This window comes from Saccharothrix sp. AJ9571 (genome assembly GCF_021725495.1).
Classification (GTDB): Bacteria; Actinomycetota; Actinomycetes; order Mycobacteriales; family Pseudonocardiaceae; genus Amycolatopsis; species Amycolatopsis magusensis.
The window spans coordinates 3,913,781-4,024,251 of record NZ_CP091382.1; the positions used below are offsets into that span (position 1 = coordinate 3,913,781).

Annotated in this window: 116 protein-coding genes, 2 tRNA genes and 1 pseudogene (2 of these 119 running past the window's edge); 64 read left to right on the forward strand and 55 right to left on the reverse strand. The window is 70.8% G+C overall.

The genetic code is table 11. The features are described 5' to 3' along the window. The 3 genes in view from L3Q67_RS17780 to hutI are tightly spaced (each overlapping or abutting the next) and all read left to right on the forward strand, a layout consistent with a single transcriptional unit that may run on beyond the window. Positions 1–485, forward strand: partial view of a Zn-dependent hydrolase gene (locus tag L3Q67_RS17780; RefSeq protein WP_499190544.1) — the final stretch only. Its footprint begins 715 nt before the window's first position; only the last 485 of its 1,200 coding nucleotides appear in the window; its start codon lies off the left edge, out of view; the stop codon is at positions 483–485. Continuing rightward, positions 482–1,789 carry a formimidoylglutamate deiminase gene (locus tag L3Q67_RS17785; protein ID WP_499190545.1) on the forward strand — a complete coding sequence of 436 codons (1,308 nt, stop codon included), beginning with the start codon at positions 482–484 and terminating at the stop codon, positions 1,787–1,789. The genes L3Q67_RS17780 and L3Q67_RS17785 overlap by 4 nt, the downstream gene beginning before the upstream one ends. After that, complete coding sequence (hutI, locus tag L3Q67_RS17790) at positions 1,774–2,913, forward strand: amidohydrolase family protein (protein ID WP_499190546.1); 1,140 nt, start codon at positions 1,774–1,776, stop codon at positions 2,911–2,913. The genes L3Q67_RS17785 and hutI overlap by 16 nt, the downstream gene beginning before the upstream one ends. Here hutI and L3Q67_RS17795 read toward each other — a convergent pair. Beyond that, positions 2,898–3,668 carry a hypothetical protein gene (locus L3Q67_RS17795; protein WP_499190547.1) on the reverse strand — a complete coding sequence of 257 codons (771 nt, stop codon included), beginning with the start codon at positions 3,666–3,668 and terminating at the stop codon, positions 2,898–2,900. The two genes, hutI and L3Q67_RS17795, sit on opposite strands and share 16 nt — an antisense overlap. Then, positions 3,665–3,877 (reverse strand): hypothetical protein, encoded by a 213-nt coding sequence (locus L3Q67_RS17800; RefSeq protein ID WP_499190548.1) that lies wholly within the window; start codon positions 3,875–3,877, stop codon positions 3,665–3,667. The genes L3Q67_RS17795 and L3Q67_RS17800 overlap by 4 nt, the downstream gene beginning before the upstream one ends. Before the next feature lie 42 nt (positions 3,878–3,919). Here L3Q67_RS17800 and L3Q67_RS17805 point away from each other — a divergent pair, with 42 nt between their 5' ends. From L3Q67_RS17805 to L3Q67_RS17820, 4 genes are read left to right on the forward strand one after another with little or no spacing between them, the layout of a single operon-like run. After that, positions 3,920–4,633: a dienelactone hydrolase family protein gene (locus L3Q67_RS17805; RefSeq protein ID WP_499190549.1), complete on the forward strand. Its 714-nt coding sequence runs from the start codon at positions 3,920–3,922 to the stop codon at positions 4,631–4,633. Further along, the gene (locus tag L3Q67_RS17810) at positions 4,633–5,877 is read left to right on the forward strand and encodes a glycosyltransferase (protein ID WP_499190550.1); all 1,245 of its coding nucleotides are present in this window, start codon (positions 4,633–4,635) and stop codon (positions 5,875–5,877) included. The genes L3Q67_RS17805 and L3Q67_RS17810 overlap by 1 nt, the downstream gene beginning before the upstream one ends. Before the next feature lie 47 nt (positions 5,878–5,924). After that, positions 5,925–7,493, forward strand: a complete 1,569-nt coding sequence (locus L3Q67_RS17815) for a sensor histidine kinase (RefSeq protein ID WP_499190551.1) — start codon at positions 5,925–5,927, stop codon at positions 7,491–7,493. After that, positions 7,490–8,143: a transcriptional regulator gene (locus tag L3Q67_RS17820; protein ID WP_499190552.1), complete on the forward strand. Its 654-nt coding sequence runs from the start codon at positions 7,490–7,492 to the stop codon at positions 8,141–8,143. Before L3Q67_RS17815 ends, L3Q67_RS17820 begins: the two co-directional genes overlap by 4 nt. Here the strand turns inward: L3Q67_RS17820 and L3Q67_RS17825 are convergent. Beyond that, complete coding sequence (locus L3Q67_RS17825; protein ID WP_499190553.1) at positions 8,116–9,240, reverse strand: flavin-dependent monooxygenase; 1,125 nt, start codon at positions 9,238–9,240, stop codon at positions 8,116–8,118. The two genes, L3Q67_RS17820 and L3Q67_RS17825, sit on opposite strands and share 28 nt — an antisense overlap. Before the next feature lie 57 nt (positions 9,241–9,297). Between L3Q67_RS17825 and L3Q67_RS17830 the strand changes: the two genes are divergently transcribed. Then, positions 9,298–9,849 (forward strand): TetR/AcrR family transcriptional regulator, encoded by a 552-nt coding sequence (locus L3Q67_RS17830; RefSeq protein WP_499190554.1) that lies wholly within the window; start codon positions 9,298–9,300, stop codon positions 9,847–9,849. Positions 9,850–9,916: 67 nt separating this feature from the next. Here the strand turns inward: L3Q67_RS17830 and L3Q67_RS17835 are convergent, their stop codons facing one another. The 3 genes from L3Q67_RS17835 to L3Q67_RS17845 are packed head-to-tail and all read right to left on the reverse strand — an operon-like array spanning position 9,917 to position 12,143. Beyond that, positions 9,917–10,663 (reverse strand): ABC transporter permease, encoded by a 747-nt coding sequence (locus L3Q67_RS17835; RefSeq protein WP_499190555.1) that lies wholly within the window; start codon positions 10,661–10,663, stop codon positions 9,917–9,919. Continuing rightward, positions 10,660–11,235 carry a phosphatase PAP2 family protein gene (locus L3Q67_RS17840; protein WP_499190556.1) on the reverse strand — a complete coding sequence of 192 codons (576 nt, stop codon included), beginning with the start codon at positions 11,233–11,235 and terminating at the stop codon, positions 10,660–10,662. Before L3Q67_RS17840 ends, L3Q67_RS17835 begins: the two co-directional genes overlap by 4 nt. Continuing rightward, positions 11,232–12,143 carry a P-loop NTPase family protein gene (locus L3Q67_RS17845; protein ID WP_499190557.1) on the reverse strand — a complete coding sequence of 304 codons (912 nt, stop codon included), beginning with the start codon at positions 12,141–12,143 and terminating at the stop codon, positions 11,232–11,234. The genes L3Q67_RS17840 and L3Q67_RS17845 overlap by 4 nt, the downstream gene beginning before the upstream one ends. Before the next feature lie 139 nt (positions 12,144–12,282). On the opposite strand from L3Q67_RS17845, the gene L3Q67_RS17850 reads away from it, so the two are divergent. Next, positions 12,283–13,086, forward strand: a complete 804-nt coding sequence (locus L3Q67_RS17850) for an ion transporter (protein ID WP_499190558.1) — start codon at positions 12,283–12,285, stop codon at positions 13,084–13,086. On the opposite strand, the gene hrpB is transcribed toward L3Q67_RS17850, so the two are convergent. Together hrpB and L3Q67_RS17860 are read right to left on the reverse strand one after the other, a co-directional pair. Beyond that, positions 13,083–15,446 carry an ATP-dependent RNA helicase gene (hrpB, locus tag L3Q67_RS17855; RefSeq protein WP_499190559.1) on the reverse strand — a complete coding sequence of 788 codons (2,364 nt, stop codon included), beginning with the start codon at positions 15,444–15,446 and terminating at the stop codon, positions 13,083–13,085. The genes L3Q67_RS17850 and hrpB overlap by 4 nt on opposite strands. Then, the gene (locus L3Q67_RS17860) at positions 15,443–16,282 is read right to left on the reverse strand and encodes a glutamate ABC transporter substrate-binding protein (protein WP_499190560.1); all 840 of its coding nucleotides are present in this window, start codon (positions 16,280–16,282) and stop codon (positions 15,443–15,445) included. The genes hrpB and L3Q67_RS17860 overlap by 4 nt, the downstream gene beginning before the upstream one ends. 85 nt (positions 16,283–16,367) lie before the next feature. Between L3Q67_RS17860 and L3Q67_RS17865 the strand changes: the two genes are divergently transcribed. The 6 genes from L3Q67_RS17865 to L3Q67_RS17890 all read left to right on the forward strand — a co-directional run bounded on the left by L3Q67_RS17865 (position 16,368) and on the right by L3Q67_RS17890 (position 19,817). Further along, complete coding sequence (locus tag L3Q67_RS17865) at positions 16,368–17,183, forward strand: DsbA family protein (protein WP_499190561.1); 816 nt, start codon at positions 16,368–16,370, stop codon at positions 17,181–17,183. Positions 17,184–17,294: 111 nt separating this feature from the next. Further along, positions 17,295–17,636, forward strand: a complete 342-nt coding sequence (locus tag L3Q67_RS17870; protein WP_209670485.1) for a hypothetical protein — start codon at positions 17,295–17,297, stop codon at positions 17,634–17,636. Continuing rightward, positions 17,633–18,742 (forward strand): NlpC/P60 family protein, encoded by a 1,110-nt coding sequence (locus L3Q67_RS17875; RefSeq protein WP_499190562.1) that lies wholly within the window; start codon positions 17,633–17,635, stop codon positions 18,740–18,742. The genes L3Q67_RS17870 and L3Q67_RS17875 overlap by 4 nt, the downstream gene beginning before the upstream one ends. Before the next feature lie 34 nt (positions 18,743–18,776). Next, the gene (locus L3Q67_RS17880; protein ID WP_282771360.1) at positions 18,777–19,142 is read left to right on the forward strand and encodes a YbaB/EbfC family nucleoid-associated protein; all 366 of its coding nucleotides are present in this window, start codon (positions 18,777–18,779) and stop codon (positions 19,140–19,142) included. An 8-nt stretch (positions 19,143–19,150) separates the two neighbouring features. Then, positions 19,151–19,669, forward strand: a complete 519-nt coding sequence (locus L3Q67_RS17885; RefSeq protein WP_499190563.1) for a YbaB/EbfC family nucleoid-associated protein — start codon at positions 19,151–19,153, stop codon at positions 19,667–19,669. Positions 19,670–19,744: 75 nt separating this feature from the next. After that, a tRNA-Ala gene (locus L3Q67_RS17890) sits at positions 19,745–19,817 on the forward strand. 159 nt (positions 19,818–19,976) lie between these two features. On the opposite strand, the gene L3Q67_RS17895 is transcribed toward L3Q67_RS17890, so the two are convergent. Next, on the reverse strand, positions 19,977–20,228 hold the full coding sequence (locus tag L3Q67_RS17895; protein WP_499190564.1) for a hypothetical protein: 252 nt from the start codon (positions 20,226–20,228) through the stop codon (positions 19,977–19,979). Positions 20,229–20,561: 333 nt separating this feature from the next. Continuing rightward, positions 20,562–22,265, reverse strand: a complete 1,704-nt coding sequence (locus L3Q67_RS17900; RefSeq protein ID WP_499190565.1) for a right-handed parallel beta-helix repeat-containing protein — start codon at positions 22,263–22,265, stop codon at positions 20,562–20,564. Between the two features lie 34 nt (positions 22,266–22,299). Between L3Q67_RS17900 and L3Q67_RS17905 the strand changes: the two genes are divergently transcribed. The 4 genes from L3Q67_RS17905 to L3Q67_RS17920 all read left to right on the forward strand — a co-directional run bounded on the left by L3Q67_RS17905 (position 22,300) and on the right by L3Q67_RS17920 (position 26,326). Continuing rightward, positions 22,300–23,115, forward strand: coding sequence for a TetR/AcrR family transcriptional regulator (locus tag L3Q67_RS17905; protein ID WP_499190566.1), 816 nt, complete (start codon positions 22,300–22,302; stop codon positions 23,113–23,115). Between the two features lie 189 nt (positions 23,116–23,304). Further along, positions 23,305–23,748 carry a hypothetical protein gene (locus tag L3Q67_RS17910; protein ID WP_499190567.1) on the forward strand — a complete coding sequence of 148 codons (444 nt, stop codon included), beginning with the start codon at positions 23,305–23,307 and terminating at the stop codon, positions 23,746–23,748. After that, a complete protein-coding gene (locus tag L3Q67_RS17915) occupies positions 23,745–24,950 on the forward strand; it encodes an ATP-binding protein (RefSeq protein WP_499190568.1) in 1,206 nt (401 codons plus the stop codon). The genes L3Q67_RS17910 and L3Q67_RS17915 overlap by 4 nt, the downstream gene beginning before the upstream one ends. Further along, the gene (locus L3Q67_RS17920; RefSeq protein ID WP_499190569.1) at positions 24,947–26,326 is read left to right on the forward strand and encodes a tetratricopeptide repeat protein; all 1,380 of its coding nucleotides are present in this window, start codon (positions 24,947–24,949) and stop codon (positions 26,324–26,326) included. The genes L3Q67_RS17915 and L3Q67_RS17920 overlap by 4 nt, the downstream gene beginning before the upstream one ends. 17 nt (positions 26,327–26,343) lie before the next feature. On the opposite strand, the gene L3Q67_RS17925 is transcribed toward L3Q67_RS17920, so the two are convergent. Further along, positions 26,344–27,492 (reverse strand): sensor histidine kinase, encoded by a 1,149-nt coding sequence (locus L3Q67_RS17925; RefSeq protein ID WP_499190570.1) that lies wholly within the window; start codon positions 27,490–27,492, stop codon positions 26,344–26,346. An 86-nt stretch (positions 27,493–27,578) separates the two neighbouring features. Here L3Q67_RS17925 and L3Q67_RS17930 point away from each other — a divergent pair, with 86 nt between their 5' ends. Further along, complete coding sequence (locus L3Q67_RS17930; protein WP_499190571.1) at positions 27,579–29,066, forward strand: DUF1349 domain-containing protein; 1,488 nt, start codon at positions 27,579–27,581, stop codon at positions 29,064–29,066. Positions 29,067–29,075: 9 nt separating this feature from the next. Here the strand turns inward: L3Q67_RS17930 and L3Q67_RS17935 are convergent, their stop codons facing one another. Both L3Q67_RS17935 and L3Q67_RS17940 read right to left on the reverse strand, forming a co-directional pair. After that, positions 29,076–29,552, reverse strand: coding sequence for a DUF488 domain-containing protein (locus L3Q67_RS17935; protein ID WP_499190572.1), 477 nt, complete (start codon positions 29,550–29,552; stop codon positions 29,076–29,078). Between the two features lie 44 nt (positions 29,553–29,596). Next, entirely contained in the window at positions 29,597–29,935 is a 339-nt protein-coding gene (locus L3Q67_RS17940; protein WP_499191564.1) for a YybH family protein, read from the reverse strand. Positions 29,936–30,012: 77 nt separating this feature from the next. Here L3Q67_RS17940 and L3Q67_RS17945 point away from each other — a divergent pair, with 77 nt between their 5' ends. From L3Q67_RS17945 to L3Q67_RS17985, 9 genes are all read left to right on the forward strand, one after another. After that, the gene (locus L3Q67_RS17945; protein ID WP_499190573.1) at positions 30,013–31,005 is read left to right on the forward strand and encodes a helix-turn-helix transcriptional regulator; all 993 of its coding nucleotides are present in this window, start codon (positions 30,013–30,015) and stop codon (positions 31,003–31,005) included. Positions 31,006–31,122: 117 nt separating this feature from the next. Beyond that, positions 31,123–31,782, forward strand: coding sequence for a lytic polysaccharide monooxygenase auxiliary activity family 9 protein (locus L3Q67_RS17950; RefSeq protein ID WP_499190574.1), 660 nt, complete (start codon positions 31,123–31,125; stop codon positions 31,780–31,782). Between the two features lie 299 nt (positions 31,783–32,081). Then, entirely contained in the window at positions 32,082–33,308 is a 1,227-nt protein-coding gene (locus L3Q67_RS17955; protein ID WP_499190575.1) for a cytochrome P450, read from the forward strand. A gap of 443 nt (positions 33,309–33,751) precedes the next feature. Beyond that, the gene (locus tag L3Q67_RS17960; RefSeq protein ID WP_499190576.1) at positions 33,752–34,084 is read left to right on the forward strand and encodes a hypothetical protein; all 333 of its coding nucleotides are present in this window, start codon (positions 33,752–33,754) and stop codon (positions 34,082–34,084) included. Between the two features lie 121 nt (positions 34,085–34,205). Continuing rightward, on the forward strand, positions 34,206–34,535 hold the full coding sequence (locus L3Q67_RS17965) for a hypothetical protein (RefSeq protein ID WP_499190577.1): 330 nt from the start codon (positions 34,206–34,208) through the stop codon (positions 34,533–34,535). 318 nt (positions 34,536–34,853) lie between these two features. Beyond that, positions 34,854–35,399 carry a hypothetical protein gene (locus L3Q67_RS17970; RefSeq protein WP_499190578.1) on the forward strand — a complete coding sequence of 182 codons (546 nt, stop codon included), beginning with the start codon at positions 34,854–34,856 and terminating at the stop codon, positions 35,397–35,399. A 49-nt stretch (positions 35,400–35,448) separates the two neighbouring features. Beyond that, positions 35,449–36,024 (forward strand): hypothetical protein, encoded by a 576-nt coding sequence (locus tag L3Q67_RS17975; RefSeq protein ID WP_499190579.1) that lies wholly within the window; start codon positions 35,449–35,451, stop codon positions 36,022–36,024. 59 nt (positions 36,025–36,083) lie between these two features. Next, positions 36,084–36,524: an SRPBCC family protein gene (locus L3Q67_RS17980; protein ID WP_499190580.1), complete on the forward strand. Its 441-nt coding sequence runs from the start codon at positions 36,084–36,086 to the stop codon at positions 36,522–36,524. A gap of 95 nt (positions 36,525–36,619) precedes the next feature. Further along, entirely contained in the window at positions 36,620–37,177 is a 558-nt protein-coding gene (locus L3Q67_RS17985; RefSeq protein ID WP_499190581.1) for a zinc metalloprotease, read from the forward strand. A 71-nt stretch (positions 37,178–37,248) separates the two neighbouring features. Here the strand turns inward: L3Q67_RS17985 and L3Q67_RS17990 are convergent, their stop codons facing one another. Both L3Q67_RS17990 and L3Q67_RS17995 read right to left on the reverse strand, forming a co-directional pair. Then, positions 37,249–37,710 carry a VOC family protein gene (locus tag L3Q67_RS17990; RefSeq protein WP_499190582.1) on the reverse strand — a complete coding sequence of 154 codons (462 nt, stop codon included), beginning with the start codon at positions 37,708–37,710 and terminating at the stop codon, positions 37,249–37,251. Beyond that, positions 37,707–38,282, reverse strand: a complete 576-nt coding sequence (locus L3Q67_RS17995) for a DinB family protein (protein ID WP_499190583.1) — start codon at positions 38,280–38,282, stop codon at positions 37,707–37,709. Before L3Q67_RS17995 ends, L3Q67_RS17990 begins: the two co-directional genes overlap by 4 nt. 14 nt (positions 38,283–38,296) lie before the next feature. On the opposite strand from L3Q67_RS17995, the gene L3Q67_RS18000 reads away from it, so the two are divergent. After that, the gene (locus L3Q67_RS18000) at positions 38,297–39,334 is read left to right on the forward strand and encodes a helix-turn-helix transcriptional regulator (RefSeq protein ID WP_499190584.1); all 1,038 of its coding nucleotides are present in this window, start codon (positions 38,297–38,299) and stop codon (positions 39,332–39,334) included. Here the strand turns inward: L3Q67_RS18000 and L3Q67_RS18005 are convergent. The 3 genes from L3Q67_RS18005 to L3Q67_RS18015 form a co-directional block, all read right to left on the reverse strand. Beyond that, entirely contained in the window at positions 39,320–40,489 is a 1,170-nt protein-coding gene (locus L3Q67_RS18005) for an NAD(P)/FAD-dependent oxidoreductase (RefSeq protein ID WP_499190585.1), read from the reverse strand. The genes L3Q67_RS18000 and L3Q67_RS18005 overlap by 15 nt on opposite strands. Positions 40,490–40,711: 222 nt before the next feature. Next, a complete protein-coding gene (locus L3Q67_RS18010; protein WP_499190586.1) occupies positions 40,712–41,314 on the reverse strand; it encodes a response regulator transcription factor in 603 nt (200 codons plus the stop codon). Continuing rightward, entirely contained in the window at positions 41,311–42,378 is a 1,068-nt protein-coding gene (locus L3Q67_RS18015; RefSeq protein WP_499191565.1) for a sensor histidine kinase, read from the reverse strand. Before L3Q67_RS18015 ends, L3Q67_RS18010 begins: the two co-directional genes overlap by 4 nt. 213 nt (positions 42,379–42,591) lie before the next feature. Here L3Q67_RS18015 and L3Q67_RS18020 point away from each other — a divergent pair, with 213 nt between their 5' ends. The 6 genes from L3Q67_RS18020 (at position 42,592) to L3Q67_RS18045 (ending at position 47,439) form a co-directional block, all read left to right on the forward strand. Further along, positions 42,592–43,473 (forward strand): ABC transporter ATP-binding protein, encoded by an 882-nt coding sequence (locus L3Q67_RS18020; RefSeq protein WP_499190587.1) that lies wholly within the window; start codon positions 42,592–42,594, stop codon positions 43,471–43,473. A 28-nt stretch (positions 43,474–43,501) separates the two neighbouring features. Beyond that, positions 43,502–44,221 carry an ABC transporter permease gene (locus L3Q67_RS18025; RefSeq protein WP_499190588.1) on the forward strand — a complete coding sequence of 240 codons (720 nt, stop codon included), beginning with the start codon at positions 43,502–43,504 and terminating at the stop codon, positions 44,219–44,221. A gap of 26 nt (positions 44,222–44,247) precedes the next feature. Continuing rightward, on the forward strand, positions 44,248–45,717 hold the full coding sequence (locus tag L3Q67_RS18030) for an alpha/beta hydrolase (protein WP_499190589.1): 1,470 nt from the start codon (positions 44,248–44,250) through the stop codon (positions 45,715–45,717). A 166-nt stretch (positions 45,718–45,883) separates the two neighbouring features. After that, a complete protein-coding gene (locus L3Q67_RS18035) occupies positions 45,884–46,060 on the forward strand; it encodes a hypothetical protein (RefSeq protein WP_499190590.1) in 177 nt (58 codons plus the stop codon). A 77-nt stretch (positions 46,061–46,137) separates the two neighbouring features. Continuing rightward, positions 46,138–46,668, forward strand: a complete 531-nt coding sequence (locus tag L3Q67_RS18040) for a DinB family protein (RefSeq protein WP_499191566.1) — start codon at positions 46,138–46,140, stop codon at positions 46,666–46,668. Positions 46,669–46,761: 93 nt separating this feature from the next. Then, the gene (locus L3Q67_RS18045; protein WP_499190591.1) at positions 46,762–47,439 is read left to right on the forward strand and encodes an esterase/lipase family protein; all 678 of its coding nucleotides are present in this window, start codon (positions 46,762–46,764) and stop codon (positions 47,437–47,439) included. On the opposite strand, the gene L3Q67_RS18050 is transcribed toward L3Q67_RS18045, so the two are convergent. From L3Q67_RS18050 to L3Q67_RS18065, 4 genes are all read right to left on the reverse strand, one after another. Then, positions 47,436–49,250 (reverse strand): CheR family methyltransferase, encoded by a 1,815-nt coding sequence (locus L3Q67_RS18050; protein WP_499191567.1) that lies wholly within the window; start codon positions 49,248–49,250, stop codon positions 47,436–47,438. The two genes, L3Q67_RS18045 and L3Q67_RS18050, sit on opposite strands and share 4 nt — an antisense overlap. Positions 49,251–49,302: 52 nt before the next feature. Continuing rightward, positions 49,303–50,028: an ATP-binding protein gene (locus L3Q67_RS18055; RefSeq protein WP_499190592.1), complete on the reverse strand. Its 726-nt coding sequence runs from the start codon at positions 50,026–50,028 to the stop codon at positions 49,303–49,305. Positions 50,029–50,051: 23 nt separating this feature from the next. Next, complete coding sequence (locus L3Q67_RS18060) at positions 50,052–51,056, reverse strand: chemotaxis protein CheB (protein ID WP_499190593.1); 1,005 nt, start codon at positions 51,054–51,056, stop codon at positions 50,052–50,054. A gap of 165 nt (positions 51,057–51,221) precedes the next feature. Further along, complete coding sequence (locus L3Q67_RS18065; RefSeq protein ID WP_499190594.1) at positions 51,222–51,995, reverse strand: NBR1-Ig-like domain-containing protein; 774 nt, start codon at positions 51,993–51,995, stop codon at positions 51,222–51,224. 245 nt (positions 51,996–52,240) lie between these two features. Between L3Q67_RS18065 and L3Q67_RS18070 the strand changes: the two genes are divergently transcribed. After that, positions 52,241–53,062 (forward strand): peptidoglycan-binding domain-containing protein, encoded by an 822-nt coding sequence (locus L3Q67_RS18070; RefSeq protein ID WP_499190595.1) that lies wholly within the window; start codon positions 52,241–52,243, stop codon positions 53,060–53,062. Between the two features lie 53 nt (positions 53,063–53,115). Here L3Q67_RS18070 and L3Q67_RS18075 read toward each other — a convergent pair whose 3' ends face one another. Next, positions 53,116–54,030 (reverse strand): helix-turn-helix domain-containing protein, encoded by a 915-nt coding sequence (locus L3Q67_RS18075; RefSeq protein WP_499190596.1) that lies wholly within the window; start codon positions 54,028–54,030, stop codon positions 53,116–53,118. 71 nt (positions 54,031–54,101) lie between these two features. On the opposite strand from L3Q67_RS18075, the gene L3Q67_RS18080 reads away from it, so the two are divergent. Then, complete coding sequence (locus L3Q67_RS18080; RefSeq protein ID WP_499190597.1) at positions 54,102–55,097, forward strand: saccharopine dehydrogenase family protein; 996 nt, start codon at positions 54,102–54,104, stop codon at positions 55,095–55,097. On the opposite strand, the gene L3Q67_RS18085 is transcribed toward L3Q67_RS18080, so the two are convergent. The 7 genes from L3Q67_RS18085 to L3Q67_RS18115 form a co-directional block, all read right to left on the reverse strand. Continuing rightward, positions 55,094–55,597, reverse strand: a complete 504-nt coding sequence (locus tag L3Q67_RS18085; RefSeq protein ID WP_499190598.1) for an SRPBCC family protein — start codon at positions 55,595–55,597, stop codon at positions 55,094–55,096. The genes L3Q67_RS18080 and L3Q67_RS18085 overlap by 4 nt on opposite strands. 76 nt (positions 55,598–55,673) lie before the next feature. Beyond that, a complete protein-coding gene (locus L3Q67_RS18090) occupies positions 55,674–56,033 on the reverse strand; it encodes a hypothetical protein (RefSeq protein ID WP_499190599.1) in 360 nt (119 codons plus the stop codon). 242 nt (positions 56,034–56,275) lie between these two features. Continuing rightward, positions 56,276–57,655 (reverse strand): sensor histidine kinase, encoded by a 1,380-nt coding sequence (locus tag L3Q67_RS18095; RefSeq protein ID WP_499190600.1) that lies wholly within the window; start codon positions 57,653–57,655, stop codon positions 56,276–56,278. Continuing rightward, a complete protein-coding gene (locus L3Q67_RS18100; RefSeq protein ID WP_499190601.1) occupies positions 57,652–58,338 on the reverse strand; it encodes a response regulator transcription factor in 687 nt (228 codons plus the stop codon). The genes L3Q67_RS18095 and L3Q67_RS18100 overlap by 4 nt, the downstream gene beginning before the upstream one ends. Continuing rightward, positions 58,335–59,231 (reverse strand): hypothetical protein, encoded by an 897-nt coding sequence (locus L3Q67_RS18105; RefSeq protein WP_499190602.1) that lies wholly within the window; start codon positions 59,229–59,231, stop codon positions 58,335–58,337. Before L3Q67_RS18105 ends, L3Q67_RS18100 begins: the two co-directional genes overlap by 4 nt. Further along, a complete protein-coding gene (locus tag L3Q67_RS18110; protein ID WP_499190603.1) occupies positions 59,228–59,980 on the reverse strand; it encodes an ABC-2 transporter permease in 753 nt (250 codons plus the stop codon). The genes L3Q67_RS18105 and L3Q67_RS18110 overlap by 4 nt, the downstream gene beginning before the upstream one ends. Continuing rightward, on the reverse strand, positions 59,977–60,888 hold the full coding sequence (locus tag L3Q67_RS18115) for an ABC transporter ATP-binding protein (protein WP_499190604.1): 912 nt from the start codon (positions 60,886–60,888) through the stop codon (positions 59,977–59,979). The genes L3Q67_RS18110 and L3Q67_RS18115 overlap by 4 nt, the downstream gene beginning before the upstream one ends. A gap of 440 nt (positions 60,889–61,328) precedes the next feature. Here L3Q67_RS18115 and L3Q67_RS18120 point away from each other — a divergent pair, with 440 nt between their 5' ends. Beyond that, a complete protein-coding gene (locus tag L3Q67_RS18120; protein WP_499190605.1) occupies positions 61,329–62,435 on the forward strand; it encodes an SMI1/KNR4 family protein in 1,107 nt (368 codons plus the stop codon). Here L3Q67_RS18120 and L3Q67_RS18125 read toward each other — a convergent pair. Continuing rightward, on the reverse strand, positions 62,425–63,072 hold the full coding sequence (locus L3Q67_RS18125) for an aspartate--tRNA ligase (protein ID WP_499190606.1): 648 nt from the start codon (positions 63,070–63,072) through the stop codon (positions 62,425–62,427). The genes L3Q67_RS18120 and L3Q67_RS18125 overlap by 11 nt on opposite strands. 216 nt (positions 63,073–63,288) lie before the next feature. On the opposite strand from L3Q67_RS18125, the gene L3Q67_RS18130 reads away from it, so the two are divergent. From L3Q67_RS18130 to L3Q67_RS18145, 4 genes are all read left to right on the forward strand, one after another. Next, positions 63,289–63,699 (forward strand): VOC family protein, encoded by a 411-nt coding sequence (locus L3Q67_RS18130; protein WP_499190607.1) that lies wholly within the window; start codon positions 63,289–63,291, stop codon positions 63,697–63,699. A gap of 122 nt (positions 63,700–63,821) precedes the next feature. Beyond that, a complete protein-coding gene (locus tag L3Q67_RS18135; RefSeq protein WP_499190608.1) occupies positions 63,822–64,241 on the forward strand; it encodes a helix-turn-helix transcriptional regulator in 420 nt (139 codons plus the stop codon). Between the two features lie 7 nt (positions 64,242–64,248). Next, positions 64,249–64,638 (forward strand): MerR family transcriptional regulator, encoded by a 390-nt coding sequence (locus tag L3Q67_RS18140; protein ID WP_499190609.1) that lies wholly within the window; start codon positions 64,249–64,251, stop codon positions 64,636–64,638. Positions 64,639–64,686: 48 nt separating this feature from the next. Next, positions 64,687–65,460 carry a nuclear transport factor 2 family protein gene (locus L3Q67_RS18145; protein WP_499190610.1) on the forward strand — a complete coding sequence of 258 codons (774 nt, stop codon included), beginning with the start codon at positions 64,687–64,689 and terminating at the stop codon, positions 65,458–65,460. Between the two features lie 7 nt (positions 65,461–65,467). Here the strand turns inward: L3Q67_RS18145 and L3Q67_RS18150 are convergent. Continuing rightward, a tRNA-Leu gene (locus tag L3Q67_RS18150) sits at positions 65,468–65,541 on the reverse strand. A gap of 108 nt (positions 65,542–65,649) precedes the next feature. On the opposite strand from L3Q67_RS18150, the gene L3Q67_RS18155 reads away from it, so the two are divergent. After that, positions 65,650–65,871, forward strand: coding sequence for a DUF3618 domain-containing protein (locus tag L3Q67_RS18155; RefSeq protein WP_499190611.1), 222 nt, complete (start codon positions 65,650–65,652; stop codon positions 65,869–65,871). Position 65,872: 1 nt separating this feature from the next. Here L3Q67_RS18155 and L3Q67_RS18160 read toward each other — a convergent pair whose 3' ends face one another. Both L3Q67_RS18160 and L3Q67_RS18165 read right to left on the reverse strand, forming a co-directional pair. Beyond that, positions 65,873–66,286, reverse strand: a complete 414-nt coding sequence (locus L3Q67_RS18160; RefSeq protein WP_499190612.1) for a hypothetical protein — start codon at positions 66,284–66,286, stop codon at positions 65,873–65,875. Positions 66,287–66,436: 150 nt separating this feature from the next. Beyond that, positions 66,437–67,048 (reverse strand): TetR/AcrR family transcriptional regulator, encoded by a 612-nt coding sequence (locus L3Q67_RS18165; RefSeq protein ID WP_499190613.1) that lies wholly within the window; start codon positions 67,046–67,048, stop codon positions 66,437–66,439. An 89-nt stretch (positions 67,049–67,137) separates the two neighbouring features. Between L3Q67_RS18165 and L3Q67_RS18170 the strand changes: the two genes are divergently transcribed. Next, a complete protein-coding gene (locus L3Q67_RS18170; RefSeq protein ID WP_499190614.1) occupies positions 67,138–68,613 on the forward strand; it encodes a flavin-containing monooxygenase in 1,476 nt (491 codons plus the stop codon). A 214-nt stretch (positions 68,614–68,827) separates the two neighbouring features. On the opposite strand, the gene L3Q67_RS18175 is transcribed toward L3Q67_RS18170, so the two are convergent. The 3 genes from L3Q67_RS18175 to L3Q67_RS18185 form a co-directional block, all read right to left on the reverse strand. Next, positions 68,828–69,301: a helix-turn-helix domain-containing protein gene (locus L3Q67_RS18175; protein ID WP_499190615.1), complete on the reverse strand. Its 474-nt coding sequence runs from the start codon at positions 69,299–69,301 to the stop codon at positions 68,828–68,830. Positions 69,302–69,491: 190 nt separating this feature from the next. Further along, the gene (locus L3Q67_RS18180; RefSeq protein ID WP_499190616.1) at positions 69,492–71,192 is read right to left on the reverse strand and encodes an LCP family protein; all 1,701 of its coding nucleotides are present in this window, start codon (positions 71,190–71,192) and stop codon (positions 69,492–69,494) included. A 117-nt stretch (positions 71,193–71,309) separates the two neighbouring features. After that, positions 71,310–73,490 (reverse strand): phospholipase A2, encoded by a 2,181-nt coding sequence (locus L3Q67_RS18185; RefSeq protein ID WP_499190617.1) that lies wholly within the window; start codon positions 73,488–73,490, stop codon positions 71,310–71,312. Between the two features lie 274 nt (positions 73,491–73,764). Between L3Q67_RS18185 and L3Q67_RS18190 the strand changes: the two genes are divergently transcribed. Beyond that, complete coding sequence (locus L3Q67_RS18190; RefSeq protein ID WP_499190618.1) at positions 73,765–74,472, forward strand: helix-turn-helix transcriptional regulator; 708 nt, start codon at positions 73,765–73,767, stop codon at positions 74,470–74,472. A gap of 109 nt (positions 74,473–74,581) precedes the next feature. Continuing rightward, a complete protein-coding gene (locus L3Q67_RS18195; protein WP_499190619.1) occupies positions 74,582–76,648 on the forward strand; it encodes a BTAD domain-containing putative transcriptional regulator in 2,067 nt (688 codons plus the stop codon). Positions 76,649–76,773: 125 nt separating this feature from the next. On the opposite strand, the gene L3Q67_RS18200 is transcribed toward L3Q67_RS18195, so the two are convergent. Continuing rightward, a complete protein-coding gene (locus L3Q67_RS18200) occupies positions 76,774–78,213 on the reverse strand; it encodes a GGDEF domain-containing protein (RefSeq protein WP_499190620.1) in 1,440 nt (479 codons plus the stop codon). Positions 78,214–78,724: 511 nt separating this feature from the next. Continuing rightward, complete coding sequence (locus L3Q67_RS18205; RefSeq protein WP_499191568.1) at positions 78,725–79,909, reverse strand: MFS transporter; 1,185 nt, start codon at positions 79,907–79,909, stop codon at positions 78,725–78,727. A 436-nt stretch (positions 79,910–80,345) separates the two neighbouring features. Between L3Q67_RS18205 and L3Q67_RS18210 the strand changes: the two genes are divergently transcribed. Then, complete coding sequence (locus L3Q67_RS18210) at positions 80,346–81,242, forward strand: SDR family NAD(P)-dependent oxidoreductase (protein ID WP_499190621.1); 897 nt, start codon at positions 80,346–80,348, stop codon at positions 81,240–81,242. 37 nt (positions 81,243–81,279) lie between these two features. Here the strand turns inward: L3Q67_RS18210 and L3Q67_RS18215 are convergent, their stop codons facing one another. From L3Q67_RS18215 to L3Q67_RS18230, 4 genes and pseudogenes are all read right to left on the reverse strand, one after another. After that, the gene (locus L3Q67_RS18215) at positions 81,280–83,124 is read right to left on the reverse strand and encodes an AMP-dependent synthetase/ligase (protein WP_499190622.1); all 1,845 of its coding nucleotides are present in this window, start codon (positions 83,122–83,124) and stop codon (positions 81,280–81,282) included. Between the two features lie 164 nt (positions 83,125–83,288). Beyond that, on the reverse strand, positions 83,289–84,476 hold the full coding sequence (locus tag L3Q67_RS18220; RefSeq protein ID WP_499190623.1) for a TetR/AcrR family transcriptional regulator: 1,188 nt from the start codon (positions 84,474–84,476) through the stop codon (positions 83,289–83,291). A gap of 31 nt (positions 84,477–84,507) precedes the next feature. Further along, on the reverse strand, positions 84,508–86,334 hold the full coding sequence (locus L3Q67_RS18225) for an AMP-binding protein (RefSeq protein WP_499190624.1): 1,827 nt from the start codon (positions 86,332–86,334) through the stop codon (positions 84,508–84,510). 272 nt (positions 86,335–86,606) lie between these two features. Further along, positions 86,607–86,771: pseudogene (locus L3Q67_RS18230) on the reverse strand (alkanesulfonate monooxygenase); the annotation flags it as partial. 926 nt (positions 86,772–87,697) lie between these two features. Between L3Q67_RS18230 and L3Q67_RS18235 the strand changes: the two are divergent. The 7 genes from L3Q67_RS18235 to L3Q67_RS18265 all read left to right on the forward strand — a co-directional run bounded on the left by L3Q67_RS18235 (position 87,698) and on the right by L3Q67_RS18265 (position 93,434). Further along, on the forward strand, positions 87,698–90,205 hold the full coding sequence (locus L3Q67_RS18235; protein WP_499190625.1) for a sensor histidine kinase: 2,508 nt from the start codon (positions 87,698–87,700) through the stop codon (positions 90,203–90,205). Next, positions 90,205–90,621 (forward strand): roadblock/LC7 domain-containing protein, encoded by a 417-nt coding sequence (locus L3Q67_RS18240; RefSeq protein ID WP_153029807.1) that lies wholly within the window; start codon positions 90,205–90,207, stop codon positions 90,619–90,621. Before L3Q67_RS18235 ends, L3Q67_RS18240 begins: the two co-directional genes overlap by 1 nt. Beyond that, on the forward strand, positions 90,618–90,980 hold the full coding sequence (locus tag L3Q67_RS18245; RefSeq protein WP_209670352.1) for a DUF742 domain-containing protein: 363 nt from the start codon (positions 90,618–90,620) through the stop codon (positions 90,978–90,980). The genes L3Q67_RS18240 and L3Q67_RS18245 overlap by 4 nt, the downstream gene beginning before the upstream one ends. Continuing rightward, entirely contained in the window at positions 90,961–91,566 is a 606-nt protein-coding gene (locus L3Q67_RS18250; RefSeq protein WP_499190626.1) for a GTP-binding protein, read from the forward strand. Before L3Q67_RS18245 ends, L3Q67_RS18250 begins: the two co-directional genes overlap by 20 nt. Before the next feature lie 108 nt (positions 91,567–91,674). Next, positions 91,675–92,166: an RNA polymerase sigma factor gene (locus tag L3Q67_RS18255; protein WP_499190627.1), complete on the forward strand. Its 492-nt coding sequence runs from the start codon at positions 91,675–91,677 to the stop codon at positions 92,164–92,166. A 10-nt stretch (positions 92,167–92,176) separates the two neighbouring features. Continuing rightward, positions 92,177–92,740: a methylated-DNA--[protein]-cysteine S-methyltransferase gene (locus L3Q67_RS18260; RefSeq protein WP_499191569.1), complete on the forward strand. Its 564-nt coding sequence runs from the start codon at positions 92,177–92,179 to the stop codon at positions 92,738–92,740. An 82-nt stretch (positions 92,741–92,822) separates the two neighbouring features. After that, positions 92,823–93,434 carry a superoxide dismutase family protein gene (locus tag L3Q67_RS18265; RefSeq protein WP_499190628.1) on the forward strand — a complete coding sequence of 204 codons (612 nt, stop codon included), beginning with the start codon at positions 92,823–92,825 and terminating at the stop codon, positions 93,432–93,434. Positions 93,435–93,508: 74 nt separating this feature from the next. Here the strand turns inward: L3Q67_RS18265 and L3Q67_RS18270 are convergent, their stop codons facing one another. Then, complete coding sequence (locus L3Q67_RS18270) at positions 93,509–94,066, reverse strand: hypothetical protein (protein ID WP_499190629.1); 558 nt, start codon at positions 94,064–94,066, stop codon at positions 93,509–93,511. A 474-nt stretch (positions 94,067–94,540) separates the two neighbouring features. Here L3Q67_RS18270 and L3Q67_RS18275 point away from each other — a divergent pair, with 474 nt between their 5' ends. From L3Q67_RS18275 to L3Q67_RS18295, 5 genes are all read left to right on the forward strand, one after another. Then, positions 94,541–95,830, forward strand: coding sequence for a sensor histidine kinase (locus L3Q67_RS18275; protein ID WP_499190630.1), 1,290 nt, complete (start codon positions 94,541–94,543; stop codon positions 95,828–95,830). Beyond that, a complete protein-coding gene (locus tag L3Q67_RS18280; RefSeq protein WP_206800631.1) occupies positions 95,827–96,270 on the forward strand; it encodes a roadblock/LC7 domain-containing protein in 444 nt (147 codons plus the stop codon). Before L3Q67_RS18275 ends, L3Q67_RS18280 begins: the two co-directional genes overlap by 4 nt. Before the next feature lie 62 nt (positions 96,271–96,332). Then, on the forward strand, positions 96,333–96,674 hold the full coding sequence (locus tag L3Q67_RS18285) for a DUF742 domain-containing protein (protein WP_209672268.1): 342 nt from the start codon (positions 96,333–96,335) through the stop codon (positions 96,672–96,674). Positions 96,675–96,705: 31 nt separating this feature from the next. Beyond that, positions 96,706–97,341 (forward strand): GTP-binding protein, encoded by a 636-nt coding sequence (locus L3Q67_RS18290; protein ID WP_423583109.1) that lies wholly within the window; start codon positions 96,706–96,708, stop codon positions 97,339–97,341. A gap of 44 nt (positions 97,342–97,385) precedes the next feature. Beyond that, the gene (locus L3Q67_RS18295; protein ID WP_499190631.1) at positions 97,386–98,615 is read left to right on the forward strand and encodes a styrene monooxygenase/indole monooxygenase family protein; all 1,230 of its coding nucleotides are present in this window, start codon (positions 97,386–97,388) and stop codon (positions 98,613–98,615) included. A 274-nt stretch (positions 98,616–98,889) separates the two neighbouring features. On the opposite strand, the gene L3Q67_RS18300 is transcribed toward L3Q67_RS18295, so the two are convergent. Continuing rightward, the gene (locus tag L3Q67_RS18300; RefSeq protein WP_499190632.1) at positions 98,890–99,270 is read right to left on the reverse strand and encodes a DUF427 domain-containing protein; all 381 of its coding nucleotides are present in this window, start codon (positions 99,268–99,270) and stop codon (positions 98,890–98,892) included. A gap of 22 nt (positions 99,271–99,292) precedes the next feature. Then, a complete protein-coding gene (locus L3Q67_RS18305; RefSeq protein WP_499190633.1) occupies positions 99,293–100,333 on the reverse strand; it encodes a serine hydrolase in 1,041 nt (346 codons plus the stop codon). Between the two features lie 127 nt (positions 100,334–100,460). On the opposite strand from L3Q67_RS18305, the gene L3Q67_RS18310 reads away from it, so the two are divergent. Both L3Q67_RS18310 and L3Q67_RS18315 read left to right on the forward strand, forming a co-directional pair. Beyond that, a complete protein-coding gene (locus L3Q67_RS18310) occupies positions 100,461–100,835 on the forward strand; it encodes a hypothetical protein (protein WP_499190634.1) in 375 nt (124 codons plus the stop codon). A gap of 42 nt (positions 100,836–100,877) precedes the next feature. Further along, positions 100,878–101,978, forward strand: coding sequence for a calcium:cation antiporter (locus L3Q67_RS18315; RefSeq protein ID WP_499190635.1), 1,101 nt, complete (start codon positions 100,878–100,880; stop codon positions 101,976–101,978). Between the two features lie 48 nt (positions 101,979–102,026). Here L3Q67_RS18315 and L3Q67_RS18320 read toward each other — a convergent pair whose 3' ends face one another. The 4 genes from L3Q67_RS18320 to L3Q67_RS18335 form a co-directional block, all read right to left on the reverse strand. Beyond that, on the reverse strand, positions 102,027–102,911 hold the full coding sequence (locus L3Q67_RS18320) for a bile acid:sodium symporter family protein (RefSeq protein ID WP_499190636.1): 885 nt from the start codon (positions 102,909–102,911) through the stop codon (positions 102,027–102,029). Positions 102,912–103,017: 106 nt separating this feature from the next. Then, complete coding sequence (locus L3Q67_RS18325) at positions 103,018–103,233, reverse strand: hypothetical protein (RefSeq protein ID WP_499190637.1); 216 nt, start codon at positions 103,231–103,233, stop codon at positions 103,018–103,020. Between the two features lie 331 nt (positions 103,234–103,564). Next, the gene (locus L3Q67_RS18330; protein ID WP_499190638.1) at positions 103,565–104,215 is read right to left on the reverse strand and encodes a peptidylprolyl isomerase; all 651 of its coding nucleotides are present in this window, start codon (positions 104,213–104,215) and stop codon (positions 103,565–103,567) included. Continuing rightward, a complete protein-coding gene (locus L3Q67_RS18335; protein WP_499190639.1) occupies positions 104,212–104,667 on the reverse strand; it encodes a MarR family winged helix-turn-helix transcriptional regulator in 456 nt (151 codons plus the stop codon). Before L3Q67_RS18335 ends, L3Q67_RS18330 begins: the two co-directional genes overlap by 4 nt. 87 nt (positions 104,668–104,754) lie before the next feature. Between L3Q67_RS18335 and L3Q67_RS18340 the strand changes: the two genes are divergently transcribed. After that, a complete protein-coding gene (locus L3Q67_RS18340; RefSeq protein WP_499190640.1) occupies positions 104,755–105,819 on the forward strand; it encodes an NAD(P)/FAD-dependent oxidoreductase in 1,065 nt (354 codons plus the stop codon). On the opposite strand, the gene L3Q67_RS18345 is transcribed toward L3Q67_RS18340, so the two are convergent. The 5 genes from L3Q67_RS18345 to L3Q67_RS18365 all read right to left on the reverse strand — a co-directional run bounded on the left by L3Q67_RS18345 (position 105,797) and on the right by L3Q67_RS18365 (position 109,181). Next, complete coding sequence (locus L3Q67_RS18345; protein ID WP_499190641.1) at positions 105,797–106,441, reverse strand: hypothetical protein; 645 nt, start codon at positions 106,439–106,441, stop codon at positions 105,797–105,799. The genes L3Q67_RS18340 and L3Q67_RS18345 overlap by 23 nt on opposite strands. After that, a complete protein-coding gene (locus L3Q67_RS18350; protein ID WP_499190642.1) occupies positions 106,438–107,148 on the reverse strand; it encodes an ABC transporter ATP-binding protein in 711 nt (236 codons plus the stop codon). The genes L3Q67_RS18345 and L3Q67_RS18350 overlap by 4 nt, the downstream gene beginning before the upstream one ends. After that, positions 107,145–107,504, reverse strand: coding sequence for a hypothetical protein (locus tag L3Q67_RS18355; protein ID WP_499190643.1), 360 nt, complete (start codon positions 107,502–107,504; stop codon positions 107,145–107,147). Before L3Q67_RS18355 ends, L3Q67_RS18350 begins: the two co-directional genes overlap by 4 nt. Further along, complete coding sequence (locus tag L3Q67_RS18360) at positions 107,501–107,827, reverse strand: PadR family transcriptional regulator (RefSeq protein WP_499190644.1); 327 nt, start codon at positions 107,825–107,827, stop codon at positions 107,501–107,503. The genes L3Q67_RS18355 and L3Q67_RS18360 overlap by 4 nt, the downstream gene beginning before the upstream one ends. Positions 107,828–107,969: 142 nt before the next feature. Then, positions 107,970–109,181, reverse strand: a complete 1,212-nt coding sequence (locus L3Q67_RS18365) for an MFS transporter (RefSeq protein WP_499190645.1) — start codon at positions 109,179–109,181, stop codon at positions 107,970–107,972. Between the two features lie 114 nt (positions 109,182–109,295). Between L3Q67_RS18365 and L3Q67_RS18370 the strand changes: the two genes are divergently transcribed. Continuing rightward, on the forward strand, positions 109,296–110,471 hold the 5' portion of the coding sequence (locus tag L3Q67_RS18370; protein ID WP_499190646.1) for an AfsR/SARP family transcriptional regulator. It continues 795 nt past the right edge of the window; 1,176 of the gene's 1,971 nt are visible here — the first part of the coding sequence; it begins with the start codon at positions 109,296–109,298; its stop codon lies off the right edge, out of view.

Here is a 110,471-nt window from a genome sequence, read left to right on the forward strand (position 1 = left end):
TCACCATCGGCGCGGTCCGCAAGCTCGCGGCGTCGGTGCCGGACGCGCGGGCGACGGTCGGTCGCCTGGTGCCCACGCCCGGCGGCACGAACGTCATCGCGTCCACAGTGGACCTGTGGCTGGACGCGCGGGTGCCGGGCAGCGGGCTGACCGAGGCGCTGGTCGAGGACATCGCGGGCGCCGCGGCGGAAGCCGCCGCCGCGGAGGGCTGCACGGTGCGCGTGACCAAGGAGTCCTATTCGGACACGGTCACCTTCGACAGCGGCCTGCGGGACCGGATGTCCGGGGTGCTCGGCGGCGTGCCGGAGCTGCCGACCGGTGCCGGGCACGACGCGGCGATCCTGGCGCCGCACGTCCCGTCGGGCATGCTCTACGTGCGGAATCCGACCGGGATCAGCCATTCGCCGGAGGAGTTCGCGGAGGCGGCGGACGTCGACACCGGTGCCCACGCGCTCGCCGAGGTGCTGGAGAACCTGGCAAAATGACCACGTTCTGGTGCGAGCGAGCCTGGCTGCCCGACGGGGTCGCCGACGGGGTGCTGCTGGAGGTCTCCGGCGGCAGGATCGACTCGGTCACGCCGGGAGCGCCGAGAACCGGCACGGTGCTCGGCGGGCTGACCGTGCCCGGAATGGCGAACGGTCATTCGCACGCGTTCCACCGGGCGCTGCGCGGGCGCACGCACCACGATCGCGGCACCTTCTGGACCTGGCGTGAGCGGATGTACGCGCTCGCCGGACGACTGGACCCGGACAGCTACTACCGCCTCGCCCGGGGTGTCTACGCGGAAATGGTGCTCGCCGGGTTCACCAGTGTCGGTGAGTTCCACTACCTGCACCACGCGCCCGGCGGACAGCCTTATGACGACCCGAACGAGATGAGCCAGGCGCTCGCCCGTGCCGCCGTGGACGCCGGAATTCGAATGACCCTGCTCGACACTTGTTACCTCGCCGGGGGATTCGGCGTCGAGCTCGGGGAACACCAGCTGCGGTTCAGCGATGGCGATGTCGACGGCTGGGCCGTGCGCGCGGGGGCTTTCCGGTCCGAGAGCGAGCTGGTCCGGGTGGGTGCGGCCGTGCACTCGGTTCGCGCGGTGCCTGCCGCGCAGCTGCCGGTGGTGGCCGAATGGGCGGGGGCGCGGCCGTTGCACGTCCACCTGTCCGAGCAGCGGGCCGAGAACCAGGATTGCCTGGGCTACCACGGGAAAACGCCGACCGCCCTGCTGTCCGACGCCGGGGTGCTGGGGCCGTCGACGGTCGCCGTGCACGCCACCCACCTGACGGACACGGACATCGGGCAGCTCGGCCGCACGCACACGCGCGCGTGCTTCTGCCCGACCACGGAACGGGATCTGGGCGACGGCATCGGCCCGGCACGCGAACTCGCCGACGCCGGCGTGCGGCTGAGCCTCGGCACGGACAGCCACGCCGTGGTCGACGCGTTCGAGGAAACCCGGGCGCTGGAGCTGAACGACCGGCTGCGGGCGGAGGCGCGTGGCCGGTTCACCGTGGAAGAACTGCTGGCCGCGGCCACCGACCACGAGGCGATCGGCTGGGGCGAATGCGGTCGGCTGGCGCCGGGCGCGGCGGCGGACTTCGTCACCGTGGACCTGGGCTCGGTGCGCACCGCGGGCGCCGAGCCGGAGGGCGTGTGGTTCGCGGCTTCGGCGCCGGACATCACCGACGTGGTGGTGGCCGGGCGGTCCGTGGTGCGGGAGCGCACGCACCAGCTGATCGAGCGCCCGCACGCGGAATTGGCCGAGGAGACGGAGAACCTGTGGCGAGCACACTGATCACCGGCATCGCCGAGCTGACCACGAACACCGGCGAGAAGCAGCGCGACGTGTCGGTGGTGATCGAGGACGACCGAATCGCGTGGATCGGCTCGGGCACGCCCGCGGCCGATGAGCGGGTGGACGTCGGCGGCCGGGCGATGCTGCCCGGCTGGGTGGACAGCCACACGCACCTGGTCTTCGCCGGTGACCGGACCAGCGAGTTCGAGGCGCGGATGGCCGGGAAGCCGTACACCGCGGGCGGGATCTCGGTGACGGTCGAAGCGACGCGGGCGGCGTCGGACGAGGCGCTGGCGGCGAACCTGGTCCGGCACGCGGACGAGGCGGCTCGGCAGGGCACGACCTGCCTGGAGACGAAAACGGGCTACGGCCTGAGCGTCGAGGACGAGGAACGCTCGGCGAAGATCGCCGCCGCGGTCGCCGACGAGGTCACCTTCCTCGGCGCGCACCTGGTCCCGCCCGGCGCGGATGCGGAGTCCTATGTGGACCTGGTGTGCGGGCCGATGCTGGACGCGGTCGCGCCCCACGTGCGCTGGGCGGACGTGTTCTGCGAGACCGGTGCCTTCGACGAGGAGCAGACGGGCCGCGTGCTGACCGCGGCCGCGGCCAAGGGGCTCGGCCTGCGGGTGCACGGCAACCAGCTGGGCGAGGGGCCAGGGGTGCGGCTGGCCGTCGAGCACGGCGCGGCGAGCGTGGACCACTGCACCTACCTGTCACCGTCCGATGTGGACGCTCTGGCGGGTTCCGCGACGGTGGCGACCCTGTTGCCCGCCTGCGACCTGTCCACCCGCCAGCCGCTCGCCCCCGCGCGGCGGCTGCTCGACGCCGGGGCGACCATCGCGCTGGCGAGCAACGCCAACCCCGGCAGCTCGTACACCACCTCGATGGCTTTCTGCGTGGCGACGGCGGTGTTGCAGATGGGCCTGTCGATCGACGAAGCCGTCTGGGCCGCGACGGCGGGCGGCGCCCGGGCCCTGCGGCGGGACGATGTCGGGTACGTGCGCGAAGGAGCCCGCGCTGACCTGCACGTCCTGGACGCGCCGTCGGTCACGCACCTCGCCTACCGCCCAGGCGTTCCGCTGACCTGGGCGGTGTGGCGCCGCGGTGTTCAGTGGTCCAAGTAGTGCAGCGCATCCATTTCGGCGGCCTGCGCGCGGGCCTCGGTGACCGACTTCGGGTCCAGGCGGCGCAGGGCACCCACCAGTAGCTCGCGATCGCCGTTGCCGATGTGCGCCAGCAGGTCGAACAACGGCCCCCACAGGCGGTAGCGGGCGGCGGCCGCGGCGAGGCCGTCGAACCGGTTCACCGGCAGCAGCGCGATCAGCTGGCCCACGCGTGCCTTGTCGTCGAGCACGAAGGCGGTGAGCAGCAGGGCGGCGTCGTGCAGCAGCGGCAGCGCGGCTTCGACGGTGGCCTCCGGCAGGTGCCCGGCGAACCGGCCGATGGTGATCCAGTCCTCCCGGCGCACCAGCTCGGCGATCACGTCGAGCACCCGCGCGAGCGGCAGGCCGCCGAGGATCAGGCTGCCCCGGCGTGGATCCATCTCCACCATCACGTCGGCGACGAACCCGGTGTTCAGGCGCCTGGCCACGTCGATCGTCCGCTCGAGGTCCATCACGCCGGCGACCCGCGCGCACAGCAGCGGACCGTAGGCGCGCTCGGCGACCTTCGCCGACACCGCGTTCGGCACCAGCCTGCTCGCCGACGCCAACCGCTGCAGCATCGGCAGATCCGCGTCGAACAGCGCGTCGCTCATGCGGGTGCGCAGCTGCCGCAGCTCGCGCGCGTCGACCTTCTCCAAAAAGGACAAGCGGGTTTCGTCGGCGCCGAGCAACCGGGCCAGTTTCAGCACCTCGGCGTGGCTGTCGAGCGCGGTCACAGGCCGACCGCCCGGCGGACGGCGCCCCGCAGCAGCGCGGGCACGTACTTCAGGCCGTCCTCCACGGCTCTCACCAGTTCCGCCGACTGCTTTTGCCGCGCCTCGCCGAAAACCGCGCCGAGCAGGGCTTTCTCCTCTTCGGACAGGGCGTCGATCCCGGCGGGCAGTGCCCCGCCCAGCTGGCCGGCCAGGCTGTGCTTCGTTGCCATCCCCGCATCATGCCGGAAACGCGCCGGGTTTACCGTCACCCCATGGCACCGGAGATCGAAACTTCGACCATCACCGTCGGCCCGCTGTCCGCCTACCTCGCCCGCCCGGCCGGTGGCAGCCGGCGCGGGATGCTGCTGCTGCCGATGATCACCGGCATCGGGAAGCAGGTCCGGGAGTACGCCCACCAGTTCGCCGAACGCGGGATCACCGCGCTGACCTGGGATCCCTGGCACGGCCCCAGCAGCGACGACACCCCGCCCGACCGGCTCAAGGAGCTGCTGGACCAGCTCGACGACGAGACCTCGCTCGACGAGCAGATCCGCCTGCTCGACCACCTGCTCGGCGAGCTCGGCTGCGCGAAGGCCGGGGTGATCGGCTGGTGCCTCGGCGGCCGGTTCGCGCTGCTCCTCGCCGGTCGGGACCAGCGGCCGGCCAGTGCCATCGCCTACCACCCGACGGTCCCCGGCGAAACCCCGCCGAACCACACCGCGGACGCGATCGAGCACTGCTCGCGGATCACCGCGCCGGTGATGATGCTGTACCCGGGTGCCGATTCGCTCGTCCCGCACGAGCGCTTCGCGCAACTGCAGGCCGTGCTCCAGGCACGCGAGACGGGCGCCAGCATCATCCACGTCTACCCGGGCGCGGAACACGGCTTCAGCAACCGCACCCGGCACGGCAACCCGGTCAACGTCGACGCCTACGCGCTGTCCTGGCCGCAGGTGCTCGACTTCGCCGACGTCACCACCGCCTGATGGACGCGCTGCTGCTGACCTACGGGTCCCAGGGTGACGTGCAGCCGTTCGTGGCGCTGGCCAGGGCACTCCGCGCGGCCGGGCACGGCGTCCGGCTGGCCGGGCCCGCCCGCTCGGCGAACCTGGCCGGAGACCTCGAGTACCGGCCGATCACCGACGCGCTGATCGAAGCGGTCGACACCGACGAGGTCCGCGAGGCCAGGGACAGCGGCCGTGGCGCGGGCGCGGTCGCGCGCTCGCTGGGCGCGGTCAAGGCCGCCGCGCGCGAGGCTTTGGACGACAGTTGGGCGGCAGCGGCGGACGGCGCGGATGTGGTCGTGCACCACCCGATCACCGCCGGGAACCACGTCGCCGAGAAGCTCGGGGTGCCGTCGGTGCTGGTGTCGTTGTTCCCGACCAACGTGCCGACCAGCGAGTTCCCGTGCGCGACCGCGCCGGTGCGCCTGCCCAAGGCGCTCAACCGGCTGACCTACCGTCTCGACGGGCTCGCCGGACTGGCTCTGCGCGGCACGATCGACGACTGGCGCGGCTCGCTCGGCCTGCCGAAGCGCCGAGGTCGCCACGACTTCCTCCACGACCCGGGTGGCGAGCACGTGACCGTGCTGAACGCCTTCAGCAGGCACGTGGTGCCGCCGCCCGCCGACTGGCCCGCTTCGGTGCACACCACCGGCTACTGGTTCCTCCCGGCGGATCCGGCGTGGACCCCGCCCGCCGAGCTGACCGGGTTCCTGGGCGCCGGTGCCCCGCCGGTGTGCGTCACCTTCGGCAGTCTGGTCGGCGCCGACCCGGCGCGGACCGCGCGCACGGTGCTCGCCGCCGTCCGCGCGGCCGGGGTGCGCGCGGTGCTGGTCGCCGGTTGGGGCGGACTCCGGGTCGACCAGGTGCCGGACGAGGTGCTGGTGGTGGACCAGGTGCCCTACGACTGGTTGTTCCCCCGGGTGGCCGCGGTGGTCAGCCACAGCGGCGCGGGCACCAGTTCCGCGGCGGCCGCGGCGGGCCGTCCGCAGGTGGGCATTCCGATGGACGTCGAGCAGCCGATGTGGGCCGCCCGCCTGCACGGCCTCGGGGTCGGCCCGGCGCCGATCCCGTACGGCGAGCTGGGCGAGGACGCGCTCGCGGCGGCGTTGCGTGCGGTGACCACCGAGCCCGCGTACGCCCGGCGGGCGGCTGAACTGGGTGAACTGATCAAGGCCGAGGGCGGCGCGGCCGAGGCGGTCGCGGTGCTCGAACGCCGGATGAGTTGACTTTCGGCAGTGTCGCTGGCCGACCGGCGGCCAGTAGCGTTCGCGGCGTGCACGAGGAGAAACGCGGCAGGTGGGAGCGGCTGCGCGACCTGCTCGTCTGGATTTCGCTGTGTGTGCTGGTGACCTACGAGGGCCGGACCGCGGACATCCCGGTCGAGCTGGTCTGCGGGCTGCTCGCGATCACCGTGGCGATGGCGGCGGTCTGGCGGTTCCCGCTGCTCGCGCTGGCCGTGGCCGGTGCGTCGAGCGTGACCGTGCAGTTCAACTTCGGCGGCCGGGTGCCGTTGTGGCCGATCCTGCTGATGCTGGTGATCGGGTTCTTCGCCGGGCGCCGGGTCACCGAGGTCCGGCCGTCGATGCTGGTCTTCGGCGGCCTCGCGCTGGCCATGCTGCCGGCGTCGGTGCTGATCAGCGACGAGGTGCTGGCCGGATGGGGCGCGACGGTGGCCACCATGGGCTGTGCCGCGGGCTTCACCTGGCAGATGGGCCGGTATTTCCGGCTGCGCGAGGACCTGGTGCGCAACGGCTGGGAGCGGGCCGAGCAACTGGAGACCCAGCAGCGGATCGTCGCCGAAGAAGCCCGGCTGCGCGAGCGCGCGCGGATCGCCGCGGACATGCACGACTCGCTCGGTCACGAGCTGAGCCTGCTCGCGTTGCGGGCCGGTGCCCTGGAAATGGCGCCCGAACTGCCGGAGAAGCGGCGTGCCGAGGTCGGGGAACTGCGTCAGAGCGCGGGGATGGCCACGGAACGGCTGCACGCGATCATCGGCATGCTGCGTGAGGACGCCACCGCGCCGATGGAGCCGGTCGGTGAGGACATCGGGGCTCTGGTGGCGCGGGCCAGGGCGTCCGGGCTGTACATCGACGCCGACCTGGCGGAGGCGCGGGACGTGCCGCCGATGGTCGACCGCGCCGCCTACCGGGTGGTGCAGGAGGCGCTGACCAATGTGGCCAAGCACGCGCCGGGGGCCGCGGCCGAGGTCCGCGTCAGCCACACCGACGGCGAAACCGTGGTGTCCGTGCGCAACGACCCACCACCGGCGGGCCCGTTGCCGGGACGGCCGGGTGGCCGTCGCGGCCTGACCGGCTTGCGGGAGCGGGTGCGGCTGGTCGGCGGCACGCTCGAAGCCGGACCCGGTCCGCGCGGGTTCGAAGTGCGCGCGCGACTGCCGCACGACGCCGCGCCCACGGCGGAGAGCGCGGCGACCGAGGCCGAGCGCTCCGGTGCCGCCCACGCCCTGGATCTGGGGCGCCGCAAGGCGAACCGCACGTTGCTGGTGGGCCTCGGGGTGCCGGTTTCGCTGCTGGCCATGTTCAGCGGGCTGAGCGCGACCTTCTACACCCACGACTGGTTCACCTCGAAGCTCGACGCCACCGCGTTCCTGCGCATGGAACCGGGGCAGGAGCGGGCCGACCTGGCGCCGGTGCTGCCGTCGCGGCAGAAGCAGTACCGCGCGAAGCTGCCGGAGCCGTCGATCCCGGCGGGCGCGGTGTGCGAGTACTACAGCACCGACGAGAACCTGCTGGAGTTCAGCGACCACCTGTACCGGCTGTGTTTCCGCGACGGCAAGCTGGCAGGCAAGGATTTGATCGTGGATGCGGAGGGGCAGAGTTGATCCGGGTACTGGTGGCCGACGACGAACCGATGATCAGGGCCGGGGTGGCCGCGATCCTGGCCTCGGACGAGCGGATCGAGGTGGTGGCCGAAGCGTCCGACGGCCGGGAGGCGGTCGAGCGGGTGCGCGAGGTGCGGCCGGACGTGGCACTGCTGGACATCCGCATGCCGAACCTCGACGGCCTGTCCGCCGCCGAGGAGATCCGCCGGCTCACCCCGGACACCGCGGTGATCATGCTGACCACGTTCTCCGAGGACGAGTACATCGGCCGGGCGCTGGCCGCCGGGGCGGGCGGGTTCCTGCTGAAGTCCGGCGATCCGCGCGAGCTGGTCGCCGGGGTGCGGGCGGTGGCCGACGGCGCCGCGTTCCTGTCGCCGAAGGTGGCCCACCGGGTGATCGCCCAGCTGTCCGGTGAACGCCTCTCGCGCTCGGCCGCCGCGCGCGAGCAGATCGCCACGCTGACCGACCGCGAGCGGGAAGTGCTGGCGCTGGTCGGTTCCGGACTGTCCAATGCGGGCATCGCGAGCCGGCTCTTCGTGGTGGAGGGCACGGTGAAGGCGTACGTGAGCACGATCTTGAGCCGCCTCGGGGCGAAGAACCGGGTGCAGGCGGCGATCGTCGCCTACGAAGCCGGGCTGGTCGGCGACTGAGCCTCGATGCGTGGCGGCGTCCAGTCGGACATCCGGATCGACCCGCGCACGCTCAGCCCGGCCGGGAGCAGCCGGATCAGTGAGTTGCGTGCCTTGACCGCCAGCGGGTTCTCCAGCTGCTGCCCGAGTTTGCCCATCGTCGCGGAGTTGCGGGCGATGCGCTGGCTGCGCGGGCGCCGCTCGCGGTCGTAGTGCGCGAGGACGGATCCCACGTCGTCGTACCGCGCGGCGGCCGCGGCCAGCACCACGGCGTCCTCAATGGACTGACAGCCGCCCTGGCCGAGGAACGGGGGCATCGCGTGGGCGGCGTCGCCGAGCAGCGCCACGTTGCCGCGGACGTACGACGGCAGCGGGGTGGCCAGCCAGTGGATGTCGTGGTGCAGCACGTGCTCGGTGCGGGCCACCAGTTCCGGCACCTTTGACCGCCACCCGTCGAACTTCTCGAGCAGGTACGCCTTCGGATCGTCCACAGTGGTGTGTTCCGGGGCGCTCACCGCGGCGTACCAGTACACGTCCCCGCCGGCGAGCGGGACGACGCCCAGCTCGACACCCGGTCCCATGGTCACGCCGAGCTGGACGTCGTCGGTGCGGGTGGTCACGCCGCGGAAGGCCGTCGTCCCGCTGTAGACCGGGGCGGGATGGCCGGGGTGGACTTCGGCGCGAAGCCTGCTGTTGATGCCGTCCGCGGCCACCACCAGATCCGCGTCCAGCTCGGCGGCCGACTCGACGGTGGTGCCCGGCTCCAGGCAGTCGTCCGGCAACGCGGCGAGCAGCAGGTCGAGCAGGCGGGCGCGGTGGATGCCGACCATCGGGCTGCCGAGGGTGCGCTCGAACACGGCCGCGTCCCAGTGCGTCAGCCAGCGGCCGTGTTCGTCGAGCAGGCCACCCGAGGTCTGCGGAGTCCGTAGCGGCCCGAGTTCGACGCCGAGTTCGGTCAGCGCCCGCAGCGCGTTCGGCCAGAGGCTGATCCCGGCCCCGACCGCGGTGAACTGGGGCGCGCGTTCGAGCACCCGCACCCGCCACCCCGCCTTGCGCAGGCCGATCGCCGCCGCGAGCCCGCCGATCCCACCACCGGCCACCACCGCCGAGCCACGCATGGTCTACTCCTCTACGTCTGTAGTGACATCGACTCTACACCTATAGAGGGAGTGGTGATGGCGGATCGCTTGGCGGTGCTCGGGGACGCGGCGATCGAGGTGCTGGCCGAACACGGCATGCGCGGGCTGACCCACCGCGCGGTGGACACCGCGGCCGCGCTGCCCGCCGGTTCCACCTCGTACTACGCGCGGACCCGCGAAGCGCTGCTGGAACTGGCGCTGACCCGGATGGCCGAACTGGACGAGGGCGAGTTACCGCGGGTCCAGGACACCGCGTCGGTGGCGGAGCTGACCGCGGCCTTCCTGCACGCGTCGATCACCACCGGCCGCACGCGCACGCTCGCGCGGTACGAATTCGCGCTGGAAGCCACGCGGCGGCCGGTGCTGCGGGAGATCTACGACCGGATCGGCGCCACGTACCGGACCCAGCTCAAGGCGAGCATGACGGCCCTCGGCTCGCCGGACCCCGACCGCCACGCGCGCCTGGTGATGGCCTGGTGCGAAGGCGTCATGTTCGACTCGCTCGCCGGCACCGGCGCCGCCACCCCGCCGACCCTCGCCGAACTGAAGCTGTCGACCCACGAAATCCTGCGCCCACTCGTCGGCTGAATGCTATGAGTGGGGCATTACTAGCGTTCATTGCAAGTAATGCCCCACTCATAGCATTGGGACGGGGCTAAGCGTCTCGGTTGCGTAGCAGGGTGTGGCCGAGGTGGAGGGCGGCGGCTGACCAGACCGTGCAGATGAGCAGCCCTGCCCAGGAGGGATAGGGGGCGGGCGTGCCGATGATCGGGCTCGTGCCGCTGGTCATCGCGTTGGTGCCCGCCATGCCGGGGAAGAAGTGCACCACCTCCGGCAGGCCGAGACCGCCGATCAGGATCGGCACCATCAGCAGGAGCAGCGTGACCACTGTGATGGACCCGGCGGTGCTGCGCAGGGCCGTGCCGACGCCCAGGCAGAACAGGCTCAGCAGCGCGAAGTAGCCGCCCGTGGCCAGCGTGGTCTGGAGCGCGCCACCGAACGAGGTCGGCACGCCGGCACCGCTGATCAACGGGATCGCGATCCCCACCCCGATGGCCGCGCACAAGGCCCCCAGCGCGAACGAGACCGGCGCCAGCACGGCTGCCTTGGCCAGCAGCACCCCACCCCGCCGCGGCACCCACTGCAGGGTCGAGCGGATCGCGCCGGTGGCGTACTCGCTGGTGATGACCAGCGTGGCCAGCGTGACCACGGCGAACTGCCCCAGGTAGAAGGTGCCGCCGATGACCGCGTCCTGCGCGGACAACTGCTCCCCGCCGAGGCGGACGGTCAACCCGGCCAGCCCGGCGTACCCGATCATCAACAGCGCGGCGGTGGCCACGCTCCACCAGGTCGAGCGCACCGAGTGGAATTTCGTCCATTCGGCGTGGATGGCGGCGTTCATCGAAGGCTCCTGTTCGACCGGCGGGCGGCGGTGAGGCGCTCGGTGGCGAGCGCGCGGAATGGCACCACGACGGCGAGCGCGACGACCGTGCCCAGCACGATCCCGGCGAGCACGTCGTGCGGGTAGTGGACGCCGACGAAGACCCGGGAGAACCCGGCGAAGGCGCCCAGCAGGAGCGCGAGCGCGGCGGTGGCGGGGTGGCGCCGCCACAACGTCAGCAGGCCGACGGCGATCACGGTGGCGATGACCGTGTGATTGCTGGGGAAGGAGAAGTCACCCACGGGCGGGCAGGTCTCCAGGGAAACCACCGACCCCCGGCACGGCCGGTCCTGGGCGACGAACACCTTCAGCAGTTCGCTGAGCAGGTAGGCGGTCACCGTCGCCACCGCGGTGAGCAACACCGTCACCACCACGTGGGCGTCCGCCCTGGCCCGCCAGAGGAGCAGGGCCGCGAGCCCCAACAACGCGAGAATGGCGCCGTTGGTGCCGAATTCGAACAGCTCCTGGACCAGCCACGGCGTGTCCGCGGCGACGCCGGTGATCAGGTCGTAGAGCGCGTCGCTCCAGCTCATGCGTGCACCCCGAATTCGACCGAACCCGCGGTCAGCTCCATGTAGGCCTGTTCGAGGGAGGCCGTGCGTTCGGCCAGGCCGTGCAGCAGCACCCCGAGTTCGTGCGCCACCTCGCCGATCCGCTGCACCGGGGCGCCGTGCACTACCAGCTCCGCGCCATCGTCCTCAATGGACAATCCATCGGCGCGCAGCCGCCTGGCCAGCAGCTGCCGGTCGGCCTGGCGCGGCACGCGCACCACCACCGCGGTGCGCGAGTTGCCCGCGATGAACTCCGCCACCGGCGCGTTGGCCAGCAGCTTCCCCTTGCCGATCACCACCAGCTCGTGGGCGGTCAGCTGCATTTCGCTCATCAGGTGGCTGGACACGAAGACCGTGCGGCCTTCGTCGGCGAGCGAGCGCATCAGCTGGCGCACCCAGCGCACCCCGTCGGGATCGAGCCCGTTCACCGGCTCGTCGAACATCAGCACGCCGGGATCGCCGAGCAGCGCGCCCGCGATGCCGAGCCGCTGGCCCATGCCGAGCGAGAAGGTGCCCGCGCGCTTGTCCGCCACCTCGTCCAGCCCCACGGTGGCCAGCACTTCGGCCACCCGCCGGTCCGGGATGGCGTTGCTGCGGGCCATCGCCAGCAGGTGCCAGCGTGCCGTCCGGCCTGGGTGCAGCGCCTTGGCGTCGAGCAATGCGCCGACCTCGCGCAGGGGATAGCGCAGTTCGCGGTACGGCTTGCCGTTCACCAGCGCGTGGCCCCCGCTCGGGTGGTCGAGCCCGAGCACCATGCGCATGGTGGTGGATTTCCCGGCGCCGTTCGGGCCGAGGAAGCCGGTCACCCGGCTCGCCGCGACGTCCAGGCTCAGCCCGTCCACAACGGTCTTTTCGCCGTAGCGCTTCGTCAGGCCGCGAAGCGTGATCATGTGCCCTCCAGTTTCCTTGTCCGGCACCGAGCCTGGCCCGGTGACCGGGGCCGGGGCAGTGGGCGCACGGCAGGGATCGACCCCTACTTTCGGCAGGGTTCGTGCGGCGGCGCGGCGGGCGGGCGGGCAGAATGCGGCCATGACAGCGAGCGGCACGACCCGGCGGCGCCGGGTCGCCCCGGTGGACCTGGCCATGCTCGTGCTGGCGATCGTCTCGGTCGGGTTGCTGGTCTACGTGATGTTCTGGCCGCATTCCGCGCGGACCGCGCACACCATCTTCGTCATCGACGCCTGCGTCTGCGGGGTGTTCGCGATCGAGTTCCTCTGGCGCTGGCGCAAGGCGGGCTGGGAACGCTGGTTCCCGCTGCGCAACTGGTACGAGGTGCTGGGCATGATCCCGGTCGCCCACCCGGCCCTGCGCGGGTTCCGGCTGCTGCGGATCATCGTGGTGCTGGTGCGCCTGGCGCGGACCGCCGACCGCGCTTTCGGCGAGAAGTTCACCCAGCGGCTGGTGGAACGGCTGTCCAGGCCGATCGTGCTGGCGATCAAGAAACCGATCACCATCGCCGTGCTGGACGAGGTGGTCAAGGTGCTCGAAACCGGGAACTACCCGCACAACCTGGCCCAGTCGCTCGGGCAGAACCGCGAAATGCTGCGGCAGATCGTCACCGAGAAGATGAAGGCGGACCCGCAGGCCGGGCGCTTCTCGCGGTTGCCGTTCCACGACGAGATCGTGCGCTCGGTGGTGGACACGGTCATGCGGATCACCCTCGAAGTGCTCACCGACCCGCGCATCGACGATTTCTTCGCGCACGTGGTGCGGGAGAACCGGGAGCAGATCCGCAAGGCGGTGCAGATGGGCCTGCACGAAGAAGGTGGCGACGACGAGGAACTCGCGAAGGAACTGCCCGCGCCACCGCACGGGTTGCACGAGCGGCTCTAACGCGGTTTGACCCGCCGGGTGGGTTGCGCGGTCATCGGATCCTCCGGCCACGGGTGCCGCGGATAGCGACCGCGCAGATCGGCACGCACGGCGTGGTAACCGTTGCGCCAGAACGATTCCAGGTCGGCGGTCACCGCGGCGGGACGGCCCGCCGGGGAGAGCAGGTGCAGCACGACCGGCACGCCCGCCAGTTTCGGCGTCTCGCGCCAGCCGAAGGTTTCCTGCAGTTTGACCGCGAGCACCGGTTCGTCGCGGTAGTCGACGCGGATCTTGGAGCCGGACGGCACTTCGAGCCGATCGGGCGCGAGGTCGTCCAGCTTGGCGGCTTCGGGCCACGGCAGCAGCGCGCGCAAGGCCTTTCCGGCGTCGATCTTGGCCAGATCAGCGCGTTTGCGGACTCGCGAAAGGTCCACAGTGGACAGAATTGCCTCGTCGGTGAGGTCGGGCCACGGTTCGCCGATGGCGCGGTGCAGGAAGCCCAGCCGCTGGCGCAACCTGGTGGCGTCCTCGGTCCACTTGAGCAGGCCGAGCCCTTCGCGCCGCAAGCCGTCCCGCACGGCTTCCTCCACCAGTGCCGGATCGGGGTCACGCAGCGGGCGTTCGCTGAGCACGATCGCGCCGAGGCGGCGCACCCGGCGGGCGACCAGATCACCGCCGGACCAGTGCACCTCGTCCGCTTCGGACAACAGGTGCGCACCGGCGGTTTCGGCCAGTTCGGCGTCGGCGCGGGCGGCGAGCCGGATGATCCCGTTCGTGCGCCCGGGATCCCTGGTCGCCTCGCCGATCGCCAGCCACTCGGCGTCGGTGAGCCCGCTGCCGGGGCCGAGTTCGGCCGCCGTGCCACCGGCCATCAGGTAGACCGGCGATCCGCCCGTCCGGCGGCGGGCCAGGCGTTCGGGGTGCGCGAGCGCCACCACCAGCGCGGAATCCGGCTTCTCGGGACCGCCGTCGACCAGCTTCGCGAGCCGTTGCGCCTCGCGGCGCCAGCGCTGGTCACCGGTGTCACGCAGGCGCCGCAGTTCGGCGTCCACGTCGGTCAGCGAGGCGCCGTTGTCCAGCAAGGCGACCACCTCGGCCGCCGAACGCGCCCCGACCCGCCGCGCGCCATCCAGCAGCGCCCTGGCCAGCCGGGGGTGCAGGCCGAGCGCGGCCATCCGGCGCCCGCGTGCGGTGACCTCGCCGCTGTCGTCCGTGGCGCCGAGCGCGCGCAGGACCGCCTGCCCGGCCGCGAGCGCGCCCTCGCCCGGCGGGTCCCACCACGCGAGCCCGCTGCCGTCCGGAGTGGACCAGCAGGCCAGTTCGAGTGCGAGCCGGGCGAGTTCGGCCGTGCGGATCTCGGGCTCGGGGTAGGCGGGCAGCGAGGCCTGCTCGTGCTGGGCCCAGCAGCGGTAGACCCGGCCGGGTGCTTCGCGCCCGGCGCGGCCGGCGCGCTGATCGGCCACCGCGGCGGACACGCGCACGGTCGCCAGACCGGGCAGGCCGCGGCGGTGGTCGACCCGCGGCACCCTGGACAGGCCGGAGTCCACCACGATCCGCACGCCGGGCACGGTCAGGCTCGATTCGGCGACGGCCGTCGCCAGCACCACCCGGCGGTGCTTCCCCGGGCGCAACGCGGCGTCCTGGTGCGCGGCGGAAAGACGCCCGTGCAACGGGAACACGTCGACCCCGGACAGCATGTTCGACACCCGGCCGATCTCGGCGGCGCCCGGCAGGAACGCCAGCACGTCACCCTCCGCTTCGGACAGTGCCTTGCGGATGGTCCGGGCGACGCACGCCTCGATGCGCTCGTTGCGCGCAGGCGGGGCGTAGACGTGCTCGATGGGGAAGGTGCGGGCGTGCGCGGTGAGCACCGGGCCGCCGAGCAGCGCCGCCAGGCGATCGGCGGCGACGGTGGCCGACGTGGCGAGCAGGCGCAGGTCGTCCCGCAGCCCGGCGCGGACGTCCAGGAGCAGCGCGAGCAGCAGGTCGGCGTCGAGGTGGCGTTCGTGGCACTCGTCCAGCAGCACGGTGGACACCCCGGGCAGCTCCGGGTCGTGCTGCAGGCGGCGCACCAGCAAGCCCGACGTGACGACCTCGATCCGGGTGCGCTTCGACACCTTGCGATCCCCGCGCACCGAATACCCGACCGTCTCCCCGACGGGCTCGCCGAGCAGGGACGCCATCCGGGCGGCCGCGGCCCGGGCGGCGAGCCTTCGCGGCTCGGCGACCACGACCCGCCCCTCGGTGCCTTCGGCCAGCGACGGCGGCACCAGCGTGGTCTTGCCCGTGCCGGGCGGCGCGACCAGCACCGCGGCACCGTGCGCGGCCAGCGCCTCGCGGAGGTCACCGAGGATGGCGGCGACCGGGAGTTCCGCGCTCACTGCTCGGTGACCTGGGGTGGCGTGGGCAGGGGATACCCGGACGTGCCGATGGTGGCGTGGAAGGCCCGCGTCCACTCACCGCTGCTGATCATCTTGCGCAGGGCGTCGTTGACCGCCCGCTGCGCCTCGGTGTCGCCCTTGCGCAGGCCGATGCCGTAGTGCTCGGGCGCGAACTGCGTGCCGACCACCCGGAGCAGTTCGGGCTGCTGGGCCGCGTACCCGGCCAGGATCACCCCGTCCGTGGTCACCGCGTCGACCTGACCGGCCAGCAGCGCGCTGACGCACTCCGGGTACCGCGGGTACTCGACCAGCTCGGTCTGCCGCGCGAACCGGTCGCGGACCTGCTCGGCGGAGGTGGTGTTCGTGGTCGAGCAGAGCCGTTTGCCGTTCAGCGACTCCGGCCCGGTGATGTCCGTCGAATGGGTGCGGACCAGCAGGTCCTGCCCGGTTTCGAAGTACGGCCCGGCGAAGGTGACCTGCTGGCGGCGCTTCTCGGTGATCGAATAGGTGGCCACGACCAGGTCGACGGAGTTGGACGCGAGGTCGGCCTCCCTGGACGAGGTCGCCGTCTCGCGCCAGGTGATGTCGCCGGGCGCCACGCCCAGCTCCTTCGCCACGTAGGTGGCCACCTCCACGTCGAACCCGACCAGCCGCCCGTCGAGCGTGCGCTGGGAGATGCCAGGCTGGTCGAAGCGGGTGCCGATGGTCAGGTGGCCGCGGGCGTCGGCGCGCTTGACCAGTGAGTCGGCGTCGGTGGCGGTGGGCGTGCAGGCGACGGTGTTGATCATGGTCAGCCCGAGCGCGGCCAGCGTGGCGAGTACCCGCCTGCCGCGCATCCGCGTCCTCCTGACCTCACGGCTTTCTCAGGTCGTCTGATTAGCCTAAGGCTCGGGGTACGCGGGTCGGAAAGGAACTGAGCAAGTGGGTGGAGCGGAGCGCACCGCGCGCAAGCGGCGGCAGGAGCAGATGCGGCAGCAGTCGGCCAAGCCGGCCGCCAAGCCGGCGGCGCGGGGCGTGGACAAGCGGACCGTCGGCATCATCGTCGCGGTGGTGGTGCTCGCGGCGGCCGTGACCGGCGGCATCGTCTGGTACCAGGCCGACAAGAACAAGACCGAGGGGCAGACGATCGCGGCCGTCGCGCAGGGCGCGCCCGCCTGGCCCGAACAACGCGACGGGCTGGTGGTCGTCTCGGGAAAGCCGGGGGCCCGGGTGACGCTCGACGTCTACGCGGACTTCCTCTGCCCCGCCTGCGGTGAGTTCCACAAGCGGTTCGGCGAGCAGATCGAGGAGCAGGTCGCGGCGGGCACCGTGCTCCTGCGCACGCACATGATCCCAATGCTGAGCGCGCGCAGCGACCCGGAGGGCTACTCGCTCGATTCGGCGAACGCGGGCCTCTGCGCCGCCGACGCCGGCGTGTTCACCCCGTTCCACGACAGCCTGTTCGCCGCGCAGCCCGAGGAGGGCAAGCGCGCCTGGGACAAGGCGCAGCTGACCGCGCTGGGCCGAGGGGTCGGCATCACCGATCCGGCCTTCCCGGCCTGCGTCGAGGGCGGCACCTACAACCAGCAGCTGGACGCCGAGCTGACGCGGGTCACCGAGGACCCCGCGCTGCACCAGGAGTTCCCGGACGGCAACAAGGGCTTCGGCACGCCGACGGTCACCGCGGACGGCAAGCCGGTGAGCACGAGCGACCCGGAATGGCTCACCAAGCTGCTTTCGGGCGCGCCCGCCGCGTGAGGTGATTTCGCCCCAACGAGCAAATCGGGTGGTCTAGGCTGAGCGCGGAGTGCTCGTGGGGAACCGTTCCGTGCTGGGCGGCGTCGCACTCCAGGTACGAGGAGGGCATCCGTGAACGGCACACCACACCAGGGCTTCTACGTCGGCGAAGGCGCCTACGAGGATTACGCCCGCCGGATCGATCCGGCGGGCGAGGACATCCGCGGCGCGGGGGCGAAGCACCTCGACCCGCACGCGGACGTCGACGGCGACGGGTTCTCCGCGCTGGGGCAGGAAACCGGGTTCTCCGGTGCTTACGCGAGCCGGATGCGCGGCGTCCAGGAGCGCGTGGCCCGGCTCGGCGGGCAGTGGCAGCAGATGGGTGACGCGGCACGCCAGACCGCGGTCAACTACCAGGTGGTCGAGGGCGACCAGGGGGACATCATGCGAACGATCGGCAAGGACCTGCCGTGACCTACGAAACCGAGCAGGTGCTGAGAACCGGCCTGGACACCAACGCGCAGTTCGAGCAGAAGATGGTCCGCAACAGCGCGGGCATCAGCGCCGCCCAGGACGGGCAGGTGGCGCTGCGCACTTCGCTGGACGGCGTGCGCGGCAACGTCTCGGCGCAGCGGAACAACCTCGCGGCGAACAGTTCGGGCACGACCACCGACACCGCCACCGAGACCTCGGTGAACCTGGAGAAAGAGGTCGACGACCTGCTCCAGGAGAGCGCCGAGATCGAGAAGGCGGTCGCCGAGGCGGCGGAGATCCTCGACGTCGCCGACATCCAGAACAAGCAGCTGCGCGAAGAGATCATCAAGGTGATCAACGACGCGATGAAGAAGATCGCGATCGAGCGCGCCCGGCCCAACGGCGAGGGCAACGCCGCCGCGGCCGACATCATGAAGAAGATGATCGCCGAGGTCGACCGCCTCAACGGCGAGTCGGCGACGGTGGCGTCCAACGCCGAGGGGCAGCTCACCCAGACCGCGACCAAGCTCGCGCCCGCGCCGGCCCCGTCCTCGTCCGGGGACACCGGCGGCAGCAACGGCGGCACGCAGGTCGGGTCGTCGTTCAACGCCCAGGGCAGCCGCCGCGGCGGCGGTGGCGGGGGAGGCGGTGGCGGCGGCGCGGTCAGCAAGCCGCGCCTGCCGGTGGCGATCCCGCCGCAGCCGGGCACCGGTGTCGCGGTCAACCTGCCCGACGGCAGCACGGTCCAGGCGCCCAACGAGACGGCCGCCAAGGCGGTCCGCGCGGCGCTGTCGAACCTGGGCGTGCCGTACGTGTGGGGCGGCACCTCGCCGGGTGTCGGCCTGGACTGCAGCGGGCTGACCATGACCTCCTACGGCGAGGCCGGGCTGGAGATCCCGCGGATCGCCAAGACGCAGACCGTGGGGGCCGAGGTGCCCTCGATCGACCAGCTGCTGCCGGGCGACCTGGTGGTCTGGAACGGGCACGTGGCGATGGTGATCGGCAACGGGCAGATGATCGAGGCCGGTGACCCGGTGCAGACCGGGCCCATCCGGACGACGAACGCCGGGCAGTCCTTCGTCGGCTTCTACCGGCCGACGGGCTAATCTGCACGTCAGCGAGATTGTGGGGAGGCCGCGAGTGGCGGAGTTCGACATCGGCCGGGAGGCTGACCGGCTGGCGCAGGAAATGGACCGGGCGGGTGAGCGGGCGCGGGCGCAGTTCGAGCGCAGCGGGCCGATCACCGGCCGGGCCCAGACCAGCGACGGCGCGATCGGCGTCGAAGTGCTGCCCGGGGGCAAGCTGAAGAGCGTGAAGCTGACCCCGTACGCGCTGCGCAGCGCGCCCGAGGTGATCGCCAGGCAGATCGTCGAGCTGTCGAACCAGGCCACCCGGCGCGCGGGCGACCGGATGTACCAGACGCTGGCGCCCGCGCTCGGTGACGGCCAGCTGCGGTCGATGGGCTACGAGCCCCTGCCCGACGACGAAGACGGTTACGGAAGGTGAGCGGACCGATGGAGCAGGTGCCCATCACCCAGACCACGCGGCAGCTGATCGAGCAGACCCGGGCCCGTTCCGAGGCGATTTCGCAGGTCGAGAGCATGATGGCCCAGGCGAAGGGCACCGCGCACGACCTGGACAACACCGTCGAGGTGACCGTCGACGCCCATGGGAAGCTGCTGTCCCTGTGGCTCGCCCCGTCCGCGGTGAACTGGGACGCCGACCGGCTCGGCTCGCTGATCGTCGAGGTCGCCGAAGTGGCCCAGCGCGAGGCCGTGCAGGACAGCTACAACAAGGTCGCCCTGCTGCTCGGCGAGGACGTGACCGTGATGATCGAACGGATCTCCGGCCTCCCCGCCCCGGCGCGCGCGGAGAACGACGACAACGGTCTCACCGTCGAAGAATTCCAGCGCCGCCGTGAACAGCGCCTGGCACAGCAGGCCACCAACCAGCCCCCACCGCGCCGCCCCCGCGTCGAAGAGGACGACGACCTGTACTCCTTCGACCCGGCTTCCCTCAGGTCGGACCGATAGGGACCCCCCTTTGAGGCCGCATCCGGTGGTCATGTACCTTATAGACACACGAGATGCGGAGTTCACCTCCGCTCCGGGGCTATGGCGCAGCTGGTAGCGCACCTCACTGGCAGTGAGGGGGTCAGGGGTTCGAGTCCCCTTAGCTCCACCCTGAGAGTCTTACTGAATAAAGGCATGAAGTAGGACCGCGACGCCTGATGGCGAGCATGGCCACCCGTCTTGCGGGTGGCCTTTTTGTTTGGGGGCTCCCGTCGCCACCGTCCTGATCCGGCGCCGGTCGAGAACCCTGCCGCCCGCCCTTGACTGGCTAGCGACGCGAAGCGGTTCGGACAGTGCGGCGACGACGGTGATAAGCGAGGGCCAGGATGATGGTGATCGGCCCCCAGAGAGCGGTCGGAGTGACGCACACCGTCGCCAGCGTCTTCCAGGCTTCGCTGCTGTAGCCGACACCTTCGACCACGCCGGACACGGTGAGTCGACGGTCCCCGCCGAGCGGGATGGAGCTGAACAGCGCGGTGAGGACCAGGCCACCGGCGACGGCGGGGACGACGGCTGCCATCGGCCTGACGGGTTTGCCGCCGACGAACGGGATCCACCGGGGCGCCACCTCATCGCGATCACTTCGGTGAGCACGCTCAGCGTGAGGACGTACGGGATGCTCAGCCAGAGCGGCGGCATCCCGCGGTCGTGGATCTGCCCCATCTCGAAGTGCAGGGCGAAGGGCAGCCGCCACAGGCACAAAGGCAGCAGGAGCCAGGGAAGCGCGTAAGCCAGGCGCATCGCCCAACGGGGAACCGGCCGTTCGGTGTCACTGACGGCCCACGCCCCGCCCGGAGGGCTTCGCCGCTCTCCGGGACCCGCGACCCGTGGAAGGGTCGCGGGCCGGGGGCGGTCAGCGTCGGCGAGGTCCGGCTTGCGCGCGTGCCTCGGCGGCGTCCAGGTCGGCCGCGTCGGTCAGGGTCGCGTTGTCCTCGTAGGTGACCGAATCCGGGACGGCGTCGCTGCCGACCGGGTCGGCGTCCCACACGTTGCCGCGGTAGACCACGTTGTCCAGTGGCGGGTGGACGTACAGCACGGCGGTGTTGTCGGCGCGCCGCACCACGTTGTCCGCCACCGTCACCCACGCCGCGCCGTAGTCGGTGTAGAGGGCGAAGTTGTACGGGGTGCGGGTGTCGGTGACGACGTTGCCGCGCACCACCGCCCCGTCCTCGTGCGATTCGCCCTGCGGCCCGGACACGTAGATGCCGCCGCCGTCGGCCAGCACGCCCATCGTGCCGGTGACGTGGTTGTGCAGGATGCGCGTGCCCTTCGCCGGGCCGCCCACGATGCCGCAGTGCGGGACGTCGTCCACGCGGTTGTGCGCGACCGTGCAGTCCACCGTGGTGAGGAGGGCGATGCCGGGCGAGCCCGAGTGGTCGAGCCCGACGCGGTGGATCTCGTTGTCCTCGACCACCGCCCGGTCGGTGCCGGTCAGGGTGATGGCGCCGGCGGCGAGGGTGTCGAACCCGCACCCGCGCACCACGGTGTCCGCGCCACCGGTGACGCCGAGCGCGGTCGAGCCCAGGCGGGTGAAGCGGCAGCCCTCGAACCGGATGCCGGTGGTGTCGACCAGGGACGCGCACGCCGGGATGGTCTCCGGCTCGCCGGTGACGGTCAGCCAGGACTGGCCCTCCACGACGACCACGGTGTCGATCCGGCCGCCGTCGTGGAAGCCGCTGCCGTGGTAGTGCAGGAAGCCTCGGTCGCCGGTCGGGCGCAGCCAGGTGGTGTCGGCGAAGATCAGGCCGCGGAAGGAGATGCCGCCGGCCCCCGTCGCCACCAGCAGGGTGTCCTGTTCCGCAGCGACAACCCGGGTGGTGGCGGGGTCCTCGCCGGTGCGCGGGAGGTAGTGCAGGACGTGCTCGCCGGGCCGGGAGCGGTCCAGGGCGAACGTGCCCGGTTCGGTGAGGAAGGACGGGTCGTTCTCCACGCGGGTCGGCAGGCCGGGGCCGGAGGAGGTCTGGCCTTCCCAGGAGGAGTTGTAGAGCTGCCGGGCCCAGGAGAAGGCGGGCTGCTTCATGGTGATCGTGCCGTCCGCGACCGACTCGACCGCGAGCCGGGCCTCGGTCCACGGGTAGACGCCCCGGTGGACGAACTCGACGCCCGCTCGCCAGTCGAGGCGAGCATCCGTGACGTAACCAGACTCGTTTTCACTCACTTCGCCCGGGATCCCGTCGATGGCGGCCCGCTCGACGCGCCGACCGTCGACGGTGAGGTGACGGGTGTCGAGCGTGCCGACGTCCACGACCCAGGCGCCGTCACCGCCCACCCGCCAGCCGGTGATCACCCGTCCGCCGCCGATCACCACCTCGTCCTGCGCGGGTGTGCCGAACCCGTTGGCCTGGTAGGTGATCCGGCTGCCTTCCCGCGCGGAGTCCTCCTCGGTGAACTCCCACGGCCCGGGGTAGGTGCCCGCCCGCACGTGGACGACCACGTCGCCCGCCGCCTCCCGGGCCGCCCTCCGCGCCCGGTCGATCGTGGCGAAGGGCCGTTCCGGCGTGCCGGGGGCGTCGTCGTCGCCGTCGAGAGCCAGGTGAACTTCGGTTGTGTATGCCATAAACGTATTTATACTATAAACAAGGAGGTAGTGGGTGACGCAGGACAACGAGCGGGTCGAACTGCTGTGGCGCGACGAGGGCGCGCGGCCGGGGTTGAGCCCGGACCGGGTGGTGGCCGCCGCGGTGGAGGTCGCCGACGCGGAGGGCCTGGCGGGCTTGTCCATGCGCAAGGTCGCCGAGCACCTGGGCTTCACCACGATGTCGCTGTACCGGCACGTGCCCAGCCGGGAGCACCTGGTCGACCTCATGCGCGATGCCGTCCTGGACACGCCCGCGCCCGACGACACCGGCGCAGCGTGGCGCGAGCGCCTGGAGGCGGCCGTCCGGCACGGCTGGGAGCTGCGCAAACGCCACCCGTGGCTGGCCGAGGAGCGCAACACGCGGCCCCTCCCTGGGCCGAACGCGCTGGCGCACTACGAGCACCTGCTGAGCATCCTGGCGAGCACTCCCCTGCCGCCGGCGGAGGTCGTGGCGGTGGCGGGCCTGCTCGGCCGCTTCCTCGACGCCGAGGCACTGGCGCTGGTCGAGGCGGCGCGCGCCGAGCGGGACAGCGGGGTGAGCGACGAGGAGTTCTGGGGCGCGCGCGACGGGCTCTGGTCGCGGATGAGCCGCTACCCGACCCTCACCGCGCTGTGGGAGACGGGCGGTTTCGAGCAGTCGGACCCGTTCGAGTTCGGTCTGGCGCTCCTGCTCGACGGCGTCGAGTTGCGCATCGCGCAGCGTGAGGGAATGCGTGACGAAACCTGCGCGATGTGCGGCAAGCCGATCGAGCAACCCGCTTCGGGCCGTCCCCGCGCCTACTGCTCGCGAAGTTGCCAACAACGCGCCTACCGCAGCCGGAAGCGCTGACCCCACCGGCATCACGCCGGCGCGGTCAGCCTTTCTGTTCCGCGTGTCTTGTGGAGGCGGCGCTGTGGCATTGGCGTGGTGGCTGTGGGGGTCACGGGACGGTGACATGTTCGATCACTTGTTCGTCGTGATCGACGCGGGATGCTTGTCTCTGGGGTGAAACCGGACGCAGAGACGAGAGAGAACCGCATGACCAGAGACAACGACCCCGGGGTGGTCGCCGAGTTGGATCGCCTGGATGAGGCGGTCAAGGCCGCGCCGGCGGGGGACACGGCGGCGCAGATCGCGCTGTGGCGGCAGGTGACCGGGTTGGAGCACTGGTTCTTCATCGCTCGGGGCGCGGCCGACCGGCCCCGGCCCTACGCGGCGGCCTCCGGGCAGGGGCCGATGATCTGCCTCTACAGCAGCGCCGCGCGGGCCAGCGAAGCCGCCCGCGGCCTGGGGCTGGTTGATGCGGAGGGCGGCGCGGCGCGGTTGTTCGGTGTGCCGATGCCGACCGCGATCGACTACGTCGCTTCGTTCGGCGAGGCCGGCGTCGTCGGGGTGGTGCTGGACCACCCGCGGATCGGGCACCACATCCCGCTGGCGAACCTGGGACTGCTCAAGGGCTGGATCGAAGGGGCCGCACGGTGAACGAGGACAGCTTCGTCGAGGTGATCGCGCGCGAGGTGGAGGCCGACCCCAGCAACCTGGCGCTGCGCGAGGACTTCGTCACGCTGCTGCTGGAGCAGGACCCGGACCGCGCCGCCGTAGAGCTGGAGGCGTTCGAGGTCTTCGGCGGTGCTCCGGCGCGGATCCGCATGCTGCGCGCCCGGCTGATGGCGGCGCGGATGCGGGCCTCGAACGTGCCGCCTCCCGCCGAGCCCGCGGCCGGGACGGCACGGCCGAACCCGGTTCCGGCCCCGGCCGACGAGGACCGTCAGGACAACAGCGCCGCTGGTTCAGCGTCGCTGTGGGACGCCGAGCGTCCGGCGGTGACGCTGGCCGACGTCGCGGGTCTCGCCGAGGTCAAGCAGCACCTGGACACCGCGTTCCTCGCGCCGCTGCGCAATCCCGAGCTGGCGGCGGCGTTCGGGCAGAAGCCGGGCGGGTCGCTGCTGATGTACGGCCCACCCGGGTGCGGCAAGACGTTCATCGCCAGGGCGATCGCCGGTGATCTCGGCGCGTCCTTCCTCCACGTGACCCTCGCGGACCTGCTCAGCAAGTGGATCGGGGAGAGCGAGAAGGCGATCCGGAGCGTGTTCCGCCATGCCCGCGCGGCCGCGCCGTGCGTGATCTTCTTCGACGAGTTCGACGCGCTGGGCGGACGGCGCACCTCCGGTGGGGGCGGGTCGCAGTCGATGCGGATGCTCGTCACCCAGCTGCTGGAGGAACTCGACGGCGTGGACAGCGTGAACGACGGGGTCTACTTCCTGGCCGCGACGAACCGGCCGTGGGACATCGACTCCGCGCTGCGCCGGCCGGGCCGGATCGACAAGACGGTGCTGGTGCTGCCACCGGACGCGGTCGCCCGTGCGGCGATCGTGCGGGGCGCGCTGGAGGGCAAACCGGCCGACGACGTCGATGCCGTGGCCGTCTCGACGGCGACCGAGGGGTTCTCCGGTGCCGACCTCAGCCACCTGACGACCACCGTGCTGCAGCAGGCGATGGTCGAGTCGATGAGCCGGGGTGAGCTGGTGCCGGTCACCACCGGCGCGCTGCTGGCCGCGGTCGGCGGCATCACCCCGTCCACGGCGTCCTGGTTCAACCAGGTGGCGCCGGTGCTGGAGTTCGGCGTCGACGACGGCACCTTCGACCAGCTCCGGGCGTACCGGGCGCAGCGAGGAATGCGATGAGCGACTTCGGCCGCACGGCCTTCGACGACAGGGCCGCCGTGGAGCGGAACCTGGACCTGGCCTGGGAGCTTTTCGGCGCGCAGCCGACGCATCCCCAGGTCGCCGAGCTGGCGATGCAGGTGCTCGCGGTCCAGCCGGAGCGAAGCAGCGTGTCGCTGTTGCTCGGCAATCACCGTGAGGTCTGTGGCGACGCCGACGAGGCGCGGCGTCTCTACCTCCGGGTGGCCGGTCGCCGCGACAACCAGTTCATCAACGCGGCTCGCGCCCTGCGGCACCTGGCGTTCGCGGAAAACGACCATGCCGAGGCGCTGCGGTGGGCGCACACCGTGCTGGCCGAGGAACAGGAGGACTGGGACGACTGGATCGAGTTGGGGTCCGCCCAGGCACTCTGCGGGGAGCACGAGGACGGGTGGCGCCAGATCGACGAGGCGGTGGCACTGTGCTCCCGCACGGCGCCGGACGATCTACCCCAGGCGCTCGGGAAACGCGCGGTGTACCTGCTGGGCAGCTTCGCCCCAGCCGACCGGTTCGTCCCCGCGGCCGAGGAGGCCATGCGGGCCGACGCGGCGAACTCGTGGGTCGCCCTGCTGCTCGGCTGGTCCTACCTGGTGCAGTACCGGTTCGACGACGCCGAGCAACTCGGTCTGCGACTGCTGCGCGAGCACCCGACCGAAGAGCAGATGCAGTACCTGGTGACGACGACCCGGACGATCCAACAGGTCGTCGAGAAGGCGCACACCCAGGACTTCGGCTTGGAGGACATCCGCCGCACCGGGGTGATCGAAGTGGCGTGGCGGCAACTCCGAGACCGGCTGCTCGGCATCGACCTGGCTTCCGCGCTGGCGGCGCTGGACGAGGTGCTGCCCGCCGAGCTGCGCGCCACCCTGCGCCCCGCGGCTTCGATCGCCGATGAGCCCGAGGCCGAAAAGGTCGGCTCCATGGCCGCGGAGGAGCTGGTGGCCTGGCACGACGGCCAGCAGCCCGGCTCCGGCGCCGCCTGGGGGCTGGCCGAGCCGTTCCGCCTGCTGTCCGCGGCCGAGATCATCGCCATGAGCGCCGAGATCGAGGCCGACCCGGCCGCGCACCCGGGCTGGCCGGAGGACGAGATCTGGGAACAGGTGATGACCGACGACGCCGGGGCGCACCTGGTCGTCGTCGCGTTCGGGGTGCTGGCCAAGCGCCGGCCGGGACACCCCGACGAGCCCGTCGCCGCGTCGATGGCCGACTGGATCTGGGACCGGGTGGCCGACTTCGGTGGGCAGGACCCGCGACCAGCACCCCGCAAGACCGAGGAGCCCCCGGCCGACCCGCCCACGGTTCCCGGCAACGGCTCGGCTTGCAGTGGGAGAGCGGGAAATTCGCCCGCATCTTCGTGACTCGCCTCTGAGGAGGCTCATGCCGCTTCCGGCTCCTGGGCGGCCGGAAGTGTGCATGACACGCGCAGGCCACCCTCGGGGCGGGCGTGGAGGGTGAGCCCGCCGCCGTGGGCGGTGGCGATGGCGGCCACAATGGACAGACCGAGGCCGGAGGAGCCGGTGCGTTCGCCGCCGAGTCGTTCGAAGGGTCGCGCCAGCCGGTCGACCTCCTGCTGGTCGAACACCCGGCCGCCGGTTTCGACGTTCAGCACGGTTTCCTGTTCGGCCGCGGTTCCGGTGATGTGGATCCACCCGCCGTTTTCGTTGTGCGTCACGGCGTTGTCGACGACGTTGTCCACCAGCCGCGCCAGTAGGGCCGGGCTGCCGTGGGTCACGGTCGCGGGCGGCACGTCCACCGTCACGGTCAGGTCCTTCTCCTGTGCGTCGGCGGATCTTTCGCGCAGTGCGGCGTCGACGAGGTCGCCGAGGTCGACCGGGGCGGCATCGGCCAGCGCGCCGTGCTGACCCCTGGCCAGCACGAGGAACCCGTCGAGCAGGTGATCGACCCGGTCCAGTTCCGTACGCAGGCGGTCCGCGAGCGCGATCGTCGAGGCGGCCGGGTCCGGCTTGGCGACCGCGACGTCCAGTGAAGCCCGCATCGTCGCCAGCGGCGTGCGCAGCTCATGGGAGGCGTTGGCGACGAAGCGGCGCTGCGCGGCGAACGACGCCTCAAGCCGTTCGAGCAGCTCGTCGATGGTGTCCGCGAGGTCCTTCACCTCGTCGGCCGGACCGGTGACGGCGAGCCGCTGATCCAGGCTGTCGGCGGAGATCCGCCGCGTGGCACCGGTGATGAGCCGCAGCGGCCGCAGGACGCGCTTGGCCAGCACCCGGCCGAGCGGCACCGAGGCGACCGCCATCACGAGCAGCGCGATCAGCGAGCCGGCCAGCAGTTGGCGGGCCTGTTGGGCGTGCACCTCGTTCAGCTGGTCCGCCAGCTCCCGGATGTGCTGCTGCGCCGCGGCGAGGCTGCCCTGGACGGGCGGATTCCCGGCCGGGGTGACGCTGTTCATACTGCCGCCGGAGAGCAGGAAGTTCAGCACGAGCAGACCGATACCGGCCAGGAGGAACCCGACGGCGTACAAAATGGTGAACCGTACTCCCACGGTCCCGCTGCGCGGCTTGATCACCCACCCAGCATGCGCTCGCCTGCCTAACAACAGCATGACAACACCGGTTCGGCCGGTGTTACCCGCCGATTCGTACAACCGACGGCATGTCGACCACCGAACTCCTCCGGCGCGAATGGACCGCGTTCCGCCGCCCGGGCCGCCTGGTCGCCCTGGCTTCCGCGGCCCTCGCCGTCATCGCGCTGGGCCTGCTGTACGCCGCCGGCGACCACTCGTCCTGCGACGGGCCCTGCCCGGCCACCCCGGTCGCCGAAGACGGCTTGATCGTCAGTGACCAGTTCTGGTTCCGGCATCGCGAACTGGGCCGCGAAGGCGCCATCACGGTCCGGCTGACCGCGATGACCGGGACGATCACCTATCCGCCGCCGGACCACGACCAGATCGTGCCCGGCCTGGTGCCGTGGGCGAAGGCCGGGATCATCGTCAAAGACGGCACGCGGCAAGGCTCGCGGTACGCGGCGCTCATGATGACCGGCAGCCACGGCGTGCGCTTCCAGCACGATTACGAGCACGACGTCGCCGGAAACGCGGGCGGCGTCACGGAAAGCTCGCCGCGCTGGCTGCGGCTGACCCGCGTGGGCGACACCATCACCGGTTCCGAGTCCGCGGACGGCGAGCAGTGGCACACCGTCGCCACGGCGAAGCTCGACGGGCTGCCGGACACCGTGCGGGTCGGCCTCTTCGCCACCTCACCCGGCGACCTCACCCTCCGCGGCACCGGCCTCGGCGGCGCGATCGAAGAGGTCCGGTTCACCCAAGCCGTGGGCGTCTTCGACCACGTCGCCGTCGAGGGCGGTGCCACCGGTCCCTGGGCCGGCGAACCGGTCGGCGAGATGAACCACACCGACTGGGAAAAGCACCACCACGCCTCGGGAGCCGTGGAGGAAAACGGTGTCGTCACCGTCAGCGGCACCGGAGACATCGGGCCGCTCAACGACGAGGGCCGGCGCAGCCTGGTGAACACCCTGCTCGGCTTGGTGGTCGCGCTGATCATCTTGCTCGTCACCGCGGCCCGCTACGGCGCTCGCACGGCTCGCGAGACCACCGCCCGTCCGGTGATCGGTGCCCGTGCGGCCGTCGTCGGAGCGGCCATCTTCAGCACCGGCCTGGTCACCGTCGGCATCGTCATCCTGGTGGGCACGGCGTTCCTGCGGGCCAAGGGGACCCCGGTGCAGCCGTTGTCGGTGCTGACCGGCGGCCGGGTGATCATCGGTGTCGCGGCGGCGCTCGCGCTCTGCGCCGTCCTCGCCTACGGGCTCGGCGTATGGCTGCGCCGCGGCTGGGCAGCGGTCCTCATCGGACTGTCGCTGGTCGCTTTGCCTTACGCCGTCACGACTTTCCCGCTGCTGCCCGACGCGGTCTCCGACTGGCTGCTGCGGCTCACCCCGGCAGCCGGCTTCGCCGTCCAGCAGACGATGGTGGAGTACCCCCAGGTGACCGCGCACTACGCGCCGTCGGCCGGGTACTTCCCGCTCCCCGGGTGGGCCGGCCTCGCCCTGCTCTGCGCGTACACGGTCCTCGTCGTGTGGCTGGCCATCAGCCGTCAGCCGCCCGCGAACACCGACTGGCGATAGTGGACGGTGTCAGCGGTCTGGGCGGAGGTTCGTGACTGAAAGACCGTGGGTGGCCTGTAGGCGGGCGGCGACCAGGGAGCGGTGACAGGCTTCCGGGTCGCGTTCGACGCAGAGCAGGGCGGTGGGGTGGGCGCTCACGAGCGTGCCGAGGTCGAAGGGGTCGAGGATTTCGCGGGTGTAGCGCTCGGTGTACTCGAGCGCCAGTGCGACGCGGTTGCGTTTGCCCACGCCTTGGCGGTCGTCCTCGCGGTATTGGAGGTGACGCAGTTCGGTGGTCGGGGCCAGCGCTTTCACGTGACGGTAGGCGATGTCCGCTGCGGCGAGGGCGTGTTGGAGTCGTACGGAGTTCGCCCAGGAGTAGTCGGGGCCGCGGACGCCGCGGCGTTGGCGTAGGTCGAGCAGCAGCCTGATGCCTTCGCCGGTGAGTTTCGAAAGGAAGGTCTCGGCGGTGAAGCCGTAGACGCCGATCGTCGCGATGGGGGTCATGGCAGGTCGGTGGGCCCGGCCGGGGCCGAGCCCACCACCCTCCGCTACGGCACGAGGACCGGCTGGTCGACGGCCCACAGCCAAGACCCGTCCGGCTGGCGGCGGGCGACCTCGACGGTGATCTCCCCGGTGGTCAGCGTGGACGCGGTGAGGGCCAGATCGCCGCTCACCAGTGCCGGGTGCTGCCTGCCCGGCATGAGCACCGGCTCGGCCGCGAGGAACTGCTCGTACACCTTGCGGATCTCCGCGTGCCCGGTCGCCAGGTTGCCCGGCGGGAACGCCAGCACGGCGTCCGGTTCGTACAACGCCACCAGTCCGTCGACATCGCCCGCGTTGCCCCGCTCGATGAAGAACCTGCCCAGGTCGTTCGGCTCGGTGGCCACTGTCTTGCTCGTCATGCGGGTCAGCCTCCCAAGCAATACACGACATCCTGTGTCGTGTATTCCGGTAAAGTTTCCGTGTGCGCGCCGACCGGTTGGTATCGCTGGTGCTGCTGCTGCGCCAGCACGGCCGGTTGTCGGCGGCCGCGCTGGCCCGCGAGCTGGAGGTGTCCACGCGCACCGTGCTGAGGGACATCGAGGCGCTGTCCGCGGCGGGCGTCCCGGTCTACGCCGAACGCGGCCGCCACGGTGGTTTCGCACTGCTGCCCGGTTTCCAGACCGAACTCACCGGGCTGAGCCACGACGAAGCACTCGCCCTGCTGGTCGCCGGATCGCGCCGCGGGGCGCAGGCGTTCGGCCTCGGTTCGGCGCTCGCGTCGGCCATGCGCAAGGTGGTGGACGCGCTGCCCGAAAGTTATCGGACCACCGCGGCGGGTGCGGCCCGGCGACTGCTCATCGACCCGGAGACCGACCTCCTCGCCCGCCGGTTGGTCGCTGAGGAAGTGCCCGACACCGTCGTGGCCGAGGTCCGGCGCGCGGTGTTCGCCGGGCACAAGTTGCGCATCCACTACGCGGCCGCGGACCAGACCCCGAAGTGGCGCACAGTGGACCCGATCGGCCTGGTCACCGTGCGCGGCCAGGGCTACCTGCTGGCCAAGAGGTCCGGAGAGGACCGCACCTACCGGCTGTCCCGGATCCTGGCCGCCGAGGCACTCGCCGAACCCGCGCAGCGGCCGGACCGGGTCGACCTGGGCCGGGCCTGGCAGGAACGCAGCACGCGGTTCCGGACCGGCGGGGACCAGGTCGCCGTGCTGTTGCGGGTGCACCCGGCGCGGCGCGCGGAGCTGGTGGGCACCGCGCTGGCCGTCCTCGCCGAAGAAGCCGAAGAAGCCGGCGGCTGGCTGCGGCTGGAGGTGACCTTCCAGGACGCGAGGCACGCCGAATGGGCGTTGTGGCAGCTCGCCTCGAACGCGGAAGCCCTGAGTCCTCAGTGGTTGCGCAACTCTTTGCGCGACCGCGCCGCCGCGTTCGCCGCCCTGTTGGGAAGATCAATTTCCGAGGCGCGGAAATAGGCGCCAATCCTTTCCTGAGGTTCGTTGAACTTTCACCGGGTCCCGTATAGACTGATGCGCCCTGGGAGCGCTCCCAAATGGATCATCACCGCTCATCCGGAGAATGGAGACCCATCCATGCGTATGCGCACAAGTTCCGGGTCCGTTGCCAGACGGCGAGGCATCCTCGCAGTGATCACCGGCATGCTGGCCTGTCTGTTCATCTGGGTCCCGACGGCCTCGGCGCACGGCACCATCGTCGGTCCCGCCACCCGTGCCTACCAGTGCTGGCAGGCCTGGGGCAGTCAGCACACGAATCCGGCCATGCAGCAGCAGGACCCCATGTGCTGGCAGGCTTTCCAGGCCAACGCCGACACCATGTGGAACTGGATGAGCGCGCTGCGGGACGGGCTCGGCGGGAACTACCAGGGCGCGACCCCGGACGGTCAGCTCTGCAGCAACGCCCTCTCGCGCAACGATTCCCTGAACAACCCCGGTGCGTGGAAGACCACCAGCGTCGGCAGCAACTTCACCATGCACCTGTACGACCAGGCCAGCCACGGCGCTGACCACTTCCGGGTCTACGTCAGCAAGCAGGGGTTCAACCCCGCCACCCAGCGACTGGGCTGGGGCAACCTCGACTTCATCACGCAGACCGGGAAGTTCGCTCCGGCCAAGGACATCAAGTTCAACGTCCAGACCAGCGGCTACACGGGACACCACGTCGTGTTCACCATCTGGCAGGCTTCGCACCTGGACCAGGCCTACATGTGGTGCAGTGACGTGAACTTCGGCTAAGTGATCGGCAATGCCGGCCCGGTGCCCGTACTTCGGGCGCCGGGCCGGTTCCGCACGTCCGGAGGTCGTACCCGGACGCGACGAAACTTTCGGCGACCGGTTATGCCTCGGATTCGCTGACGTCCGCACGGAAATAGGGCAGCCATTGCCGGTTCGCCGTGCACGAGAAAGACCGCCGATGCCTTTTCGCGTCAACTGCGGAATTCCGCAGTTGTTGTCGCGCGAGGGCGGCGGGAGGATCGGCGGGTAAACACCTACCGCGGTGGCCGATCATCCACTATGCGAGGAGTTGCCCACCGATGACCGAAACCCAGGCCCTGACCGAGTTCCCCAGGGCCAGATCGGCCGAGCGCCCCTTCGAGCCGCCACCCGAGTTCACCGAAATCCGCGCGGCCGCCCCGGTTCCGCAGCTGACCTGCCCAGCAGGCATCGAGGCGAGGGTGGTCTCCCGCTACGAAGACGTGCGCACGGTGCTGGCCAACCCGGGCGCCAGCTCGCGTGGCGCGCCCTCGATGCACATGATGGAGCACCCCGACCTCGACATGGCGGTCGTGCCCGGCAGCATCCTGCGCATGCAGGGGCCGGAACACCGGCGGCTGCGCCGGTTGCTCGGCCCGGAGTTCATGCCGAAGCGGTCCGAGGCGATGCGCGGCTACGTCCGGAAGGTGGTCGACGAGCACATCGACGCACTGCTGGCCGGGCCGAAACCCGCTGATCTGGTCACGGACTTCGCCTGGCCCATTCCCGCGCTGATCGTCGGCGAGCTGCTGGGGCTGCCCGAGGAGGACCGGACGCTGTTCTACGAGCACACCGGGATCATGATGAGCGCCGCCACCGACCAGCCCACGAAGGACGCGGCCGATGGCCGGATGTGGGAGTACATGGAGACGGTGGTCGCCGCCAAGCAGGCCGACCCCGGGGACGACGTGCTGAGCAGGCTGATCCGGCGCGGCGAGGAAACGGGGCAGCCGCTCACCTTCACCGAGCTGGTGGGGATCGGTACGACGCTGCTCATCGCCGGGCACGACACGACGGCCAACTCCATTTCCATGAGCGCGCTGCTGATGATGGTGCACCGCGACCAGATGGAACCCCTGCGCACCGACCCGAAGCTGGCCGGGCCCGCGGTGGAGGAGATGCTGCGCTACCTGTCGGTCCCGCAGTTCGGCCTGCTGCGCTACGCGACCGAAGACATCCCGCTGGGCGAAAGCACCATCGAGGCGGGGGAGTGGCTGGTCGCCGCGCTGCAGTCGGGGAACCGGGACGAGCGGGAGTTCGACGACCCGGATCGGTTCGACGTGACCAGGAAGCCCCGGCCGCACCTGACCTTCGGCTTCGGTGAGCACCAGTGCCCGGGGCAGCACCTGGCCAGGACGGAACTGCAGGAGGTCTGCCTCCGCCTGCTCGAGCGGATCCCGTCGCTGCGCCTGGCGATCCCGTTCGAAGACCTCGCCTTCAAGGACGAGCACTACGCCTTCGGTGTGCAGTCGCTCCCGGTGACCTGGGACGACGACTCGTCGGCCTGAGCGGTTCGTGTCGCGGAGAAACCCCTTCGGCCCGGTGGCCGGAGGGGTTCCTGCCGTGGGGGCCGGCGGCGGGAATGGAGCGAGTTCACCATTCAGGGGGCCGCTGAAACCTTCCTGATGTCGTATGATAATAGGAGCGGGAATTGCACGGCCCTGCCGCCCGGTGAGGGGCGACAGGGCCACGGTTCTCACATCGAGGCACTCCGCGCTAGCGGAATGCCTCGGCGACTGTACTGCACCGCCTCGCTTCCGGCGCCGGAAATAAACCCCGATCCGGCGCCGCTACCCCAATGGGTGAATGCGATGGCGGTCAACGCGCTGCGCGCGGTCTCTTTGGTGGTAACGGGTTAGCCGTGGGCAATTGTGGTCGGTACGGTGCCAGCACGGAGTTCGGACAAGGCCCCCGTGTACCGATCAACTGCTCAACAATTGAGGAGATCGCTGTGCTGAAGAAACTCGGCCTCGCGTCCCTGGTCGCGGCTGCAGGTATGTTGACGCTGGGTGGTGGTGTCGCTTCGGCGGACGCCCCGGAGCACGACGACCAGGTTGGCCTGGTGAACCTGAACAACATCAACGTCCTGCACAATGTCAACGGTACTGTGGGCTTCTGCGGCAACGATGTCAACGTCCTCGGCGTGCAGGTGCCGATCCATGATGTCCTCAACGGCATCGGTGTTCCCGTGCTTTCCCCCGGCGACAACGAGGCTTCGGGTGATGACCCGTACAACTGCGCGAGCGGTGGCGTCGTCGACGGCGGATCGGTTCAGGACAACTGAACCCCCCCGCTGTGCCCGTTCACCGGAGCGGGCACCGCGGAATCAGTGACCGCTAATCGGGCGGCGGCACACAGGGCGTTTTCGCGCTCGCCGTCGCGTAAATAAATCAAGGAGTCAGTAAATGCTGAAGAAGATCGGCGCCATGGTCGGCGCCACCGCCGCCGGCGTGCTCATGTTCGGTGGCATCGCCTCGGCCGACGCCCCGGAGCACGACGACCAGGCCGGCCTGGCCAACCTGAACAACCTCGACGTGCTGCACAACGTCAATGCCGTCGCCGGTGTGTGCGACAACAACATCAACGTGCTCGGCGTGCAGGTGCCGGTGCACGACGTGGCCAACGGGATCGGCATCCCGATCCTGTCGCCGGGCGCCAACGAGGCCGAGGGCACGGACCCGTACAACTGCGCCAGTGGCGGCGTGGTCGACGGTGGCAGCGTCCAGGACAACTGATGTCCTGATCGCGGCATCCGAGAACGGGCTCCCGGCATCACGCCGGGGGCCCGTTTTCCGTGCGCGCCTAGCGCTCTGGTACTCCAGCTGTAGATAACGATCATGCTCTGTTCGCGGCTTGACGGCTGTAGTGGCTGACCCGGGAACGGGCTTGATGACGCCGCCGCCAGCAGACCCTCGAACGCTTCCTGCCTGCGGGCAGCATCTACGCTGTGACCTGCGGCCACCGCGTGATGGTTCGTCTTCACGCACAGATGATCAACGGTTGCCGAACCTGCCGCTGCCAACAGGGCGGAACGGCTCGGCGAAGGAGACGCAGTGCTGGGATTGCTGGGCTTCTACGACGAACTCGACACCCGCTCCGGCCAGCCGAACGGATCGATCCACGACGCCGTCCGGTCCGTCGGTGAGCAGGACGAGGCGGACCTGGTGGCCTACCTGGACGCCGGCCACGTCCTGATCGACGTCATGGAAGCGGGCCACGACGTCATCACCGGCAGCACCCACCGACACTCTCCGGGATGCTCGTCACTGGTGACCGACGGCACCTGGTTGTGGCGCCAGGACTTCCCGCACTACCTGGAAACCCACCACGTCTCGCTGCCCCAGACGTTCCTCGAACACGTCCGCAGCCTGAACTACCGGATGCCCACCATCGCCGTCGCACAGTTCGCTCCGCACTACGACGAAACCATGCCCCTGGTCGGTTGGGCCTCGGCCACCCCGTGGCGATCGACGGCGACCACGCTCGTACCTGAACCCCGCGCAGTGAGCAAAGCCCAGTTCGACGCGGCGATGCCGGCCCACGACCGGAACCGGCCGCAAGACAGCTGGGGCAAGCGGCGTAAGCCACGGAAGGTGTAGGAACCAGCAGCTCAAGAGCGATCTACAGCTGGGTTACCAGCCTGGGGTGGTGTTCGATTCGCCCGACTTCGATCTGGCGCCCTACGCGCGGGCCAGCATGCCGCCGTCCGCGCGGCGCACCTACTGCAGCTGGGGTGACGCGGGCTGGCGTTCGCTGCTCGTGCAGAGCTTCGACCCCGCGACCGAGGTCGCCGACCTCCCGCTGCCCGGGGTGGCCGATCTGCACCTCGTGCTCTACGTGGCCGGTGACGTGATCATGCGGACGAGCGCGGGCGGGAAGCCGGTTCGCCGCCGCTGGGTTCCCGGCGAACTGGAGCTGATGGTTCCCGGCCGGGCCGTCGTGCGCGACTACCGGACGACGTCGGCGATGCGCATGATCCAGGTCCACATTCCGTCGGCGACCGTCGCCGGGGTCGCGGCCCGGTTGGGCGGTCCACCACCGGATTTCGAAGCGCTGTCGGCGGCGATCGGCGCGGGTGATCCGGTCGTCGAACAGCTCGTCCGCGCCCTGCCCGCGGCCGGTGGCGCGGATGATTTCTACGCGGAATCCGCCAGTCCTGGCGCGCTGTCGGCGGCTTTCCTGAGCCACGTCGGCGTCCGGCCGTCGGTGTACCGCAAGACCTGACCGATTCCCGGCAATCCGGCGCATTCCCCTCGGTCCACGCGACCGTGAGGGTTGCCGGTATGCGGAAATACGACGTGACCGCGATTTCGGCGGCACCACCGGCCGCGGTGTGGCGCCTGCTCGCCGACGCCCGTACCTGGCCTGCCTGGTCGACGGTCGACGAAGTGGTCGCCGACCGTTCCAGCGGGCTCGACCCGGACGGCCGGGACCCCGTCGGCGCGATCCGGGCGTTCCGCACCGGGCGCACGGTGACCGGTGAGCGGCTGACCGGGCTCGTGGAAGAAAAGCAGCTGACCTACGAAGACGCCTTCAACTGGGCCCTCCGCGACTACCGGGCGGTCGTCGACCTGATGCCGACCACCGAGGGGGGCACGTTCATCCACTGGCACGGCACGTACTCCGCCCGCCGCGGCCTGGGCCGGCTGATGCAGGGCGTCCTGCAGCGCACCATGCAGCGGATGGCCGACGGGCTGGCCGCACACGCGGCGAAGTCACCGTGATCAGTTTGTTTTTTACCGACCATCGGCCGTAGTAGGGCACTCGCTCGCGGTGATACTCCTCGGGGGTCAGGTTCTCGACCCCCCAAGGAGAGACCATGCTGATCCGACGTTCAGCCCAGGTTTTCGCTGCCACGCTCGCGTTCTCGGTCCCGCTGTTCGCCACCCCGTCCGCGCTGGCCGAAGACGTCCGCGCGGCCGCGGTCACCATCACCTACGACGACAGCCGGGCGACCGAGTACACCGACGCCATCACCGCCGGTATCGCGGTCTGGAACGACAACCTGGACAACGTTCAGATCGACAAGGTCGAGCCCGGCGGGCAGGCCGACGTCTCGTTCGTCGCCGACCCCGGCTGGCCCCGGGCCGAGCTGGGCCCGGCCATGCCGGGTGACGACCTCACCATCTGGTTCGGCAAGGAAGCCGTGGACGACGGGTACAACCTGACCCGCATCGCCTCCCACGAATTCGGCCACAGCCTCGGCCTGCCCGACGCGAAGCCGGGGCCGTGCTCGAGCCTGATGTCCGGCAGCACCGGCGGGGTGGACTGCGACAACGCCGTCCCCAACGCCGAGGAGATCGCCGCGGTCGAGGAGAACTACGCCGGTGGGTTCGCGCCGCGGGACCGTGACGCGGCTGTCGTGGTGGTCGGCTGAGCTTCCTTCAGCGCGAGAAGCCCCGTTCCCCACGAGGGACGGGGCTTCTTGTCCTCAATGGACGGTGCGTCTCAGTCCAGGCAGAATTCGTTGCCCTCGGGGTCGGCCATCACGATGAAGCCGAGGCTGAGCGGGAGAGCGGGTTCGTGCCGCTCGAGCCGGGTGGCCCCCAGCGCGACGAGCCGCTCGCACTCCGACTCCAGCGCCGCCATCCGCTCGTCGCCCTGCAGGCCCGGCGCCGCGCGGACATCGAGGTGCACGCGGTTCTTGGCGACCTTGTCCTCCGGCACCTGCTGGAAGAACAGCCGCGGGCCGTGGCCGTCGGGGTCTTCGACGGCCGAACTGGTGTTGCGCTGGTCCTCGGGCACGCCCATCTTCTCGAGGAACTCGGCCCAGGCGGCCATCGGGTCGGCGCCTTCGGGCAGTTCGACCCCGGGCGGGGCGGGGTGGACGTAGCCCAGCGCGTCGCGCCAGAAGGTGGACAGCGCGGCGGGGTCGTGGGCGTCGAAGGTGATCTGGACGTGGCGGCTCATCGGACGGTTCCGTTCGTGTGCAGGTGGAGGTCGCGCAGCAGGCAGACCTCGGACAGGTGGTGGATCAGCTCGCGGTGGATGTGCAGCACCAGATCGGCCACGGCCAGCTCGGGATAGGGCTCCCGGTCGCCGACCGGGGTCAGCAGTTCGGCCTCGGTGAGGCCGCGGACCCCGGTCAGCCAGGTGTCCAGCTGGGTTTCGAGCTGGTCGAGCGCGGCGGCTCCGCTGCCGGCGTACTCCCAGGTTTCGTAGGACACCGCCGGTGCTCCGAAGTACGTGGCGTTGCGCGCGGCGAGCACGCCGACGATGACGTGGCCGAGCCGCCAGGCGATCGTGGTGAAGGGCGGCGGATCGGGCTCCGGGAAGGCGTAATCGATGGTGAAGTCCCCGGCCCCCACCTGCACGGGCGCCGTCGAAGTGCCGCGTGGCCGCACGCTCCAGGCGTCCGGCACGGGCGACCAGAAGTACTCGTCGTCGGTGAGGCCGTCGAGGCGGGCGCGGACCTGGCGGTTCCAGTGCCACTCCCACTGCTCGCGCAATCGCTGGTTCAAATCGAAGGGCGGTGCGTTCATGAGCACACCTTGGCATGCCTAGCGGACAGGATCGGTCCGCTATTTCTGGCAGGGTGGGTGACGTGGACGCGGATGAGCGGGGGACCACCGAGCGGGTGCTCACCCTGCTCGGGTTGCTGCAGCAGCGTCAGGTCTGGACCGGGCCCGAACTGGCGGGCCGGCTCGGCGTCACGGCACGCACGGTCCGGCGTGATGTCGAGCGGTTGCGTGCGCTCGGCTACCCGGTGCAAGCCAGCCAAGGGGTCGGTGGGGGTTACCAGCTCGGGCCGGGGCAGGACCTGCCGCCGCTGTTGTTCGACGACGAGGAGGCCATCGCCACCGCGGTGTCCTTGCTGGTCGGCGTGGGTGGCGCGGTCGCAGGCGCCGGGGACGCCGCACTCCGGGCGCTGGCCAAGCTCGACCGGGTACTGCCCGTCCGGCTGCGGCAGGAGGTGCGCGCGCTCTCGGACTCGGTCGACTCCTTCGACGGCGGCCGCGAGCCGGTCGACCCCGGCGTGCTGATGACCTTGGCCAGAGCCTGCCGCGACGAGGTGGAGGCCGGGTTCGGCTACCCGTCCCGCGGCGAGGTGCGGGAGCGGCGGGTCGAGCCCTACCGCCTGGTCGCTTCCGACCGGCGCTGGTACCTGCTCGCCTACGACCTCGATCGCGACGACTGGCGCAACTTCCGCGTCGACCGGATGACGGACGTGCTCGCGCGGACGTGGCGGTTCCGCCCGCGCGAAGCACCCGACGCGGCGACCTTCGTGCAGGAGAACGTCGCGATGCGGGTCTACCGACACCAGGCGCGTTTCCTCGTGCACGCACCCGAAGACACCGTGCGCGCCCAGATCCCGGCGAGCGCGGCCGTCGTGCGAGGACGAGGACCTTCGCGGTGCGAAGTGCTCAGCGGCGCGGGCAGTCTCGACTTCGTGCTCCTGCACATGGTGTTGCTGGGGCACGAGTTCGAGGTGCTGGACCCGCCGGAACTCAAGACGCGCTGCCGGGTACTGGCGGAACGCCTCCAGGCGGCCGGTGCGCCCACCGCACCGGCCGACGGGTCAGGCGGGCTGTGACTCGGTTCGGCCGGGCTGCGGCCGGCGGTGGGAATCCTTGGCGCGGAAGGTGTGCGCGCCCGGCTTGCGGGCTTCGCGGGCCAGTTGCCAGACGATGCCCTTGCAGATGAACTCCTTGATCATCGCGCCGGTGCGGCCGCGCAGGTGGTGCCGTTTGGCGGTGTCGTCCCGCTGGGTGAGCTGGAAGACACCGGCGCGACGGCCCAGGCTGACGCACTGGGCGGCGAAGCCGACGTGGACGGGTCCGGGCTCCTCGCCCGCGATCCGGCTCAGCACGGTTTCGGCGGCTTGCGGGCCCATCTGGACCGCGGCCTGGCAGCTCATCCGGAACGGCCGGTCCGACGGCGCCGCCGCGTCACCGGTGGCGATGATGCGCGGGTCGTCCATGCTGGTCAGCGTCTCGTCGGTGCGCAGGCGGCCGAGGGCGTCGGTGTCCAGGCCGCTGCGGGTGGCCAGGTCCGGCACGCCGAAACCGGCGGTCCAGATGGTCACCTCGCTCGGCAGTTCGCGGCCGTCGCCGAGGTGCACGGCGTCGCGCGTGACCGCGGTGACCGTCGAACCGGGGCCTTCCAGCACGGTGACGCCGAGCTTGCTCAACCGCGCGGCGACCGAGCGGCGGCCCGACGGGTGCAGGGACGGGCCGAGGACGTCACCGCAGAGCAGGGTCACCGCGCGGCCCTGTTCGGCCAGCTCGGCGGCGATTTCGATGCCGGTGAGGCCGCCGCCGACCACCGTCACCGTGGGCGTGCCGCCGAGGGCGTTGCGCAACCGCTTCGCCTCTTCCAGACTGCCGATCGGGTAGGCGAATTCGGCGGCTCCGGGCACCCGCGGGTCGGCGCTGCCGCTGCCCACCGCGTAGATCAGGTAGTCGTACGCGACCGTGCCGCCGGTCTTGAGCGTGACGCCGCGCTCGTTCGCGTCGATCCGCGTCGCCGTGTCGACCACCAGCTCGACGCGGTCGCCCAGCACGTCCCGGTAGTCGACGACCGCGTCGTCGGAGCCGCCCGCCAGCTGGTGCAGGCGGATGCGCTCGACGAAGGTCGGGCGCGGGTTGATCAGGGTCACCGTCACGTCGTCGCGCCGCGTCAGGCGGTTGGCCGCCATGACACCGGCGTACCCGCCGCCGATGACGACCACTGCGGTTTGTCCAGCCATGGTGTCTCCTCCGAAGTTCCGGGTTCGACCACTGGACGCCGTGCGGCCGGAAATTGTGACAACCGCCGATGAATTCCGGTCACCCGCGTGGTCCACCTCACGAACGAACCGGTGGAGACCTACGGCAACGGCGTGCGGCACGTGGTCGTGCTGGACCCGGACGGGAACAGCCTGTCGCTTGCGGGGTAGATCACCGCAGCCCCGACACGATGAGGGCCACACCTACAGCCAGTCGTGTTCCCGGGCGTAGCGGGCGGCGTCGTGGCGGGTGCGAGTCTGGGTCTTCTGCATCGCGTTCGAGAGGTAGTTGCGCACGGTGCCCTCCGCGAGGTGCAGCTGCTTGGCGATGTCGGCCACCGAATACCCGTCGCCGGTCACACGCAGCACGTCGAGTTCGCGTTCGGTCAGCGGGCAGTCGTCGACGACGGCGAGGGCCGAGACGTCCGGGTCGATCCAGCGCTTGCCCTCGTGCAGGGTCCGGATGACCGAGGTGATGTGCGCGGGTTCCGCCGACTTGCTGACGAAACCCTGCACTCCCAGCTTCAGCGCCTTGCGCAGCACGCCGGGCTTGGCGTGGCGCGTCAGCATGAGGATCACCTGGTCCGGTCGGGTGCGGCGGATCTGCGCGACCGCACCGAGTCCGTCCACCCCGGGCATTTCCAGGTCGATGACGAGCACATCGGGCTGGTGCCGCAGGGTCGCTTCCACCGCCGCCTCACCGTCCTCCGCCTCGGCGAGCACGGTGATCTCCCCTTCGAGCGGCAGCAACGCCGCGAGTGCCTTGCGCAGCAGGGCTTCGTCGTCGGCGAGCACCACGGTGGTCATCGGGTCTCCTGCGGTCGAAGGTGCGGGAACGCCGCGGCGGTCAGGAAAGTACCGTCCTTCTGCTCCACGGTCAGCTCCCCGCCGTCACCGGCCACCCGTTCGCGCAGGGTGGAGAGTCCGCTGAGCTCGGGGAGCGGGGCGTCCGGCGCGCCGTCGTTGACGATGGTGATACCGGACTTCGACAGCGTGATCCGCACCTGTTCGGCCTGCGCGTGCCGCAGGATGTTCGTGGTCGTCTCGCGCAGGACCTGGCCGAGCAGCTCGCTCGCTCCGGCGTCGACCTCGGCTTCGCGGTCGACGCGCACGTCGATGCCCGCGGCCTCGAAGAGGTTCTTCGCGTTCTCCAGCTCCGCGGACAGGTTGAGCCGCCGTTGCGCGTAGGCGAGTTCCTTGGTCTGGGCGATGGTGTCGGCGACCAGCGCGTGGATCTCGCGCAGCTCCTCTTCGGCCCGCCCGGCGTCCGTGCGCACCAGCTTCTGGGCCAGCGCGATCTTCAGCTTCACCACGTGCAGCGTGTGGCCCTGGATGTCGTGCAGGTCGCTGGCGAACCGCATGCGCTCCCGGACCACGGCCAGTTCGGCTTCGCGATCCCTGGCTTCTTCCAGATCCTTCACCACGCCGTAGAACCTCTTGTTGGGGAACATGAGTCCAGTCACCACCGCGGTGATCCCGCCGGGCAGGACGACCCAGTTGATCAGCCCTTCGGGGGAGTCCTCGTGCACCAGCAGCAGCCTCGTCGCGCCCACCGCGGCGACGAAGGCGACCAAGCCGACCGCGGCCAGGCCACGGTTGCGGGAAAGCTGGGGAATGATGTGCGGGCCCACCAGGGAAAGGCCGTAGAACGCCGTCCCGGCGCCGGCCACGAGAGCTCCGTAGACCCACACCCCCGCGCCCACGAGCAGACAGGGGATCGCGAGGCGGAAGACGTCGTTCGCCGTCCACCGTTCGAAGGTCAGCAGCGCGGCCACCACACCGAGGGCCAGGACGAAGGCGTCCAACCAGGACCGCGCGTCCATCACCACGATCAGCACCCCGACGGCCACGAGCAGCGGGGAGATCATCATGAGGTTCAGCCGGCGCAGCCGTCGCTGGGTATCCGCGGTGGGTGCCGTCACCGGTCCGCACGCTGTGCTCGGGGATGCATGTCGCCCAGTATTCTTCCGCGCCCGCCGCGGCACCAGTGACGCCGTGTCACATGTTCACCCCAAGGAATGTCAGGGCGAGGACGTGACGTGAGCGCACTGCCCGGATCGTGCGGCGACGGGTGGAATCAGGGCATGTCCACACCAGTCATCGACGTTGACCGCCTCAACCTCAAGTACGGCGATTTCCACGCCGTGAAGGACCTTTCCTTCCAGGTGCGGGCCGGGGAGTTCTACGCGCTGCTCGGCACGAACGGAGCGGGCAAGACCTCGACCCTGGAGACCATCGAAGGCCACCGCACCGCCACCTCGGGCACCGTGCGCGTGTTCGGGCAAAGCCCACGCGACCGCCGCGCGGTGCGGCCGCGGATGGGGATCATGCTGCAGGAGAGCGGTTTCTCGCCGGATCTGACGGTGCTGGAATCGGTGCGGCTGATCGGGAAGCTCGCCCAGCGCGTGGACCGGCCCGAGCGCGTGCTCGACATCGTCGACCTCACCCGCAAGGCGAGCACGAAGGTGTCCCAGCTTTCCGGCGGGGAGAAGCGGCGGCTGGACTTCGCCACCGCCGTCTACGGCGCGCCCGAGCTGATCTTCCTGGACGAGCCGACCACCGGACTGGACATCCAGTCCCGCGACGACCTCTGGACCGCGGTGGACCGGTTGCGTGAGGACGGTTCCACCATCGTGCTCACCACGCACTACCTGGAAGAGGCACAGCAGCACGCCGATCGGATCGGGCTGATGCACCAGGGCACCTTCCACCAGGAGGGCACGGTTTCCGAGCTGACGCGGACCCTGCCGTCCGTGATCAGTTTTTCCCTGCCGACCCCCGCGCCGGCGCTGCCGCTGGCGGCCACCCGCGAGGGTGACGGCAAGTTCGTCATCGAGACCTTCGGCCTGCAGAAGGACCTGTACACCCTGCTCGGCTGGGCCCAGGACCACGCGGTGGAACTACGCGACCTCCAGGCCGGGCCGACGCGGCTCGACGACGTCTTCCGCGCCATCGGCAACGCCTGAAACCCCTACCGGAGGAAGGAATCCCGCCATGCTTTCGATCGCCATGAGCGAGCTGATCCAGATCTTGCGCAACCGGCTGGTGCTGGTGACCAGTTTCATCATGCCCGCCGCGGTCAGCGCGTTCTTCATCTACCAGCACGAACTCTTCGCCTCGGTGGCCAGCCTCGGCTACATCGCGGCGGTGGTGATGTTCACCGTGGGCGCCTTCGGCCTCTACACCACCGCGGTGACCACGCTGGCTTCACGACGGCAGAACCTGTTCCTCAAGCGGCTGCGGTCCACGGCAGCGGGTGACGCGACCATCCTTTCCGGACTGTTGCTGCCGCTGATCGTCATCGCGCTGGTCCAGGTGGCGGTGATCATGACCGTGCTGGCCGTGGTCGCCGGTGCGCCGGACGACATCGTGCTCCTGGTGGCGGCGGTGCTCGCGACGGTGGCGATGATGATCGGGCTCGGCCTGGCCACCGCGGGCCTGACGAACTCGCCCGAACACGCCCAGGTGACCACGCTGCCGGTCAGCCTCGGGGTGATCGCCGTGGCCAGCTGGGTCGGGATCGCGGGCACCGAGGACCTCACCCTGCTCAAGCGGCTGCTCCCCGGCGGCTCGGCGACCGAATTGGCCGTCAACGCCTGGAACGGCGGCGTGGCCGTGACGGATTCGCTGATCCTGCTGGCGCCCACGCTGAGCTGGGTGGTGGTCGCCGTCGCGCTGGCCTCCCGGATGTTCCGCTGGGAACCGCGCCGGTGACGAACACCCAACGAGGAGGAATCGGCATGCGCAAGTTCATCCCGGTCGTTTTCGCCGCCGCGCTGACCCTGACGGCGTCTGCACTCCCCGCGGTGGCCACAGTGGACACAGGGGACACAGGGGACACAGGGGACACAGGGGACACTGTGGACTGGGGCCCGTGCCCCGAAGGCATCACCGGAGCCGGTCTCGAGTGCTCGACGCTCGAAGTGCCACTGGACTACCGCGATCCGGACGGGCAGCAGATCGAGATCGCGATTTCCCGCCTGGCCAGTGCGAACCCGGAGAAGCGCCGCGGCGTGCTGCTGACCAACACCGGCGGGCCGGGCGGGGAGGGCCTGGCCTACCCGGCCGTCCTGCGCGACGCCCTGGAGCTGCCGAAGGAGGTGCTGGACAGCTACGACGTGATCGGCATCGACCCGCGCGGGGTCGCCCACAGCACACCGGTGACCTGCGACCTGAAGCCGGAGCAGTGGTTCACCAACATCCCCTTGCACGCGCGGAACCCGGCTGACGTCACCGCGCAGGCCGAGCAGGCGAAGCTCGTCGCCGAGCAGTGCGGGAAGTCGGCGACGGCTTCGATGCTGCCGCACTTCACCACGGCGAACACCGCGCGCGACCTGGACCGCGTCCGCGAGGCACTGGGTGAGTCCACAGTGTCCTATTTCGGCCGGTCCTACGGCACCTACCTCGGTTCGGTCTACACCACGCTGTTCCCGCACCGCAGTGACCGGTTCCTGCTCGACAGCGCGACCGGCCCCGGCGGCTGGGACGCTTCGTTCAGCCGGAAGTTCGGCGAGGGCTTCGAGGACCGGTTCCCGGACTTCGCGGAGTTCGCCGCCGCGCGGCCCGAGTACGGCCTCGGCGACACACCGGCGAAGGTGACCGCGAAGTACTTCGACCTCGCCGCGCGCCTCGACGCGAAGCCGAGCCCGCAAGGCGTCAACGGCCAGTTGTTCCGCCAGGTCACCTTCGCCAAGTTCTACTTCGACGCGGAATTCCCGTCGCTGGCCGAGGCCTGGCACGCGCTGGACACCGGCAAGCCGGTCCCGCTGCCCACCGGGACCGCGGTGCCATCGGACAACTACCTCGCCAGCCAGCTGCACGTGATCTGCAACGACTCGGACTGGCCGGAGTCGGTCGGGACCTACCAGCGCAACGTCGCCATCGACCGGATCCGGCACCCGATGTTCGGCGCCGCCGCGGCCAACGTCACGCCGTGCGCGTTCTGGCCGTCCGAGCCGGTCGAGCCGCCGGTGAAGATCACCGGCCGCGGCCCGTCCAACGTGCTCATCGTGCACAACCTCCGCGACCCGGCGACCCCGCTGTCCGGGGCGAGGCAGCTGCGGCAGGCCTTCGGCGAGCGCGCCCGGCTGGTCACCGCCGACCAGGGCGGGCACCTGGCCTACCTGTACCTGGACAACCCGTGCGTCCACGACATCTCGACGAAGTTCCTCGTCACCGGAGAACGCCCGAAGATGGGGACGGCATGCTGATCGCCGAAGACCTGCTGCCGGGCCGGGTCGACCGGCCGGTCACCACGGGTCAGCCGGTCGCCTAGGTGCGGATGTCACCAGCCGCAACCTGCTCACGGACCCCCGAACGCGCCTCAGCCTCGGCCCCACGCGCGATGTTGTCATCATCGACGGCACCGCGACCCCGGTGGACATCACCGCGGAAACCGGCGACGCCTTCGCCGCGCGAACCGGTTTCGACCCGCGCGAGATCGAGGAGCCGTACCAGTACTTCCGGATCGAGCCGCGGCGAATCCAGGCGTGGTGCGAGGCGAACGAAGTCCTCGGCCGCACCCTCATGCGGAACGGCCACTGGCTCGGCTGAGTGTCCGGTCCCGGGGAGTGGCTCCGACGTTCCTTGTGTGGCGGTGGGTGCCGTCCGTGAGGAGGAGTGACGTGGGCATGGCAGTGGCTTGTGCGCGGATGGCCGAGCTGATCGGCGGGATCGGGGAAGAGCAGCTCGGGCTGCCGACACCCTGCGACGAATACAGCGTCGCCGATCTGCTGGCGCATATGGATCAGGTGTCGCGCGGGTTCGCGGCGCTGGGGCGGGGTGAGGTGGACCAGAAGGTGACCGACGGCCTTGAGGACGGCTGGCGGGATCGGCTCGAACGGCAGCTCACCGAGCTCGGCGAGGTTTGGGGTGACGCCCGCGCGTGGGAAGGGGTGACCGAGGTGTCCGGGCTGGAGTTGCCCGATCGGACGTGGGGCGGGATCGCGCTGACCGAGGTCGTCGTGCACGGGTGGGATCTGGCACAGGCCACCGGGAAGCCGTTCGAGCCGCCCGCGGAGACCTTGCGCACCTGCTTCGAGCACGTGGCCGAGTTCGTGCCGAAGGCCCCGGTGCCGGAGCTGTGGGGGCCACCGGTCGCGGTGCCCGCCGACGCCGCTCTGCTCGACCGGATCGTCGCGATCACCGGCCGCGTGCCGTGAGGCGGGGTACCGGTGGTTTCGCCGATGCCCCGGTAGCCGCCGCCCTGCCACGATGCGGAGATCCGATTTTTCGCGGGATGGCTGGGAGAAACGATGTCTGCTCGGAAGACAGCGGTGCTGGGCGCGCTCGCGATGGCGGGAACGCTGCTCGGGGCGGTACCGGCCACGGCGGCCGAGCCCGCCGGCCGTGAACCCGTCGTGTTCGTGCACGGTCTCTTCGGCGCGCCGGGCAATTTCGACACCATGTCGCTGCGGTTCCGGCTGAACGGGTACGCCAAGAGCGAGCTGGTCTCCTTCGGCTACGACTCGACCGGCTCGCTCACCACCGCGGCGAGCCAGTTCGCGGCGAAGGTCCAGGAAGTGCGCGCGGCCACGGGAGCGGCGAAGGTCGACGTCGTCACCCACTCACTCGGCGGCCTGCCGTCGCGCTGGTTCGTGAAGGTGCTCGACGGCGCCGCGAGCGTGGACGACTGGATTTCCCTCGGCGGCCCGAACCAGGGCGGGGACCCGGGGACCTGCCCCGCTCCCGGTTCGACGGCCTGCGAGCAGGCGACCAAGGGCTCGGCCTTCATCACCCAGCTCAACAGCGGCGACCCGACGCCCGGATCCGTGTCCTACACGACCTTCTCCTCGCCGTGCGACACCGTGGTCGAGAACGAATGGACCACATTGGACGGTGCGAAGAACGTGGACGTCGGCTGCGTCAGCCACTTCAACCTGGTCTCGGACCGCGACGTGTTCGACGAGGTGCTCGCCGCGACCACCGGCTAGCGCGGCGACTCCTGCTGCTCCATCACGATCAGGGCGCCGTTGCTGACCCCGTTCGTGCCACGCAGCGCACCGCAGAGCACGCGCACCACGATGTTGCGGCCACGCCGGTTGATCGCGGCCAGGTGCAGTTCGGCCTGGTAGTCGGCGTCGGCGAGGGCGTTGCGCACCACCGGGCGGATCTCCGGCAGCGGCAGGCCGCTGTCGAGGTTCAGCAGGTGCTCGCGTTCGGCTTCCTCACGACGCAGGCCCCAGAGTTCTTCGGCGCCACGGTTCCAGGCCTGCACGCGCATTTCGCGGTCGACGACGACCACGCCGTACGGGATCGAGGTGAGGATCGATTCGAGGAACGCGTTCACCTCGTCGAGTTCCCCGCCGCGCTCGCGGAGCACGTCGTTGATGGTCTGCAGCTCGTCGTTGGTGGACTGCAGCTCCTCGTTCATCGTCTCCAGTTCCTCGTTGGTGGACTGGAGTTCCTCGTTCGTGGTCTCCAATTCCTCCACAGTGGACTGGAGTTCCTCGTTGGTCGTCTCGAGTTCTTCGTTGGTGGACTGGAGTTCCTCGTAGGCCGCCTCGAGGCGCCGGTTGGCGTCCTGCAGCTCGATCATCAGCTGCCGCGCGGCGCTGATGTCGTGGAAGACCACCGAGATGCCGATCAGCTTGTTCTCTTCGCTGAGCAGCGGGTTGACGTGGATCTCGTACCAGCACGGCACGCTGCCGCGGTGCCATTCGACGTCCTGGACGCGCAGCGAGCGCTGTTCGAGCTTCGCCTGGTCGATGTGGATGCGCAGGGGCACCGGCCGGTAGGCGATCTCCAGGTCGCGCAGCGGTTTGCCGATGTCGCGCTGGGACAGGCCGAAAGCGGACCGGGCCTGCTGGTTGATCAGCACCGTGGAGTCGTGCTCGTCGAGCACCAGCTGGGCCACCGGGCTGGTACCGAAAGCGAGCTGGCGCAGCTCCTCCAGATGGTCCTGTTCGGTGGATCCGGCGACGGTGTGGCCGCTCGGGGTGAACTGCCCGAGCCGGCCGGTGCTGTTGGCGGCCTTGCTGAAGACCCGCCGTTTGAGGTTCACCGGTTCGAGGATGTGCGAATGGCTGAGCAGCATCTCGGCCTTGCCGAGGAACAGCAGACCGCGGGGGGCCAGCGCGAAGTGGAAGCGCTCGAGCACCCTGGCCTGCGTCTCGGCGTTGAAGTACATCAGCGTGTTGCGGCAGGTGAGCAGGTCGATGCGGGAGATGGGCGCGTCCTGCACCAGGTCGTTGCGCCCGAAGATGATCGAGCGCCGCAGGTCCTTGCGGAACTGGTACCGGGTCTCGGTCTTGTCGAAGAACCTGGCCAAGCGCTCTTCGGGGATGCCGGAGACCTCGGTCGCCGAGTAGGAGGCGTGCCGGGCCTGTGCCAGCGCCTCCTCGTCGACGTCGGTGGCGTAGATCTTGACCCGGCGGCGGAACTCCTCGACGCCCAGCTGGTCGGTCAGCAGCATGGCCAGGCTGTAGGTCTCCTCACCGGAGGCACAGCCGGCGCTCCACACCCGGATGTACTCGTCCGGCCCGCGTTCGGCCAGCATCCCGGGCACCACCTCGTTCTCCAGGTACTCCCACGCGTCGGCGTCGCGGAAGAACCCGGTCACGTTGATCAGGATGGTGTTGAACAGCGAGACGAACTCGTCGGCGTTCACCTGGAGCAGGTCGATGTACTCGTTGTAGTCGCTGACGGAGACCTGCTGCATCCGCCGCTGCACCCGGCGCAGCAGGCTCGAGCGCTTGTAGCCGGTGAAGTCGAACCCCCGCGATTCCTTGAGGTAACCGAGCATCGCCTCGAAGTCACCGCTCGGTTCGACATCTGTTTCATGCACGGCGTGCACGCTACCCGGAGCCACGCGGGACGCTGCGTGCCAGCACGCCCCAGACCACCTTGCCGCCCGCCAGGGTCGGCGTGCAGCCCCACACCGTGGTCAGCTGGGCGACCAGGAGCAGGCCCAGTCCGCCGTAGTACCCCGCCTGCCCCTCCCGGAGCCTCGCCGGCACGGGCGAGTCGTCGGCGACCGCGACGCTGAGCACCTTCGGGCGCAGTTCCAGCCGCAGCACGGCTTCGGACTCGGTGTGCGCCAGCACGTTCTCCACCAGCTCGTTGACCACGCTCCGCGCGTCCGCGACGACCTCGGGAGCGAGGTGCCAGTCCTGGCACACGTCGCGGGTGTAGTTCCGGCTCTGCCGGGCGGTGCCCTCCGCCCGGGACAGTGCGAGCCTCGCCCGCTGTCGTTCCGGCGGCAGTTCGGCACCGCGCAACGCGGCGGCCACTGTCGGGTAGACCGGGACGAACCGGGCGATCGCGCCCTGGGGCAGGGTGGCCGACACCAGCACGAACGGGATGCCCGGCCAGTCCGACACCCGCATCCACACCTGCGCGAAGACGTTCAGCAGGCTGAGGCTGCCGACTGCCGGGACCAGGTCGTCGATCACCGCGACCAGCACGGGCGGCTGCTCCGCGGCGCACTTGAGCAGGGTGTCGCGGACTTCGGGGTAGCTGCGCACGTCGAGTGCGCCGGTGAGCGTCACCACGGTGGCGCCGGATTCCCTTCGGAGTCCCATGTGGACGCTCGACGTCCGTCCGGTCACATCGCCTCCGATTCTCCCGGTTCGGAGGGAGTGAGAGAGGACAGGAACTCGCGCAGCACCCCGGCCGCGGCGGCGGACTCCTCCACCGCCCGCCCGTACCGCCCGAGGAGCATGGAGCGGCCGCGGACTTCGGCGTCCCGTGCCATCCTCTTGGCCAGTCCCACCTTCTCGTCGAGTGAGCGCAGCGCCATCCCGAGCGCGCGCTGGAACTCCTCGCCCTGCGCGGACAGGAGGGCTTCGGCCGACCAGGCGTGGCCGATCCGGCACCGGAAGTTGCCCGCGCCCGGCTCGACCTCGGTGAGCGAGCCCCGGCAGTCCGGGCAGGTGTAGGCGGAGGCTTGGGGTGCCACGCCGGTGGCGCCGTTGCGGGCGATGCGATCTTCCAGGCGCAACGCCGGTGACGGCTCCGGCAGCGCCACGGCGTCCAGTTCTTCCTTGCACAGATCGGCCAGCAGGGCGCCGAGCCGGCTGGCGGGCACCACGTGGCCGACCTCGGCCTGCTGCCGGGCGGCCTCGGGCATGCCGGGGTAGAGCGCGTCTTCGGCCGACTGGGTCACGCCGATCCCTCCCCGTTCGACGATCGCCCGCAACCCCAGCGCGCCGTCGTCGAGCACCCCGGACAGCACGACCCCGATGGTGCGCTGCCCGGCGCTCAGCGCCGCCGACCGGAACAGGGCGTTCACCGCGGGCCGGTGGCCGTTCTCGGTCGGGCCGGTGGACAGCGTCAGTCTGTCCCCGCTGAGCAGCAGGTGCTGGTTCGGGACGGCCACGTAGATGTGACCGGGCTCCACGTCGGCCCCGTCGACGGCGGCCCGCGCGGGCAACGGCCCGGCGCGGTCCAGGATCAGCGGCAGTGCGCTCGTCCCGCCCACGGGCATGTGCATCACCACGAGCACGGCCGCACGCAGGTCTTCGGGCAGCCCCGCGACCATCGTGCGCAGGGCTTCGACGCCACCGGCGGAAGCACCGACGACGATCCGATCCCGGGTGAACCGGGGCACTGGGGGAACCTCCTCCGCGGGAACCACCCGCTTCGGCTACCCCGATACGTTGTTTCTACGCATCCGGCGGACACCGGCGGGTGGCCGTGGCTCCAGTATCCGCCACGAGGCCCACCCGGAGATCGAAGCCGGAGCTTGTCACCCGGATGGGTCACGCTCGCCGGGTCACGGGCGGACGAGCACCGAGAAGAAGATGGGCTGCCGTGAGGGCAGCAGTTCCCGATCGGCCTCGTCGACCATCTTCCAGTAGACGCGGCAGTCGACCGGCGCGGTCGGCGGGGCGCTCACCGTGACGGTGACCTGCACGTGCTGCTGCGGCGCGGTGTCGTTGACCGGGATGCGTTCCGGGGTGCGGCAGTCGTCGGCGTCCACGGGGTCGGTGCGCTTGAGGTACCGGCCGCGCCACTCGACCGTGCCGGTGTTCTGGATCTCCCACACCTTCACGAACTGCGTGCCCGGCTTGACCACGGTGTCGTCGGGGATGGTCACGTCGGCGACGAACCTGCTCGAGTCACCCGGGTAGGGCGGGCCCGCCGGTTCCGCGGTCTCGGCGGGCTGCTCGCGGGGCAGGAACGTGATGACCACGATCGCGATGGCCACGGCCAGCGCCGCGGCGACCGGGACGAGCACGCGCTTCGAACGCCACCACGCGGCGGCGGGCGCCGGCGTGTCTTCGGCGAGCGCGAGCTGGGTGGCCGACCAGCGGCCGTGCCACTCGTCCTCGTCACCGTCGCAAGCGCGCACGAACTCGCGGACGGTCTCCCACGGCTGCAGCCGCCTGCCGGTGACGGTGAGGTGGAGGGTGGCATGGGACACCGCGCCGGACTTCGACGCCATCCGGCGGAACGAGGGCTCCCCGGCCCGCGCTCGCAGCTCCCGCAGCCCGGCCATGAACTCCTCGAGCGCCGGCGCCCGCTCTTCCGCTTCCAGTCTCGGCACGCTCCCCCGCGGTGGCCGTGTCCATCGGACACCGATTCCCGTCACCCTGCGCGACCGCTCGACTATACCGCGAACGGCGGCCCTGATCAGCGCCGATCCCGGTCGTGGCCGGTGTCAGACGCTGTCAACCTGCGGCTTCTTGACGTCAGGCGTTGTGTCACCCCGGTTACGCACGGGCCGCGGACCGGTCAAGGTCGGAGGGGTCCACAGCAGCAGACGCACCAGCAGCGAGAGAAGGAGCAGACATGCGCAAGATGGCGTTCGCCGCGATGTTCACCGCCCTTTCCGGCGCCGCGCTGACCGGCACGATGGCTGCCGGGCAGGCCGCGGCCGCACCTTCGGTGAACATGGAAGCGGTGGTCAAGGCGGCCATGTGGGACCCGTACAAGCCCGACCAGTCGATCACCCCCGGGGCCGGGGACAGCGTCAAGGTGGTCGAACAAGCGCTGGCGGCGAAGAACCTGCTGGACGGCAAGCAGGTCGACGGGCACTTCGGCACCTCGACGGTGACCGCGTACGCGAAGTACCAGAAGTCGCTGGGCCACAGCGGGCTGGCGGCCAGCGGCCTGCCGGGCAAGGGGTCGCTGACCGAACTGGGCAAGGGCCGGTACACGGTGACCGCGGCGATCAGCGTGGGCTCGAAGACCACCATGGACGGGAAGACGGTCAACAAGCGCACCGCCGACATGATCAAGGCCGCGGAGCAGCGGGCCGGGGTCGATTTCACCGTCACGCAGGGCTCGTACAACGCCGGTGGCGTGGGTGCCTCGGGCGGGACGCACGACGGCGGCGGGGCCGTGGACATCTCGGTCAAGAACCTCTCGAACCCGGGCGCCGCGGTGAAGGCGCTGCGTGAGGTCGGGTTCGCCGCCTGGCACCGCACGCCGAGCCAGGGCGACTGGGTGGCGCACATCCACGGCATCGCGATCAGCGACACCGACATGTCGCCGCAGGCCCAGGCGCAGGCCGGTGACTACTTCAAGGGCCTGAACGGGCTGGCGAACCACGCCAAGGACGACGGTCCCCAGGTGAAGAAGGTGACCTGGGAGGAGTTCGAGCGCGGGTGACCGCGTGCGCCACTGGGGGTAGGGGCGGACGGCCACGCGGCCGTCCGCCCCTCTCAGCTGCGGAAAGTGCGGCGGTAGGCGTCCGGCGGCACGCCGACGGTGCGGTTGAAGTGCCGCCGCAGCGTCGTGGCGGTGCCCATGCCGACGGCCGCCGCGATGGTGTCGACGCTGTCCCCGGTGGTCTCCAGCAGTTCCTGCGCCCGGCGGATCCGCTGGGTGAGCAGCCACTGCAGCGGGGTGGTGCCGGTGACCGCGCGGAAGTGACGGCCGAGGTGGCGTGAGCTCAGGTTCGCCCGGCGGGCCAGGTCCTCGACGGTCAGCGGCTGGTCCAGCCGTTCGCCCACCCAGGGGAGCAGGTCGGCGAGCGGGTGGTCGTCCTGGGCGGGTACCGGCGCGGGGACGAACTGGGCCTGCCCGCCGGCCCGGTGCGGGGGCACGACCAGGCGCCGGGCGACGGTGTTGGCCACCACCGAGCCGTGGTCGCGGCGGATCAGGTGCAGGCAGAGGTCCACCGCGGCGGCCTTGCCCGCGGAGGTCAGCACGCTGCCGTTGTCCACGTAGAGCACGTCCGGATCGACCGTCACCAGCGGGTACCGGTCGGCCAGCACGCCGGTGTGGGCCCAGTGCGTGGTCGCGCGCCGTCCGTCCAGCAATCCGGCGGCGGCCAGCACGAACGCGCCCGTGCAGAGCGAGGCGACGCACGCGCCGGCTTCGTGGGCCGCGCGGACCGCGTCGACCAGGTCGGCGGGCGGGTCTTCGTCGACGTCGGCCAGGGCCGGGACGAGCACCGTGTCGGCGTGTTCGAGCTGGTCCAGGCCGTGATCGGGGTCGAGGTGGAAGCGGCCGACCCGCACCGGGCCGGTGGCGCAGATGGAGACTTCGTACAGGTCGTCGCGGAAGATTTCGTAGGCCACGGCCAGCTCGAAGTGCAGCATTCCGTCGGCCGCGGCCAGGGCGAGCTTGCGCATGTCCGGAATTGTACGGGTCGTGTCGTTCCGGACACTGTCGCCGCGGCCCGGCACCGGTCAGGATGTCCACTGTGGAGAGACAAACAGTGGTGGTGTTCGGTGCCTACGGGCACACCGGCCGGTTCGTGGTGGCGGAGCTGCTCGACCGCGGGTTCGCCCCGGTCCTGTCCGGGCGCGATCCGGAGAAGCTGCGCGCGCTGGCCCAGCCGGGGACGGCGGTCCGGCCCGCCTCGGCCGACGACCCGGCGGCGCTCGACCGCGCGCTGGCCGGGGCGGCGGCGGTGATCAACTGCGCCGGGCCGTTCGCCGTGACGGCGGCCCCGGTGATCGAAGCGGCGTTGCGCGCGGGCATCCCGTACGTCGACGTGGCGGCCGAGATCGAGGCGAACGCCGACACGTTCGCGCGGTTCGCGGGTGCCCGGACCCCGGTGGTGCCCGCGATGGCCTTCTACGGCGGCCTCGGCGACCTGCTGGTGACCACGGCGATGGGGGACTGGACCTCGGCCGACGAGGTGCACGTCGCGTACGGCCTGAGCAGCTGGCACCCGACGGCCGGGACACTGGTCGCGGGCGAGGTCTCCGCGCGGCGCCGCAACGGCCGCCGCGTCCGGTTCACCGGCGGGAAGCTGGAGTACCACGACGACGCCCTGCCGACCCTGGAGTGGCCGTTCCCCGAGCCGCTGGGCCGCCGGCCGGTGCTCGGCGAGTTCACCATGGCCGACGTGGTCACCGTGCCCAGCCACCTGGCCGTGCCGGAGGTCCGCACGTACATGGCGGCCGACGCGGCGAAGGACCTGGCGGCTTCCTCGGCGCCGGTGGCGGTCGACGAACGGGGCCGCTCGGCGCAGACGTTCGTGGTCGACGTGCTCGTGCGTTCCGGTGGAGCCGAACGACGGGTGGTGGCGACCGGGCAGGACATCTATGCCGTCACCGCGCCGCTCGCCGTGGAAGCGGTCCGCCGCCTTCTCGCCGGTCAGACCCTGGCGACCGGGGTCGCGTCAGCCGGGAAGATGTTCGACGCCCCGGACTTCCTGCGCTCGTTGTCCGCGCACCTCAAGATCGCTTAGGCCGCGCGGCGGGTCTCGAGGTGCTCCTTGACCCGCTGCAGCGTGGTGTCGATGTTCGAGAGATTGGTCCCGGCGCGGTCCGGCTCGCCGGTGATGAAAATGGCGAACGGCACGAACCAGCGCGGCACGCGCAACCAGTTGGTGACGGTGAGCCTGCTGCCGTCGCCATCGGCGGCGATGTCGTACTCCCACCGGGAGATGGGCACGAAGAACGGGGTGCGGACCCGGTAGGCGAAGCGGCGGCCGGGTTCGGCCTCGACGACCTCGGCGTGGGTCACCCACCGGCGCCACCCGTTGCGGTTGCTGCCGGAGAACCACTTCCCCACCGCGGCCCCGGTCGCGCCGCGGATCCAGCGGGCCTTGTAGAACTCCTCGGCGAACTGCGCCATCGCGACCGGATCGCTGACCAGGCGGTACACCTCCTCGGGCGGGGCGTCGACCGCCACCTCGCCGACGGCGAGCGGTTCGGTGTAGGTGAGCTTGTCCCGCGGATTCGTCATCGGCCGCACCTCCGGAGTCAGATGCCACCTCACCAGTGCTGGTTGCGTGCGTCAAGGTGTCGGAATCACGAAAAATTCAGCTTTTCGCAGCCAGCCGCACGGTGATCGTCACCCGGCCTTTCCGGTCCCGGTGCGCGGTGGCGTGACCGGTGCGGCTGGTTTCGTCGAGTTCGAGGGAAATCGGGCCGCCTTCACCGGTGAAATTGCGCCACCACGTTTTCGCCTCCGGCAGCCGCACGCCGATGGTGACGAGGTCACCGGACCGCCGGAAGCCCACCGGAATGCGGAATTCCCGGCCCGAGCGGCGTCCGGTGTAGGTGACGATGGTGAGGTGGCGGCGGACCCGGCCGCCCCAGCGTCGTGAAGAGCGCAGGCTCAGCACGGCGGAATTGAACCCGCCGACCGCTCGTTCCGTCCATTTCCCACCGCGTCGCATACGGCCACGCTAGCCGGGAAAGCGGAAATGGTCTTCCGCTTGGACCAAAGTGAGAAAGTTGCTGGGTCGGTTGACTCAACTAGGCACTGTCCGGTGAGTCAAGGTCGCGCTCTCCGCGCCCAGGCGGCCCCTGGCGGCACGGGCGAGTTCGGCCGAGTACGGCCAGTACGAGGCCGAATCGCCCGCACCGCCAGGAACCACCTGGATCACGAAGCCCATCGACCAGACTCACCGGACAGCGCCTAGGCAATCGGGAAGGTGATCCGGAAGGTCGCGCCTTCGCCGGGTGCGGTGGTGACGGTGACCGTGCCGCCGTGGGCGGTCACCAGCGACCACACGATCGACAGGCCGAGTCCCGCGCCACCGCCGTGGTCGCGTGCCCGGGAGGTGTCGGCGCGGTAGAACCGGTCGAACACCCGGGAGACCTGGTCGGGGGAGAGCCCGGGGCCGGTGTCCATCAATTCCCATGTGGACTGTCCGGCCGCGGTGCCGACGCCGATCCGCACGGCCGAACCCGGCGGGGTGTGGGCGACGGCGTTGCCGACCAGGTTGCTCACCACCTGCCGCAGCCGGTCCTCGTCACCGAGAACCGGGGCGGGCGCGGGATCCGGCGCCGTGCCGAGACCGGTGAGCGTGACCTCCCGGGACGGGTCGAGCGCGCGGAGGTCGTGCAGCGCGTCCGCCGCGAGCGAGCGGAGGTCCATCGGCGCCTTTCGCAGGTGCAGCCCGCCTTCGTCGAGTTGGGCGAGCAGCAGCAGGTCGTCCACCAGGCCGGTCAGGCGCGTCGACTCGCGTTCGATGCGGTCCATCGTCGCGTCGATCTCACTGCCGCCCATGCGGTAGAGCTGCGCGAAACCGCTGATGCCCGCCAGCGGGGTGCGCAGTTCGTGGCTCGCGTCCGCGACGAAACCGCGCAGCCGTTCCTCGGAACGCGTGCGCGCGGCGACCGCCGCCTCGATCTGCGCGAGCATCCCGTTCAGCGACTGGGTCAGCCTGCCCACTTCGGTGGATTCGGCCGCGGTGAACGGGACTCGCCGCGACAGGTCACCGGCCGCGATGGCGGCGGCCGTCTCCTCGATCCGGCGCAGCGGGCGCAGTCCGGCACGCACCCAGAACCAGCCCGCCGTGGCCAGCACGAGCAGCAGCCCCGCGCCCACCAGCCCGCAGATCCACCGCACCTGCGCCACGGTATCGTCCACTTGGGACAGTGCACCCGCGACGACCACGCTCCCCCCGGAGCGGGTGGGCAGGGCCAGCACCCGCCAGCCCGGTACTTCGAACGGCGTGCGGTCACGCGCGAGCACGGCCGCGCGGTCGAGCGGCGGCAGTTCGGGCACCACGGGCCCGTGGAGGGACAACGTCGCCCGGCCGTCCTCGCCGAGGTAGGCGAGGTAGAGGTCGGCCGGGCCGTCCTCGGGCAGCCTGCCGCCCGCGAGGTTCGCGATCAGCGGTTCGGGTGCCGCCGCCAGCACCCCCGCGGCGATCGACACCTGGAGATCCACCCGCTCCACCAACGGTTTCCGCAGGGCCACCAGCACCACCGCGCTGCTGGCGACCATGCCGGCCACCAGCAGCGCCATCGCGATCAGCAGCACCCGCGCCCGCAGCGACAACCGCTTCACTGGGGCACTCGCAGCACGTACCCCACGCCCCGCACGGTGTGGATGAGCTTGGGTTCGCGGTTGTCGAGCTTGCGCCGCAGGTAACTGATGTAGGACTCGACGATGCTGGCGTCCCCGCCGAAGTCGTACTTCCACACGTGGTGCAGGATCTGCTCGCGCGTGAGCACCCGATCGGTGTTCTCCATCAGGAACCGCAGCAGGGTGAACTCGGTGGGGGACAGGGGAACCGGCCTGCCGTCGCGGGTGACGAGCCGCGCCGCCGGATCCAGTTCGACGTCACCGACGGCCAGCACATCGCGCGGGAAACCCTGGGTGCGGCGCAGGATCGCGCGGATGCGGGCGATCAGTTCCTCCAACCGGAACGGCTTGGTGACGTAGTCGTCGCCGCCCGCGGTCAGCCCGGCGACCTTGTCCTCCCCGGCGTCGCGCGCGGTGAGGAACAGCACGGGCACGGTCCGGGCGGGCCCCGCGCCCGCACGCAGGCGGCGCAGCACCTCGAAGCCGTCGACGTCGGGCAGCATCACGTCCAGCACCACCAGGTCGGGCGGTCTGCTCGCGGCGATCGCCAGCGCGCCGGCCCCGCTCGCGGTGGCGGACACCGCGAACCCGGCGAACCGGAGGCTCGCCGCGAGCAGCTCCCGGAGCGTCGGATCGTCCTCCACCACGAGCAGGTCGGCCGTCATGCTCGCTGAATCTGCCACTGTCGTGCGCCCGCGACGAGCAGGCACGCCACCGAACCGGCCGCGAGTCCCACACCGGCGGCGATGAGCACGTCACCGGTGACGCCGAGCGAAATCGGGAACGGCCCGGCGCGCAGGGACAGGTGGGCGCCGCCGAGCCAGGCCATCGCCGCCCAGCACAGCGCGGTGACCCAGGGCGCGTGCCGGCGCGCGAACACCGCGATCAGCACGACCACCGCGGTGGCGAGCACGGCGAGCGGCCACAGCGGCTGCTCGAGCGGGCCGAGTCCGCCGGTTTCGATGGCAGGCAGCGGCAGGTTCGGCCCGGCCAGCTCCCACGGCGCCCCGAAACCCCTGGTCAGCGCCACGGCCAGCAGGTTCGGCGCGGCGAGCAGCATGGTGCCGAGCATCTGGGCGCCGCCGGTGAACGACACCACCACCCCGGTCGCCATCGCCGCGCCTGCCGCGCCCACCAGCACCAGGGCCACCCGGCGGACCCACGGCAGGCGCCACATCGCCACCCGGACGCCGACGACGACCACCAGCCACGGGATCGCGCCGAAGGGCGGTCCCACGTCGAACTGCCCGGCGGGCAGGAACGGCAGCACGACCAGCCCGGTGGCGAACACCGCCACCGCGCCCGCCACCCGCTGCCAGTTGGTGAGCACGATCGTCAGCAGCACCGCGCCGACCAGTGAGACCCCCAGTGGCAGCACGGAGATCGAGCCGGTCACGCGCTCGGCGAGCTCGACGGAACCACCCACGGCGAGTGCCACGGCGGCCGGTGCGGTGGCCCCGCCGAGACCGAGCAGGCCCACGCCGAGCAGCGCCCACCCGGCCATGCCGCCCAGCGCGGTGAGTCCGGCCGCGCCGCCGACCAGGACATCGCGCTTCATACGTCCCTCGTCCGCAGCACGGTGTAGCCGATGGCGCCGACCGCCGCCACGAAACCGCAGAGGAGCGCGAACCCCGTCAGCGGCGGCAGCGCTTCCGGCACCGGCAGCACGTTCACGATCTTCTCGCCCGCCGCCGTCGGCCAATAGCGGTCCATCCAGTCGCTCCAGCTCTGAGGGAAGCTCTGCGAGACCAGCCGGATGAGCAGCGTGGCCGACACGAGCACGCCGATCGCGCCCGCGGTCGACCGCATCAGCGCGCCGAGGCCGAGGCCGAGCAGGCCGATCGCCGCGAGGTAGAGCCCGCTGCCGACGACCGCCCGCAGCACCTCCGGCTGCCCGAGCGTGGCGTACGGGACACCGGCGCCGGCGATCAGCGCCTGCCCGGCGAGGAACGAGGCGAAGCCGATCACCTGGCCGAGCAGCAGCGCGACGCCCGAGAACACCACGGCCTTCGCGGCGAGCAGGCGGCCGCGCACGGGCACCGCCACGACGCTGGGCTGGATGGTGCCCGTGCTGTATTCGGCGGTGATCACCAGCACGCCGAGCACGCCGATCGCCAGCTGCGCGACGATGATGCTGGTCAGGCTGATGGCGGTCGGGTCCCAGTCGGCCTCGCCGGCGTACGCGCGGGCTTTCCCCGACGAAGCCATCGCGGCGATGCTGACGCCGAGCAGCACGGTCACCGCGGCGGTCAGCCAGGTCGAGCGCAGGCTGCGGAACTTGGTCCATTCGGAACGCAGCACGTTCATGCGCGCACCCCGTATTCGACCGCGTCCTCGGTGAGCGCCATGAACACGTCTTCGAGCGAGCCGCGTGTCGGGGTCAGCTCCGCGAGCGCGATCCCCTCACCGGCGGCGAGCTTGCCGATCTCGGTGGCGGTCCGGTCGAGGACGTGCAGGGCGTCGCCCCTGGCTTCGAAGGTGGCGCCGGTGCGGCGGAACAGGCGGGCCAGCCGGTCGGCCTCGTCGGAGCGGACGAGCACGGTCTCGTCGCCGTTCTGGCGCAGGAAGTCGTCGATCCCGGTGTCGGCGATGAGGCGGCCGCGGCCGAGCACGAGCAGGTGCTGGGCGGTCAGCGCCATCTCGCTCATCAGGTGGCTGGAGACGAGGACCGTGCGGCCTTCGGCGGCGAGGTCCCGCATCAGGCCGCGGATCCAGCGGATGCCCTCGGGGTCGAGGCCGTTGACCGGCTCGTCGAACATCAGCACGGGCGGATCGCCGAGCAGCGCGCCCGCGATGCCGAGGCGCTGGCTCATGCCGAGGGAGAAGGTCCCCGCCCGGCGCCCGGCGACGCCGGACAGGCCCACGAGCCCGAGCACCTCGTCGACGCGTTCACGGCCGATGCCCGCGGTCTGGGCGAGCGCGAGCAGGTGCTGGGCGGCGGTGCGACCCGGGTGCACGGCACGGGCGTCGAGCAGGGCGCCGACCGTGTGCAGCGGGCGGGGGAGTTCGGCGTACCGCCTGCCGTGCACGGTGACCGTGCCCGCGGTGGGCGCGTCCAGCCCGAGCACGAGCCGCATGGTGGTCGACTTGCCCGCGCCGTTGGGCCCGAGGAAGCCGGTCACCCGGCCCGGCTGGACGGTGAAACTGAGGTCGTCGACGGCGAGCTGGTCGCCGTAGCGCTTGGTGAGGCCACGTGCCTCGATGGTCTGGTCCATGGGGCCGAGGCTGTCCGCGCCAGGTGACGACCGGCTGGGAACGCGGCGCGTTCGCCGGGGTGGACTGGAAAAGCTCCCAGGAAACTCCCAGGAACGTGGCAGCATGCCGGGCGTGATGCTGGTACGCAGACCTCGCCGAAATCACGCCGCCTTCGGTGTGGACGGAAGGAGACCGCTGGTCGCTTTCTGTTGCCGGGTGCCGTGAATGTGGCTTTCACGGCTTCGCGAGTGGGGAACTCACGTGCCTGAACGTGGGGTTCGCCTGCCTGAGTGTGGAGTTCGGCTTCCTGGACGTGGGGTTCGGGTGCGTGAGTGTGGGACTCACCCGCGGGCGAGTTCTGCGTTCGGCGCCTCATCGAACTCGGCGACGGTCAGGTGAGCGATCGCCCCGTTTCCGTGCCACCCGCCGAACTGGTGGCCTTGCTGACATAGTGGGGTGCATGGAATGGCGGCCGTGGTTGCGGCGGTGGAGCGAGGAATGGCTCAGCGTCGCGGGGGAAAGCGAGCTGGATCCGGAAGTGGTGCGGGAGCGGTGGCTCGGCTTTCCGCCGGCGACCGAAGAGGCGGTGGCGGCGGTCGAAGCTCGGCTCGAACGCAGGCTTCCGCCGTCGTACCGGGATTTTCTGCTGACCACGGACGGCTGGCGGCACGCGGGCCAGTTCGTCTGGCGCCTGCGTGACACCAGCGATGTCGACTGGCTGTGCGTGCTCGAACCGTTCTGGGAGGAGTCCTGGGAAGACGAGAAAATGCTGGCCCACGGGGTCTTGATTTCGCGTGACGCCGACGCGGGAATCCTCTTCCTCGACCCGGACGACGTCGACGAGAACGGGGAATGGGCCGCCTACAGTCTCTTTTCCTGGCACGCCGAACCACCCACGCGCTTCCCGTCGTTCACCGCGTTGATGGAGGACCTCTACGCCGAGTTCCACCAGATGCGCAAGCCGGCCGGTGAAACCCGCGACCAATGGGACGCCGAGGTCGAGCGCGCCCGGTTGCTGGCGCTCGCCGGTGAAGTCGACGAAGCCGAAGCGGTCCTGGTGAAAGCGGATGAGTTCGGCCGCATCCGGGCCACCGTGCTGCTGGCTCAACTGCTCCTGTTGCTGGACCGGCACTACGAGGCAGGCACGCTCGTCGGGCGGCTGCTGCACCCGTCCTTCGCGCCGGACGGCTTCTACACCGATCCGCTGTTCACCGAGGAATTGCTGCCTTGGCTGTTCTTCCAGGAGACCTTGCCCGGCCGCAACTCGATCCTGCGGACGGCCTTGTACGGCGAGCAGCAGGAACTCCGCCGTGCCATCGCCCTCGCCGAAGGGGCGGGCCCGCGAACCTTCGGCAACCCCGAGTTCGACGCACTGGTGCGTCAGGCATTGGCGGGCGATCCGGACGCCGTGTGGCCGTCCGTGCAGGCCGCGCTCACGCGGTGGCGGCCAAGGACGGCCGACCACATCGCCCCGATCGCCCTGCTCACCGACCCGGTGCTGGCCTCGACCCTGACCGCGGACCGCGGCCGCGCCCTGCTCTCCCAGCCACGTTCGCTCACGGACTGAGGCGGTGGAGGTCGCGGGGGAACAGCGTGGTGTACCGGACGTTGTCCAGGCCCAGCACCCGCGCGACCCACCGTTCCAGGCCGATCGCGAAGCCGCCGTGCGGAGGCATGCCGTGGGCGAAGGTGTCCAGGTAACTCCGGTCGGCCCGGTTCCGGGTGCGTGTAGAACGGCCGCTTGCGTGACGGGTACCCGGTGACGAACAGGAATTCGGAGTCATGCGTGCGCTTCGCCCAGTCCGACAGCGCGCGTTCGTGGTCGGGAGCGAGGTCGAGGTCATCCCGGCGAGCACTTCGCGGAGCAACGCCATGACGTCGCGGTGGTCGCCGATGAACCCGGATTCGGCGTCCAGGCTGGTGTACTGGGCGAGGTGCCGCGCGGTGTCGTGGGGTTCGGCGCGGAAGACCGGGCCCACCTCGTAGACGCGCTCGAACACGCCGACCATGGCCTGCTTGAACAACTGCGGTGACTGCGCCAGGTAGGCGCGGCGGCCGAAGTAGCCGAGTTCGAAGACGTTCGCGCCGGATTCGGTGGCCGAGCCGACGATCTTGGGCGTGTGGATCTCGGTGAACCCGCGGTCGTCCAAAGTGGACCGGAATCCGCTGACACCGGCAGCGGCCACGGTGAACCGGGTGCGCAACTCCGGATGACGCAGGGCGACCGGTGCGTGGTCCAGGATCGTGGGCAGGGTCGCCGACGTGCCGCGGCAGGTCGGCAGCCAGTACTCGCGAGCTGGTCACCACCCTTGGCAGGGTAAGTACTCCACGACCGCAGGCGCGCCCCCTTTTCCGGGGCCGCGTGAACCGATCAGGAATCGAGAAGCGCGTCCCGCCGGGGCGCGCCTAGCGTGAGCTGCATGGATCTCACCATCAACGCCAGTTTCCTCCCGCAGGACGACCCCGACGCGGCCCTCGGCTTCTACCGCGACATCCTCGGCTTCGAGGTGCGCAACGACGTCGGTTACGACGGCATGCGGTGGATCACCGTCGGGCCGCCCGGTCAGCCCTCCACCGCGATCGTGCTGCACCCGCCCGCCGTCGACCCCGGCATCACCGACGACGAGCGGCGCACCATCGTCGAGATGATGGCCAAGGGCACCTACGCCGGTCTCGTACTGGCCACCAAGGACGTCGACGAAACCTTCGCGAAGCTGAAGAGCAGCACCGCCGAGGTCGTCCAGGAGCCGACGGACCAGCCCTACGGCATCCGCGACTGCGCCGTCCGCGACCCGGCGGGCAACCTGCTGCGGATCCAGGAGGTGAAGTGACGCTCGCCCTGGAGGTGGGCACCGAGGCGGCGACCCCGGGCTTCCGCGGGTACACCGTGTCCTGCGTCGTCGAGCAGGTCACTTGCTCCGGGAACCGGGCTTGATGTGGCACGATCGCGCAGGTGAGCAGTAGACCCGCGGCCGAGCAGCGCCTGAGCGACCTGGCGCGGTTGCGCCGTGTCCGCGACCGGATCGATCGCGAATACGCGCAGCCGCTGGACGTCGAGGCGCTCGCTCGCGGGGTGAACATGTCGGCGGGGCACCTGAGCCGTCAGTTCCGGCTGGCGTACGGGGAATCACCGTACGGCTACCTGATGACGCGGCGCATCGAGCGGGCGATGGCGTTGCTGCGCCGCGGCGACCTCAGCGTCACGGAGGTGTGCTTCACCGTGGGGTGCTCGTCGCTGGGTACGTTCAGCACGCGGTTCACCGAGCTGGTCGGCGTGCCGCCGAGCGTCTACCGGCGGGAGCGGGCGGAGACGACGGCGGGCATCCCGTCGTGCGTGGCCAAGCAGGTGACCAGACCGGTGCGGAGCAGGTGAGGGATCGATGCGGATCGGGGAACTGAGCAGGCGGACGGGCGTCCACGCCCACCAGCTGCGGTACTACGAGGCCCAGGGCCTGCTGGAGGCGGACCGCGGCTCGAACGGCTACCGCGAGTACGGCGAGGACGCGGTGCTGCGGGTGAAGCAGATCCGGCACCTGCTCGGGGCCGGGCTGTCGTCCGAGGACATCGCCTACCTGCTGCCCTGCGCGACCGGAGAGGCCCCGGACCTGATCGGGTGCCCGGAACTGCTGGCGGCCATGCGTTCGCGCCTGGGGCGGCTCAACGAGCAGCTCGCCCGGCTCGCCCAGTCCCGCGACGCGCTCGCCGACTACATCGACGCGGCGGAGCGGATCGGCGGCGAGCACTACCCGCCGTTGACGATGCCCGCCTGAACCGCCACTGACAGCAGGTGTCAGTGACCCCGGCCTAGCGTCGTGGTCATGACCCCCAGCACCTTCGCCGCCCGGTACACCGCCGTGTGGAACGAGCCGGATGCCGCGCTGCGGCGCAAGGCCATCACCGAACTCTGGGCCGAAGACGGCGCCGAGTACCTCCCGAGCACCGAGTACCACGGTCACGACGCCCTCGAGGTCCGGGTGGCCGCGGCGTACGAACAGTTCGTCGCGCCGGGGGAGTGCGCCTTCGTGCCTGCCGAGGACAGCACGCACAACCACGACGCCATCACGTTCTCCACCCATCTGGTCCCGGTGGCCGGTGGTGTCCCCGTCTGGACCGGGACGGTCTTCGCCCAGCTCGACGACGAAGGCCGCATCCGGCGCGACTACCAGTTCGCCCGGCCGGACGGGAGCACCCGGGCGGTGGTGACCGGGTTCCTCGACCGCCTGGCGACCGGGGACCCCGACCTGGTCGCCGGACTGTTCGCCGAGCAGGTCGATTGGCAACTCGACTGGCCGGCGGAGGGGCATGCCGCGGTGCCCTGGATCCGTGCTCGCTCGACCAGGGCCGACGTGGCCGACCACTTCCGCCAGCTGAACGAGTTCCACGTGCCCGAGAAGCAGGGCGGGGGCGCCCCGAAGATCCTGGTCGACGGCACGGACGCGGTGGTGCTCGGCGACATCCGCCAGACCGTGAGGGCCACCGGCCGGGCGTACGTGGCGCGCTGCGCCCTGCACGTCACCGTCGAAGAGGGCTTGATCACCCGCTACCACGTGTACGAGGACAGCCTCACCGTCGCGCGGGCGCATGGGGGGTGATCAGGGGTGGGCCCGGTGAGACTCGAACTCACACTGGCACGGACCTAAACCGTGTGCCTCTGCCAATTGGGCTACGGGCCCCGCTCGCGGGAGCAGCCTAGCGCCCGGCCCCGGCGGGGTGGATCGGCGGGCGGATGCGTGGTGATCTAACGTTGGGGCCTGCGACAGGCTGCCTGGCGAGGAGGACCCGTGGCGCGCGACCCGGACACCATTGAGCGTGAGATCGAGAAGGCCAGGGACGCGCTCGCGTCCACGCTGGACGAGCTCAGCGTCAAGGCGAACCCCAAGCGGCTCGCGGATTCCGCGAAGACCAGCGTGCTGGCCAAGCTGAGCGAGCCCAGGGTGAAGTACCCGCTGATCGGCGCCGGAGTGCTGATCGGCGTGCTGTTGCTGCGGAAACTGTTCCGCTGACTCAGGCGCGGGCGACCGGCGGCTTCGCTTCCAGCTCTTCGCTGGCGTCGCCGGTCTCCGTGCGCTGGGTGTCGATGGCCTCGCCGATGTCGGTGAACACCCCCGCCGCGGGGTCGTCGATCGCTTCCTGGAGCTCCGACTTGGCTTCGGGCGCCGATTCCCCGGGGCTGTCTTCCGAGCGGGTCAGGCGTGCGCTCATGTAGGCGTGCGTGAAATCGAGCGCGCTGCCGTTGAGCAGGTGCACCACGGTCGCCTTCTCGCCCCCGGAGAGCTTCTCCACCAGCTGGTCCGCGCGGTCGCGGGCGGCGATGATGCCGGGGGCCTTGCCGGTCAGCGGCTCACCCTCGAGCCCGCTGACGGTGACCGTCCAGTCGTCGTTGTCCGGCGTGTACGTCGCCGTGATGGTCGCCGCCATTCGCCCCACCCCTCTCGCAGCTGACACCCCGGTCGGGGAAAGCTGGTGCCGTAGCATTGTAGATCCGTTGACGGTTCTATCGATACCGCACGAGCGACGCTGTGTCACAGCTAACCGGGGAAATGCTACTGCCGGTAGTCGCTTGCTGGCTCAGATGACAACACGATCGTGCAATCCGGCCCACAGAAGGTCCATCGCGTAGCCGGTAACCATCTCAGGGGTGATTTCGTCGTGGCGTTCGGTCCAGATCGCCAGCCGTTCGCAGGCACCCACGACGAATTCCGCGGAGGCTTCCACCTGCAGGGGTGAGGCGGCGCTGAAGTACCCGGCCATCAAGGCGGCGATCAGGTCGGTCTGCTGCCGCCGGGTGGCCTCGATGCCGTCGGCCGCCGGCGTGCCGATCAGCGTCATCTCGTGGCGCAGCAGCGACCACGACTGCCGCCGCTCGCGGATGAACACGAAGAACGCGAGCAGGCCGCGGCGCAGCGCGTCCTCGGCGTCGGTGGCCTTGGCGACCGCCTCCTCGGTGGCGGTCCGCAGTTCGGACCGCGCCTGCTCGATGCACGCCAGCAGCAGGCCTTCCTTCGAGTTGAAGTACTCGTAGAGCATCGGTTTCGACACGCCCACCCGCTCGGCGATGTCGTCCATCGACGCGGCGACGTACCCGCGTTCGGCGAACACCGCTTCAGCCACCTCCACCATCTGGCGCTCGCGCTCGGCGCGGGGCATGCGCTTGCGCCGCGGGGCCTGCTCGGTTGTCATGCGCCCACTCTACCGACCGTCTACCGCCGGTAACCTACTTCGAGTAAGGTGGACTCCGGGTAACGGTAAAACGGCGTGGAGGACAGGGCATGAACCAGCGCGACGAAACCGGTGTGCTGATCATCGGGACCGGCTTCTCGGGCCTCGGGATGGCCGCGAAGCTCCGCAAACAGGGCCGCAGCGACTTCGTCATCCTCGAGAAGGCGCAGGAGGTCGGCGGCACCTGGCGCGACAACACCTATCCGGGCTGCGCGTGCGACATCCAGTCGCACATGTACTCGTTCTCCTTCGAGCAGAACCCGTCGTGGTCGCGGGCCTTCTCGCCGCAGCCGGAGATCTGGGACTACCTGCGCGGGTTCGCCCGCAAGTACGACCTCTACCGCTACGTCCGCTTCGGCCAGGAGATGACCGGCGCGCGCTGGGACGAGGCCGAGCAGCGGTGGCACGTCACCACCCGCGCCGGCGACGAGTTCGTGGCGCGCTTCCTGGTGGCCGGGGTCGGCGCGCTGCACCTGCCGCAGATCCCCGACCTGCCCGGCATCGAGTCCTTCGAAGGCCGCGCCTTCCACTCCGCCGAGTGGGACCACGACTACGACCTGCGCGGCAAGCGGGTCGCGGTGGTGGGGACCGGGGCGAGCGCGATCCAGTTCGTGCCGAAGATCGCCGAGGACACCGCCGCGGTGCACCTGTTCCAGCGCACCCCGCCGTGGATCATGCCCAAGCCGGACCACGAGATGCCGGAGTGGTCGAAGAAGCTGTTCGCGCGCGTTCCGGGGGTGCAGCGGCTCTACCGCGACCTGCTCTACTGGGTGCTCGAGGTGCGCGCGGTCGGGTTCAACGGGCGGCCGTGGCTGATGAAGCTGGCGCAGAAGCTGGCGAAGGCGCAGATCAACAAGGCGATCAAGGACCCGGAGCTGCGGCGGAAGGTCACCCCGGACTACACGCTCGGCTGCAAGCGGGTGCTCATCTCCAACGACTACTACCCGGCGCTGGCCCGCGACGACGTCGAGGTGGTCACCGACGGCATCGCCGAGGTCAAGGCGCACAGCGTGGTGGACGGGGCCGGGGTGGAGCGCGAGGTCGACGCGATCATCTACGGCACCGGGTTCCACGTCACCGACGCCTTCGACGAGCTGGAGATCACCGGTGTCGGCGGCAGGCAGCTCAACAAGGAGTGGGCCGCCGAGGGCATGCGGACCCACCTCGGCATCACCGTGGCGGGTTACCCGAACCTGTTCTTCCTGCTCGGGCCGAACACCGGGCTGGGGCACAACTCGGTGGTGTTCATGATCGAGTCGCAGACCGACTACATCACCGACGCGATCCGGCTGGTCGAGCGGACCTCCTCGGGTTCGATCGAGCCGCGGGAGTCGGTGCAGGACCGGTTCAACGCCGAGATCCAGGGGCAGCTGGAGCGGGGCATCTGGACCCAGGGCGGCTGCCAGAGCTGGTACCTGGATGCGCAGGGCGTCAACCGCACCATCTGGCCCGGCTTCACCTGGCGCTACTGGCTGAAGACCCGGAAGGTCAACCCCGCCGACTACCAGCTGATCGGCCGCAGCTGACCTGGGCCGCCCGCCTGTGCCCCAATGCTATGAGTGGGGCATTACTAGCGTTGGATGCAAGTAATGCCCCACTCATAGCATTCGCCCTGGCTCGGGCGGCCGGGCGGCGGGGGCGGGCGGTGAGCAGTGGGCGGCCGCCACTGATCGATGGACACGAATGTGGCTTTGGGGGCGGATTCGGCCCCCAAAGCCACATTCGTGTCAGGGCAGCGGTCTAGGTGCTGGGTGGGGCGGACAGGGTGCGCAGGCGGCCCATCAGGTCGGCGGCGCCCAGGCCGCACAGGGAGGCCAGTTGCTTGATGGCACCCTCGTCGAGCTGGATTTCGCGGGACGAGTTGCCGTGGTTCAGCCTGCCTTCGGCCCATCGGCGCAGCGGCAGCAGTTCGGGCTGGTTGTCGGCGACCACCTGGCGCAGGTCCAAACGCACGCGGCCGGGCTCGTCGGTGAACACCCGCCGGTGCACGCGCGCGAGCAGGTCCTGCGGCAGTTCGTCCATCGCCAGGCACAGCTCGACCAGCCGCGTCACCGAGCACTGCCGCGTGCCGAGTTCGTAGGTGGCCAGCGTCTGCAGCGAGATGTCGCTCTGCAGGTGCGAGTTCAGCTCCTTGCGCGTCCAGCCCCGCCGTCGCCTGAGCTTGCGCAGCTCCTCACCGAGGACCCGTTGGTAGATGTCTCCGTCGATCCGCACTCCGCGTCCCCTGCCTCGACCGCGCGCTTGATCGCATTCCGGTGCCGACTCCCCCGTAGGAATGCAAGCTTTGTTCACGGCTATGTAAGTCGGCGGGAAGCCATCTCTTACGCGATTTCCCCCGGGCGTTTTCGAGCCGATACTAATTCCTGCCCGAACGGGGGAGGTCACTAGGCCGAACGGAGTAGTGTCAGTTCACGCAAGTGACGCCGTCAGCCTTGATCGGTTGCTCGGCGCTTCCGCCAGGTTGCTCGGGGGTCTGCTGCGGCTGGGGCGCGGTGAACTGCCGCGCGGGAGCCGAACCGGCGGCCTGCGAACTGACGCCCGCGCCCGAGTAGTCGCTGCCGACGTAGACGGTGACGTGCCCGGCCGCGACGGTCGGGTCCTCCTCGGCGCTGATCTGCCCGCCCAGCGCGTCGGCCACCGACTGCCCGGCGGTCTCCCCGCCGGTGCCGTAGCGGATCACGCTGGTCTTGCGAGAGGACGCGTTGGAGGTCTCGCCCGCGGTGAAGCCCTGGCCGGTGAGCGCCTCGGACACCTTCGCCGCCAGCCCGGTCACCCCGGAGGCGTTGCGCACGTCCACGGTGGTCTTGGCGTTGTCGGCACCCGGTGCGGCCGGGGCGCCGGGCGGCGGGCCCGCCAGGCCCTGGACGAACTTCTTCACCTCGCCGGGGTCGACCTGGATGGCCGAGCCGTCGTTCGGCGTGGCGAAGTCCATGTTGACCACCGGGATGGTGCGGAACTCCAGTTGCCCGCCGGTCAGCCCCTTCATCTGCTGGGCGAAGCCGACGATGTCCCAGCCCTGGTTGAGCACCACCGACTTCTGCAGCGCGCCCGCCAGGTCGTTCAGCTTCACCGGGTCGGCCAGCGTGCCCGCGGAGAGCACCTTGCGGGCCAGCCCCGCCATGAACACCTGCTGGCGGACCACCCGGTCGAGGTCGCCGCGCGGCAGGCCGTGCCGCTGGCGGACGAAGGCCAGCGCGTCCGCGCCGGAGACCGACTGCGGGCCCTTCGGGAAGTTGGCGCCGGAGAACTCGTCCCTCACCGCCTCGTTCAGGCAGACGTCGACGCCGCCGATGGCCGTGGTCACGTCGTGGAAGCCGAGCAGGTTGATCGAGGCGTAGTTGTCGATCTTGGAACCGGTGAGCTTCTCGACCGTGGCGACCAGGGTCTTCGCGCCCTCCTGGTTGCTGCGCAGTTCGAGCTGCTGCGGGTCGGTGACGCCTTCGGACTCCAGCTTGCGGCGCGAGTCGGTCTTGGCGCGGGCGTAGGCCGAATTGATCTTGTGCTTGCCGTAGCCGCCGGGGATGTCCACGTAGGAGTCGCGCGGCAGGGAGATCGCCACGGCCTTGCTGCCGTCGTTCGGGATGTGCACGAAGATCAGCGTGTCGGTGTTCAGCTCGCCGTCGGCGGCCCCGGCACGCAGCTGCGCCAGCACCTCCTTGGGCAGTGGGTTGCCCTGCGCGTCGGTGCGGCTGTCCATGCCGACGAGCAGGATGTCCCGCGCGCCGTCGGCCGGCTTCTCGCCACCCGCGTCGTCGGCGAGCACGTCGGTGGTGGTGAGCCCGCTGACCAGGCCCTGCATCGCCGCCCACGCGTACCCGGTCAAACTCATCACCAGCAGCGAGACCAGCGCCAGCGAGATCTTCACCCCGCGGTTCGACCGGCGAGGCGGCGGTGGGGGCGGGGCCGGGCGGCGGGATTCGGGCCGCCGCACCGGGGAGGCACCGGCGGACGGGCGCCGGGGCGGCAGGTCACGAGAGAGCTGGTCACGCGAGGACGTCTCACGCGAGGACGGCACCGGACGCGGTCGTGGTGCCGAGGAGTCGTCGTCCTGCCATGGCCGGGCGGGCCGACGTGCCCCTCGGTCCCTTCGTGGCGGGTACTCCAACTCCGACAGCTCCTCGGTTCGCGTGCCTTACTTGGTCAGACGTACGGGACCGGCGCACGGTTGTGCTCGGCGAGCATCAGCGTGGCATATCACTCCGGGAACCGCCCCACAGCTCCCTCAGTGCGTGGCCCTGGCCACTCGTGGAGTGGCGAAAAGCCTGGTCAGCAGCGTACCGAGGGCGGCGACCACGGCCAGTACGGCGACCACCCCGTGCAGCGCGACGCCCACCCGGTCGATCACCGGGCCCGCCGTCGCGGACAGCAGCGGCGGCACGCAGGCGAGCGCGGTGAGCACCCAGGTGGCCGGTGCGTCGCTGGTGCCGATGCGCTGGGTGTGCAGCAGGAACACGCCCAGCAGCAGGTGGACCAGGTTCTGGATCGGGTCGGGCGCCAGCCCGAGCTGACCGCCGAACTGGGTGAGCGCGAAGCCGAACAGGCCGGTCACCGCGAAGCCGAGCCCGAGTACCACGGCGGACCGGCCGAGCAGCCTGCCCAGGCCGCCGTCGGGCACGGGCGCGGTGGGCGGGTGCGGCGAGTGGTCGTGCGCCCGGCGCTCGAACCACCAGAACACCAGCACCGCCGGTCCGGCGAGCAGGCCGAGCGCGGCGATCGTGCGCGGGTGCGTCAGCCACGCCCAGGCGTCGATCACGTCCACCGGCAGGTAGACCACGGTGACCAGCAACAGCATCGCGGCGAGGAAACCCAGGTACAGGCTCATCGGTGCCCGCAGCGCCTGCGCGGCGGCCCTGGAGACGTCCTCACGGGCGGCGAGCCGGGTCAGCGGAGCCGAGAGCAGGCCGAGCAGGCACAGCTGGGCGACCCCGAGGAGCAGCACGGGCAGCGTCGGCGCGGCCAGCGCGGGCGGCGCGCCGGACACGTTCAGCACCATCGGCGACCCCCCGCCGGCCGTGGTGACCAGCGCCAGCGCGCCCAGCCCGGCGACGGCCCCGGCGACCAGCGGCCCGCGCTTCGGCGTGCCGGACCCGGCGTGCACGAACGCGACCTGCTGGGCCAGCAGCGCGAGGGCGAAACCACCGGCGTACCGGGCGATCGGCGAGCCGATCAGCTCGGCGGTGACCACCAGCGCGGCCAGCGCGCCGACCACGAGCCAGCCCGAGCGCAGCCGGCGCTGCAGGGCCGACATCGCCGGGGTGAGCACCACGGTCAGCAGGTAGAAACCCAGCAACCACAACGGGTGCAGGGCGATCCGGGTGACCACCGCGTTGGTGCCCGCCGGGATGTGCAGCAGTTCCAGCGCCATCGGCACGGCGAAGGCGACCACCACGAAGATCAGCGCGGGCCGCAGCAGCCAGCTGACCCGGTGCGCGAGGTACTGCCGGTAGCCGCCGCCGTTGTCCACGCACGCCCGCCAGCCCGCCGCGTTGGCGTGCCCGCCGGCGAAGAAGAACACCGGCGCGAGCTGGGTCAGCCAGGTCAGCGGCCACAGCCAGCCGTCGGGGACGCCTGCCCAGTGGCCCAGCGCGACCGCCGATTCGCCGAGCACCAGCCCGGTGATCGCGGCCACCGCGAGCACCATCCACCGGCCGCCCCGCGGCACCGGCTGGAGCGCCACGGGTGCTGCCGCGCCGGTGGCCCTCGGCACCGCCCGCCGGGTGCGCAGCCAGCCACGCAGGCGGAACACCAGCAGGCAGCCGATCACCGCCACCCCGGCCAGCATCGGGCCGATCGGCTCGCCGGTGGGCGGGCCCCAGCGCTGGTGCCAGGAGTTGATCACCAGGCCCGCGGTGTACAGGGAGGCGACCGCCTTGCAGGAGCCGGAGGAGCCCATCGGGTTGATGTCGCAGGTGGCCTGCATGTCGGTGGAGAGCCGGGCGTCGAGGGCTTCGCGCCACTTCGGATCCAGCGGGTGGCCCTGGTTGTCGGCGTAGCGGAGCAGGTCGTAGCCGAGGTCGTGGGACTTGCAGGCGACCCCGAAGTCCCAGCGGGTGCTGTCCTCACCCCACGGCGCGGAGCAGCCGCCGCCGACGTGGATCGCGCGCACGGTGCCGTCGCGGGCCGGTTCGGCCGCCGCGGTCACGCCGAGCACCTCGTTCAGGTCGGCCGGGAGCAGGCCGAGCGCGGTGGGCTCGGCGCCGGGGGTGACGAGCGCCTCGACCGCGCGCTGCGCGTCGGCGACACCGCCCTGGGGCGGGCCCTGGTCGGGCAGGGGCGCGGACCTCGACGCCACGAAGCCGAACGCGACGACGACCAGCGTCACGAGCAGGAGCCAGGCAGAGGTCGACAGTGAAAGCCGGACGCGCCTTGGCGCGTCCGGCCGGGTGTCGGCGGCTGCGGTCATGGACTCCAGGGTCTCAGTCCGGTCTCGGCGAGCACATCCGGATAACCCCCGGACGTCTTCTTCGCAGGTTACCGGCGGTGTGGGGGAGTTCGCCGGATGTCCAAAGGAACCCTTAGTTGCCCCTTCGGCCCACCGCGGTGCGGCACGACTCGCTCACGGACGGTGTTTCCGCTGGTCAGCGCGTTGCGGGTGGAACGGAGCGTGGTCGCGCGACTCCAGCGGGACTCGACCGGGCCGCGGCTAGCCTCGGTCCACCGATCCGAGGGGGATTGCCTTGACCTGCCACACCCCAATCCAGCCGACCGCGGCCAGAGTGCTGCTCGGCGTCCACGACGGCGACCTGCGCGCCGACATCGTGGTCGAGTTGTCGGCGCGGCCGGGGCTGGTGCTCGCCGCACCCGCCGACGGCCTGCGGCACCTGGTCCACCGGGCCCGCGGCTGGCGCGCCGACGTGGTCGTGCTCGATCTGACCACCGAAGGGCTGGACGTGGTGGAGGTGAGCAGGCTGCTCGCCGATCCGGCCGCCGAGCACCGCCCGCGCCCGCTGCTGCTCGCCGGCGACGGGCAGGACGAACTCGTGGTGGCCGCCATCCGGGCGGGGGCCCGCGGTGCCCTCGCCCGGTCCTGTTCGGCGCACGAGATCGGCGACGCGGTGTGCGCGGTGGCCGCCGCGGGCGCCTACCTCGACGTGCCGCTGACCCGGCGGGTGCTGGACCGGCTCACCGCGCCCGGCCGTGAGCTGGCGGAGGTGTTCCCGCGGCTGACCCGCCGTGAACGCGAGGTGGTGCGGTACCTGGCGAAGGGCATGACGAACGCGGAAATCGCCCGTGAGACCGCGCTGACGCTGCGCACGGTCAAGTACCACGTTTCGGGGATCCTGCGGAAACTCGGCTGCCGGACCCGGGCGCAGGCCGCCGCGCGGGTCGGTGCCGCGGCGGATTTCCCCTTGCTGACAACCAAAGTTGAGGAGCGCGCAGGTTAGTGACACCACGCAGGTCCGATCGGGTGGTCTGGACCGCGACGCCGGGAGGCCCGGCCCCGCCCTGCTGCAAGATGACGCCGTTGACGGCGACCGGGGCGGGGGAGCCACCGTGGAGCGGGAAGAGGGCGGGTTCGGCGCGGTGCTGCGTGCGCACCGCAGCCGGGCGGGACTGACCCAGCGCGAGCTGGCGTCGCGCTCGGGCGTCAGCTTGCGCGCGATCCGGTACCTGGAGCAGAACCGGGTGGCCCGGCCGCGACGGGATTCGCTGCGGCGGCTGGCCGGAGCGCTGGAACTGCCCGGCGCGGTGGCCGCGGCGTGGGCGGGCGGTGACTTCCGGCTGCCGCCCGACCAGCTGTCGATCGGCGTGCTCGGCCCGCTCACCGTGACCAGGGACGCGGTGCCGCTGGACCTGGGACCGGCCAAGCAGCGCTGCCTGTTCGCCCTGCTGGCGTTGCGCGCGGGGGAGGTGGTCGACCGAGCCGAGATCATCGACGTGCTCTGGGGCGACCGGCCGCCGGCGAGCTGCTCGAACCTGGTGCACACCTACGTTTCCGGCCTGCGGAAGGTGCTGGAACCCGAGCGCGGCGGCCCGTTCGCGCCCGCGCTGCACTCCAGTTACGGCGGTTACCGGCTCGACGCCGCGGACCTCGATCTGGCGCGGTTCGACGACCTCGCCCGGCGGGCGCGGGCCTCGCGGTTCGCGGAACCGCAGGTGGCGCTGGAGTTGTTCGCGCGGGCGTTGCGGGAGTGGCGCGGTCCGGTGCTCGCCGGGCTGCCGCCGAACCTGCGGGCGCACCCGGTCGCGCTGGCGGTCTCGAGTCGTCGGCTGGCGACCGCGTTCGACTACGCCGACACCGCGCTCGCCGCGGGCGAGGGCGCCCGCGCGGTCGGCGAGCTGCAGGAGCTGGCGCGCGAAGAACCGTGGCACGAAGGGCTTTCCGCCCGGCTGATGCTGGCGCTCGCGGCCTCCGGGCAGCAGGCGGCGGCGCTGGCGTTGTTCGCCGAGGTCCGGCAGCGACTCGCGGACGAGCTCGGCGTGGAGCCGGGCGCCGAGCTGCGCGCGGCACACCTGCGCGTGGTCCGGGGCGAACTCGGCTGCGGGGGAGTGGTGCCCGCGCAACTGCCCGCGGACGTCGACGGGTTCGCCGGACGCGCCAGGTACCTCGCGTGGCTCGACGAGTTCGCCCCGGCCACCGTGCTGCACGGCCGCGCGGGGGCAGGCAAGAGCGCGCTGGCGGTGCACTGGGCCCATCGCGTCCGCGCGCGGTTCCCCGACGGCCAGCTGTACGTGAACCTGCGCGGGTACACGCGGGACCCGGCGCGGCCACTGGACGTGCTCACCCGGTTCCTGCGCGCGCTCGGCGTGCCCGCGGACGGCGTGCCCGCGGAGCTGGAGGAGGCCGCGCACCTCTACCGCTCCCGGCTGGCGAACCGGGCCGTGCTGGTGGTGCTGGACAACGCGGTGGACAGCGAGCAGGTGCGCCCGCTGCTGCCCGGCGCCGCCACCAGCCTGGTCACCAGCCGTGATCGCCTCTCCGCCGGGCCGGGCGCGCGCCGGATCCGCCTCGACGTGTTGGAGCGGGCCGAAGCCCACCAGCTACTGGCCGGGATGCTCGGCGAGGAACGGCTGGCCGCCGAACCCGCTGCCGTCCGCGAACTGGTGACCGCGTGTGACCAGCTGCCGCTGGCCCTGCGGCTGGCCGGGGCCAATCTGCTGGTGGCGCCGGGGTCCGGGGTGGCCGCCTACAACGCCGCGGTGCGCGCGCACGGCAGGCTGCGCGAGCCGGAAGACCGGCGCGACGCGGTCCGATCCGCGTTCGACCTGTCCTACGCCCGGCTCGATCCGCGGGCCCGGCGGCTGTTCCGGCTGCTGAGCCTGGTCCCCGGCGCGGACTTCCCCGGACCGGCCGCGGTGGCGCTGCTCGGGGACGCCGGCGGCCGCCGGGTGCTCACCCGGCTGGTGTCGGCGAATTTGGTCGCCGAACCGATGACCGGGCGGTTCCGGCTGCACGACCTGCTGCGGGGTTATGCGGCCGAACGGGCGGCCGAGGAAGAAGGGGAGGCGGCGCTGGAAGCCGCGTTGTCCCGGCTCCGCGAGGACGGACTGGGCGAACCGGAGATAAAGCCCGAGCCGGTACCCAACGCCGGATTAGTGCATTGGCATCAGGTGCGGTAAAAAGAGATTTTTGCCACTGTGTGGAACCGAGGCGGGTAAAATGCTCTGACCACCGCTTATCGGGCCCCCGACTTAATCCGTAACACTGTCATTGGTCCGGACCTATGACTTGCCGGGGACGGTGCCTAGTCCTCCCGCGGGCGCCTGCTCACGCTGCCGTCGGCGAACCGGACCTGGTTCCGGCCGCCCTCCTTGGCCTCGTAGACCGCGGAGTCGGCGGCCTGCAGCAGCGACTCCAGCGAGTCGCCGTGCCGGGGGAACAGGGCCACTCCGATCGAGGTGGTGCGCCCGGAGATGGTGGTCGGGTCGCCGCGCTTGTCGGTGCTGTCGATGCTCAGCGCGGCGATCGTGTGCAGCACCCGCTCGGCGGCCAGTTCCGCGGCGGTGGGGTCGATCTCGGGCAGCAGCACGAGGAACTCCTCGCCGCCGAACCGGCCGACCACATCGGACGGTCGCGTCACCTGGTCGAGTGCTTCGGCCACCGACCGGAGGACGTCGTCGCCCGCCGGGTGGCCGAACGTGTCGTTGATCCACTTGAAGTGGTCCAGGTCGATCATCAGCAGCGCCAGGCTGTCGTCGCCGCGGCTGGTCCTGGCCAGCGCGCGCTCGGCGGATTCCGACCAGCCACGCATGTTGAGCAGGCCGGTCTTGGGATCGGTGCGCACGTCGCTCTGCAGCTGGTCCAGCTCGGCCAGCCGGTTGAACACCACGGTGACCACGGCCATGATGGCCACCGTCGGCGGCATGGTGACCAGCAGGATCGCGGTCATCGCCCCGAGTCCGGTGGTCACCGCCTCCAGCACGTTGTCGGCCTTGCTGCCCAGGATCGTGGTCGCGTTCGGCCGGGACTTCGACGCGGCCGCGATCGCCCCGCCGACGTAGATGATCTGGATCGCCTCGTAGATCACCGCGGTCAGCACCACCAGCGCGAACTCGCGGAGCGAGCCCGCGACGGTCAGCGAGGTCCAGTCCTGCGGGCCGAGATCGGCGAAGGCCAGGTGGGCCACCGCGGCGGCCAGGCTGTGCGAGATGGTGGAGAAGACGAAGTTGTGCGCCGGGCGCCGGGCGGTGAACCAGCGCTGCCCCCGGATGATCACCACCAATGCGACGATCAGCGGTACCGGAACGACCAGTACGGCCGGGAAGATCCAGACCGCGGTGAGGTCGATCAGCACGGTTTTCGTGCGACTCCTGCGCCGTTCTTCCTGCCGCTGCGTCAATTGGATGTGAATGGTCGCGCCAGCCACGAGAATGGCGAACCGGATCCAGTCGAGCCCGTTCGGAGCATCGGAGACGGAAAATGCGTACACCAGTCCGGTCGCCGCGATCGTCTCCATTACCAGCAAATATGCGACGAGTTTTTTCGGCCGTTGCCAGATACCCCAGGCGCGGGGGTCGAATGGGTGCCGATCCGGTTTGTCCCCGCCTGTTTCAGCCGGTTCCGAAACCGGTTCCGCGGCGGTCGCGCCCCCGGCGGAGGCCACGGTCTCCGGCTCGGTGGCGCCGGTGGGAAGGCCGGAATCACCGGTCGCGGGCGGTGGTCGCTCCCCGGGCATCAAGGCCATCGGCGCACCTCCCGTCCACCCCGGCTCGAGCACCTGGGTAACCTTTCCGGTACGTGAGTAGGCACCGGATCGACCTTCACGACCGGTACCATCTCACGACACCGCCAAGCGCGAGGTAGGACGGGCGCACGTCCGGTGAGTTGAGGTGTTGACGCCGGGCGTGCATGAGCGAAGATGCTGCCAGCGTCTTCTTGACCGACAATGGAACGATGCGGGTGTGTGGCGTTTTGTTCGCGAGGAGGTGTTCCCGGTGGCGGGTCGTGACTTCTGATCTGGTGAATGTAATGGTTTTGCGCTGTCGCTAGTGCTGTGGGGAGGTGTCGGACGTGACCGGCCGTGACTTCTGATGCGGATTCTGTTGTGGATTTTCGAGCTAGTGATTGCCCCGAGGAGGTGTTCCAGGTGGCTGGTCGTGACTTCTGAGCATCCCCGTGTTGTCCCCGCGCCGTCCGCTGACGGTCCGGTGGTTGTGTTGTCGCCGCTCCCGGCGTCGTCGTTACCGCGGTGCACGTCATTCCGGGCTGTCCGCGTCCCGCCGGGCGCGGGCCCATGACCAGGCCAGCGGCAGCCCGAGCACCACGCCCAGCGCGCCGCCGATGGCGATCGCGGCGGTGGCCGAGCCCGCCAGCTGCGCGAGCGCGCCGCCGAGCGCGGCCCCGATGCCCTGGGTGACCCGCAGACCGGTGCGGTAGAGCCCGCCGGCCCCGCCCCGGAGCTCGTTGGGCACCCAGGTGATGAAGGTGGCCCCGACGGTGACGATGTAGGCCCCGGCGACCCCGGCCAGCGCCAGCGCGGTCAGCGCGAGCACCAGGCTCGGCTCGACGGCGAAGATCAGCAGGATGGCGTTCGGCACGATGGCCAGTACGCCGATCACCCGGCGGCGGACCTCCGCCCGCAGGTAGTTCGACATCAGGAAGACCCCGAGGATGAAGCCGAGCGGGTCCGCGGCGAGCAGCCAGCCGACCGCTTCCGGCGGCGCCCCGATCTCCTCGGCCAGCGGGGCCGCGAGCCCCTCCGGGATCATCGCGAACCCGACCAGCCAGGACAGCCCCAGCAGCACCCGCAGCCGCCGCTGCCCGGAGACCCAGCGGATCGCGCCGAACCACGGGTCGGCCCCGTCGCTCGCGGCCGCCCGCCGGAGCACCCGCAGCCGGATGGCCACCGCGCTGATCGCGAAGGTGAGCGCGTCGATGGCCAGCGTCCAGCTCACCCCGATCGTGGTGACCAGCGCCCCGGCCCCGATCAGCCCCAGCAGCATGGCCAGGTTCGTGGTGATGCCCCGGATGTCCTGGCTGCGCAGGTACAGCTCGTCGGAGGTGAAGACCTCCCTGGTCAGCGCGTTCTGCGCGGCGTTGGCCGGTGCGCCGAACAGGCGGGCGAGCACCACCAGCGCGACCAGCGCGACCAGCGGGGTGCCCGGGATCGCCATCACGCCGACCACCACCGCCTGCGCGGCCGCGCAGGTCCACAGCACCGTCCGGCGCGGGTAGCGGTCCGCCAGCTGAGCCAGGCCCAAGCCGCCCGCGAGCGCGGGCAGGTAGGTCATCGCGTAGGCGAGCGCCGCCCACAGCGGGGAGCCGGTGCGGGCGTAGACGGTGATCGCCAAGGCGACGGTGGTCAGCTGATCGCCCGCCACGGACTGGGCCTCGGCCAGCCAGAGCGTGCGGAACTCGCCGTTCCGGAGCACCGCCCGCATCCGAGGAGGAGCGTTCGTCTTCACCGTCAGTCTTCTTCCCCCCGATCGGGTGAACTTGCTCGGGCATGCATTGTGTCCTGCGGGTACGAAGGCTCTGACAGTGCCTTCACCCGGACGACACGTCCGGCGACGTTCAGTATGACGTTCACCACTGCGTAGCGAGAACCCCACCTCAGTAGTAAGACTGCGAACGTGTTCGCGCCGTTACCGAGGGTGGCGCCGTTCGGAGTTACCGAGTGACCCGTGCGGCGATATAACTGGGCCGATCAGGCTCACTCGTTCGGCGCAGTGAGCCTGCCGTTCGGCTACCCGGACGCGCGCGGATGACCCTTCGTGGCCAACACTGGACGTGAGGGCTGGTAGCAGCGGGTGAGCGAATCCGTCGGATCCGCTCCGCTGGCGGGCCGGCCAGGGGACGCACAGGAGGTCCAGGGCGATGAACGGATTGCTCGAGCAGAAGGCGGTCGTGATCACCGGCGGGGGACGGGGACTCGGCCAGGCTTTCGCGGTGCACGCCGCGCAGGCCGGAGCCGCGGTCGTGGTCAACGACGTGGACGTGGAGCTCGCCGAACGGACCGCCGCGGGCATCCGCGCGCAGGGCGGCCGCGCGGTGGCCAGCGGGCACTCCGTGGCCGATCCGGGGCAGGCGCGGGCCATCATCGACCTGTGCGTGGCCGAGTACGGCCGGATCGACGGGCTGATCAGCAACGCCGGGCTCAACTACGAGGCCCTGCCGTGGCAGGAGGACCCGGACCAGGTGCGGGAGCTGATCGAGGTCAACGTGCTGGGCGTGGTGTACACCGGCATGGCCGCGGCCGAGGCGATGGTGGCGCAGGGCGGGGGCGGCTCCATCGTGAACATCTCCTCCGGGGCGTCGCTCGGGCAGCGCAAGCTCGGCGTGTACGCGGCCAGCAAGGGCGCGGTGGCCTCACTGACCTACTCCTGGGCCCTGGACCTGGAGGAGGTCGGGATCCGGGTGAACGCGGTGTGCCCGCTCGCGCACACGCGCATGGTCTGGAAGTCGGAGCGCTCGCTGCGCAACTGCCCGCCGGACCGCACGCCGGCCCGGATCGCGCCGCTGGTGCTGTTCCTGCTCGGCGAGCACTCCGCGGGCATCACCGGGCAGATGATCCGCTGCAACGGCCCGCAACTGCACCTCGTCGGCCAGCCGTACTTCAAGGCGCCCATCCTGGAGCGCGACGTGTGGGACACCGAGAGCGTGGAGCGTGCCTTCGACGAGGTGTTCAGCGCGCACCTGGAGCCCTACGGCCTGGAGAAGCGCGTACCGCCGAAGCTGCGGAAGTGGACCGAGAACCCCTTGCGCACAGCCTGACCCCGGGGCCGGGGCCCGCCCGGCCCCGAGGTTTGTGTCAGGCGGTGGGGGCGGGGGCGTAGAGGTCGTCGATGGTGGGTGCGTACCGCTCGTTGATCACCCGGCGCTTGAGCTTGAGCGTCGGGGTCAGCTCGCCGGTCTCCGGGGTCCACGCCTTCGGCAGCAGGTGGTACTTCTTGATCTGCTCGACGCGCGCCAGCCTGCTGTTCGCCGACTCGACCGCCCGGTCGATCTCGGCCAGGACACCCGGGTGGGCGGCCAGCTCGGCGGGGTCGGCGGCCTCGATGCCGTTCGCCGCCGCCCAGGCCGGGGCGATCTCGTCGTCCAGCACGATCAACGCCGAGATGAACGGCTTCGAGTCGCCGAGCGCGACCGCCTGCCCGATCAGCGGGTGCTCCTTGAGCAGGCCCTCGATCCGGGTGGGCGCGATGTTCTTGCCGCCGGAGGTGATGATCAGTTCCTTCTTGCGGTCGGTGATGAAGACGTAGCCGTCCTCGTCGATGGTGCCGATGTCGCCGGTGGCGAACCAGCCCTCCTCGTCGACCGCGGGCTTGATCGAGCCGTCCGGCTGCAGGTAGCCGAGGAAGACGATCGGGCCGCGGACGAACAGCTCGCCGTCCGCACCGACCTTGACCTCGACGTCGGCGACCGGGCGGCCGACGCTGCCCGCGCGGAAGGCGCTCGCGGTGTTGGAGGTGGCCGCGCCGGTGGTCTCCGACAGACCCCACACCTCTTCGATCTCCACGCCGAGCCCGGCGATGAAGTAGAGGATCTCCACCGGCAGCGCGGCAGCGCCGCTGGAGGACAGCAGCAGCCGGTCCAGCCCGAGCATCTTGCGGACCGGCGCGAGCACCGCTTCGTCGGTCCGCGCGATCCGCTCGGCCAGCTCGGCGGGCACCTCCTGGCCCGCGCTGCGCAGCTTGTAGCCCTCCTGCAGCAGCTCGTTCGCCGCGGTGAGCGCCTTGCGGTTCTCCTCGGGCGCGGCGGCGAGCATGTTCTTCAGCCCGGCGACCATCTTTTCCCACACCCGGGGGACACCGAAGAAGCCCTGCGGCCGCACGCGCCCCAGCGCGGCGACGATGCCGCTCGGGTCCGCCAGTGTGTGCACGTGACCCGCATAGGTGATGGGCATGTACAGGGAGAGCTCACGCTCGGCGATGTGCGCCAGCGGCAGGTACCCGATGGTGTCCACGTGCTGGGGCGTGTCGTGCAGCCGGTGCACCGCGTAGGCCTGGTGGATGGCGTTGCGGTGCGACATCACCACGCCCTTCGGTTCACCGGTGGTGCCCGAGGTGTAGATCATCGACAGCGGGTCGTCCGGGGTGATGCGCTGCCAGGTCTCGTCGAACACCGACGGGTCGGCGGCGTGCAGTTCGGCACCCTGGGCGCGCACCTCGGCGAGGCTGAGGAACCGCTTGTCGTCGGCGGGCACCGCGTCGGCGTCCATCACCACCACGTGCCGCAGCGCGGGCAGGTCGTCGAAGACCGTGCTCCAGCGCTCGAGTTCGGTGGCCCCGCCGAGCACCACGATCGGCGCCGCGCTGTGCGTGGCCACGTACCGGATCTGGTCCGGGCTCAGCGTCGAGTAGGCGGTGCAGGGCAGCGCGGCGAGGTGGGTGGCGGCGAGGTCGGCCACCAGGTGCTCGGGGCGGTTCGCTGCCATGATCAGCATCCGGTCGCCACGGGCGAGACCCAGCTCGCCGAGGCCGCGGCTGACCGCGGCGATCTCGTCACGCAACCCGGCCCAGGTGAGGGTCGGCAGGTCCGCGTCGTCGAGCGAGGTCAGGGCCGGTAGTTCGGCGTACTCGGCGGCGTTGCGCGCGAGCAGCTTCGGGATGGTCTGGCCTTCGGCTTCGTGCACAACGGACGGCGGAGTGGTCAACGCTGGCCTCCCTGGTCGGCTTTTCGGCCACTGTAAATGCTTGTTAACAAACTGGGAAGGGTGCGCGCCGTGGCCGCCTCGGCTGGACAGCTTTCCACCAACCGACCAGACATACCGTTTGGTCGGTCCCTCGGCTGGGACGGCGATCACGCTGCGAATGCTCGTTAACTTATGAGCAGGCCGCGGACCAGCGTCTCGCCGAAGGACGGCTCGGTCAGCGGTGGCTCGGCGCGGGCGAGGTCGGTGACCACGTTGAGCGCGGCGTACACCCGCAGCCGGGTCTCCGCGGCGGGCTCGTCCCCGCGTGAGGAACCGACCAGCCGCACCCACTCGTCGACGTGCCGCCGTTGCGCCGCCCGCAGCGTTTCGCGGTCGCCCTCGGGCAGGTTGTCGTTCTCGGAGAGATATACGGAGACCAGGCCGGCCTGGTCGAAGGCGATCCGCACGTAGGTGGGGATGAGCCGGTCCAGCGCCTCGCCGGGGTCGCGCGCGCCGGTCAGCGCGGTGGTCGCCGCGTGGGACAGCCGCTCGGTGGCCCGGTGGTAGATCGCCGCGAGGAGATCGCCCTTGCCGTCGAAGTGGCGGTACAGGCTGGAGGCGTTGATCCCGGCTTTGGTGCCGATCTCCTCCATGCTCACGGCCTGGAAACCGCGCTGGTGGAACAGGTGCACGGCCTCGACCAGCAGCCGCTCGCGGCGCGAGACCAGCCGCAGCATCTCCTCGCGGGGGCGGTCGGCGCGTGGCCGCGGGGGCGGGGGTTCCGGCAGGGCCAGCACGTTCGCGGCCAGCTCGCGGATGACCACTTCGGTCCGGCCCTTCGCCAGGCCCACGCGATGGGTGCTCAGGCTGCCGAGCACGCTGAACGCGGCCAGCGTCAGCAGGGTCGCCGGGGCGCGGTCGAGTTCCGGGCGCGCATCCATCAGCAAGGAGCGCACCGCGCGCACGGCCACCCGCGTGCGGGCGGTCGCCGTCCGGCGCTCGTCCTCGGGGAGGTGCCGGTCCTCCCACTGGTACAGCCGGGTCAGCGTGCGCCGCTCGACCGCGAACGCGGCCAGGTTCCGCAGCGCGGAGTCGAGCCGCCCGGCCGCGGACCCCGCGTCCTCGGCGGGCACGGCGGCGGTGGCCAGTCCCTCGGACAGCTCGCCCACCGCGTGCGCCAGTATCGCCTGCTTGGTGCGGAAGTGCCGGTAGATCGCGGGCCCGGTGATGCCCACGGCGTCGGCGATCTCGTCCACCCCGACGCTGTGGTAACCGCGGCGGCAGAACAGCTCGGCGGCGGCCAGCGCGATCTGCGCCTTCCGGTTCTTCGGCCGCCGGGCGCGATCGGCCGGCGATGAGGTCGGAGCTGCCATCGGGGGCAGCCTACGCGCCCGGCCGCCCGCTTCACCCCAGATCGACCACCTGCGGTCCGGGCGAGGATTCGTACAGGCCGTCGATCTCGGTCCGGTACTTCTCCGCGATCGGCTTGCGCCGCAACGACATCTTCGGGGTCAGCTCGTCGCCGCCCGGGTCCCAGGCCGACGGCACGATCCGGAACCGCTTGATCTGCTCGGCGCGGTTCAGCTTCTCGTTGCCCGCGCGCACCGCTTCGGCGACCGCGGCCCGCACGGCGTCGCTCTGGGCGGCCACGCCGACCGACGGATCGCTCAGCCCCAGTTCTTCCGCACGCGCGGCCACCATTTCCGGGTCGAGCACCACGAGCGCGGTCACGTAGGCCTTCGCGTCCCCGATCGCCACCGCCTGGGCGATCAGCGGCGACGCGGCCTTGAGCGCGTTCTCGATGTTGGTCGGCGACATGTTCTTGCCGGCCTCGTTGATGATCAGTTCCTTCTTGCGGTCGACGATGGTGACGAAGCCGTCCGCGTCGATGGTGGCGATGTCACCGGTGTGCAGCCAGCCGTCGGCGTCGATCGCTTCGGCGGTCTTGTCCGGCTGCCCGTGGTACCCGGGGGTGATCAGCGCGCCGCGGCAGAGCAGCTCGCCGTCCTCGCCGAGCTTGAGCTCCACGCCCTCCATCGCCTTGCCGACCGAGCCGATCTTGTACGCGCCCGGGGCGTTCGTGGTGGCCGCGGCGGTGGTCTCGGACATGCCCCACACCTCGTAGACCGGCAGCCCGAGGCCGAGGAAGTACTCCAGCGTCTCGGCCGGGATCGCGGCGGCGCCGGACACGGCCCAGCGCAGCTGGTCGAGGCCGAGCGCGTGCCGCAGCTTGCTCAGCACAAGCTTGTCGGCGAGCGCGTGCTGCACCTTGTCGGCCGGGGACGGCTGCCTGCCCGAGGTCTTGGCGACCGAGACCCGGCGGCCCACGCCGATCGCCCAGTTCGCCAGGTTCCGCTTGACCGCCTTGGGTTCCGCGGCGAGCTTGGTTTCGATGCCACCGCGGATCTTCTGCCACACGCGCGGCACCGCGACCCAGATGGTCGGGCGCGCGTCCGGCAGCGCGGCGGCGATCGCCCGCGGGTCGTCGACGCAGGTGATCTGCACCCCGCGCACCAGGCTCAGGTAGTGCGCGGACATCCGGTCGGCCACGTGTGCGCTGGGCAGGTACGAGGTGATCCGGTCGTCCAGGCCGGGTTCGAGGTGCGGAAGCAGCGCGCGGGCCTCGGCCATCACGTTGGCGTGGGTGATCTCCACGCCCTTCGGCGGCCCGGTGGTGCCCGAGGTGTAGATGAGCGTGGCCACGTCACCGGGCTCCACGGCCTGCCACGCGGCTTCGAGGTCGAAGTCGTCGGCACCGGCGGATTCCAGCTGTGCCAACGAAATCGTGCCCTCGGCCGCGCCGCCGACCAGCACCACGTGGTCCAGTTCCGCGCCGGAGGCGGTGATCCGGTCCAGGAACTGCGGTTCGGTCACCACCACCCGGTTCTCCGCGTTGCTGAACAGGTAGGCGATCTGCTCCGGGGAACTGGTGTTGTAGATGGAGAACGGCGTGGCACCGAGGTGCAACGCGGCGGTGTCCACCAGGTGCGCTTCCGGCCGGTTGCTCAGCATCATGCCGACGGTGGAGCCGCGGCCGACGCCGTGCGCGGCCAGCCCGGCGGCGAGCAGGCGCACCCGCTTTTCGTATTCACGCCAGGTGATGTCCTGCTTCCCGCCGGGCACCCGCAGCGCGATCGCGCCGGGGCGGAGCCGGGCCGTCCGCTGGAACGCCTCGCCCAGGGTCCGCACCGTGCCACCCGCGGGATGCGGGCATTCGACACCGTCCGTCATCACTGACCTCCGCTCTTCGCCGGCGATTGGTGCAGGCCAGGCTCTGTCCGGTAAGTCAAGGTCGCGCTCTTCGCGCCCAAGCGGTCCCTGGCGGCACGGGCGAGTTCGGCCGAGTACGGCCAGTACGAGGCCGAATCGCCCGCACCGCCAGGAACCACCTGGATCACGAAGCCCATCGACCAGACTTGCCGGACAGAGCCTAGTCGCGCAGCGTGAAAACGCACACCGCCCGCGAGGTCACAAGGCGGCCACGAACCGGTCGGGCAGCGGCGTTCCGGACGCACGCCTTCGCCGAACCAGTACGCCTCTTCGAGGTGCGGGTAGCCGGAGAGCACGAATTCGTCCACGCCAAGGCAATGGGTACTCCTCGATCAGGCCGGCGACCTCGGCGTGCTGCCGACCAGCGCGGTGCCCGCGCCACCGGTGACCACGTTCAGCAGCAGCCGACCGCCGGACAACCGCTGGTAGGTCGAAGCCATCTGCGCGGCGAGCGTGGGGGAGATGACCCCGAGCCGGAACGCCACCAGGAAACCAGTGCAGGTGCACGCTCATTCTTCTTCTCCCTCACGGTTCGCGGGTCGTCCAGGACAGCTCGGCGTCCTCTGTGGACAAGTCGGCGGCACCGGGCCGATCCAGCGCGACAGGCCCCGGATGGGTTGCGGGAATCGGTGGAGCGGGCCCGAGTTCGGTGCGGCCCGTCACCCCGGGCAAGGACTCCCGGATGATGGACCCGGCCTGCGGACTTCGGGGGCGGTACGCGTGGTTGCCGGTACCGCGGGGGATCCGCCGGGCGCGTTCACCGCCGCCTGGCGCACACTGCCGGGGGCGCGGCTGCGAGTCCGCCGTCACCTTTTCGGGAGTAGTCTCTAAATACTCCGTGCGCGCGTTACGGATTTCCCGCGAGAAGGTTCTGGTGACGATTCTCACCGCAGCTTCATTGACGATCATGGCTCGCACCCACAAAATAGCGGGTACGCGATTTCCGCGCCTCCCGCGCACCGGTGCCGGTGGGTGCCCCGACCTCGGCCGTGCGGTATGCTACCGGACGGTAATATGCTGTGACCAGGGCGTCGCACCTGGTGATCGGCTGAACCGCCGGGGCACGGGAGGCTCGGCGAAAGGGACTGCCCGTTGACGAAGGTTGGCCTATTTCCGGTTCGATCATTCGGCGGTCAGCGAGCAACCGACCAGTTGGTCTGTACGGAGTAGCGGATTTGACTCCCGCTGGCCCCGCTGCTTAATGTCTTTGCCGCCAAGCGGACCGGGGACAGTTCGGACGAGCTGATCCGGCTAGCTGAGGCCCGGGTGTGGGGACCTGGGTCGACTCATATCAAAGAAACAGCCGGAAGGATAACGGACCGCGGTGAAGAAGCACCCCACACGGCGAACCTCGTCGATCCGCTCACGCGTACTCGCCATCGCCCTCGTTCCGAGTATCGCCCTGCTGGCCGTCGGGATCGCGCTGTCCGGGTACCTGGTCTACGACGCGGTCAAGGTGCGCGACAAGGCGAACCAGGTCCGCGACATCGAGCGGCCCGCCGTGCTGTTCTTCGCGAACTTCCAGGAGGAGCGCAGGCTCAGCCTGAAGGAACTGGCCAGCCCCGGTTCCGAGCGGGCCGCGCTCGGCCCCCAGCGCGCCAAGGTCGACGTGGCCGCGCAGGAGGTCCTCTCCCGGCTGCAGGGCATGTCCGGTGACGCCGCCCCGGACGTGCAGAAGAACATCGTCGACGCGGCCATCCAGCTCGGCCGCCTGCCGCAGTTCCGCCAGCAGATCGACAACGGCCAGCCGCCGCTGGGCGACGCCTACGCCTACTACAACGGCATCATCGACCTGTTCACCGACGGCCTCAACGGCCTGGCCCAGGACGCGCCCGACGCCGAGGTCGCCTTCCTCCGGGTCATCGCCGTGCCGCTGTTCTCCAGCGCCGACCGGATGCAGCGCGGCGACGCGCTCGCCGCGGCCGGGGTGGCAGGCGGTGGCCTCACCGAAGCCGACTTCCGCACCTACGTCGGTGAGATCGGCGCCTACCGGGTCGACCTGAACGCGGCCGTGACCCGGATGCCCGCCGACGTCAAGGCCAAGTACGACCAGCTGCTCGCCAGCCCGGCCTGGAACACGGTCACCACGGTGGAGAACGCCTTCCTCCGCGGCAACCAGACCGTGCTGCCGGTGTCGGAGCAGGAGTGGCGCACCGCCGCCCGCGACGTGGGCAGCGCGCTGATGGGCCTGTTCATCCAGCAGAGCGGGCAGGCCACCACGCTGGCCATCGACAAGGTCGAAGAGACCCTCGTCACCTCGATCATCGCCGCCGCGGCCGCGCTGCTGGTCGCCATCGCGGTGTTCTTCTTCGCGCTGCGCCTGTCCAACCGGCTCATCGGCAGGCTCGCCAGGCTGCGCGAGGAAACCCTCGACATGGCCGACACCCGCCTGCCCGAGCTGGTGGACCGGGTGCGCGCGGGAGAGGCCGTCGACCTCGACAACGACGTGCGCTTCCTCGACCACGGCAGTGACGAGATCGGCCAGGTCGCCGCCGCGTTCAACCGCGCCCAGCAGACCGCGATCGCGGCCGCGGTGGACGAGGCCAAGACCCGTGAGGGCACCAAGGCGGTGTTCCTCAACATCGCCCACCGCAGCCAGGTCATCGTGCACCGCCAGCTCAAGGTGCTGGACCAGGCCGAGCGCAAGCAGGAGGACCCGGACCAGCTGGACACCCTGTTCCAGCTCGACCACCTGTCCACCCGCGCCCGCCGCAACGCGGAGAACCTGATCATCCTCGGCGGTGGCCAGCCGGGCAGGCAGTGGCGCAAGCCGGTGAGCCTGGCCGCGGTGGTCCGCGGTGCCTCCGCCGAGACCGAGGACTTCACCCGCGTCAGCGTGGCCAAGCTGCCTGCCGTGGCGATCAACGGCCCGGTGGTCGGCGACATGGTCCACCTGCTCGCCGAGCTGATCGACAACGCCACCTCCTTCTCCCCGCCCGAATCCCGGGTGGAGATCCGCGGCAACGTGGTCGGCCGCGGCGTGGTCGTCGAGGTCGAGGACCAGGGCCTCGGCATCGAGCCGGACCACCTGGTCGAGCTGAACGAGATGCTCGCCGACCCGCCGGACTTCGGCATCATGGCGCTGTCCGACGAGCCGCGGCTCGGCCTGTTCGTGGTGGCGCGGCTCGCCGTGCGCCACGGCATCGCGGTCACCCTGCGCGAGTCCGCCTACGGGGGTACCAGGGCGATCGTGCTGGTCCGCTCGGAACTGCTCGGTGCGCTGGACGAGCCGGAGCCCGAAGAAGACGACGTCGACGTGCCGAGGCAGCAGGAGCGGAGGCCGCTGCGGCGGCCGGACCAGTCGGGGCCGCCCTCGCTGCCACCCATGCCCAAACTGCCCCAGCCGCCGGAGCGCCCCCGGGTGCCCGAGGCGACGCCGCCGTGGCCGACCGAGTCCCAGGCCAACGGCAAGCTGCCCGAACCACCGCCGCGTGAGCGCGAGGACCTGTTCCGGCCGCGGCACCAGCTGCTCCCGCCGGAGCAGCCGCCCGCCGAGAACGGCAGCAGGCCCCCGGAGATCCGCCGTCCGGTCGAGTCCCGCGCGCCGGAGGCCCGGCCACCGGCGGACGTGCGCCCGCAGCAGCCGCGCCGTCCGGCCGCGCCAGGACCGGCCGCACCGGGCCGCCCGCCGTTACCCCAGCGACGGCGCCAGCAGAACCTGGTACCGCAGCTGAGAAACGACGCACCGGCGGAAATCGATGAGCAGGAGTGGGAGGAGCCGGCCGACGGCGCCGAGCAGGCGCGCGACCGGCTGGCCGCCTTCCAGCAGGGCACTCGCCGCGCCAGGGAGCAGGAGCTGGGCAGGCACGACAGGTATGGAGAACGAACCTGATGGTCAACGCCGGAGTCAGTGAACTCGACTGGTTGCTCGACGACCTGGTCAAGCGGGTGGCGGGCGCCGACCGTGCCGTGGTGCTCTCGGCGGACGGGCTGCTGATCGGCCGCTCGGGAAACCTGTCCGAAGAAGACGCCGAACACCTGTCCGCGGTGGCCTCGGCCTTCCAGAGCCTGGCCAGGGGCACCGGACGCCACTTCGGTGGCGGCAACGTGCGGCAGACCATGGTCGAGATGGACCACGCGTTCCTCTTCGTCACCGCGGCCGGGCGCGGGGCCTGCCTCGCGCTGCTCGCCGCGGAGGACGCCGACATGGGCATGGTCGCCTACGAAATGAACCTCATGGTGAAACGGGTCGGGGCCGTGCTCACCGCCGCACCGAGGAGCGCGGCCCCGCAGCGCATGTCGCCGTGACCCCGCGGCACGAGGCGTGGTTCGACGACCCGCTCGTCCGCCCCTACGCGGTCACGGGCGGGCGCACGCGGTCGGAGAACCTTTCGCTGGACCTGATCACCCTGGTGGTCGCCATGCCCTCGATCGCAGAGGCGGCGGGCATGGACCCCGAGTACGGCCAGATCGTCCGGCTGTGCCAGCGGCCGATCTCGGTGGCCGAGGTGGCCGCCAGGGTGGATCTGCCGCTGCCCGTGGTCAAGGTGCTGCTGTGCGACCTGATCGAGCAGAACCTCGTGCTCTTCCGCACCGCGGCCCCGCTGACCGAAACCCCCAACAAACACGTACTGCAGGCGGTTCTTGATGGCATCCGGAAACTCTGAGGCCCGGCGCGGGCTGACCGCAACCGCGGTCAAGATCCTCATCGCCGGTGGCTTCGGGGTCGGCAAGACCACGATGGTCGGTTCGGTCAGCGAGGTCCCCCCGCTGCGCACCGAAGAGCTGATCACCGAGGCTTCGGCCGGGATCGATGACCTGTCCGGCGTGGAGACCAAGACCACCACCACGGTGGCACTGGACTTCGGCCGCATCACCATCAACCCGGAGCTGATCCTCTACCTGTTCGGCACGCCGGGGCAGGACCGGTTCTGGTTCATGTGGGACGAACTGGCCCACGGCGCGCTCGGCGCGGTCGTGCTGGCCGACACCCGCAGGCTGGAGAGCTGCTTCGCCGCGGTCGACTTCTTCGAGCGCCGCGGGCTGCCGTTCATCGTGGGCGTCAACTGCTTCGACGGCGCCTACCGCTACGGCACCGAAGAGGTCCGCGCCGCGCTGGACGTGGACCACGCCACGCCGCTGCTGCTGTGCGACGCGCGTGATCGCGAGTCCACCAAGCAGGTGCTCGTCGTGCTGCTCCAGCACCTGCTGGCGGGCAGCGAACTGGCCGGGAGCGTCCCCTTCGACCGCTGATCTCACGTTCGGCCCCGTCCCCGCGTCTACCCGGTACAACGGGTTTTCGAGGAGAGGGACGGACATGGGTGTGGACAGCAGAAGCTCGCGGACCGGCTGTACTGGGTGATGCCTCCGTTCGACGAGATCGTGACCGAGTACGGCGCGATGGTGCTGCGGGTCTGCCGGGCGGTGCTGGGTGGTGCGGCCGAGGCCGAGGACGCCTGGTCGGAGACCTTCCTCTCGGCGCTGAAGGCCTATCCCGGCCTGCCCGCCGACGCCAACGTCGAGGCCTGGCTGGTCACCATCGCGCACCGCAAGGCCGTCGACGTGCGGCGGGCCGAAGCGCGGCGGGCGGTGGTGGCCGGTGAGCCGCCGGAGCGCCCGTCCACGCTGGGGCGGCCGGAGGACTGGGACGGCGACCTGTGGGCCGCGCTCGGTGCGCTGCCGGACCGCCAGCGGATCGCGGTCGCCTACCACTACCTCGGTGGTCTGCCCTACCAGGAGATCGCCGCCATCACCGGTGGCACGGCCGACGCCGCGAGGCGCGCCGCCGCCGACGGGGTCAAGAAGCTGAGAAGCACCTATCCGGGGAGCCACCGTGTCCGAGCTGTTCGCTGACCTGCCCGAAATCGACGAGGACACCACCACCCGGCTGCGCGCGAAGCTGGCCGCGGCGGCCGAGCGCGACGGCGTGCTGGACGTCGCCTACCGCACGGTCGACTCGCCGGTGGGACAGTTGCTGCTGGCCGCCACCGAGGCGGGCCTGGTCCGGGTGGCCTTCGCCCGCCAGGACCACGAAGCCGTGCTGGCGAACCTCGCGGAGGTGGTGAGCCCGCGCATCCTGCGGGCCCCCGGCCGCCTGGACGAGGCGACGCGCCAGCTGGGGGAGTACTTCGAGGGAAGCCGCCGGTCGTTCGACCTGCCGCTGGACTTCCGGCTGTCCCGGGGTTTCCGGCTCGCGGTGCTGACCCACCTGGCGGAGATCGGCTACGGGAGGACGGAGAGCTACGCCGAGGTGGCCACGGCCGCGGGCAGCCCGCGCGCGGTGCGGGCGGTCGGCACGGCGTGCGCGACGAACCCCCTGCCGCTGGTGGTCCCGTGCCACCGGGTGGTCCGCTCGGACGGCTCCTTCGGCGGTTACGCCGGCGGGCCCGAGGCGAAGCACCGGCTGCTGACCATGGAAGCCGCGTGAGCCCGGCCTGCTCTCCGGTGACGGGGTTCGCGCTGGTCGCGCACGGTGATTAGCCGGCGGACGATCCGGGAACCCGGGATCCATGCGCAGGAGCAAGCAACTGGTGGCCGGCTGTGCGGCGGTGGGACTGCTCGCGGCGGGCTGCGGGGACGAACCGGACGGCGATGAGGCGAACCCGCAGGTCAACGGGACCGGCGCGGTGAACATCGAGCAGGAGCGGCGGCTCGCCGCGCCCGAGCAGGCGACCGACGCCTTCACCTACGACCAGGCCGCGGCACCGGTGGGCGCGGGGCTGAGCGTCTCGGCGAAGTCCACCGGCGCGGGCACGCTGGTCGAGTTGAACGTGGACGGGCTGGCCCCCGACCGGGGGTACGCCGCGCACCTGCACGCCAAGCCGTGCGGGCCGACGGGTGACGCGGCGGGCCCGCACTTCCAGAACCGGGTCGACCCGGCGGCCACGCCGGAGCAGCCGTCGAAGGACCCGGCGTACGCGAACCCGCAGAACGAGTTCTGGCTCGACCTGCGCACGAACACCGAGGGCGACGGTGAATCACGAACCGAGGTGCCGTTCGGCTTCAGCGACCGGGTGCCCGCCTCGGTGGTGGTACACGCCGAGGAACACACCGCGACCGAGCACGGCAAGGCCGGGCAGGCCGGTGGCCGGGTGGCCTGCATGACCGTGCCGTTCCGCTAGGTCCAATGCTATGAGTGGGGCATTACTTGCATTCAACGCAAGTAATGCCCCACTCATAGCACGGGGAAACCGAGTCAGGATTCGGCGGTGACGCGATCCTCCTCGAGCACCTTGTTGGCCGCCTCGAGCTGGCTGAGGATGTGGGCGCGCACACTCTCGGCCTCGTCGGACCGTTCGCGTGCTTCGGCGAGCACGCGTTCCGCCTCCGCCGCGGCCTCGGCCTTCTGCGCTTCGATCTCGCGCAGGGCTTCGCGCCGCCGCGCCGACATGGCCAGCTCGAAGTCCTGTTCGGCCTGCTTCCTCCGCTTCTCGTCCCGCTCGCGCTGCGCGTGCGCGGTCGCCTTGATCTCGGTGGCCTCCAGCCGGGCCAGCTCCATCATGTGCCGCAGCCGCTCGGTCAGGCCGTCGGCTTCGAGCGGCGCCAGGCAGACGCGGTCGAGCGCCGCCTGCAGTTCCTGGTTGTCCTCGAGCAGTACGGCGATCTGCTTTTCGAGGTCTTCCACTTGGGATACCACGGCTTCGTGGCCGGACTTCGCCTCGGCCAGCTCAGCTCTGAGTTCGTCGAGGCACTGCTCGACCTGACCGCGGTGATAGCCACGCCACACCACGCCGAAGTTGGGGTTCTCCGCCACGTCACCTCCAGAACCTCGGAGAACTCCAACATACCAACGAATCCGGCCGGGGTGTGCCGCCGTTCGCGGGGTCTGCGGCTTTTCTGTTGCACGGCAACGAGAAATTCGAAAACCGTGCTGTGGCAAGGCTTCTCGGGTACCGGACGCGGACGCCGAAGGGGACGAATTCCGCCGTCGGACCATCCGCGTGCGGATACCCCGGGGGAGTTACCCGGATCGGGTGGCGGACCCGGCGACCGGGTGGCCCGGGCGCGGTGTGGATCTTCTGACGCCGCGGTCCGAAAAACTGTCCGAAAAGGACAGACAAGATCACCTTCGAATACGTGGCGCGGTAACGGTATGACCGTGTGTGACCAACCCGGAGCTTTTTGTGGACATCGGCTACGGTGTCTGCTTGCATGTTGCACTACGACCGTCGGCGTAGGGCCGATGGGCGAAACGGAGCCGTACGCGACGAAGAGGGTAGACAGGCAGATGGCGACGCGGGCTCGGGAACTGCTGGATCGCTCACGCGTGCTGCGAGAACGCGCACGCGCGGCCGCGGTCCAGTTCCTCAGCACTCCCGGTCAGGAACCCGGACCCCAGCGGGGCCCCCGGGTGATCGAGGCACCTCCGCCACCGCTCCCGGTGGACAACACCGAGCAGGAGGCGCTGGCCGGCATCTGCGCCAGCGTGGCGCTGCGCGACCTCAACCTGGTCGACTCCCTGCTCTCGCAGCTGGAGGAGATGGAGGCGCGCGAGGACGACGACGAGCGGCTCGCCGAGCTGTACCGGCTGGACCACCTCGCCGCCCGGCTGCGCCGCAACGCCGAGAACCTGCGTGTTCTCGCTGGTCGCGAGGCCGGTGACAACGCTTCGGAGACCGCTTCGGTGGTCGACGTGATCCGCGCGGGCATGTCCTCGATCACCCACTACGCCCGGGTCTCCATCGGCCGCGTGGTCTCCCTCGGCGTGGTCGGCTTCGCCGCCGAGGACCTCAGCCGCCTGCTCTCCGAGCTGCTCGACAACGCCACCGGCCAGTCGTCGCCGAACACCCCGGTCCGGGTCAGCGCCCACCTCACCGAACAGGGCAGCGTGCTGATCCGCATCGAGGACGAGGGCATCGGCGTCCCGGCCGAGCGCCTCGCCGAGCTGAACGACCGGCTCGTCGCCGAACCGGTGCTCGACCACGCTTCGGTCCGGCACATGGGCCTCGCGGTGGTCCGCAGGCTCGCCGTCCGGCACGGGATGAAGGTCCGGCTGGAGCGCCGCGTCCCGCACGGCACCACCGCCACCGTGCTGCTGCCCGCCGAGCTGGTCAGCGAACTGCCCGAAGCCAGCTGGTCGGGCACCTCGACGGTGGTCGTGCCGGCGAACGGCTTCACCCCCACCCTGGCCCCGCAGGCCGAGGCGGTGCCACTGGCCCGCCGCCCGCAGGCCTCGGGCAGCACCCTGCCCAAGCGCACGGCGGGCGCCTCCGGCGCGACCGCGACCGCGGAACCGCTGACCCAGCGCAAACCGTCGCCCGCACCCCGGGGCGACGAGGACGGCGGCATCACTTCCGGCGGCCTGCCGCGCCGGGTGCCGCGCAGCATCAAGGGCACCGGGGAGGACGAGCAGCCACCGCCACCGCCGTCCGCCCCCGAAGACCCCATCGACGGCCACGACCGGCTGATCGCCGATCTCGGTGCCTTCTCCGACGGGGAGCGTGCGGCGCTCGAGGAGCAGCCCGGCCCCCGAGAAGAGAACGGCCCAGCGAAACCACCCGAGGGACCCCAAGCGTGACCGCCGCCCAGCACAGTTCCGGCAAGCAAGACTTCACCTGGCTGATCAACGACTTCGTGCACAAGGTCCACGGGGTCAGCCACGCCCTGATCATGTCGGCGGACGGCTTTCCGCTGACCTCGTCGGACAGCATGAACAACGACGACGCCGAGCAGCTCGCGGCCATCGCCAGCGGCCTGCTCAGCCTCGCCGGCAACAGCGCCGCGCTGTTCCACAAGGGCAGCTGCGAGCAGATCATCATCCGGCTCACCCACGGCTACTTCCTGTTCATGGGCATCGGCGTCGGCGCCGGCTTGGCCGTGCTGACCGGACCGGAGTGCGACATGAAGGTCGTCGCGTACGAGATGACGCAGTTCGTCCGCAACGCCGGCCACGTGCTGACCCCTGAGATACGGGCCGACCTCCGGCGCGTGCTCACCGCCCGCAGGCCGCAGGCCTGACCGGCCGGGAGGATGTGAAGAACGTGTCCACTGACAACTCGAGCGAGCAGGCGGTCGGCCGGATGCGCAGCAGGCGCGTCCGCCCGTACACGCTCACCGGGGGGCGGACCAAGAGCAGACACCACCTGCTGGTGGAGACGCTGATCTCGGTGCCGACCTACGACCCGGCACTGGCCGACGCGCTGATGCCGGAGTCGCGCGCGATCTACGAACGGGCGCGCACCCGCGCCTCCATCGCGGAGCTGTCCGCCGGGCTGACCATGCCGCTGGGCGTGGTCCGCGTGCTGATCAGCGATCTGGCGACGCAGGGCGCGGTGTACATCCACCCCACCGCGCACACCTACTCCCACGACATGTCGCTGCTGGAACGAGTCCTCGACGGGCTCAAGCGGCTCCCCGTCTAGACGAGGACTTGAGCACCGCGGAAAGGACATGATGAGCAAGTCAAGCCTCGCGCGCCCGGATGCCGGCGATCCCCTCGCGGCGATCTCGGCCAAGATCGTCGTCGCGGGTGGTTTCGGGGTGGGGAAGACCACACTGGTGAGCACGGTTTCGGAGGTGCCGCCGCTGAACACCGACGCCTGGATGACCGAAGCCGGTCAGGGTGTCGACGATCCGCCGGACGGGGGGCAGAAGTCGACCACCACGGTGGCGATGGACTTCGGCCGGATCACCCTGCACTCGGACCTGCTGCTGTACCTGTTCGGCACCCCGGGCCAGCCCCGGTTCTGGTTCCTCTGGGACGACCTGTGCCGCGGGGCGCTCGGCGCGGTGGTGCTGGTGGACACCCGGCGGCTGGACGAGTCCTTCGCCGCGATCAACTACTTCGAGAACGACTCCGACCTGCCGTTCATCGTCGCCATCAACCTGTTCGACGGTGAGCTGACGCATTCGGTGGACGAGGTGCGGGACGCGCTGGCGCTGAGCGAGGACGTCCCGCTGATCACCTGCGACGCCCGCGACCGCGGCTCGGTCCAGCGGACGCTGCAGGACGTCGTCCGGCACACCATGGCCACGGCGCGGCTCTCGGTGCCCGGCCAGGCGCCCCAGGCCGAGTTCAGCCCCGCCTGAGCCTCGCAGTTTTCTCGAAGATTCTCCTGGAGGGATGTCCCCACATGCCCAAGATCCTGATCGTCGGAGCCGGTCAGTCCGGCCTCCAGCTGGCGCTGAGCCTGCTCGAGCACGACGGCTACGAGGTCACCGTGATGTCGGCGCGCACGCCGGACGAGATCCGGGCCGGGCGGGTGATGTCGACCCAGTGCATGTTCCACGCGGCGCTGCAGCACGAGCGCGACCACGGGCTGAACTTCTGGGAAGCCGAGACGGTCAAGGTCGAGGGGCTCGGCGTGTCGATCGCGGCGCCGGACAGCAGCCGGGCGCTGGACTGGGTCGGCAGGCTGGACGACTACGCGCAGTCGGTCGACCAGCGGGTGAAGATGGCGGGCTGGCTGGAGAAGTTCGAGGAACGCGGCGGCAAGCTGATCATCCACGGGGTGACCACCTCGGACCTGAACTCGCTGGCGGGCATGTACGACCTGGTGGTGGTCGCGGCGGGCAAGGGTGAGCTGGTGCAGTTGTTCGACCGCATTCCCGAACTGTCGCCGTACACCCAGCCGCAGCGGGCGCTTTCGCTGGCCTACGTGCACGGGATGAAGCCGCGCCCGGAGCACCCCGACTTCTCCGCGGTCCGGTTCAACATCATCCCCGGCGTCGGCGAGCTGTTCGTCATCCCCGGGTACACCCTCAGCGGAAACTGCGAAATCCTGTTCTTCGAAGGCATCCCGGGTGGGCCGCTGGACGTGTTCACCGACAACCCGGACCCGCAGGAGCACTTGGACCGGATCCTGTCGCTGATGCGGCAGTTCCTGCCGTGGGAGTACGACCGCGCCACCGAAGTGGAGCTGACCGACTCGCGGGCCACGCTCGCCGGTGGGTACACCCCGGTGGTCCGCAACGCCGTCGGTGAGCTGCCCTCGGGCCACGCCGTGCTGGGCATGGCCGACGTGGTGGTGGCCAACGACCCGATCACCGGCCAGGGCTCGAACAACGCCAGCAAGTGCGCGGCGTCCTATTTGGACTCGATTCTGGCGCACGGGGACCAGTCGTTCGACCGGCAGTGGATGAAGGGCGCGTTCGACAAGTACTGGGAGTACGCCCAGCACGTGACGATCTGGACCAACGCGATGCTGCAGCCGCCGCCCCCGCACGTGCTGGAGATCATCGGCACCGCCGGCGCGAAGCCCGCGGTGGCGCGGCGGTTCGCCAACGGGTTCCAGGATCCGTCCGACTTCCAGCACTGGTTGCTGGATCCGGAGAAGACTGCGGCTTACTTGGCCAGTGTCTGATTCGGCGGGGGTCCGCCCCGGTTTTTTAGTGTGACTACGGCTGGGGCTTCGATGTCAAGGCGGGAAAGATGCCTTGACATCGAAGCCCCAGCCGTGTTTTTGGCTGTGGACCGGGGCGGGGTGGGGGGTCTGGGCGGGTCCTCTGGTGGGGTGCCCGGGTGACGGTTCGCGTGGGGCTGGCTGGGCGGTGGGGGCTCGCGCTTGATGTCACGAATGTGGCTTTGGGGGCGGATTCGGCCCCCAAAGCCACATTCGTGTCCGCGGGGGTCGCGGATCACCGTGGGGTTTCGTCGATCCGGTCTACGCGGTCCGGGTAGAAAGCCATGTGTCCCTTGATTTCGGCGACCGCGTCGTACGGCTCGTCGTAGGTCCAGATGGCGTTCACCGACTTCTCACCACCGTCGGAGATGCTGTAGTAGGCCGACTCGCCCTTGTACGGGCAGTACGTGTGGTGATCGGTCCGCTCCAGCGCCGCGACGTCCACGTCCTTGCGCGGGATGTACTGCACCGCCGGGTAACCGGCCTCGCTGAGCGCGAGCGCTTCGGTGGTGTCGGCGATGGTGCGCCCGGCGACGGTGACGACGATCCGGTTCGGGTTCGGCTCGATGGTGATCGGGTGGTCCGGTCCGGGGACCAGCACCTTCCTGTCCGGCATGGGGAACTCCGTTCGTGGCGGGTCAGCCGCCGTTCGACGGCTGGTAGACCCTCGCCTTGAACGTCAACGCCGTCTCCGCCGAGAACCTTCCCACCGAGTCGACCAGCGCCCGCCCGATGCCCTGCCGGGCGCGCAAGGCCGGGTGCGTGGCACCGAAGTTCGTGTCGTTGGCCGCCGCGTCACCGCGAAACGGGCCCGAGGCGAACAGCGAGTAGGTGATCATCGGCTTGCCTTCGGTGTCGAAGACGACCCCGGCCTCGTTGCGCCCGTCGTTGAACCAGCCCGCCTTGGTCGCCACGCGCAGCCGCTCTTCGGAGCTCAGGTCGAGGCGGATGCCGTCGGTGAAGGAACTGAGCGAGCGCAGCACGTTGAGCAGGTACCCGGTGGACGCCGCCGACAGCAGCGTGCCGCCGACCAGCTTCTGCAGCAGCGTGTAGGTCTCGCGCGCGGTCGTGGTGCCGAGGAAGAACCGGTTCGGGTTGGCCACCGGCACCACCTGGGTGTGCACGAAACCCTTGCCGCGCAGGATTTCGTTCAGTTCGGCGGCCGGGCAGACCAGGCCGCACAGGCGGACCGCGGTGTTGTCGGACAGCGTCAGCAGCGCGGCCATCGCGTGCCCGAGGGTCACCGAGCTGGGGTACGCGCCGTCCAGGGCGAAGATGCCGTCGGTGTCCCGGATGACGATGTCGGCGGTGACGTCGACGCGCTGGTCCAGGGTGAGCAGGCCGCGGTCGACCTTGTCCAGCACCGCGGTGGCCACCGCGATCTTGTTCACGCTGTAGGCCTCGACGACCTCGTCGGCCCGCTCTTCGACGGCGGCGGCTTCCGCGCCGGTGACGCCGATGTAGGAGGACCAGGTCCCCTGCGCGCGGGCGACTTCGCGGGCGTAGGTCCGCGCGATCTTGCGGTTGGCCGACGCCGCGTCGACGGCGACGATCTCTTCGACTTCGGCGGCAGTAGCGGCAGTAGCGGCTGTAGCGGCAGCGGGGGAGGCGGAGCCGAGCACGACACCGGCGGCGGCTACGCCACCCAGTCCGAGCGCGTGCCTGCGATTCACGGTCATGGCGGCGATCCTAGCCAGCCGGCACCTGCCCGTGGGGTCGTTCGGACATTACCTCCCGCGTAATCGACTCGCCGCGCCGGAACCGCGAAAGTTGGTGCATCGGAACGGAAAACCCTGGAGGAACAAGATGTTCGGACTTCGCAACGTGCTGCGGATGGATGCCCTCGCCTCGGGTGCGGTCGGGCTGCTGCTGGCGGCGTTGTGCGCCGTCGTGGAGGAACCGCTCGGCATCCCGATGACACTGTCGCTTGTGGCCGGTCTCGGACTTCTCGGCTGGGCCGCGTTCGTCGGCTGGGCGTCCGCGGGGCTGCGGCCGGGCCCGGTCCGTGAGGTGATTTCGATCAACGTGCTCTACGTGCTGGGCAGCGTCGCGTACGCGATCTTCGGCGGGCTCACCGGGCTCGGCGTGACGTTCGTGCTGGTCCAGGCGGCGGCGGTGCTCGGGCTGACCGTGCTGCAGGTGGCCGGACTGCCCGCCGCGCGCCCGGTCGCGGCCGGGTGAAGTCGGCGGGCGAGGTAGCCGGGGGTCTGGTTGGCTGGCGGCATGGCCACTCGATCCCCGGCGTTGTCCTGGACGACCGTGGTCCCGGTGGTCGCGGCGCTCGTACTGGCCGTGACCTGGGGCCGGGACCTCGACACCCTGTTCGTCGTCCTGGTCGCGCTCGTGCTGGGGGCCACGGTGCTGGCCGCGGTGCACCACGCCGAGGTGGTGGCGCACCGGGTCGGTGAGCCGTTCGGTTCGCTGGTGCTCGCGGTGGCGGTGACCATCATCGAGGTGGCGCTGATCGTCACGCTGATGGTCTCGGGCGGGCCGGAGTCGGCGTCGCTGGCCAGGGACACGGTGTTCGCCGCGGTGATGATCACCAGCAACGGCATCGTCGGCGTCGCGCTGATGGCCGGGGCGATCCGCCACGGCTTCACCCACTTCAACGCCGAGGGCACCGGGGCCGCGCTGGCCACGGTGGCCACCCTCGCCACGCTCAGCCTGGTGCTGCCGACCTTCACCACCAGCCAGGCCGGGCCGGAGTTCACCAGCGCGCAACTGGTCTTCGCCGCGCTGGCCTCACTGGCGCTGTACGGGATGTTCGTGTTCACCCAGACCGTGCGGCACCGCGACTTCTTCCTGCCGGTGGAGACCGAGACCGGCTCCACCGACGCCGACGGTGACGGGCACGCCGACCCGCCCACCACCAAGGCCGCGCTGACCAGTCTCGGCCTGCTGCTGCTCGCGCTGGTCGCCGTGGTCGGACTGGCCAAAGTGGAATCCCCGGCGATCGAGGCCGGGGTGAAGGCGGTCGGGTTCCCGCCGTCGTTCGTCGGGGTGGTGATCGCGCTGCTGGTGCTGCTGCCGGAAACGCTCGCCGCGTTGCGGGCGGCGTTGCGCGAGCGGATCCAGATCAGCCTCAACCTCGCCTACGGCTCGGCGATGGCGAGCATCGGCCTGACCATCCCGGCGATCGCGGTGGCCACCATCTGGCTGGAGGGGCCGCTCACGCTCGGGCTCGGCGCCACGCAGATGGTGTTGTTCGGGCTGACGATCGTGGTCAGCGTGCTCACCGTGGTCCCCGGCCGCGCCACCCGCCTGCAGGGCGGCGTGCACCTGATCCTGCTGGCCGCCTTCCTCTTCCTGGCGGTGAACCCCTGAGTGCCGTGAATGTGGCTTTCACGGCCGAATCCGCCGTGAAAGCCACATTCACGGCACCTCGGCGGTGTCCGTGGGGGCGGTGACCCGGCGGCTGATCAGGAAGCCGAAGGCGCCGGCGGTGAAGAACATGACGATGCCGTAGACCGCGCCCGGGATGGCGATGCGGGTGTTGTCGAGCAGGGTCAGCGCGATGGTGATGGCCAGCACGCTGTTGTGGATGCCGATCTCCATCGCGGCGGCGATCGCCTGCCTGCGGTCCACCCGGAACAGCCGCGGCGCGAGGTAGCCCAGCGCGATCGACAGCACGCTGAACAGCAGGGTCGCCAGCCCGACGTCGGCGAGGTAGCCGCCGATGTTGGCGCGTTCCTGGTAGACGGCCACGAGAATGGTGCCGACCAGGAACACCAGGGACAGCAGCTTCACCGGCTTCCGGGCTCGTTCGGCGAGCACCGGCACCCGGTTGCGTGCCAGCATCCCCAGCGCCACCGGGATCAGCACGATCGCGAAGACCTGCACGGTCTTGCCGAACTGCAGGCCGATCCCGGCGTCCCCGGCGAGGAAGTGGCCGAGCGAGAAGTTGACCACCAGTGGCAGCGTGATCACGGCGAGCAGCGAGTTGATCGCGGTGAGCGTGACGTTCAGCGCTACGTCGCCGTGCGCCAGGTGGCTGAACAGGTTCGCGCTGGTGCCGCCGGGGGAGGCCGCGAGCAGCATCATGCCGACCGCCAGTTCCGGCGGCAGGCTCAGCGCGTAGACCAGGCCGAAGCAGACCGCGGGCAGCACCAGCACCTGGCACACCAGTGCCACCACGACCGCTTTCGGGTAGCTGAGCACCCGGGCGAAGTCCTTGGTGGTCAGGGAAAGACCGAGGCCGAACATGACCACGCCGAGCGCGATCGGCAGCAGCACGGTGGTGGCGACCGAGGATTCCACGCTGAAACCTCCGCTGGGACATTCCGGGAAAACCGGACGGGGCGGCCCAGTCTGGCAGCCGCCGCCCCCCGAAGCCAGGTTCGAAGCCGGTTCGTGGCCGAACCGATCAAGCCGGGACCGGCACCCGCGGGGTGGCCGGTTCCCGCAGGGCGGGCAGGGTGAGGCAGAGGGCCACGCCGCCGAGCACCATCAACGCGGTGACCTGCGTGCCGACGCACACCGCGGCGGCGACGAACAGGACCGCCGCCCACGGCGGGGCGTCCCGGCGGACCGCCAGCAGCACCACCAGCAGGGAGATCGCGCCCAGCGCCAGCGACGGCACGACGCCGTAGAAGACCGCTTCGAAGCCGGGGGATGTCCTGGTAGCTCTGGAACAACGCGCTCATCCCGGCGCGGTCTTCCGCCCGGAAGCCGACGAGCAGGTCGATGACCATCTGTCCCAGGCTGGCGATCAGCCCGACCGCGCCGGCCACCCCGAGTACGTCGGCGAGCACGCGTTCACCGCCGTGGCGCGAGTTCCGCCTGGCTCTGCCCCCCATCGCCCACATCAGGGAATCTCCCGCCAACCGCCCCTAGGTGAACCCGGGGATGTCACGAATGTGGCTTTGGGGGCGGATTCGGCCCCCAAAGCCACATTCGTGTCCTCCGAGCTCCTACGAGGTCAGGGCGAAGTGGATGCGCACGGGTCGCGCCGGTGCGCCGTCTTCGGCGCCATCGGCGATCCCGGCGGCGACGATCCGGTCCAGGGTGTCCATGCCCCACACCACGCGCCCCAGCACGCTGTACTTCGGGTCGATGTTCGCGTGCGAGTGCACGAAGAAGAACTGGCTGCCGTTCGTGCCCGGTCCCTGGTTGCCCATCGCGACCGTGCCGCGCGGGTAGGTCTCCTCGCCGGTCACCTCGTCCGGGAACCGGTAGCCCGGCCCGCCCTTCTCCACCTCGTAGATGTCCCCGCACTGCAGCACGCCCAGCCGCTGCGAAGCGGTCAGCCGGAAGCACTGCGTGTGCTGGTAGAACCAGCTGCGGATGAGGTGCCGGAAGTTGTGCACCGCGCACGGCGCGTTCGCCTTGTCCAGTTCGATCGCGACCAGGCCGTAATTGGTCTGCAGCACCGCTTTCGCCGTGCCCTTGGCCGAGGCGGCCGGCGACGGCGGGTGCACCGGCCGCGCGGCCGGGTTCTCCGGGGTTGGCGTGAATTCACAGTGGACGGTCGGTGCGGCGGGCGCGGCCTGGGCCGGGGTCGCCAGGCCCGTCAGTGCCAGTGCGGTGACAGCGGCGAGGGTGAACCGGTGCGTGATTTTCATGCGCGCACGTTAGCCGGTTCGAACACCTGTCGTCCCGCGTCGGCTTGGGTGGTCAGCCCGGAGAGCGCGGTGGCGAGCAGCTCGCGCGTCCCGGCGGGCAGGTCCGCGGTCAGCTCGTTGAGCTGCGCGACCACGCCCTCGTGCGAGCGCTCGCCGAGTTCGGCGCCCTTCTCGGTCAGCGCGATCCGGCAGGCACGCCGGTCGTGGTCGTCGCGCACGCGGGTGACCAGGCCGCGCCGCTCCACCCGGTCGACCAGCCCGGTCATGCTGGATTTCTCCAGGTGCAGGGTCCGGCCCAGCTCGGTCATGCCCACCGGCCCGGCGATCAGCGCGCAGAGCAGCTGCGCCTGCTGCTGGGTCAGGTCGTGGTCCCGGCTGACTTCGGTGAACACCCGCTGTACCAGGTGCGACAGCCGCACCAGCGCGGTCGCCAGATCCATCGGCTCGCTCATATCCCGAGTGTAGTTGACGTTCGTTCGTCCTACGAACTACTGTAGTTCGTAGGACGAACAATACGCACTACGAACTAAGGAGTCCGCATGACAGCGACCGTGGTGGTCATCGGTGGCGGGTACGGCGGGGCCAGCGCCGCGAAGGCGCTCGACGACGTGGCCGACGTGGTGCTCGTCGAGCCGAAGGACCGTTTCGTGCACCACGTCGGCGCGTTGCGCGGCCTGGTCGAACCGGAGTTCGCCGACCAGCTCTTCCTGCCGTACGACCGGCTGCTCCAGCGCGGCCGGGTGGTCCGCGACCACGCGGTGGCGGCGGACGCCGGTGCGGTCACGCTCGGCTCCGGCGAGCGGCTCGAGGCCGACTACCTCGTGCTCGCCACCGGCGCCTCGTACCCGTTCCCGGCCAAATTCGCCGACCACGACACCGAAGCGGCCAAGGCGAAACTGCGGGCCGCGCACGACGAACTCGCCGGGGCCGCGAGCGTGCTGCTGCTCGGCGCGGGTCCGGTCGGGCTCGAACTGGCGGGGGAGATCAAGGCGAAGTGGCCGGAGAAGGCGGTCACCATCGTGGACCCGGCGCCGGAACTGGTGCCCGGCTTCCCCCAGGAGTTCCGCGCTTCGGTGCGGGAGCAGCTCGAAGAACTCGGCGTGGAACTGCTGCTGGGCACGTCGGTCGAGACGCCACCGGCCGAGGGCGGCTTCACCGTGGCGACCGCCGACGGCACGAAGATCACCGCGGACCTGTGGTTCCGCTGCTTCGGCAACGTGCCGGCCACCGGGTACCTCACCGGCGCGCTGGCCGCGGCCCGGCAGCCGGACGGGCGCGTCGAGGTGACCCCGGACCTGCGCCTGGCCGGGCAGGAGAAGGTGTTCGCCATCGGGGACATCACCGCCGTGCCGGAGGCCAAGATGGCGCGCGCCGCCGCGGAGCACGCCGAGGTGGTCGCGGCGAACATCCGCGTGCTCATCCAGGGCGACGGCGAACTGGCCACCTACGAAGCCGCGCCGCCCGGGATGGCGTTGCCGCTCGGCCCGCACAAGGGCGCCACCTACACCCTCGAATCGGGCCTGCTGGACGCGGCCACGACCTCGCAGATCAAGGGCACCGACCTGATGGTCGGCCGGTTCGTCACGCTGCTCGGACTCGGCTGACCACCACGCCCGCCACCACGGCGAGCGTCAGCGCGAGTCCCGCGTCGAACCCCAGGGTGGACAGCGAAACGGGGGTGTCCACCAGGGTGCGCGCGGCCGAGCCGACCGGCGGCAGCCAGCGCTGGAACCCGGTCGCGGCGACCACGGCGGCACCGAGCACCGCGGACCAGCCGATGCCGTGCACCACCGGGCGGGCGCACAGCAGGCCGACCGCGGTGCCGGTGGCGCCGGCCGCGAAGTGCGCGAGCGCGCCGGCCGCGAGCAGGTGCGGGGGATGGGCGTAGGCGGTGGCCAGCACCGGCCAGGCCATCGCGAGCGCCACCAGCACCAGGTCGGCGAGCAGGCAGGTGAGCAGGATGCCGGTGGTGACCCGGCCACGGCCGCCCGCCGCGGCGATGGTCACCTGCCGCTGCACCGGGTCCTCGGTGTTCGCCACGGTCACCGCGAGCCACACCGAGACCGGGTACAGCGCGAGCACCGAGGCCGCCCAGGTGGCGGGCGGCGGGCCGGGATCACCGCCGAACAGCGGTGCCAGCAACATCCCGTAGAGCAGGAAGGGGAGCAGGAACCGCTGCGAGCGCAGCAGATCCGCGCTGTAGTACCGGACCAGCGGCCAGATCACGCGCGCCGCACCTCCCGGACGGTGGCGCCACGCCGGGACACCTCGGCGAGCACCGGGTCGGCGAGCCGGGCCGGACAGGTCAGGGTGATCACCAGGGTGCCTTCGCCGTCGGGTTCGTCGGTCAGCCGTTGTTCGCGCAGCCGCAGTTTCCGGTGCTGTGGCAGGGCGTCGGCGGTGCCGGTGTGGTCGGTGAGCACGAGCGCCGTGCTCGGGGCGAGCGCGGTGATCACCTCGGAGAGCACCGGCCGCACCCCGACGTCCAGCCCGGACCACGGCTCGTCGAGCACCAGCAGTTCGGCGCCGCTGGTCAGCGCCTGCACCAGGCCGACCTTCTGCGCGTTTCCCTTGGAGAGCCGGCTCATCGGCGTCGAGAGGCCACCGGAGAAACCCAGGCGCTCCAACAGTTCCACCGGGTTCCCGGAATGGCGCCCGCGAATGCGCCGCAGGTGCCGCAAATAGCTGGACGCGGGCATGCGCAGGTGTGCGGGGAACCGGTCGGGCACGTACCCGACGGTCGCCGGGCGGCCGGTGATCCGGCCTTCGGACGGCGTGCCGCAGCCCGCGATCACGCGCAGCAGGGTCGATTTGCCGGACCCGTTCTCGCCGAGGACGACGAGCGGTTCGCCGGGTTTGATCTCGAGGTCGACGTCCTCGACGACCATGGGCCCGCGCCGGTACCGCTGGCCGACGGATTCGAGCCGGATCACCGGTGGACCCGGCTGGAGACGGCGGTGAGCGGCAACGCGGCGAGGAAACCGAGTGCCTGGCGCGTGCGTTCGCGGCCCTCGCAGGCGTGCAACACCGCGACGAGTTCCGCGCGCCAGTCGTCCCGTTCCGCGCGCGGCAGCACGACGGCCAGCCGGTTCAGGAGCGTGACCCCGTCCGGCAGACAGCGACGGGTGATCCCGAGCAGCACGGCGGCGGCCAGCAACGCGGCCGTGGTCGTCCACACCAGACTGACCGCGGCGATGAGCCATTCGTTGCGGGCCAGCAGGAGTGAGGCGGTCGCCAGCGCGAAGGGCGTCAGCCACCAGCGGGGACTGCGGATGAGCGAGGCACTCATGCGCCCTCCTCGGCCGGTCCGAGCAGGCGGGAGAGACTCGCGCGCTTCTTCGCGCCTTCGGCCAGCGCGTGCACGGCCCGGGCGCGGCCTTCGGTGGTGAGCGTGTAGTACCGCCGCGGTGGCCGCCCGGCTTCCTGGGCGTGCTCGGGCTGCTCCCACCGGCTGGTCACCCACCCGGCTGTCGTCAGCCGCTGGAGGATCGGGTAGATGGTCCCGGCCGGCAGGCCGCTGGCCTTACTCAGCTCGAACCCCCACAGCTCCCCGGTGCCGCGCTCCAGGAACACCGCGAGCACGGCCTGGGTCTGCAAGGTCATTCTCGGCATAGGCAGAACTCTATATAGCCCCCCACGCCTCCGGCAAGGCACCTGCTCATCTGTGTGAGGTCGCGCCGATGTCTGGGTGGGCGATGGAAACGGCCCCCAAGGCCGTTTCCATCGCCCAGCCAAACATCGGCTCAAAGCGACCTCACCCGCCTCGGCGAAGCCGAGGCAGAAAACACTGCGGCGTGGCTAGCGCTGCTAGGACCGTGATGACTACTCCGGCTAGCAGTGACAGGAAGGCGACGCGGTAGGAGAAACCGTCGACCAGTGCGCCCATCACCACCGGGATGACCATGCCCGCTGCCTGTCCGCCGAAGACGATCAGGCCCGCGCCCGCACCGGCCAGCCCGGCGGGCAGGCTCCGCAGGGGCACGGCGAAGATCGGCATGTAGCACAGCGCGGCGAACATGCCCGACAAAGTCAGGAACACGGCGAACAACGCCGTCGGCTCCGAGTAGGACATGGCCACCAGGCAGATCGCCGTCGCGGCCATCGCGGGCAGGATGATCACCCGGTGCCTGCCGCGCAGCCGGTCGCTCCACCGGCCCCCGAGCACCACGGCGATCCCGCCGAACACGGCGGGCAGTGCGGTGATCGCGCCCGCCTCGGTGAGCGTGAGCCCGCGTTCGGTTTGCAGGTACGAGGGCACCCACGACGACAGGCCCCAGACGATCACGTCGTAGCCGAAGAACATCAGCGCGAACCGCCACATCACCGGCGAGAGCAGGACGTCCCGCGTGCGGGAGTCCACCCGCTCGACCGCGGTCCGCGGGGCGGGCAGCCACTTCCGCAACGCCAGGAACACGAAAATCCCGAGCACCGCCACCCCGATGAACGCCCCGCGCCAGCCCCACCAGGCGATCAGCGGGGCCGCGATGGCGGGCGCGAGCAGCACGCCGAACGCGTTGGAACTCTGCATCCAGCCGTTGGCCGTCATGCGCTGCCCCGGTTCGGTGCGTTCGGACAACGCCTTGATCGACGCGCCGGGGAACACGCCTTCGGCCGCGCCGAACAGGAAGCGCACCGCGAGCAGCAGTACGAACGAGCCGACCAGGCCGGTCAGCGCGGTGAACGCCGACCACGCCAGCACCGCGGCCAGCATCACCCGCACCGCGCCGAACCGGTCGGCCAGCAGCCCGCCCGGAATCTGGAACACCGCGTACGCCAGGAAGAAAGCGGAGAGCACCAGTCCCTGCTGGGTGTGGTCGAGGCCGAACTCGGCGCCGATGTCGGGCAGCGCGAGGTTGACCAACAGGCGATCGACGTAGTCCACTGTCCACGCGGCGAACAACAGCAGCACCGTGGTGCGGGCCGTCCGGTCCAGTGGCTGCTTGGGTGCGCGGACGTCCTCTCGCATGGTGCTGACCTAACCACGGGTGGTGGCCGAATACCGAACCGAAGTGGTGAATTTCTGACCGATGTGACAACTAACCTGATACTGTCACACGCGTCAGACGGCCTGGGGGTGCGCATGACGATCGTCTATCGGGCATTCGGTCCGCTGCTCGTGGAGCGGGACGGGGCGGAACTTCGCCTGGGCAGACCGCAGGCGCGCCTGCTGTTCGCCATCCTGCTGGCGGAGGCGAATCAGGTGGTCTCGGTCGACCGGCTCGCCGAAGCGCTGTGGGGCGCGTCGCCGCCACCGAGCTACCGCGTGCAGATCCAGGGGCTGGTCTCCCAGTTGCGGCGGGCGTTGCGGGAGCCGGGTGACGCCGACCCGATTGTCACCGTGGGCCACGGGTACCGGCTGCCGGCGGCGCCCGGAAAGTCCGATGTGGACAGTTTCGCCGAGTTCGCCCGGCGCGGGCGGCGGCTGCTCGCCGACGGCGACCTGGAAGCCGGGGTGCGCGCGCTGCGCGAGGGGCTGGCGCTGTGGCGCGGTCCGGTGCTCGAAGACGTCCGGCTCGACGCGCTCACCGAATTCGTCACCGCGTGGGAAGAACGGCGGCTCGCGGTCCTCGAAGAATGCATCGACGCGCAACTGCGCCTCGGTGCCGTTGACGAGCTGAGCACCGAGCTGCGCGAACTGATCACCGCGCACCCGTTCCGGGAACGCTTCTGCGGGCAGTTGATGACCGCGCTGGCCGATCGCGGGCGCGCTGCCGACGCGCTGGCGGTTTACCGGCGGTGGCGGGAAAAGCTCGTCGAGGAGCTGGGGGTGGAGCCGTCGGCCGCGCTGCGCGGGATCCAGGTCGGCATCCTGCGCACCGAACCCGCCCAGGACCTCCAGCAGCTCGACCCGGAGTCGCTGCGGCTGCTCACGCGGCTGGCCGTGCTGCCCATGCCCGAGTTCTCCGCGTGGATCGCCGCCGCCGTGGTCGACGGCGACCCCGCCGAGGCCGAGCGCCTGCTGGGCGAGCTGCGTGAGCGGCAACTGGTCCGGGAGAGCGGGCGGCGGTACCGGCTGCACGACCTCGTCCGCACCTCCGTGCCGGAAACCGTGGGCGCGGAACGGGAAGCGGCCCTCGAACGCGTGCTCGGCGGATTGCTGTGGCAGACCGAACGGGCCGCCGCCCGCCTGCCGGGCAGCGTGCTGCGGCCCGAGCCGGGGGACGCGAAGCGGTGGCCGGTGGACATCCCGCCGCCCGCGGATCCGCTGGCCTGGTTCGAGGCCGAGCAGCAGGGGATCGAGGACGCGGTCGGCTAC

Coding starts and splice junctions, on each gene's coding strand:
- L3Q67_RS17785 (WP_499190545.1), top strand. CDS start 482: ATGACCACGTTCTGGTGCGAGCGAGCCTGGCTGCCCGACGGGGTCGCC.
- L3Q67_RS17800 (WP_499190548.1), bottom strand. CDS start 3,877: ATGGCAACGAAGCACAGCCTGGCCGGCCAGCTGGGCGGGGCACTGCCC.
- L3Q67_RS17805 (WP_499190549.1), top strand. CDS start 3,920: ATGGCACCGGAGATCGAAACTTCGACCATCACCGTCGGCCCGCTGTCC.
- L3Q67_RS17810 (WP_499190550.1), top strand. CDS start 4,633: ATGGACGCGCTGCTGCTGACCTACGGGTCCCAGGGTGACGTGCAGCCG.
- L3Q67_RS17825 (WP_499190553.1), bottom strand. CDS start 9,240: ATGCGTGGCTCGGCGGTGGTGGCCGGTGGTGGGATCGGCGGGCTCGCG.
- L3Q67_RS17830 (WP_499190554.1), top strand. CDS start 9,298: ATGGCGGATCGCTTGGCGGTGCTCGGGGACGCGGCGATCGAGGTGCTG.
- L3Q67_RS17835 (WP_499190555.1), bottom strand. CDS start 10,663: ATGAACGCCGCCATCCACGCCGAATGGACGAAATTCCACTCGGTGCGC.
- L3Q67_RS17840 (WP_499190556.1), bottom strand. CDS start 11,235: ATGAGCTGGAGCGACGCGCTCTACGACCTGATCACCGGCGTCGCCGCG.
- L3Q67_RS17845 (WP_499190557.1), bottom strand. CDS start 12,143: ATGATCACGCTTCGCGGCCTGACGAAGCGCTACGGCGAAAAGACCGTT.
- L3Q67_RS17850 (WP_499190558.1), top strand. CDS start 12,283: ATGACAGCGAGCGGCACGACCCGGCGGCGCCGGGTCGCCCCGGTGGAC.
- L3Q67_RS17860 (WP_499190560.1), bottom strand. CDS start 16,282: ATGCGCGGCAGGCGGGTACTCGCCACGCTGGCCGCGCTCGGGCTGACC.
- L3Q67_RS17885 (WP_499190563.1), top strand. CDS start 19,151: ATGGAGCAGGTGCCCATCACCCAGACCACGCGGCAGCTGATCGAGCAG.
- L3Q67_RS17895 (WP_499190564.1), bottom strand. CDS start 20,228: ATGGCAGCCGTCGTCCCCGCCGTCGCCGGTGGCCTGGTCCTCACCGCG.
- L3Q67_RS17900 (WP_499190565.1), bottom strand. CDS start 22,265: ATGGCATACACAACCGAAGTTCACCTGGCTCTCGACGGCGACGACGAC.
- L3Q67_RS17910 (WP_499190567.1), top strand. CDS start 23,305: ATGACCAGAGACAACGACCCCGGGGTGGTCGCCGAGTTGGATCGCCTG.
- L3Q67_RS17920 (WP_499190569.1), top strand. CDS start 24,947: ATGAGCGACTTCGGCCGCACGGCCTTCGACGACAGGGCCGCCGTGGAG.
- L3Q67_RS17930 (WP_499190571.1), top strand. CDS start 27,579: ATGTCGACCACCGAACTCCTCCGGCGCGAATGGACCGCGTTCCGCCGC.
- L3Q67_RS17935 (WP_499190572.1), bottom strand. CDS start 29,552: ATGACCCCCATCGCGACGATCGGCGTCTACGGCTTCACCGCCGAGACC.
- L3Q67_RS17950 (WP_499190574.1), top strand. CDS start 31,123: ATGCGTATGCGCACAAGTTCCGGGTCCGTTGCCAGACGGCGAGGCATC.
- L3Q67_RS17955 (WP_499190575.1), top strand. CDS start 32,082: ATGACCGAAACCCAGGCCCTGACCGAGTTCCCCAGGGCCAGATCGGCC.
- L3Q67_RS17965 (WP_499190577.1), top strand. CDS start 34,206: ATGCTGAAGAAGATCGGCGCCATGGTCGGCGCCACCGCCGCCGGCGTG.
- L3Q67_RS17980 (WP_499190580.1), top strand. CDS start 36,084: ATGCGGAAATACGACGTGACCGCGATTTCGGCGGCACCACCGGCCGCG.
- L3Q67_RS17985 (WP_499190581.1), top strand. CDS start 36,620: ATGCTGATCCGACGTTCAGCCCAGGTTTTCGCTGCCACGCTCGCGTTC.
- L3Q67_RS17990 (WP_499190582.1), bottom strand. CDS start 37,710: ATGAGCCGCCACGTCCAGATCACCTTCGACGCCCACGACCCCGCCGCG.
- L3Q67_RS17995 (WP_499190583.1), bottom strand. CDS start 38,282: ATGAACGCACCGCCCTTCGATTTGAACCAGCGATTGCGCGAGCAGTGG.
- L3Q67_RS18000 (WP_499190584.1), top strand. CDS start 38,297: ATGCCTAGCGGACAGGATCGGTCCGCTATTTCTGGCAGGGTGGGTGAC.
- L3Q67_RS18005 (WP_499190585.1), bottom strand. CDS start 40,489: ATGGCTGGACAAACCGCAGTGGTCGTCATCGGCGGCGGGTACGCCGGT.
- L3Q67_RS18010 (WP_499190586.1), bottom strand. CDS start 41,314: ATGACCACCGTGGTGCTCGCCGACGACGAAGCCCTGCTGCGCAAGGCA.
- L3Q67_RS18015 (WP_499191565.1), bottom strand. CDS start 42,378: ATGATGATCTCCCCGCTGCTCGTGGCCGTCGGGGTGCTGATCGTGGTG.
- L3Q67_RS18020 (WP_499190587.1), top strand. CDS start 42,592: ATGTCCACACCAGTCATCGACGTTGACCGCCTCAACCTCAAGTACGGC.
- L3Q67_RS18025 (WP_499190588.1), top strand. CDS start 43,502: ATGCTTTCGATCGCCATGAGCGAGCTGATCCAGATCTTGCGCAACCGG.
- L3Q67_RS18030 (WP_499190589.1), top strand. CDS start 44,248: ATGCGCAAGTTCATCCCGGTCGTTTTCGCCGCCGCGCTGACCCTGACG.
- L3Q67_RS18040 (WP_499191566.1), top strand. CDS start 46,138: ATGGCAGTGGCTTGTGCGCGGATGGCCGAGCTGATCGGCGGGATCGGG.
- L3Q67_RS18045 (WP_499190591.1), top strand. CDS start 46,762: ATGTCTGCTCGGAAGACAGCGGTGCTGGGCGCGCTCGCGATGGCGGGA.
- L3Q67_RS18050 (WP_499191567.1), bottom strand. CDS start 49,250: ATGCTCGGTTACCTCAAGGAATCGCGGGGGTTCGACTTCACCGGCTAC.
- L3Q67_RS18055 (WP_499190592.1), bottom strand. CDS start 50,028: ATGGGACTCCGAAGGGAATCCGGCGCCACCGTGGTGACGCTCACCGGC.
- L3Q67_RS18070 (WP_499190595.1), top strand. CDS start 52,241: ATGCGCAAGATGGCGTTCGCCGCGATGTTCACCGCCCTTTCCGGCGCC.
- L3Q67_RS18075 (WP_499190596.1), bottom strand. CDS start 54,030: ATGCGCAAGCTCGCCCTGGCCGCGGCCGACGGAATGCTGCACTTCGAG.
- L3Q67_RS18085 (WP_499190598.1), bottom strand. CDS start 55,597: ATGACGAATCCGCGGGACAAGCTCACCTACACCGAACCGCTCGCCGTC.
- L3Q67_RS18090 (WP_499190599.1), bottom strand. CDS start 56,033: ATGCGACGCGGTGGGAAATGGACGGAACGAGCGGTCGGCGGGTTCAAT.
- L3Q67_RS18100 (WP_499190601.1), bottom strand. CDS start 58,338: ATGACGGCCGACCTGCTCGTGGTGGAGGACGATCCGACGCTCCGGGAG.
- L3Q67_RS18105 (WP_499190602.1), bottom strand. CDS start 59,231: ATGAAGCGCGATGTCCTGGTCGGCGGCGCGGCCGGACTCACCGCGCTG.
- L3Q67_RS18110 (WP_499190603.1), bottom strand. CDS start 59,980: ATGAACGTGCTGCGTTCCGAATGGACCAAGTTCCGCAGCCTGCGCTCG.
- L3Q67_RS18115 (WP_499190604.1), bottom strand. CDS start 60,888: ATGGACCAGACCATCGAGGCACGTGGCCTCACCAAGCGCTACGGCGAC.
- L3Q67_RS18120 (WP_499190605.1), top strand. CDS start 61,329: ATGGAATGGCGGCCGTGGTTGCGGCGGTGGAGCGAGGAATGGCTCAGC.
- L3Q67_RS18130 (WP_499190607.1), top strand. CDS start 63,289: ATGGATCTCACCATCAACGCCAGTTTCCTCCCGCAGGACGACCCCGAC.
- L3Q67_RS18140 (WP_499190609.1), top strand. CDS start 64,249: ATGCGGATCGGGGAACTGAGCAGGCGGACGGGCGTCCACGCCCACCAG.
- L3Q67_RS18145 (WP_499190610.1), top strand. CDS start 64,687: ATGACCCCCAGCACCTTCGCCGCCCGGTACACCGCCGTGTGGAACGAG.
- L3Q67_RS18160 (WP_499190612.1), bottom strand. CDS start 66,286: ATGGCGGCGACCATCACGGCGACGTACACGCCGGACAACGACGACTGG.
- L3Q67_RS18165 (WP_499190613.1), bottom strand. CDS start 67,048: ATGACAACCGAGCAGGCCCCGCGGCGCAAGCGCATGCCCCGCGCCGAG.
- L3Q67_RS18170 (WP_499190614.1), top strand. CDS start 67,138: ATGAACCAGCGCGACGAAACCGGTGTGCTGATCATCGGGACCGGCTTC.
- L3Q67_RS18185 (WP_499190617.1), bottom strand. CDS start 73,490: ATGACCGCAGCCGCCGACACCCGGCCGGACGCGCCAAGGCGCGTCCGG.
- L3Q67_RS18200 (WP_499190620.1), bottom strand. CDS start 78,213: ATGGCCTTGATGCCCGGGGAGCGACCACCGCCCGCGACCGGTGATTCC.
- L3Q67_RS18205 (WP_499191568.1), bottom strand. CDS start 79,909: ATGCGGGCGGTGCTCCGGAACGGCGAGTTCCGCACGCTCTGGCTGGCC.
- L3Q67_RS18210 (WP_499190621.1), top strand. CDS start 80,346: ATGAACGGATTGCTCGAGCAGAAGGCGGTCGTGATCACCGGCGGGGGA.
- L3Q67_RS18220 (WP_499190623.1), bottom strand. CDS start 84,476: ATGGCAGCTCCGACCTCATCGCCGGCCGATCGCGCCCGGCGGCCGAAG.
- L3Q67_RS18225 (WP_499190624.1), bottom strand. CDS start 86,334: ATGACGGACGGTGTCGAATGCCCGCATCCCGCGGGTGGCACGGTGCGG.
- L3Q67_RS18240 (WP_153029807.1), top strand. CDS start 90,205: ATGGTCAACGCCGGAGTCAGTGAACTCGACTGGTTGCTCGACGACCTG.
- L3Q67_RS18250 (WP_499190626.1), top strand. CDS start 90,961: ATGGCATCCGGAAACTCTGAGGCCCGGCGCGGGCTGACCGCAACCGCG.
- L3Q67_RS18255 (WP_499190627.1), top strand. CDS start 91,675: ATGCCTCCGTTCGACGAGATCGTGACCGAGTACGGCGCGATGGTGCTG.
- L3Q67_RS18265 (WP_499190628.1), top strand. CDS start 92,823: ATGCGCAGGAGCAAGCAACTGGTGGCCGGCTGTGCGGCGGTGGGACTG.
- L3Q67_RS18275 (WP_499190630.1), top strand. CDS start 94,541: ATGGCGACGCGGGCTCGGGAACTGCTGGATCGCTCACGCGTGCTGCGA.
- L3Q67_RS18285 (WP_209672268.1), top strand. CDS start 96,333: ATGCGCAGCAGGCGCGTCCGCCCGTACACGCTCACCGGGGGGCGGACC.
- L3Q67_RS18290 (WP_423583109.1), top strand. CDS start 96,706: ATGAGCAAGTCAAGCCTCGCGCGCCCGGATGCCGGCGATCCCCTCGCG.
- L3Q67_RS18295 (WP_499190631.1), top strand. CDS start 97,386: ATGCCCAAGATCCTGATCGTCGGAGCCGGTCAGTCCGGCCTCCAGCTG.
- L3Q67_RS18300 (WP_499190632.1), bottom strand. CDS start 99,270: ATGCCGGACAGGAAGGTGCTGGTCCCCGGACCGGACCACCCGATCACC.
- L3Q67_RS18305 (WP_499190633.1), bottom strand. CDS start 100,333: ATGACCGTGAATCGCAGGCACGCGCTCGGACTGGGTGGCGTAGCCGCC.
- L3Q67_RS18310 (WP_499190634.1), top strand. CDS start 100,461: ATGTTCGGACTTCGCAACGTGCTGCGGATGGATGCCCTCGCCTCGGGT.
- L3Q67_RS18315 (WP_499190635.1), top strand. CDS start 100,878: ATGGCCACTCGATCCCCGGCGTTGTCCTGGACGACCGTGGTCCCGGTG.
- L3Q67_RS18330 (WP_499190638.1), bottom strand. CDS start 104,215: ATGAAAATCACGCACCGGTTCACCCTCGCCGCTGTCACCGCACTGGCA.
- L3Q67_RS18335 (WP_499190639.1), bottom strand. CDS start 104,667: ATGAGCGAGCCGATGGATCTGGCGACCGCGCTGGTGCGGCTGTCGCAC.
- L3Q67_RS18340 (WP_499190640.1), top strand. CDS start 104,755: ATGACAGCGACCGTGGTGGTCATCGGTGGCGGGTACGGCGGGGCCAGC.
- L3Q67_RS18355 (WP_499190643.1), bottom strand. CDS start 107,504: ATGAGTGCCTCGCTCATCCGCAGTCCCCGCTGGTGGCTGACGCCCTTC.
- L3Q67_RS18360 (WP_499190644.1), bottom strand. CDS start 107,827: ATGCCGAGAATGACCTTGCAGACCCAGGCCGTGCTCGCGGTGTTCCTG.
- L3Q67_RS18365 (WP_499190645.1), bottom strand. CDS start 109,181: ATGCGAGAGGACGTCCGCGCACCCAAGCAGCCACTGGACCGGACGGCC.